Annotated in this window: 64 protein-coding genes, 1 tRNA gene and 1 riboswitch (2 of these 66 only partly in view); of the genes, 47 read left to right on the top strand and 18 right to left on the bottom strand. The window is 47.7% G+C overall.

What is annotated here, in order from left to right; genetic code table 11:
* Together secDF and E0E47_RS10810 are read left to right on the top strand one after the other, a co-directional pair.
* Positions 1 to 2,314, top strand: the 3' portion of a protein-coding gene (gene secDF / locus E0E47_RS10815) for a protein translocase subunit SecDF (protein WP_130893664.1). 734 nt of this gene lie to the left of the window's left edge; only the last 2,314 of its 3,048 coding nucleotides appear in the window; its start codon lies beyond the left edge, outside the window; it ends in the stop codon at positions 2,312 to 2,314.
* 177 nt (positions 2,315 to 2,491) lie between these two features.
* Positions 2,492 to 4,000, top strand: coding sequence for an MGH1-like glycoside hydrolase domain-containing protein (locus E0E47_RS10810; RefSeq protein WP_232038413.1), 1,509 nt, complete (start codon positions 2,492 to 2,494; stop codon positions 3,998 to 4,000).
* A 6-nt stretch (positions 4,001 to 4,006) separates the two neighbouring features.
* Here E0E47_RS10810 and E0E47_RS10805 read toward each other — a convergent pair.
* Positions 4,007 to 4,078: transfer RNA gene (locus E0E47_RS10805), tRNA-Arg, on the bottom strand.
* A gap of 329 nt (positions 4,079 to 4,407) precedes the next feature.
* On the opposite strand from E0E47_RS10805, the gene E0E47_RS10800 reads away from it, so the two are divergent.
* On the top strand, positions 4,408 to 6,255 hold the full coding sequence (locus E0E47_RS10800) for a 2-oxoacid:acceptor oxidoreductase subunit alpha (protein ID WP_008626599.1): 1,848 nt from the start codon (positions 4,408 to 4,410) through the stop codon (positions 6,253 to 6,255).
* 24 nt (positions 6,256 to 6,279) lie between these two features.
* Entirely contained in the window at positions 6,280 to 7,287 is a 1,008-nt protein-coding gene (locus E0E47_RS10795) for a 2-oxoacid:ferredoxin oxidoreductase subunit beta (RefSeq protein WP_008626598.1), read from the top strand.
* Positions 7,288 to 7,549: 262 nt separating this feature from the next.
* Here E0E47_RS10795 and upp read toward each other — a convergent pair whose 3' ends face one another.
* Entirely contained in the window at positions 7,550 to 8,209 is a 660-nt protein-coding gene (gene upp / locus E0E47_RS10790) for a uracil phosphoribosyltransferase (protein WP_008626593.1), read from the bottom strand.
* A 244-nt stretch (positions 8,210 to 8,453) separates the two neighbouring features.
* Between upp and pckA the strand changes: the two genes are divergently transcribed.
* The 7 genes from pckA (at position 8,454) to nrdG (ending at position 18,327) form a co-directional block, all read left to right on the top strand.
* Positions 8,454 to 10,058, top strand: a complete 1,605-nt coding sequence (gene pckA / locus E0E47_RS10785; RefSeq protein WP_130893663.1) for a phosphoenolpyruvate carboxykinase (ATP) — start codon at positions 8,454 to 8,456, stop codon at positions 10,056 to 10,058.
* A 179-nt stretch (positions 10,059 to 10,237) separates the two neighbouring features.
* Complete coding sequence (locus E0E47_RS10780; protein ID WP_415957596.1) at positions 10,238 to 12,346, top strand: protein-disulfide reductase DsbD family protein; 2,109 nt, start codon at positions 10,238 to 10,240, stop codon at positions 12,344 to 12,346.
* A gap of 158 nt (positions 12,347 to 12,504) precedes the next feature.
* Complete coding sequence (locus tag E0E47_RS10775; protein WP_130893661.1) at positions 12,505 to 13,254, top strand: NigD1/NigD2 family lipoprotein; 750 nt, start codon at positions 12,505 to 12,507, stop codon at positions 13,252 to 13,254.
* 30 nt (positions 13,255 to 13,284) lie between these two features.
* A complete protein-coding gene (locus E0E47_RS10770; RefSeq protein ID WP_130893660.1) occupies positions 13,285 to 13,851 on the top strand; it encodes an RNA polymerase sigma factor in 567 nt (188 codons plus the stop codon).
* The gene (locus tag E0E47_RS10765) at positions 13,841 to 15,082 is read left to right on the top strand and encodes a porin family protein (RefSeq protein WP_130893659.1); all 1,242 of its coding nucleotides are present in this window, start codon (positions 13,841 to 13,843) and stop codon (positions 15,080 to 15,082) included. The genes E0E47_RS10770 and E0E47_RS10765 overlap by 11 nt, the downstream gene beginning before the upstream one ends.
* A 204-nt stretch (positions 15,083 to 15,286) precedes the next feature.
* A riboswitch (cobalamin riboswitch) is annotated at positions 15,287 to 15,489 on the top strand.
* A 129-nt stretch (positions 15,490 to 15,618) separates the two neighbouring features.
* Positions 15,619 to 17,832 (top strand): anaerobic ribonucleoside triphosphate reductase, encoded by a 2,214-nt coding sequence (locus tag E0E47_RS10760; RefSeq protein ID WP_130893658.1) that lies wholly within the window; start codon positions 15,619 to 15,621, stop codon positions 17,830 to 17,832.
* A gap of 6 nt (positions 17,833 to 17,838) precedes the next feature.
* Positions 17,839 to 18,327 (top strand): anaerobic ribonucleoside-triphosphate reductase activating protein, encoded by a 489-nt coding sequence (gene nrdG, locus E0E47_RS10755; RefSeq protein WP_130893657.1) that lies wholly within the window; start codon positions 17,839 to 17,841, stop codon positions 18,325 to 18,327.
* 98 nt (positions 18,328 to 18,425) lie between these two features.
* Here the strand turns inward: nrdG and E0E47_RS10750 are convergent, their stop codons facing one another.
* Both E0E47_RS10750 and typA read right to left on the bottom strand, forming a co-directional pair.
* Positions 18,426 to 20,150 (bottom strand): endonuclease, encoded by a 1,725-nt coding sequence (locus tag E0E47_RS10750; RefSeq protein ID WP_130893656.1) that lies wholly within the window; start codon positions 20,148 to 20,150, stop codon positions 18,426 to 18,428.
* Positions 20,151 to 20,364: 214 nt separating this feature from the next.
* The gene (gene typA / locus E0E47_RS10745; protein ID WP_130893655.1) at positions 20,365 to 22,167 is read right to left on the bottom strand and encodes a translational GTPase TypA; all 1,803 of its coding nucleotides are present in this window, start codon (positions 22,165 to 22,167) and stop codon (positions 20,365 to 20,367) included.
* Positions 22,168 to 22,186: 19 nt separating this feature from the next.
* On the opposite strand from typA, the gene E0E47_RS17340 reads away from it, so the two are divergent.
* The 8 genes from E0E47_RS17340 to E0E47_RS10705 all read left to right on the top strand — a co-directional run bounded on the left by E0E47_RS17340 (position 22,187) and on the right by E0E47_RS10705 (position 32,473).
* Positions 22,187 to 22,330 carry a hypothetical protein gene (locus tag E0E47_RS17340; RefSeq protein ID WP_172604692.1) on the top strand — a complete coding sequence of 48 codons (144 nt, stop codon included), beginning with the start codon at positions 22,187 to 22,189 and terminating at the stop codon, positions 22,328 to 22,330.
* Positions 22,321 to 22,590, top strand: a complete 270-nt coding sequence (rpsO, locus tag E0E47_RS10740) for a 30S ribosomal protein S15 (RefSeq protein ID WP_008626566.1) — start codon at positions 22,321 to 22,323, stop codon at positions 22,588 to 22,590. The genes E0E47_RS17340 and rpsO overlap by 10 nt, the downstream gene beginning before the upstream one ends.
* Before the next feature lie 78 nt (positions 22,591 to 22,668).
* The gene (locus E0E47_RS10735) at positions 22,669 to 23,880 is read left to right on the top strand and encodes a hypothetical protein (protein ID WP_130893654.1); all 1,212 of its coding nucleotides are present in this window, start codon (positions 22,669 to 22,671) and stop codon (positions 23,878 to 23,880) included.
* 190 nt (positions 23,881 to 24,070) lie between these two features.
* Positions 24,071 to 24,358, top strand: a complete 288-nt coding sequence (locus E0E47_RS10730) for a hypothetical protein (RefSeq protein ID WP_130893653.1) — start codon at positions 24,071 to 24,073, stop codon at positions 24,356 to 24,358.
* A 14-nt stretch (positions 24,359 to 24,372) separates the two neighbouring features.
* Positions 24,373 to 25,032, top strand: coding sequence for a hypothetical protein (locus E0E47_RS10725; protein ID WP_130893652.1), 660 nt, complete (start codon positions 24,373 to 24,375; stop codon positions 25,030 to 25,032).
* Between the two features lie 456 nt (positions 25,033 to 25,488).
* Positions 25,489 to 28,026: a YfhO family protein gene (locus E0E47_RS10715; RefSeq protein ID WP_130893650.1), complete on the top strand. Its 2,538-nt coding sequence runs from the start codon at positions 25,489 to 25,491 to the stop codon at positions 28,024 to 28,026.
* Between the two features lie 419 nt (positions 28,027 to 28,445).
* Positions 28,446 to 30,809 (top strand): hypothetical protein, encoded by a 2,364-nt coding sequence (locus tag E0E47_RS10710; RefSeq protein ID WP_130893649.1) that lies wholly within the window; start codon positions 28,446 to 28,448, stop codon positions 30,807 to 30,809.
* A 155-nt stretch (positions 30,810 to 30,964) separates the two neighbouring features.
* Entirely contained in the window at positions 30,965 to 32,473 is a 1,509-nt protein-coding gene (locus E0E47_RS10705; RefSeq protein WP_130893648.1) for a M6 family metalloprotease domain-containing protein, read from the top strand.
* Positions 32,474 to 32,545: 72 nt separating this feature from the next.
* On the opposite strand, the gene E0E47_RS10700 is transcribed toward E0E47_RS10705, so the two are convergent.
* The 6 genes from E0E47_RS10700 to E0E47_RS10675 all read right to left on the bottom strand — a co-directional run bounded on the left by E0E47_RS10700 (position 32,546) and on the right by E0E47_RS10675 (position 44,499).
* Positions 32,546 to 33,568 (bottom strand): BACON domain-containing protein, encoded by a 1,023-nt coding sequence (locus tag E0E47_RS10700; protein WP_008626552.1) that lies wholly within the window; start codon positions 33,566 to 33,568, stop codon positions 32,546 to 32,548.
* 13 nt (positions 33,569 to 33,581) lie between these two features.
* A complete protein-coding gene (locus E0E47_RS10695) occupies positions 33,582 to 34,943 on the bottom strand; it encodes a DUF4302 domain-containing protein (RefSeq protein WP_008626551.1) in 1,362 nt (453 codons plus the stop codon).
* 12 nt (positions 34,944 to 34,955) lie between these two features.
* Entirely contained in the window at positions 34,956 to 35,834 is an 879-nt protein-coding gene (locus E0E47_RS10690; RefSeq protein WP_008626550.1) for a zinc-binding metallopeptidase, read from the bottom strand.
* 24 nt (positions 35,835 to 35,858) lie between these two features.
* A complete protein-coding gene (locus E0E47_RS10685; RefSeq protein WP_040602733.1) occupies positions 35,859 to 37,430 on the bottom strand; it encodes a RagB/SusD family nutrient uptake outer membrane protein in 1,572 nt (523 codons plus the stop codon).
* A gap of 27 nt (positions 37,431 to 37,457) precedes the next feature.
* Positions 37,458 to 40,796, bottom strand: a complete 3,339-nt coding sequence (locus tag E0E47_RS10680; RefSeq protein WP_130894359.1) for a SusC/RagA family TonB-linked outer membrane protein — start codon at positions 40,794 to 40,796, stop codon at positions 37,458 to 37,460.
* A 106-nt stretch (positions 40,797 to 40,902) separates the two neighbouring features.
* Positions 40,903 to 44,499 (bottom strand): choice-of-anchor J domain-containing protein, encoded by a 3,597-nt coding sequence (locus E0E47_RS10675; RefSeq protein WP_172604691.1) that lies wholly within the window; start codon positions 44,497 to 44,499, stop codon positions 40,903 to 40,905.
* A gap of 357 nt (positions 44,500 to 44,856) precedes the next feature.
* On the opposite strand from E0E47_RS10675, the gene E0E47_RS10670 reads away from it, so the two are divergent.
* From E0E47_RS10670 to E0E47_RS10650, 5 genes are read left to right on the top strand one after another with little or no spacing between them, the layout of a single operon-like run.
* Entirely contained in the window at positions 44,857 to 45,354 is a 498-nt protein-coding gene (locus tag E0E47_RS10670; protein ID WP_008626546.1) for a TlpA family protein disulfide reductase, read from the top strand.
* 26 nt (positions 45,355 to 45,380) lie between these two features.
* On the top strand, positions 45,381 to 47,048 hold the full coding sequence (locus tag E0E47_RS10665) for a DUF6029 family protein (protein WP_130893646.1): 1,668 nt from the start codon (positions 45,381 to 45,383) through the stop codon (positions 47,046 to 47,048).
* Positions 47,049 to 47,051: 3 nt separating this feature from the next.
* On the top strand, positions 47,052 to 47,846 hold the full coding sequence (locus tag E0E47_RS10660) for an Omp28 family outer membrane lipoprotein (RefSeq protein ID WP_008626543.1): 795 nt from the start codon (positions 47,052 to 47,054) through the stop codon (positions 47,844 to 47,846).
* A 30-nt stretch (positions 47,847 to 47,876) separates the two neighbouring features.
* Positions 47,877 to 48,620, top strand: coding sequence for a T9SS type A sorting domain-containing protein (locus tag E0E47_RS10655; protein ID WP_172604690.1), 744 nt, complete (start codon positions 47,877 to 47,879; stop codon positions 48,618 to 48,620).
* 13 nt (positions 48,621 to 48,633) lie between these two features.
* Complete coding sequence (locus E0E47_RS10650; RefSeq protein WP_130893644.1) at positions 48,634 to 50,502, top strand: T9SS type A sorting domain-containing protein; 1,869 nt, start codon at positions 48,634 to 48,636, stop codon at positions 50,500 to 50,502.
* Between the two features lie 78 nt (positions 50,503 to 50,580).
* Here the strand turns inward: E0E47_RS10650 and E0E47_RS10645 are convergent, their stop codons facing one another.
* Positions 50,581 to 51,528, bottom strand: a complete 948-nt coding sequence (locus tag E0E47_RS10645; protein ID WP_130893643.1) for a LysO family transporter — start codon at positions 51,526 to 51,528, stop codon at positions 50,581 to 50,583.
* Positions 51,529 to 51,687: 159 nt separating this feature from the next.
* On the opposite strand from E0E47_RS10645, the gene E0E47_RS10640 reads away from it, so the two are divergent.
* Positions 51,688 to 53,217 (top strand): carbon-nitrogen hydrolase family protein, encoded by a 1,530-nt coding sequence (locus E0E47_RS10640; RefSeq protein ID WP_008626538.1) that lies wholly within the window; start codon positions 51,688 to 51,690, stop codon positions 53,215 to 53,217.
* Positions 53,218 to 53,343: 126 nt separating this feature from the next.
* Here the strand turns inward: E0E47_RS10640 and E0E47_RS10635 are convergent, their stop codons facing one another.
* From E0E47_RS10635 to E0E47_RS10610, 6 genes are all read right to left on the bottom strand, one after another.
* A complete protein-coding gene (locus E0E47_RS10635) occupies positions 53,344 to 54,366 on the bottom strand; it encodes a porin (RefSeq protein ID WP_130893642.1) in 1,023 nt (340 codons plus the stop codon).
* A gap of 195 nt (positions 54,367 to 54,561) precedes the next feature.
* The gene (locus E0E47_RS10630; protein WP_130893641.1) at positions 54,562 to 56,766 is read right to left on the bottom strand and encodes an alpha-galactosidase; all 2,205 of its coding nucleotides are present in this window, start codon (positions 56,764 to 56,766) and stop codon (positions 54,562 to 54,564) included.
* An 18-nt stretch (positions 56,767 to 56,784) separates the two neighbouring features.
* Positions 56,785 to 58,941: an alpha-galactosidase gene (locus E0E47_RS10625; RefSeq protein WP_130893640.1), complete on the bottom strand. Its 2,157-nt coding sequence runs from the start codon at positions 58,939 to 58,941 to the stop codon at positions 56,785 to 56,787.
* Between the two features lie 38 nt (positions 58,942 to 58,979).
* Positions 58,980 to 60,971, bottom strand: a complete 1,992-nt coding sequence (locus E0E47_RS10620; RefSeq protein WP_130893639.1) for a sialate O-acetylesterase — start codon at positions 60,969 to 60,971, stop codon at positions 58,980 to 58,982.
* Between the two features lie 69 nt (positions 60,972 to 61,040).
* The gene (locus E0E47_RS10615; RefSeq protein ID WP_008626533.1) at positions 61,041 to 63,992 is read right to left on the bottom strand and encodes a discoidin domain-containing protein; all 2,952 of its coding nucleotides are present in this window, start codon (positions 63,990 to 63,992) and stop codon (positions 61,041 to 61,043) included.
* Between the two features lie 169 nt (positions 63,993 to 64,161).
* Entirely contained in the window at positions 64,162 to 68,235 is a 4,074-nt protein-coding gene (locus E0E47_RS10610; RefSeq protein WP_232038412.1) for a two-component regulator propeller domain-containing protein, read from the bottom strand.
* A gap of 311 nt (positions 68,236 to 68,546) precedes the next feature.
* Here E0E47_RS10610 and E0E47_RS10605 point away from each other — a divergent pair, with 311 nt between their 5' ends.
* From E0E47_RS10605 to E0E47_RS10535, 16 genes are all read left to right on the top strand, one after another.
* Positions 68,547 to 70,943, top strand: a complete 2,397-nt coding sequence (locus E0E47_RS10605; RefSeq protein ID WP_130893638.1) for a glycoside hydrolase family 95 protein — start codon at positions 68,547 to 68,549, stop codon at positions 70,941 to 70,943.
* On the top strand, positions 70,943 to 73,168 hold the full coding sequence (locus E0E47_RS10600; protein ID WP_130893637.1) for a GH92 family glycosyl hydrolase: 2,226 nt from the start codon (positions 70,943 to 70,945) through the stop codon (positions 73,166 to 73,168). The genes E0E47_RS10605 and E0E47_RS10600 overlap by 1 nt, the downstream gene beginning before the upstream one ends.
* A gap of 522 nt (positions 73,169 to 73,690) precedes the next feature.
* The gene (locus E0E47_RS17335; protein WP_157183528.1) at positions 73,691 to 73,828 is read left to right on the top strand and encodes a hypothetical protein; all 138 of its coding nucleotides are present in this window, start codon (positions 73,691 to 73,693) and stop codon (positions 73,826 to 73,828) included.
* A gap of 421 nt (positions 73,829 to 74,249) precedes the next feature.
* Positions 74,250 to 76,871 carry a fasciclin domain-containing protein gene (locus E0E47_RS10595; protein WP_130893636.1) on the top strand — a complete coding sequence of 874 codons (2,622 nt, stop codon included), beginning with the start codon at positions 74,250 to 74,252 and terminating at the stop codon, positions 76,869 to 76,871.
* A gap of 22 nt (positions 76,872 to 76,893) precedes the next feature.
* Positions 76,894 to 80,211, top strand: a complete 3,318-nt coding sequence (locus E0E47_RS10590) for a SusC/RagA family TonB-linked outer membrane protein (RefSeq protein WP_130893635.1) — start codon at positions 76,894 to 76,896, stop codon at positions 80,209 to 80,211.
* Between the two features lie 20 nt (positions 80,212 to 80,231).
* Positions 80,232 to 81,794: a RagB/SusD family nutrient uptake outer membrane protein gene (locus tag E0E47_RS10585; protein ID WP_130893634.1), complete on the top strand. Its 1,563-nt coding sequence runs from the start codon at positions 80,232 to 80,234 to the stop codon at positions 81,792 to 81,794.
* 5 nt (positions 81,795 to 81,799) lie between these two features.
* The gene (locus E0E47_RS10580) at positions 81,800 to 83,671 is read left to right on the top strand and encodes a fasciclin domain-containing protein (protein WP_130893633.1); all 1,872 of its coding nucleotides are present in this window, start codon (positions 81,800 to 81,802) and stop codon (positions 83,669 to 83,671) included.
* A 25-nt stretch (positions 83,672 to 83,696) separates the two neighbouring features.
* Positions 83,697 to 85,268: a fasciclin domain-containing protein gene (locus E0E47_RS10575; RefSeq protein ID WP_130893632.1), complete on the top strand. Its 1,572-nt coding sequence runs from the start codon at positions 83,697 to 83,699 to the stop codon at positions 85,266 to 85,268.
* Positions 85,269 to 85,296: 28 nt separating this feature from the next.
* Positions 85,297 to 88,485 (top strand): SusC/RagA family TonB-linked outer membrane protein, encoded by a 3,189-nt coding sequence (locus tag E0E47_RS10570; protein WP_040602717.1) that lies wholly within the window; start codon positions 85,297 to 85,299, stop codon positions 88,483 to 88,485.
* A gap of 20 nt (positions 88,486 to 88,505) precedes the next feature.
* Complete coding sequence (locus E0E47_RS10565; RefSeq protein WP_232038411.1) at positions 88,506 to 90,293, top strand: RagB/SusD family nutrient uptake outer membrane protein; 1,788 nt, start codon at positions 88,506 to 88,508, stop codon at positions 90,291 to 90,293.
* A gap of 18 nt (positions 90,294 to 90,311) precedes the next feature.
* Positions 90,312 to 92,627 (top strand): FG-GAP repeat domain-containing protein, encoded by a 2,316-nt coding sequence (locus E0E47_RS10560; protein WP_130893631.1) that lies wholly within the window; start codon positions 90,312 to 90,314, stop codon positions 92,625 to 92,627.
* 104 nt (positions 92,628 to 92,731) lie between these two features.
* Positions 92,732 to 95,053 (top strand): FG-GAP-like repeat-containing protein, encoded by a 2,322-nt coding sequence (locus tag E0E47_RS10555; RefSeq protein WP_130893630.1) that lies wholly within the window; start codon positions 92,732 to 92,734, stop codon positions 95,051 to 95,053.
* A gap of 244 nt (positions 95,054 to 95,297) precedes the next feature.
* Complete coding sequence (locus E0E47_RS10550) at positions 95,298 to 97,571, top strand: glycoside hydrolase family 3 N-terminal domain-containing protein (protein WP_130893629.1); 2,274 nt, start codon at positions 95,298 to 95,300, stop codon at positions 97,569 to 97,571.
* A gap of 156 nt (positions 97,572 to 97,727) precedes the next feature.
* The gene (locus E0E47_RS10545) at positions 97,728 to 100,133 is read left to right on the top strand and encodes an alpha-galactosidase (protein ID WP_130893628.1); all 2,406 of its coding nucleotides are present in this window, start codon (positions 97,728 to 97,730) and stop codon (positions 100,131 to 100,133) included.
* 25 nt (positions 100,134 to 100,158) lie between these two features.
* Positions 100,159 to 102,273: a hypothetical protein gene (locus tag E0E47_RS10540; protein WP_232038410.1), complete on the top strand. Its 2,115-nt coding sequence runs from the start codon at positions 100,159 to 100,161 to the stop codon at positions 102,271 to 102,273.
* Positions 102,274 to 102,285: 12 nt separating this feature from the next.
* Complete coding sequence (locus E0E47_RS10535; protein ID WP_008626488.1) at positions 102,286 to 102,969, top strand: SGNH/GDSL hydrolase family protein; 684 nt, start codon at positions 102,286 to 102,288, stop codon at positions 102,967 to 102,969.
* A gap of 78 nt (positions 102,970 to 103,047) precedes the next feature.
* Here E0E47_RS10535 and E0E47_RS17330 read toward each other — a convergent pair whose 3' ends face one another.
* Positions 103,048 to 103,404 carry a hypothetical protein gene (locus tag E0E47_RS17330; protein WP_172604689.1) on the bottom strand — a complete coding sequence of 119 codons (357 nt, stop codon included), beginning with the start codon at positions 103,402 to 103,404 and terminating at the stop codon, positions 103,048 to 103,050.
* Between the two features lie 573 nt (positions 103,405 to 103,977).
* Here E0E47_RS17330 and E0E47_RS10525 point away from each other — a divergent pair.
* The 6 genes in view from E0E47_RS10525 to E0E47_RS10500 are tightly spaced (at most 20 nt apart) and all read left to right on the top strand, a layout consistent with a single transcriptional unit that may run on beyond the window.
* Positions 103,978 to 106,605 (top strand): hypothetical protein, encoded by a 2,628-nt coding sequence (locus tag E0E47_RS10525; RefSeq protein WP_232038409.1) that lies wholly within the window; start codon positions 103,978 to 103,980, stop codon positions 106,603 to 106,605.
* Positions 106,606 to 106,622: 17 nt separating this feature from the next.
* On the top strand, positions 106,623 to 109,922 hold the full coding sequence (locus tag E0E47_RS10520; RefSeq protein WP_130893624.1) for a SusC/RagA family TonB-linked outer membrane protein: 3,300 nt from the start codon (positions 106,623 to 106,625) through the stop codon (positions 109,920 to 109,922).
* Positions 109,923 to 109,930: 8 nt separating this feature from the next.
* The gene (locus tag E0E47_RS10515; RefSeq protein WP_130893623.1) at positions 109,931 to 111,475 is read left to right on the top strand and encodes a RagB/SusD family nutrient uptake outer membrane protein; all 1,545 of its coding nucleotides are present in this window, start codon (positions 109,931 to 109,933) and stop codon (positions 111,473 to 111,475) included.
* Positions 111,476 to 111,486: 11 nt separating this feature from the next.
* Positions 111,487 to 113,349 carry a fasciclin domain-containing protein gene (locus E0E47_RS10510; protein WP_232038407.1) on the top strand — a complete coding sequence of 621 codons (1,863 nt, stop codon included), beginning with the start codon at positions 111,487 to 111,489 and terminating at the stop codon, positions 113,347 to 113,349.
* Positions 113,350 to 113,365: 16 nt separating this feature from the next.
* Positions 113,366 to 114,946 carry a fasciclin domain-containing protein gene (locus E0E47_RS10505; RefSeq protein WP_130893622.1) on the top strand — a complete coding sequence of 527 codons (1,581 nt, stop codon included), beginning with the start codon at positions 113,366 to 113,368 and terminating at the stop codon, positions 114,944 to 114,946.
* 20 nt (positions 114,947 to 114,966) lie between these two features.
* Positions 114,967 to 115,343, top strand: partial view of a SusC/RagA family TonB-linked outer membrane protein gene (locus E0E47_RS10500; RefSeq protein WP_130893621.1) — the beginning only. The gene runs 2,806 nt beyond the window's last position; the window shows 377 of its 3,183 coding nt (coding positions 1–377); the start codon lies at positions 114,967 to 114,969; its stop codon lies off the right edge, out of view.

The following is a 115,343-nucleotide window of genomic DNA, read 5'->3' as shown; positions in this document are numbered from 1 at the left end:
CCTGGCTACATTGGATACACGTTTGGCTGCAGAGCATGCTGCAACTGCAGAAACCGATACGGTTAAGGCTGACACTACAGCAATGGCTGAATTGACACCGGCTGAAAAAGTGGACGCTACGGACTCTACAAAGAAAGCTCCTGTGAAGGATTTGGCTGCGGCTCTGAAGGGAAATAGCGGAACTCCGGCTGAGAAGGTCGGGGCGGCTGTGGACGAACAGGCGATGAAGAACCATCCTTTGGCTTCTGTGTTGCAATTAGCCCAAGGTCCTATGGGATGTGTGGTGGGTTATGCCAGTTGGCGTGATACGGCTACCGTCAATCGCTATATCACTTCTGCCGTGGCAAAAGAAGTGCTGCCCAGTGACCTGAAACTTTATTGGGGAGTGAAGCCTGTAGGTAGCGGTAATATGGGAGACATTTTCGAATTATATGCGATTAAAATTACGGAACGCAATGGTCGTGCACCTTTGGAAGGCGATGTCGTGACAGAAGCCAAGGATGATTACGAACAGAACGGCCGTCCGTGCGTAAGCATGACGATGAATTCCGATGGTGCCCGTCGTTGGGCTGCGTTGACCAAGAAAAATGTGAAGCGCGCTATCGCCATTGTGCTTGATGGGTATGTATATAGTGCTCCCACGGTGCAGAATGAGATTACCGGTGGTGTTTCCTCTATTACGGGACATTTCACGCTCGAAGATACGCGTGACCTTGCCAACGTGCTGAACACGGGTAAGATGCCGGCTCCTGCACATATCGTTTCAGAACAATTCGTAGGTCCTACGTTGGGACAAGAGTCCATCAATCAAGGTATCACTTCATTTGTGATAGCCTTTATCCTGTTGATGATTTACATGTGCGGCATGTATGGCCTTGTCCCGGGCATGGTGGCCAATGGGGCTTTGATTCTGAATTTCTTCTTTACGTTAGGCGTTTTGACTTCATTCCAGGCAGCCTTGACCATGTCCGGTATTGCCGGTATGGTGCTCTCTTTGGGTATGGCTGTGGATGCTAACGTCTTGATATATGAGCGTACTAAGGAAGAATTGCGTGCGGGAAAAGCTGTGAAACAAGCATTGTCGGATGGTTATTCCAATGCTTTCTCGGCCATTTTCGACTCCAATTTGACTTCTATCATTACGGGTATCATCTTGTATAATTTCGGAACAGGTCCTATCCGTGGATTTGCCACGACATTGATTATCGGTATCTTGGTGTCTTTCTTTACGGCTGTTTTCTTGACTCGCATTGTATACGAGCACTTCCTGAACAAAGACAAATGGATGAACTTGACGTTTACAACGACTCTTTCCCGTAAGTTCCTTCGTGACACCCATTACAAGTTCATGAGTGCTTACAAGAAATCTTTCTCTGTATTTGGTGTCTTATTGCTCATAGGTATCGCGTCACTGTTTGTCCGCGGTTTGAGTAAAGGCATTGATTTTACGGGTGGACGTAACTTTGTTGTCGTGTTCGAGAAGCAAGTGGAGCCGGAAACCGTACGTACGTTGTTGCAAAACAAGTTCGGGGATGCCAATATCCAGGTCATTGCCTTGGGTACTGACCATCAGACAGTGCGTATATCTACGAACTACCGGATTGATGAGGAAGGCACGGACGTGGATTCTGAGATAGAGTCGACTTTGTTCGAAACGCTCAAAGGCGGTGGTTTGTTGTCTTCGGATTTGGATTTGCAGACTTTCATCAATCGTGACGAGCGTGCCGGAGGTTCCATTATCAGTTCGGAGAAGGTCGGTCCTTCCGTGGCTGAGGATATTACTTATGGTGCCATTGTCTCTGTGGTATTGGCATTGATTGCCATCTTCCTTTACATTTTGTTGCGTTTCCGCAATGTGGCTTTCTCGGTTGGGGCAGTTGTGGCCTTGACGGTAGATACCTTGTTGATTATCGGAGCGTATTCGATTTGTTGGGGATGGATGCCGTTCTCTTTGGAAATCGACCAGACTTTCATTGGTGCGGTCCTGACGGCTATCGGTTATTCTATTAATGACAAAGTGGTGGTATTCGACCGTATCCGCGAGTTCCTCCATCTGTATCCGAACCGTGACCGTCAGCGTTTGTTCAATGATTCTTTGAATACGACATTGACGCGTACCATCAATACTTCGTTGACCACGTTAGTCGTATTGTTGTGTATCTTCTTCTTGGGAGGGGATAGTATCCGCAGTTTTGCTTTTGCCATGATTCTCGGAGTGGTAATCGGAACCTGTTCTTCCATTTTCATGGCGGCTCCGGTAGCTTTCCTGACTATGGGGCAGCGCATCAAGGAGAACGATTCGGAAATGAAATAAAGAATTCGTTTATAAGTTGTTTGGATGCAGGGCAGGCTTAGGCTTGCCCTGTATTGTTTTGCACCCGGGCTGTCTTCAGTATATGATACTGGAGCATATCCGTCTGTTTTTGGTGCAAAGCTTTTTGGTAATGTTCCGGAAGAGCGGTTTCTTTGTCTTCAAAATAAAAGATGTGATATGATGGGATTAAAGAGTGTTTTGTTTTCCGGTATCCTTTTGTCCGCTATGGCGGTTGGTGTGCAGGCCAAGCCTGAAACCGGAAGCGGGTTGGACAAGTCTTTGTTGCCCCAACCGGTTTATTCCCCCGAACCGGGTTTTGTGGATTTGTATTGGGCCGCTTGGGACTTGGCCTGGGGACGTGTGAAGCATCAGGACGGGATTCCCCAGTCACCCTATATGGATGAGAACCTGTGGGATGACACGATTTGGATTTGGGATACCGAGTTCATGGTGCTTTTCTGCCGCTATGCGCCTTCGCTTTTTCCTGGCATACAGAGCTTGGATAACTTCTATAAGACGATATTGGACGGGGATTCGGTCTCTTTGAAGATTTGGCATCCGGACAACCCTCCCTTTTTCGCGTGGGTGGAATATGAATACTATAAGATGACAGGCGACAAAAGGCGTTTGGAATATGTGCTGGAAGACAACCGGTACTTGCAACGGCATTACCGTTGGTTTGAGGAACTGAAGAGGGGGGGCAGCCGTTTTTCCAAGATGCCGGTCATGTTGGAACGGAGGGAGAAAGGTTATTTGTGGGGCGACGTGCAGAGCGGTATGGACAATACTCCGCGTGGCCGGGGATGCGATGGGGAAATGCTGTGGATGGATGCCTTGGCCCAACAGGCCTTGGCGGCACTTTATATCGAAAGGATTGCCGAGGTCTTGGACGACCCATCTACGGCCAAGGAGTTTGCCGGGGAGTATGCCGTGAAGAAGGACTTGCTCAATAAGTATTATTGGGATGCGGAGGATGGTTTTTATTATGACATAGAGGAGGCCACGGGCGACTTTGTGAAAGTGCGGACACCGGCTGTGTATTGGGCTATGTTGGCAGAAGTCCCGGGACGGAAACAAGCGGCGCGTTTGGTGGAATATGCGCAGGACGAGAATGAGTTCGGCGGCCAATACCCTTGGCCATCCGTGTCGCGGAGTGATAAGGATTACAATGGGAAGGTTGGAGATTATTGGAGAGGTGGAGTGTGGTTGCCCTTGGCCTATATGTCAACCAAGGCACTTGAGACTTACGGTTATCATGATGTGGCACATGAGAATGCGTGCCGTTTGTTGGCGCAGATGTCTGAAACCTATAAGACTTTTGCGCCCCACTCCATTTGGGAATGTTATTCTCCGTCGGCAGCCCGTCCCGGACAGCGGGTGGACGGTGAGAACTTGACGTTGGTGGCGCAAGATTTTTGCGGATGGTCTGCCTTGGGGCCTATTTCTTTGTTTATTGAGAACGTGTTGGGATTTTATAATATAGATGCCACGGCTCGGCTCGTGGAATGGCATAAGACAGGTTGGGGCGAGCAAGGTATCCGGAATCTGAGGTTCGGCGATGTGCAGACTGACATCGTGGCAGACGGGGATACCGTACGCGTGGTGTCTGATAAGGAATATGTATTGAAAGTGAATGGGAAGAAGTACAGAGTGAAAGCCGGAACACAAACTTTTACCTTGAAATAGACCGTGTACCCCCGCCGGGAATCGAACCCGGATTGGCGGTTTAGGAAACCGTAGTTCTATCCATTGAACTACAGGGGCTCTTTCTACATTGCAAAGTTAACAGTTTCTGCTTAAAAAGTCGAATACTTGGGACAAAACTTTCATAAGGTAGAGGGAAAGGTTTGACCTTTCTCTCTTTGCATATTTATGCATTTCCCTATGCTTTTGCGAACTTTATGCTTTTGAAAAGTGAGGGAAGCACGATGAAATGCTATATAAATAAGCTTTTAGATTACGATTTTATAGTATAATCTGTATTCCGGAATGCTTTTAACAGCAAAATATTTTGTTTTTAAACATATCTTTGCGATATTTGCATTCCTAAGGTAGAAAGAATATACAGTAATCATATAAATGCTACAAAAAGTATGGCTGATAGATTAGAAGTAAAAGAGCTGGACCAGGTAGTGGTTCGTTTCTCTGGTGATTCCGGCGACGGTATGCAGTTGGCCGGGAATATTTTCTCTACGGTCTCGGCGACGGTAGGAAATGACATTTGTACGTTTCCCGATTATCCGGCTGATATCCGGGCTCCGCAGGGGTCGTTGACAGGAGTTTCCGGTTTTCAGGTACACATCGGTGCGGGGCGTGTGTACACGCCGGGCGACAAGTGTGATGTGTTGGTGGCGATGAATGCGGCAGCATTGAAGACCCAGTACAGATATGCCAAATCTACAGCATGTATTATTATCGACACCGATTGTTTTCAGGCCAAAGATTTGCAGAAGGCCGCTTTCACGACGGATAACCCGATAGAAGAGTTGGGCATCAAAAACGATGTGATTGCTGCCCCTATCACCCAGATGGTCAAAGCCTGTCTGGCAGACTCTGGCATGGACAACAAGGGCATATTGAAATGCCGTAACATGTTTGCGCTCGGACTGGTGTGTTGGTTGTTCAACCGCGACCTGGAGATTGCGTTCAACATGTTGCGTGAGAAATTTGCCAAAAAGCCTGCCGTGGCAGAAGCCAATATAAAGGTTATCCAAGCCGGATATGATTACGGGGCCAATACGCATGCCTCCGTGGCCCATACCTATAAGGTGGAATCCAAGACGAAAAAGCCCGGCAAGTATATGGACATCATGGGCAACAAGGCTACTGCATACGGGTTTATCGCTGCGGCAGAGAAGGCTGGCAAGCGGCTTTTCTTGGGTTCATATCCCATTACGCCGGCTACGGACGTGCTGCATGAATTGTCCAAACATAAAAGTCTGGGCGTGACCACGGTGCAGTGCGAGGATGAGATTGCCGGTTGTGCCTCTTCCATTGGCGCTTCCTTTGCCGGTGCATTGGCAGTGACTTCTACTTCGGGGCCTGGTGTATGTTTGAAATCGGAAGCCATGAACTTGGCCGTGATTACGGAATTGCCTTTGGTGGTACTGAATGTGCAGCGCGGAGGGCCGTCCACGGGTTTGCCCACGAAGAGCGAACAGACGGATTTGTTGCAAGCCCTTTTCGGACGTAACGGTGAATCGCCGATGCCGGTAATAGCCGCCACTTCGCCTACGAATTGTTTCGATGCGGCCTATTATGCCTCGAAGATGGCTTTGGAGCACATGACACCTGTGGTGTTGCTCACCGATGCCTTTGTGGCCAACGGTTCCGGTGCTTTCAAGTTGCCCGATTTGAACGATTATCCCGATATTTGCCCCCCTTACGTCACTCCGGAAATGGCTGGGAGCTACACGCCGTACATGCGTAATCCCGACACGCAAGTGCGTTACTGGGCCATACCCGGACAAGAGGGGTATATGCATATTCTTGGCGGGTTGGAGAAGGATGGCCGGACAGGAGCCATCAGCACTGATCCCGAGAACCACGACAAGATGTGCCGTTTGCGTGCAGAGAAAGTGGCCAAAATCCCGGTGCCCGATGTGGAGGTGCAGGGATGCGTGGACGATGCCGAACTGCTGATAGTGGGCTTTGGCGGTACTTACGGCCATTTGCATTCGGCCATGGATGAAATGGCGGCTGCAGGCAAGAAAGTGGCTTTGGCTCATTTCTCTTACCTGAACCCGTTGCCTGCCAATACGGCGGAAGTGCTGAAGCGGTATAAGAAAGTCGTGGTAGCCGAGCAGAACTTAGGGCAATTTGCCGCATATCTGCGTATGAAAGTAGACGGCTTCGTGCCTTATCAGTTCAATCAGGTGAAAGGCCAGCCTTTTGTCGTGAGCGAGTTGGTGGCAGCCTTTACCGAGATTTACAACAAATAGTCAAACTTAGAAGAATAAAAGAAAATGAGCGAATATACAGCAAAAGATTATAAGAAGGGGCAGCCGCGTTGGTGTCCCGGGTGTGGAGACCATTTCTTTTTGGCTTCTTTGCACAAGGCCATGGCCGAGATTGGAGTGCCGCCTTATGAAACAGCCGTGATTTCAGGTATCGGTTGCTCCAGCCGTTTGCCATATTATATGAATACGTATGCCATGCAGACGATTCACGGGCGTGCCGCAGCCATTGCTACCGGTTTCAAGGTGGCCAATCCGGATATCACCGTGTGGCAGATTTCCGGTGACGGTGACGGGTTGGCCATTGGCGGCAACCACTTCATCCATGCCATCCGCCGCAATGTGGACATCAATATGATTCTGCTGAACAATCGGATATACGGCCTTACGAAAGGGCAGTATTCTCCGACGTCTCCGAGAGGCTTCGTCAGCAAATCCTCTCCTTACGGGACGGTGGAAGACCCGTTCAATCCGGCTGAGTTGTGTTTCGGGGCGCGCGGTCACTTCTTTGCCCGTGCCGTGGCTACGGATGCCGCCGGGACAGTGGAAATCCTGAAGGCGGCACACGCCCATAAGGGAGCCGCCGTGTGCGAGATATTGCAAAATTGCGTGATATTCAACGACGGGACGCATGATGCCGTTTCGACCAAGGAAGGGCGTGCCAAGCATGCCATTTATCTGGAACACGGCCGGCCGATGTTGTTCGGTGAAAATAAGGAATTCGGCTTGATGCAGGAAGGTTTCGGGTTGAAGGTCGTGAAGATAGGAGAGAACGGCGTGACGGAAAAAGACATCCTCGTGCATGATGCGCATTGCCAGGACAACACCTTGCACTTGAAGTTGGCTCTGATGGAAGGGCCTGATTTCCCGGTGGCATTGGGCGTGATTCGTGATGTGGAAGCTCCGACATACGACGAGGCGGTCAACCGGCAGATAGAAGAAGTGAAAGGAAAGAAACCCTACCACAATTTCACGGAGCTGCTCTATACGAATGATATTTGGGAGGTGAAGGAGTAGGTTCCTGTCTGCCTCGCAATATAGACGATAGCGGCTGTCCCGGACACGAGGCGGCCGCTTTTTTGTGAAGATTTCTGCTGAAGACCTTTTGAAAAAGGAAAGACTTGAAAACCAATATTCTAAAGGTCTGAAATTAATCTGCGCCAAACGAAAAATCAATCTCAGGAGAACGAAAAATCATTCGCCTGAGATTGATTTTTCGTTCTCCTGAGATTGGAAAAACAAGCTTTGCAATCTGTGTAACGTTGTGTTTTTTGTGCGTTTAAAGTTTTCCGCCGTAGGCCAAATCGCCGGCATCGCCCAATCCCGGGACGATGTACATGTGGTCGTTCAGTTCCGGGTCGATGGCCCCGCACCATAAGGTGTAGTCCGTGTCTTTGAATGTTTCCGTCAGGTAGTCCACACCCTTCCGGCTGGCTATCGCGCTGCATAAGTGCACTTTTCCCGGTATGCCTTTGGTCTCGAATGCCTTCAGCCCCAGTTCCATGCTGCCGCCGGTAGCCAGCATGGGGTCGGCAATGATAAGTGTTTTGCCGTTCAGGTCCGGTGTGGCCAGATATTCGATATGTATGCCCACTTCATGGCATTCTTTGTCTTTGTAGAAACGGTAGGCCGACACGAATGCGTTGTCGGCCTCCTCGAACACATTCAGGAAGCCTTGATGGAAAGGAAGGCCGGCCCGGAAGATGGTGCCCAGTACAATCGGGTCGTTGTACAATTGCGTAGATGCCGTGCCCAATGGGGTTTGTATGTCTTTGGTGGAATAATCCAACGTCTTGCTGATTTCATACGCCATGACTTCCCCGATTCTTTCCAAGTTGCGGCGGAACCGTGCCCTGTCTTTCTGTATGCACACGTCCCGGAGTTCCGACATGTATCTGTTGACAACCGTTTGGTGTTCTGCAAAGTTAATCACTTTCATATTTGGATGGATTTAAATATACTTGAGAGCAAAAGTAACAAAAACTTCTTGAAAATGTAAACTCCGTGTAGCAAATATAGCTGTGCTTCTTAGGTTTTGGGAAATTTAACGGAAGAATGTTTTTGAATTAAGAAAAATAATAAGCCGAAAGTTTCAGATGCACGCATTTCTTTGTAATTTTGTCAGCGCAAAAAGGAAGCTTTTTTATAGTGAATTGATTTCTAACCAAATATTATTTTAGAAAATGGCAAATTTAGATTTGAGTAAGTACGGTATTACCGGTACTGTAGAGGTTCTCCACAATCCGTCATACGACGTGTTGTTCCAGGAAGAAACCAAAGCTGGTTTGGAAGGTTTTGAGAAAGGTCAGGTAACGGAATTGGGTGCTGTGAATGTGATGACGGGTATTTATACCGGTCGTTCTCCCAAGGACAAGTTTATCGTAAAAGATGCTACTTCTGAGAACACCGTATGGTGGACTTCTGAAGAATATAAGAATGACAACAAGCCTGTAACGACAGAGGCTTGGAATGTGTTGAAGGATTTGGCTGTGAAGGAGCTTTCAAATAAGAAATTGTTCGTTGTCGACGGCTTCTGCGGCGCTAACAAGGCTACTTGCCTGAAGGTGCGTTTCATCATGGAAGTGGCATGGCAGGCTCATTTCGTAACGAACATGTTCATCCGCGCCACGGAAGAAGATTTGAAGGATTTCGAACCAGACTTCGTGGTTTACAATGCTTCTAAGGCTAAGGTTGAAAACTACAAGGAACTGGGCTTGAACTCAGAAACAGCCGTGGTCTTCAACTTGACTTCAAAAGAGCAAGTCATCATCAACACTTGGTACGGTGGTGAAATGAAGAAGGGTATGTTCTCCATGATGAACTACTTCAATCCTTTGCGCGGTATCGCTTCTATGCACTGCTCTGCCAACACTAGCATGGACGGTACGAGCTCTGCTATCTTCTTCGGTTTGTCCGGTACCGGTAAGACGACTTTGTCTACCGACCCGAAACGTAAGCTGATTGGTGACGACGAGCACGGATGGGATGACGAGGGCGTATTCAACTACGAAGGCGGTTGCTATGCCAAAGTCATCAATTTGGACAAAGAATCCGAACCCGATATCTACAAGGCTATCAAACGTGACGCTTTGTTGGAGAATGTAACGGTAGATGCTAACGGCAAGATTGATTTTGCAGATAAGAGCGTAACGGAAAATACACGTGTATCTTATCCTATTTACCACATCGAAAATATCGTGAAGCCTATTTCCAAGGGTCCTCACGCAAAGCAGGTAATCTTCCTGTCGGCTGATGCCTTCGGTGTATTGCCTCCCGTTTCTATCTTGAACGACCAACAGGCTCAATACTACTTCTTGTCTGGTTTTACTGCCAAGTTGGCCGGTACGGAACGTGGTATCACTGAACCGACTCCGACGTTCTCTGCTTGTTTCGGAGCTGCTTTCTTGAGCTTGCATCCTACGAAATATGCTGAAGAGCTCGTGAAGAAGATGAACAAGGTGGGTGCTAAGGCATACCTGGTGAACACGGGTTGGAACGGTACGGGCAAGCGCATTTCCATCCGCGATACCCGTGGTATCATCGATGCCATCTTGGACGGTTCTATCGACAAGGCTCCCACGAAGACTATTCCTTACTTCGATTTCGTTGTTCCTACGGAGTTGCCGGGTGTTGATTCGAAGATCCTCGATCCTCGCGACACTTACGCTGACGCTGCAGAGTGGACGAAGAAGGCTGAGGATTTGGCAGCCCGCTTCATCAAGAACTTTGCGAAGTTCACGGGTAACGAAGCCGGCAAGGCTTTGGTTGCAGCAGGTCCGAAGTTGTAATTTTACAGTAAAACATAACATCAAGGTCTGTCCGAGTATTTGGGCAGACCTTTTTTAGTTCGGCTTTTTAAGGATACTATTCTAAAAAAAACTGTAAAAACATATAGGTTTTTCTGACTTTGCTTTTATCCCCCTTGCAGTTTTACTATCTTTGCACCTTAAAATGTTTATTCTTGATGATGAAGAAAATAACCTCATTACTGTTGTTATGGGTCATGACCTTGCCGCTGTGGGCACAGTTTCACGACCCGGTGAGTTTTTCTGTTTCCCAAAAGAAACTGTCTGAATCTGAATTCGAGATTGTTTTTACTGGAAAGGCGGAAGCGGGTTGGCATGTTTATTCTACGGACATCCCGGATGGCGGCCCGACTCCGGCCACTATTAATTTCGATGAACAGAAAGGTGTGGAGCCGGTAGGTAAGCTGACGGCACGTGGAAAAGTGCATAAGGCATACGACAATCTTTTCGGGATGGAAGTCAGCTATATGGAGAATACGGCTGTTTTCGTGCAGAAAATACGTATTACGGACGCTACTTATTCCGTGAAAGGGTATCTGAACTATGGGGCTTGTAACGATGAGAATTGCATGCCTCCGACTAATGTGGAGTTTGCTTTCTCCGGAAGCGGAAAGCCTGCGGCCGGAAATGCTGTGGCAAAGCCTCAGAAACAGAAAGAGAAAGTTGCGGATGCATCGGTGGTGGAGAAGGAGGAAAAAACAGATGCGCCTGTCATCGGTGGGATTGATACGGTTGCCACGGGCTTGTCCGTGGCGGACTCCGTGCCTTCTGCAGTGGCCGGTGGTAATGCCGTTGTGGCGGCAAGCGATTATTGGACACCTGTCATTGATGAGTTGGCTGCTTTCGGTGAAGACGCCTCCAATGCAGCCGACCAGGCTTGGTGGAAGATATTCCTGTTGGGATTCCTTGGTGGCTTGGTCGCTTTGCTTACCCCTTGTGTATGGCCGATTATCCCGATGACCGTGAGTTTCTTCCTGAAACGTTCGGGAGACAAACGCAAAGGTATCCGCGATGCGGCGACGTATGGCGTGAGCATAGTGGTCATTTATGTGCTTTTGGGCTTAGTGATTACCGGTATTTTCGGTGCCAGTGCCTTGAATGCCCTGTCCACGAATGCGGTATTCAACATCTTCTTCTGCCTGATGTTGTTGGTGTTTGCCGCCAGTTTCTTCGGTGCTTTTGAAATTACGTTGCCTTCTTCATGGAGTAATGCGGTAGATAGTAAGGCCGAATCAACAACAGGTTTGTTGAGCATTTTCCTGATGGCTTTTACCCTTGCTTTGGTTTCTTTTTCCTGTACGGGGCCGATTATCGGTTTCCTGTTGGTAGAAGTGTCCACGTCGGGCAGTATTCTTGCCCCGACCGTCGGCATGTTGGGTTTTGCCATTGCCTTGGCTTTGCCTTTCACGTTGTTTGCCATGTTCCCGGCCTGGCTGAAGACGATGCCGAAATCCGGTAATTGGATGAATTGTGTGAAGGTGACGCTCGGTTTCTTGGAATTGGCTTTTGCCTTGAAGTTCCTGTCGGTGGCCGATTTGGCCTATGGATGGCATATCCTCGATCGTGAGGCTTTCCTGAGTCTGTGGATAGTGATTTTTGCTTTGTTGGGTGCTTATCTTATAGGTTGGTTGCGTTTCCCGCATGATGAAGACGAATATGACGAGTCCGGTAATGTAGTGGTCAATCACCGTACTTCGGTCACCCGTTTCTTCATGGCTTTGGTTTCCTTCGCTTTTGCCATCTACATGGTGCCCGGTTTGTGGGGAGCACCGCTGAAGGCTATCAGTGCCTTTTCGCCTCCGATGAACACGCAAGACTTCAACCTTTATGAGAACGAGGTGAAAGCCCAGTTCATGGATTATGATGCCGGGATGGAATATGCGCGCCAGCAAGGTAAGCCCGTGATGATAGACTTTACCGGATATGGTTGCGTGAATTGCCGCAAGATGGAGTTGGCTGTGTGGGCCGACCAGAAGGTGGCGGATATCATGCAGAATGATTACGTGCTGATCACGCTGTATGTGGATGAAAAGACTAAGTTGCCGGAACCTATCAAGGTGACTGAGAACGGGCAGGAACGTACTTTGCGTACGGTAGGTGACAAATGGAGCTACCTGCAGCGCAGTAAGTTCGGGGCCAATGCCCAACCGTTCTATGTGTTGCTCGACAATGAAGGCAAACCGTTGAACAAGTCATATTCGTACGACGAGGATGTCAACAAATATATAGATTTCTTGCAGACTGGTTTGAGGAATTATAAGAACAAGTAATTCTTGTATTGGGAATATCAGGGGATGTATCAGATGAAAATGGTACATCCCTATTTTTTATGGTTGGTTTTTAACGTTATTTTTCATCGGAATGAGCAAGGATTTGGTCGGTTCGCAGTTTGATAAATAGAATGTCGGATTTTTAAATTGGATGAAAAATGAAGAAAGTACATGTCTTATGGTTGTTGGCCTTCCTGTTATTGGCTCCGGTTTTGTTTCAGTCTTGTTCGGATGACGATGGTGAGGTTTATGTATGGTATCCTTATCTCAGTCCGAATGCTTTGGTGACGGTCAAGGGCGGTACGGATTCCTGTTTCTTGCAGTTGGATGATGAGACAACGCTTTGGCCGGTCAACCTGTCTTCTTCCCCTTTCGGAGAAAAGGAGGTGCGAGCTTTGGTGCATTTTACGGACGTAGACGAAGACAGGCATTCCCGTGCGCGTGCAGTCTATGTAAACTGGATGGACAGCATCCTGACGAAAAAAACGGTTCCGGATTCTGCTTTGGTGAACGATTCGCTATACGGGAATGACCCTGTGGAGATAGTAGACGATTGGGTGACTGTGGCGGAAGACGGTTATCTGACTCTGCGTTTCTCTACTTTGTGGGGCAGCAGGGGGATTCCCCATAAGGTGAATTTATTGACCGGGGGCAATCCGGAGAATCCCTATGAGGTGGAGTTTCGTCACGATGCTTGCGGGGATGCGGGGAGTTGGCGGAGCGATGCGCTTGTGGCCTTTGATTTAGGGAAGCTTCCCGATACGGGAGGGCGCACGGTCAAGCTGACGTTGGTTTGGCGGTCGTTCCGGGGAAGGAGGACGGCAGAGTTTGATTATTGTACCCGTAAAAAGACAGGAAACGTGGCAAAACAAATAGAACAAATGCAAAGAGGAGGTGCGTTACGATAGTATTAGGGGACAGATAACCGTTCGTTCAGCATGACGCGTATCGGAGACGAAGGCGAACAGGATTTGGTTCGAGGTATACAGCGGGGCGACCGTGTAGCGATGAAATTATTATATTGTCGCTATGCAGGTTGCCTCACAGCCGTGTGTTCCCGTTATGTGGCTTGTATGGACGATGTGAGAGATGTCCTTCAGGATTGTTTCGTGAAGATATTCACTTCCATTCACGGTTTCGAGTGGAGGGGTGAAGGCTCTCTCCGGGGATGGATGGTACGTATTGTGGTGAACGAGTCATTGAAATTCTTGAAGCGCGGCCGGCAGTTGGAATCCCTTGGCGACGGATGGGACGTACCGGACACGGTCGAGGATGAGCCGGATGCGGGGGACATTCCGTCTGAAGTTCTTCAGGAAATGATTTGCCGTTTACCGGCAGGGTATAGGGCTGTTTTCAATTTGTATGTGTTCGAAAGGAAGAGCCATAAGGAGATTGCGGCGATGCTGAATATAAAAGAGAGTACATCGGCTTCGCAACTGCATCGGGCAAAGGCGGTGTTGGCAAAGGAAGTTCAAAGATATAAAGCTCAGGTCAATGGAAGATAAATGGTTGAATGAATGGCAAAAGAAACTGGACGGTTACGAGGTCACCCCTCCCGACGGGCTGTGGGACGGGATAAACAAGGCTTTGGAAGAGCAACGCCTGTCCGTCTCCTCTTCTCGTGGGAGGAGTACCGTATGGCTGCGCTTGGCCGGGATTGCGGCAGCGTTGGCGATAGTTGTGCCTTTGGGAAGGAATGTGTGTCAGCCGGTTTTTATGTCTTTTGCAGACAATCGCATTCCAACCGAAGGCGTTCTTCTTGGGCCGACGGATGCCTTTTGGGCAAAAGTGCAGCGCGTGGAAAAGGAGCCATGCCGTCGTAAACCGTCCGGGAAAGATATAGTGGCTTGCGACCGGCCTGCCGTATCGGAAGAAGGTGGGAAGGCTTTAGCTGAAGAGAGAAAAGAACTTTTGGCTGAAAGAGAAAAAACGATTCCTGAAGATAGCCATGGAAATTCGGGAAAGCCTTATCCTGATGGAATAGGCCGTTATCCTGGGTCGGTTCCAAACGTCGGAAAGGTCAAGAAAGAAAGGTCGCATTGGTTGGCTGTGAGTCTTTTTGCATCCAATACTCCAGGAAAATCGATAATGAATTATGGGAACGGAGGAGTTGTCCTGATGGGAACTATCCCCTCTTGGGGACACCCCGAGGCGATGGAATGTGGAAAATTTCCGGTGACGGCCATAAGGTCTGCCCATCGGTATGTGGATGGCGTTGTCCCGATGAAACACAAGCAGCCCGTCAGGTTCGGCGTGTCTGCCTGTTATGCCGTAAACGAAAGGTTCGGTATAGAAAGCGGTCTTTCTTATACTTATCTTTCGTCAAGTCTTTCTTCTTCTGGAGAAGATTATAGTTATGAGGTCCGGCAATCCCTGCAATACGTAGGGATTCCCTTGAACTTTAAGGCCAGTTTGTGGAAGAAACGGTGGATGGATTTGTATCTGTCGGCCGGAGGAATGGCCGAGAAGTGCGTGGATGGAGATACGGAAACGGATTATACGTGGAAAGGTCGGATAAAGTCATCTACACATAAGGATGTACGGGAAAAACCTTGGCAATATTCTGTAAATGCAGCCGCCGGGATGCAGCTTAACTTGTCGTCAGTGGTAGGTTTGTATGTGGAGCCGGGAGTGAGCTACTATTTTGATAATGGAAGTTCTGTTTCCAATATCTATAAGGAGAAACCATTGAATTTTAATTTGGAATTCGGGCTTAGGTTTTCTTTCGGTTTGTGACATAAGGCTTGTCCTTTCCGAAGACCTGATTTGATCCTGTTGCATACATGTTTTTTATTTTGGGAAACTTTTGGCCTTTTCGTTTTGGTAAATTGTATTAATAATCTAATGATTATAAGTTTTTTAATTGTTTTTCGGATTGTAAAATCTGGAAACTTTAAAATAAAAACAGCGAGAACACTTGCACGAAAAAAGGAAAAGGTGTACCTTTGCCGTTGTTCAGGTGCCCTGTTTGCCAGTCGGCCGACAGGGTGAAAAGGGAACGGGGTGAGAGTCCCCGACAGACCCGCTGCTGTGAACTCTTTTATACGTTTCATGACATGCTGCATCCACTGTTTCGTCGGGCGAAACGGGAAGGACATGAAACGCGAGTAAGTCAGAAGACCTGCCTGTGACATAGCCGTACGGACTCCGGGGACAAGGGGATGACGGTGGGAACGTAATAAGAAAGATACAAAATTTTAGATGCCGGAGAAACAGGGCTTCTTTTAGAAAAAGGAGGCCGGGACTTTTTCGGCCCGGAAAATAAATGCAATATGATACAGACAGTTGTTAAAAGGGACGGGCGCATCGTGGGTTTCAATGCTCGGAAAATCGGGGATGCCATACGCAAGGCCATGGTACACACCGAGGCCGGTGAGAATGAAGAGCTGATTCATTTGATATGCGAACACGTGACGAACCGTGGCAAGGCACAAATGACGGTGGAGGAGATTCAGGATGCCGTGGAAATGGAATTGATGAAAAGCCGCCGTAAGGATGTGGCGCAGAAATATATCGCTTACCGTAACCAACGCAGCATTGCCCGCAAGGCCAAGACACGTGACATATTTCTGGAAATCATCAATATCAAGTCTAACGACGTGACTCGCGAGAATGCCAACATGAATGCCGATACGCCGGCCGGCATGATGATGAAGTTTGCCAGCGAGACCACCAAGCCTTTCGTAGACGACTACCTGCTGAGTGAAGAGGTGAAAGAGGCGGTCAAGCACAACTATCTGCATATCCATGACAAGGATTATTATCCCACCAAAAGCTTGACGTGCGTGCAGCATCCGCTCGACTACATCTTGAAGCATGGTTTCTCTGCCGGACACGGGGAGTCCCGTCCGGCCAAACGTATCGAGACGGCCAGTATTTTGGCCTGTATTTCCATGGAAACGGCACAGAATGAGATGCACGGCGGCCAGGCTATTCCTGCGCTTGATTTTTATCTGGCTCCTTTCGTGCGTGCCAGTTTCATCGAAGAAGTGAAGGTCTTGGAGGAGTTGAACGCCGAAGACTACTCTCTTTTATATCATAAGGAAGTGGACGACTTTGTCACTCGTCCTCTGGATGGCCTGACCGGCGACGCACGTATCCTCCAGCATGCGATGAACAAGACTGTGGCCCGGGTGCATCAGGCTATGGAAGCCTTTATCCACAATATGAATACCATCCATTCCCGTGGGGGGAATCAGGTGGTGTTCAGTTCCGTGAACTACGGTACGGATACCTCGGCCGAGGGGCGTTGCATCATCCGCGAAATCCTGCGTAGTACTTACGAAGGGGTGGGCAACGGCGAAACTGCCATCTTTCCGATTCAAATCTGGAAAAAGAAGCGGGGCGTGAGTTATTTGCCTACCGACCGCAATTACGACCTTTATCAATATGCCTGCAAGGTGACAGCCCGTCGTTTTTTCCCGAACTTTATTAATTTGGATGCCACGTTCAACCGGCATGAACTGTGGCGTGCCGACGACCCGAAACGTTACCTGTATGAAACGGCTACGATGGGTTGCCGTACCCGCGTCTTTGAAAACCGTTTCGGGCCGAAGACTTCTATCGGACGGGGAAATATTTCTTTTTCAACCATCAACATCGTGCGTCTGGCCATCGAGTGCATGGAGATTGTAGATGAAGAAGAACGTATCGCTCGTTTCTTTGCCAAGCTCGACCACATGTTGGAAATCACGGCCCGTCAGTTGCATGAGCGTATGGAGTTCCAGAAGACAGCCTTTGCCAAGCAATTCCCGTTGGTGATGAGTGCGCTTTGGTTGGGATGCGAGAAGCTGAAGCCCAACGATACGATAGCTCCGGTGATTAACCAGGGGACGTTAGGCATCGGTTTCATCGGTTTGGCCGAATGCTTGGTCGCTTTGACCGGCAAGCATCATGGAGAGTCGGAAGAGGCACAGCAGCTCGGCCTGAAGATCGTGACCTATATGCGCGACCGTGCTAACGAGTTCTCGGAACTCTACCAACATAATTACAGCGTGTTGGCCACTCCGGCTGAAGGATTGGCCGGAAGGTTCACCCGGGGCGACCGCAAGCAGTTCGGCGTTTTACCGGGTATTACCGACCGTGAGTATTATACCAATTCCAACCATGTGCCGGTGTATTACAAATGCAGTGCCCGTCATAAGGCCGAAATTGAGGCACCCTATCACGACCTGACACGGGGCGGCCACATCTTCTACGTGGAAATCGACGGGGATGCCACCCATAATCCGGAAGCCATCATGCGCGTGGTGGACATGATGGACAAGTATAATATCGGCTACGGGTCGGTAAACCACAACCGTAACCGTTGCATGGCTTGCGGGTATGAGAATGCCGAACCGGAGATGAAAGTGTGTCCCAAATGCGGCAGTGGGCATATAGACCGCCTGCAACGCATTACCGGTTATTTGGTCGGGACGACCGACCGTTGGAACAAGGCCAAGTTGGCCGAACTGAATGACCGTGTGGTGCATGAAAACCGATAAACGACGATGATTTCAGTCATAAAGATTGTTGAGGACACAACGGTGGACGGACCGGGATTCCGTACGACGGTGTATGCCGCCGGGTGTCCCAATGCCTGTCCCGGCTGCCATAATCCGCAGTCGTGGGACATCGGGGCCGGAATCCTGATGACGACGGAGGAAATCATGCAGGTCATCCGGCCCGATGAGTTTGCGGACGTGACGTTCAGCGGTGGCGACCCGATGTTCCAACCGGAAGGATTTGCCGAACTGGCAGAAGCCGTGAAACGGGAGACCGGAAAAAACATCTGGTGTTATACCGGTTATAAGTTCGAACGGTTGCTGCACGACCGGTGGCAGGCTGAATTGCTGCAATACATTGATGTGTTGGTGGACGGGCCATACGTGGAATCCTTACGCGACCGTGACGCGTTGTTTCGCGGTAGCCGCAACCAACGGCTGATTGACGTGCAAGCTTCTTTGCGCGAGGGCGAAGTCGTTTTGTACGCGCAATGAGATAATAGGGCTGCATTCTAATACGCATCCCGCCACGTTCTTATCGGGGGCGTGGCGGGATGTGGTCGTTTATAGATGGGTATGGGAACAGAGTTGTTTTACTTTACCAATACTTTGTTTCCTTTGATGACGTACATGCCTTTTTTCAACCCGTTCAGGGCTTGTGATGCTTGTACGTTTTGTCGCACGAGCTGCCCGTTGATGGTGTACACGTCCACAAGGGAATCTTCCGTTGCTACTACTTCCTTGATGCCGCTGCCCGAGGTCGTGTTCACGTAGAGTGCTACGGGCTGTTGCCCGTTGGTGTAGCAGGCGAAACGGGGCGATGAAGCGTTGTATTGGATGGTGCGGCTCTTGTAGGCGTTGTTCTGTATGAAAGCCTGTCCGCCGCTTACGGTGATGGTCCACTGTGCGTTTTTGCTGCCGGCCTCGCCTGAGTTGTGCAGCTTGTTTTTGTCTGAAGTCAGCGACAGGTAAGCTTTTGCGGTGGCATCATACAGGGTGTAGGCACCTTCCTGGCCGCCGAGGATGACTTGGAACGGCTGTCCGTTGCCGTTTACTTCCGTGCGGATTTGGCCTGTTTCGATGGTAACGTCCTCGCAACTCCTGAAATCATTTTGAATGGCTCCCATGGCCTTGTTCTTGTCTTCGCACACTATCAGGTAACGTTTGCCTATTTCAAGTGCGTCTGTCGAATTTACTTTTTTGAACGTCTGTACGCCTTCGTCCGGAAGGGTGCTGACAATCGTGTAGGTCGCGCTTACCGTTTCGCTAATCTTGTCCTCTTTCATGGCATAAGCCTCGATGGTGGTCGGTTCCGTGATTTCCACATAGACGGGCGATTCTTCCGTGCGCAGGCTTCCGCCATTGAGGGAATAGACTATGTAAGCAGCCGGGGTGGTGGTGCTTATCGTGACCGTAGTGCCTTTGTCCACGCTGCCTGCAGACGGCGTGAAGGTGGGATTGGCCACGTCATCGGGGTTCGGAGGGGTCACTTCACCTCCACCGTCGTAATTGTCGGGGTCGAAAGGAATGCCGGTTTTGCTGCCCCATACATATTGTTCCAGTCCGGGGAAGTCGATATAGGGGTTGCGGTTCTTCTGTATTTTATACACCGCATTGTTGCGGGCAATCTCTTTAGGGCTTACGGGGTCTTCGGCTGCCCAACGCAGCAGCATGTCGAGTGCCCATTTGGCATAGGCCGGATAGCTGTTGTGAGCCAACATGTCGCTGTTCCATGTGGCGATGCGGTCTTCATAACAGGTGGCCATATAGAAGTAGGAACGTGCGAAGTCGCCCTTATATTCATCGTCGGGTTCAAACACGGTGCCGCTGTAACCCGGAGACGTGCATTTGCCAAGCTTGCTGTATCCGCCATTGGATTTATATTGTTCTCCATTGGTCTCGCCGAAAGGGTAGTTGCCACGTCGGTTGTTCACATAGCCGTCTGTAGGATACAGGTGGAACAAGTCGGTGTACATCGGACTGGCGTCGTTAAACCAACTTTTGGGGAATGAGTGTTCTCTGTTGTAACAATCTCCTTCATTCTTGTAAGTGCCGCATTGGTCACTGGTAAAAGTGAAATCTGTGGTAGAAGAGTACATGTCCCATACTTTTCCGTCTTCTCGCCGGTCGGTACTTTGCATGTCGGTCCACAGTTGCTTGTAGCTTCGCGCCGTATGGTCGGTGATAATCCGGTACAATGCCGTTTTCAAGGATTGGCCCTTGTAGCCTGTGGCATCCGTGTAATAGCCGGACGGAGCTTGTGCCCATAATTGGATGAGGACGCATAGGAGCGTCCAGGAAGTAAATAGTCTTTTCATGACTTATGGTTTTTATGATTTAAATGTAAAAGTATGGAATAAAGTCATAGAAGAGTACGGCGTACAGCGTAATTTATGTTAAACTGCGTGCGGAAAGTTCCGAAATAACCTTTAGCTCGGACATTTTGTAAACCAATCGTATTTTCTGCAGGATGGAATAAGAAAGGCCGCCTTTTCGGGGCGGCCTTGGGTATGCGGATATTGCCGGATGATGTCAGTCGCGGTTGGCGCGTTTGCGTTCCGTGTGGTCAAGAATGATTTTACGCATGCGCATGCTCTTGGGCGTTACTTCCACGTATTCGTCTTCACGGATATATTCCAAGGCTTCTTCCAAAGAGAGGATGGTGGCCGGCACGATGCGGGCTTTTTCATCGGAACCCGAAGCGCGCATGTTGGTCAGCTGCTTGCTCTTGGTCACATTCACCACCAAGTCGTTTTCGTGGATGTGCTCCCCTACGATTTGCCCTGCATAGACTGCGTCCTGCGGTTCGATGAAGAACTTGCCTCGGTCTTGCAGGTTGTTGATGGCGTAGGCGAAAGCCGTTCCGCTTTCGAGGGCAATCATAACCCCGTTGCTGCGACGGCTGATGTCGCCTTTATATGGTTGGTATTCTTTAAAACGGTGGGCCATGATAGCTTCGCCCTGGCTGGCCGTGAGCACGTTGGTGCGCAGCCCGATGATGCCGCGCGAGGGAATGTCGAATTCGATGTCCACGCGGTCGCCCCGTGTTTCCATTGAGGTCATTTCACCTTTGCGGCGGGTCACCATGTCAATCATCTTGCTGGAGAACTCTTCGGGCACGTTGATGGTCAGTTCCTCGATAGGTTCGCAACGCTGTCCGTCGATTTCCTTGTAGATGACTTGGGGTTGCCCTACTTGCAATTCGTATCCTTCGCGTCGCATCGTTTCGATGAGCACAGAGAGATGGAGCACGCCGCGTCCGGCTACAATCCAACGGTCGGTGTACCCGTCCGGCATGGAAACGCGCAGGGCGAGGTTCTTCTCCAGTTCTTTTTCCAACCGTTCGTTGATGTGGCGGCTGGTGCAGAACTTGCCTTCTTTGCCGAAGAACGGCGAGTCGTTGATGGTGAAGAGCATGCTCATCGTCGGTTCGTCGATGGTGATGGTGGGTAGCGGTTCCGGGTTTTCGTAGTCACAGATGGTGTCACCGATTTCAAAATTCTCCAAACCTACGATGGCACAGATGTCGCCCGATGACACTTCGGTGGCTTTTTGCCGTCCCATGCCGGTAAACGTATGCAGTTCTTTGATTTTGGTCTTTTCACAGCTTCCGTCACGGTGGCAGATGGTGATGTTCATGCCCTCTTTCAGGGTGCCCCGGTGTACGCGTCCCACAGCGATGCGCCCGGTATAGTTGGAATAGTCCAATGAAGTGATGAGCATCTGGGGCGTGCCTTCTAACTGTACGGGTGCCGGAATGTGTTCTACGATTTGGTCGAGCAGGTAGAAGATGTTGCCTGTCGGGGTTTTCCAGTCCTCGCCCATCCAGTTGTTTTTGGCAGAGCCGTAGATGACGGGGAAGTCAAGTTGGTCTTCCGTGGCGTTCAGGTCGCACATGAGGTCGAATACCATTTCGTATACTTCTTCGGGACGGCAGTTCGGCTTGTCTACTTTGTTGATGACCACGATGGGCTTCAGTCCGATTTCGAGTGCCTTTTGCAACACGAAACGTGTCTGGGGCATCGGGCCTTCAAAAGCGTCCACCAAGAGGATGCAGCCGTCGGCCATGTTTAACACGCGCTCTACCTCTCCGCCGAAATCGGAGTGTCCCGGAGTGTCGATTATATTGATTTTCGTACCTTTATAATTAATGGAAACATTCTTGGATAGAATGGTGATACCGCGTTCACGTTCCAGTTCGTTGTTATCCAACATCAATTCGCCTGTCTGTTGATTTTCGCGGAACAGGTTGCCCGCCAACAGCATCTTGTCCACCAACGTAGTCTTTCCGTGGTCTACGTGGGCAATAATAGCAATGTTTCTAATGTTCTGCATACTTTTTACCTAAAATAATATGGCAAAGTTACTACAAATAATTGGAAAAGTGCGGAATAGGGGCAAAAAAATGAAAGAAACTTTTGGCGTAAAGGGAAAATGTAGTACCTTTGCAACCGCTAAGAGTATTAATGGTTTTAAAAACTTAATTTTATGTATTTAGACTCAGCTAAGAAGCAAGAAATCTTTGGACAGTACGGGAAGTCTAACACTGATACTGGTTCGGCAGAGAGCCAGATTGCATTGTTTTCATACCGTATTTCCCACTTGACGGAGCACATGAAGCAGAACCGTAAAGATTATAGTACTGAAAGAGCTTTGACTATCATGGTAGGTAAGCGTCGCGCTTTGTTGAACTACCTGAAGGCTCGTGATATCGAAAGATACCGCGCCATCGTCAAGGCTTTGGGCTTGCGTAAGTAATTCGCATGCCGCACTGAAGATTTTAACCGCTTTCCCTTGTGGAAGGCGGTTTTTTTTATAATCTGTAAAATGGCTCTTATGGGTAAGCTTTCTAACAAATGGGCAGGAGGAGTGTTGTTGGTTGTGTGTGGTTGCTTCTTGATAGATAAAGGGGTACATTGGGGCTTTGAACGAATGTTGGCCTGTATGGAGAGTGAGATGTTAGAAGAACCGGATTCGGTGTTGGTATATTTGAAAGGGAATTGGCGTTGGAGTCAGGATTTTGAAGAAAGTACTGCGGCACGGTATGCATTGATGTATGTGGATGCCTTATACCAGACAAACCGGATTGTGGACGATTCTGCATTAAATGTGGCTTGTAGTTATTATATGGGGCAAGGTAATGATGACGAATCACATCGTTTGGTTGCACAATTATATTATGGAATCAGTTTGTACCAGAAGCATCGTGAAAAAGAGGCCTTGCCTTATTTGTTGGAAGTTTATGAATCGCGTGAACGTTTGATGATACCCGGAAGGGAAGTACTTTTGCTGAGTTATTTGAAGTCTATCTATTATCGGAGTGGGTTATATGAAGAAGCAAGAACCCGCTTGGGGATGATAGATTCTATACCTATTGTAAATAACAAGGTTGTGCCGGGGGGAGTGCAGGCTAAAGACATTGCTGTGGCGGAAATGAGATACGAACAGGAGAAAGAACGAAGGGCGTATTGGCAGTGGGGAATGGCGGTGGTTTCTTTTCTGTTCGTGGTTATTCTGTTGACTTTTTATTATGCAGTCCGTAAGAAGTTGCGCGAACGGGAACTGATGGCTGAGATATTGGGATATACCCGGCGGATTAATGAATTGGATGCCCGTTCGGAAGAGAATGAAAAGGTGCAGAAAGAAAAGGATTTGTTGTTGGAGCGGATAAAGTACAATGAAAAGTTGTTGTTTTCCACAAAAAACCGATTAAAGCAGAGTGAAAACAACCATTCTCAAGCTGTGCGGAAATTTGCTGCGGCCATGTTGGTGAAGAACTATCTGTCAAAAGACAAATCCCGTTATGGAGATCGGGCTTTTGATTATCGTTTTCTTGTGGAGGGATATGATGAATTGGGTGATGCGAATCATTCGTATTGCCAGTCGGTGCTAAAAGAAAACCCATCTTTGACTTCTCGTGAAATATTTATTTGCATACTCCGCCATGAAGGTTTTGTGGACAATGAGATTGCTGGTCTTGTTGGGGTGTCGGCTTCGACTTTTAAAGTCATCAAGAGCCGTATGGCATCAAAAGCAAAAGATAAATAGTGGATTTGTATGGGAAATAGGTTACATTAACGTGAAGGTTTTTTTTGCTAACTTTCTGATTTATTTTATTCTGAGATGTTTTTTGCTGTAACTTCCTATTTGCTTGGTTCTCGTAGGTGTTATACTTTTGCATCGGATTCACAATGGAGGGTGTGGATTAATTTTAATCATTAATTTTAAAATATAAGTGATGAAAAAGTTTATAATGAGTGTTGTTGTGTCAGCTGCTATGTGTGGATGTGCAAGCAATGATGATGTAGAAGGTAAAATGAATAATTCGTTTGTTTCGGATGTTGTACCCAAGGAAAATTTAGAGAAGGCGTATATGGATTTGGCGAATAAAATAGATGAAGTAAATGCCGAATTTCAAGTGGGGAAACGTTCGTTAAAAGAAACTTATTTGGTATATTCTACGGTGAAAGCAGATATGGATGGGATTATGGAAGTCGGATTGGATTTTTTGCAGGTGGATGGATAGGAGGTTTTTCTGGTATGGTACCTGGATATGTTACAGGTGGACTTATTGGTGGGGCGGCACTTTCTGCCATACATTACATCGTGAATAAAACCGACAGCCAAGTGATTCCCAATGACGTATATTCTATGGTGTTACCTGTATATGCTCCAGAGGATAGTGTAAGTGTAAAGGTGGATTCATTAGGCTATTATCATAATTTGATTGTAAACCAGATTTATGATGCTCGTAATGCATTTATTAGAAATGACCTTTCGGTGAATAAAGATGCACTTATAAGAAAAGTAAATTCTTATGCCCATGTTTATGGGTTTTGTGAAAAACGCATGAGCCAGAATGAAGTTAAGGAAATGTCGATTTTTGCGGAACAAATAGATTCTATTCAGAAACTCTATTTAATCCAGAAGATTGATGAAGAAAAAGTTTGTGAAGCTTCGTTGGGGGTACTCCAACAACATGTAAAACTGGATGAATGTGATATTAATGAAATACGGCTGATAAATCAAAAAGTACTAAAAAAATGTTCAGAGTTAAATCCGGAAATGATTCCTGTTTATGTAGAGAGAATTCAAGAAATGATAGATAAAAGTCCTGTTGTCGGAACGTCTAAGGCTAAAATGAAGTCTGCTGTGGTTTTTATGGGCAATAGTGCAATGTGTGTATCAAGTAAGGAGTAAATGAAGCTGTTTTTGTATTTGTTGTCTGAGTTTTGTTTTTGCTTCTATTTGGCTACCGTAGGTTTCCTGTTCCCTTATTTGCCTATGATTATATGTTTGGCCTTGTTGTTATTGCTGATAATGTGGAAGATGGGTTGGAGGCGTGTCCGGGTTTTCCATTGGATATATATGCGGAAGTTTGGGGCGTGGGATCGTAGGTTTGCAGTAGGAATTGTTTTATGTGGTATGGTGTTATTGGGTGTTGAATGGAGTATGGTCGGCCTGACTGCTCAGGACTGGTTGGCGATGTCATTCCTGTTGGTTTCCGTTGTTAGTTATGCTTTATCCTATTATGTGCCCTGAAGTTCATTTTGTCCCGTTGCGGCAGATTTTAACCGCTTTCCCTTGTGGAAGGCGGTTTTTTTTATTACTTTCGCACGCGAACCAGAAATTTAATTTTATATTATAATATAGGAAATGAATAAAATAAAGAATTATTTGCCGGACGCGTTGGCTGTGGTGTTGTTCATCGCGATAGGCTTTTTGTATTTTTTCCAACCCGTGACAGAGGGGTTGGTTCTTACAGGGCACGACCATAGTGGAGGTGTCGGTGCAGGAGTGGAAATGCAAGAGTATTATCAACGTACCGGGGAGCGGACACGTTGGACGAATGCCTTGTTTTCCGGAATGCCAACTTATCAAATGGCACCGAGTTATGATTCTACCGACACTTTGGTCGGTTTGCAGAAAGTCTACCAGTTAGGACTGACCGGTGTGGCCATGTATGTTTTCGTCATGTTGTTGGGCTTCTATATCCTGCTGCGCGCGTTTGACTTCAAGGTATGGATGGCTGCGTTGGGTGCCATACTGTGGGCCTTTTCTTCTTATTTCTTTATTATAATAGGTGCCGGACACATTTGGAAAGTAATGGCTTTGGCTTATATTCCGCCCACGATAGCTGGTTTGGTGTTATGTTACCGTGGTAAATATTTGTGGGGTGGGGTGGTAACGGCTTTCTTTTTGGCTTTGCAAATCATGTCCAACCATGTGCAGATGAGTTACTACTTTTTGCCGGTAATGGGATTGATGGCTTTGGCCTATCTGGTTCAGGCTGTGAAAGAAAAGAAAATGGCCGGTTGGTGCAAGGCTACCGGAATGTTGATTGTGGCCGGGCTCCTTGGGGTGGCTATCAATTCATCCAACTTGTACCATACCTACCAATATAGTAAGGAAAGCATGCGAGGAAAGAGTGAATTGGCATATAAAAACAAGCAGGACCCCGGCAACCAGACAAAAGACGGGTTGGAGCGTGATTATATTACGCAATGGAGTTATGGCATCGGGGAGACATGGTCGTTGCTTATCCCTAACGTAAAAGGAGGTGCTTCTCTACCATTGACTGCCAGTGAGAAAGCCATGGAGAAAGCCAATCCGCAATATACACCTGTTTATCAAGCCCTGACACAATATTGGGGGGAACAGCCAGGTACGAGCGGGCCGGTGTATGTGGGTGCTTTCGTGATGATGCTGTTCGTCTTGTCCCTTTTCGTACTGAAAGGCCCCATGAAATGGTGCCTGTTGGCTTTGACGGTGCTTTCCGTGATGCTTTCATGGGGGCGTAATTTCATGGGGCTTACGAATCTCTTCCTTGATTATGTCCCGTTGTATGACAAGTTCCGTGCTGTGGCTTCCATTCTGGTTGTGGCTGAGTTCACCATTCCGTTGTTGGCTATGTTGGGGCTGAAGGCCTTGTTGGAACAGCCGGAATTGCTGAAGGCGAAACTTAAATATGTATATGCCAGTTTTGCCTTGACGGGAGGCTTTGCGCTCTTGTTCGCTTTGATGCCTGATGTATTTTTCGGCAATTATATTTCTACGGCAGAAATGTCCATGTTGCAGGATGCTACGGCCAAAGGGTATATTCCCGGCGACATGTTAGGCGGCATATTGGGTAATTTGCATGAGATGCGTAAGGCCGTAGTGGTAGCCGATGCCTGGCGTAGCTTCATTATCATAGCGATAGGTTTATTATTGCTTTTGGCTTATAATGCCAAAAAAGTCAGTGGCGGCGTGTTGGTCAGTGCCGTGTTCGTGTTGTGTTTGTTTGATTTGTGGCAGGTAGACAAGCGTTATTTGAATGACGGGATGTTCAGCGAGCCGGTGTCGGCTGCCACGAATGTGGTGCCTAAGACACCGGCGGATGAGTTTATCCTGCGCGATAAGGACAAGGATTACCGTGTGATGAACCTGGCCGGAAGTCCTTTCAATGAAAACAAGACTTCTTATTATCATAAAAGTATCGGTGGTTACCATGCGGCAAAACTTCGTCGTTATCAAGAAATGATAGAGGAGCATATCGCACCAGAGATGGGAAAATTCGCTCGTGCCGTGGCTGCTGTTCGTGGCGATTTGTCAAAAGTGGACGGGGATACGATATTCCCGGTGTTGAATATGCTTAACGTGAAGTATGCCATTATGGGGCAAGAAGGCGGGCAGACTTTCCCTGTGCCCAATCCTCATGCAAACGGCAACGGGTGGTTTGTGAAGGAGGTTCGTTACGTGACCAGTGCCGATGATGAAATTTTAGGTTTACATCAAGTAAATCCGAAAGGGATAGCGTTGGTTGCCGGTAAATATAAGGGTATATTGGGTGTGGCAGAAGGAAGCCAACCGGTGGATTCTGCAGCAACGGTGAGGCTAACCTCATACGATGCCAATGCTTTGGTGTATGAAGTCAATTCGTCGAAAGGAGGAGTCGTTGTCTTTTCTGAGATTTATTATCCCGGATGGCAAGCCACAGTGGACGGTGAACCGGTGGAAATCGCTTGTGCCGATTATATCCTACGTGCCATCAAGGTGGCTCCCGGAAAGCATACGGTGGCTTTCAAGTTTGACCCGAAGAGCCTGCACGTGACAGAGACGGTGGCCAATGTCTCTTTGGTTCTGTTGATGTTGGGTATGCTTTTTTTGTTGGGACGTGAGGTTTGGAAAAGGAGGAAAGAGACTCAAAAGTAAGTTTTGTGGTTTGAAGTTAAGAACTGAGAGAAGAAGCGGAGATGGTTTTGAGAAAGATAAGAAATCATTTCCGTTTTTCTTTTGGTGTAGGAGTTTAATGATGATTGACGGTGGTGGGGATTTGGGGAGGTTAAACGGGTGTTTTTTGGAAATTGATTTCATTCCGTAGATACCAAAAAGAAACTTGTAAATCGCTTCTAATTCGTCTTCTTCTTTAAAAATTTGTATTTTTATTGCATATTTATACTGTTAGTTTGTCTTTTGATAAATTTCTTTCCATTTTTCTTTTGTTTTAGTGTTTTTATATATAAATTTACAGCCATAAAGTTGAAAGTCTAAATATCGGGATTTAGAAAAAGGTTGTTGCGATATATCAATAAGAAGAGTATAATCTATAATTATTAATTAAAAATATCAGTATGAGGAAGATGTTTACTTTGGAAATGAAAGACTATCTGATGAGGATGGTTCTTTTTGTGGCAGTGTGTATGGTGGGTGTTGGAGGATTGAAAGCTGCCCCCGGATTGTCAGCTGATGATCCTTTGATCTTTGAAGGTGGAGAAGAATATGATGTTTCGGGAAGTTATTTTAAAGATTTGTATGCTACGTTTACGGCTCCTTCGGACGGAGTATTGACTTTGACATTTGATAGTACCGATCCTTTGGATTTATATACGGATAATACATATCAAACGATGGTGGAGCCACGTCTTGTTTACAATAATGGGGTTTGCGAATTGGAAGTAAAAGCCGGGATTACTTATTATTTTCACCGTTCTTTTATGTTGAGCGCACGAACCATTTCTGTGGAATTTGGAAAGGAAGCTGTTGCTTTGAAGTTACAACGAGTTTCTCCAACAGAGGGTGAGACATTGTTTGTTTCCAATGCTACAGTAAGTTTCACTTTCAATAGGGATGTTAAAATGGATGGGGCTACTCTTACAATTGGAGGAAAAGAAAAGTCTATTGATGCGGTTTCGACATCGTCTTCTGTACAATTTGACCTATCTGCCATTATGATGGAGGCATACAATGATGGAATCCTAAAGGAAGGAGATGATATGCTCTTAACTTTGAAGGGAGTACGGAATGCGAATAAAGAAAGTGATATTTATGGAGAAGACGGGACTTGCTCCTTGGCTTTAAAAGCAGCAGCAAAACCTGTGGTTCTAAACAGTTCTGTAAATACGCCTGGAAATGGAATGGATATATTTCATTCTTATATTATGTCTGGGGACGAGAATGTTGTACAGTTGAATTTTGATGGTGCTTTGGATACAGAGAAGAAACCGGTTGCAACATTAATATATGGGGATATAGAAGCGGAGAATGGTTTTTATCAAGAAACCTTAGATGCGCAATTCTTAGGTGAAAATACTGTAACTGTAGATTTGAGCGGAAAATCGCGTCGGCATAAAGATATGCTGCCGAACTATTCCGGCGCTGCCTTTGGAACTATTTCTTTGAAAATTGCAGGGGTGTATGCAGCTGACGGACAACCTGTTTATTCTGGTGCTCAATCCTCAGTAGGTTCTTGTACGTTTCAATATGCCTATGAGGAAGTAAAGGTGGATATAGCTGTGGCTTTTGATGACTTGGCAGAAAGTAATTCTATTGACGGATTAGACTCATTAACAATTTGGGTTCGTGGTGATGAATACTTGCATTACACTGGAGTGCAGTTTGATTTTATGGTAAATGGTCAAGTTAATTCTATTGTAGAGAAAGATATTAAGAAAAAAGCGGATTCTGAAGAAGAAGGTGCCTGTATATTAAGAGTATGTGTACCGAAAAGTGATGCCGATGCCAATTCGGAGGTAAAGGTCAGCTTTGTTGGCCTTGAAGCAGCTGACGGCGGGGATTACTCCGCAGATTTTTCTGCTGTTTTCACAACAGTAGGAAACTTGGTAAATGTACCGGATTTGATACTCACTCCAGTGAGCGGTTCTACAGTGGAAAATATTAAAGAGGTATTAGTTGGTTGTTCTGAGGGTATTCGCGTGAATGCAGACAACAAGGAGAAAATACAGATATGGGATAGAATGCGGAACGTAGTAGCTACAGCGGTAAGTATGGAGCCTGTTATTCCTGAAGATGAGAAGGAAAATCCGGATTACATACCGACAGAAATAAAGGTGGTTTTTGATAATGAAGTGAAGCTCCCCGGAGCTTATATGGTGAATCTTCCGGCAGAGGCATTCGTTTTAGGAAATCAGACATCTATTTTAAGTAAGGCAACCCTTGTGGATTATATGATTATAGGGGAAGTTGCGAAAGATTATGTTCCGAGCGAAGTTGTAGCCGAGACAGAAGGAAGTACAGTGATAGGTTTTACGATAAAGACACCAGAATGGGTGACTTTGGATGAGAATTTTGACACAGAGAAAATCAAGATTTATAATTCGAATACTCAGGAAGAAGTTGTGGGTGGAAAATCGGTAAGTTATGCAGCAGCTTTTGAAGATTTTAGTATCGCATTGGAGAATCCTCTCACAGAGAAAGGTACTTATACGTTGTTTATTCCGGCAGAATTGTTTGGAAATGGTTCTTGGATTCCCGGTTCTACAGAAGGGTCTTGTAATCCGGAATTAACTTATACGATAGTTATAGACGAGAATGGGGTGACAGTCGGAGTAAATTCAGTATTGGCTGAAATTGGGACAAAAGTAACGGTGTACAATCTTAATGGTGTACGTGTGCTTTATAATGCAGACCGTGATGCATTGAAGGCTTTAAGAAAAGGAATTTATGTCGTGAATGGAAAGAAGGTGGTGATTAAGTAATCACTTTCTATAATTAAGGATACGATGGGGAGTTTTGTCGAAAGGCAGAACTTCCCATTCTGTTTTCTGAAATCTATGCAGTAACTTCCTTATGTAGGAGGATTTTCTTATTTTTGCAAAGAAAAATAGGAATGTATTAATCATAATAATAACGAATGAATTTAAAAAGACTTTTGTATGCGGCTTTGTTTTGGGGCGCAATGGTAGGCGGGCTTCAGGCGGGACACCCGTTGGTAAGGAAAATCGGTGAGATGCCCGTGCGTACTGGATCTCCTAAGATTCCGGTGGTATTGGTACAGTTCAAGGACAAGCTCATGAGTGAAACGGATCCGAAAGCGAGTTATACGGCACGTCTTTCGAAACCTGCCACGATTGAAGAAGTAGAATCCGGGAGTGGTACAGCATTTCAGTATTTTGCAGACCAGAGTGACGGTAAGTTTACGCCAGAATTTGTCGTAATCGGTCCTGTCACGTTGGACGAGAAGGCTGCTTATTATGGTGCAGATGGAAAAACGATGAAGGATGAGCACGTTGGGGAGATGATTACGGAGGCCATCCAAAAGGCGATAGGAACCGGTGAAGTGGAAGACTGGGCTGAATTTGATAGTAATTCCGACGGTCTGGTAGATGCGCTTTATGTACTTTATGCAGGAGAAGGACAGCATGCCCTTCCTGCTCAGACAGATTTGGTATGGCCGCATACATCATCCCTCTCTGAGCGTGGTTATACGAGTCCGGAAGTTGCAGGCTTGAAGTTTAACTCTTATTCTTGTACTAACGAAATGTTGAATGGGCAGTTAGATGGAATAGGGACATTCTGTCATGAATTTAGCCACCAGTTAGGTCTGCCGGATTTTTACCGTACGGACGGAGTTGTGGTATCGGAGTTTGCTATGGGGTCATGGTCTTTGATGGACTATGGTAGTTATGCACTCGACGGACGTCGTCCTGTGGGCTATCGTGCATTGGAAAAGGCCCATATGGGATGGATTGATTTGCAGGAGTTGGATGAGGCTACGACTGTGAAGAGCATGCCTTCTACGGATTGGGGAGGAATGGCTTTTAAGGTTGTGAATTCTTCTCCTTCAGCTAAGGGAAATGAGTATTTGGTGTTGGAAACGATAGATGATCGTGGATGGAATAAAAGTTGTTTAGGAAAAGGTCTGTTGGTGACTTATGTTTGTTTGCCAGATCCTACGGTGTGGGAGAATAATACAGTAAATAACGTCTCTTCATCGGCCTTCCGGGTGAAAGTTATTCCGGCAGATAACGCCCGTCCTTTGTTGGTGAGTGGAAAGAATGAGGCAGAATATGAAGCCAGTTTGATAGGAGATACTTATCCGTGGAACGGTAACGATGAACTTACGGATACTTCTATTCCGGCTACGGAAATGTCTTTTGGGCTTGCCGGGACGTTAGGGAAGCCTATTACTGATATTGTATATGACGAGGTATCCCAGACTGTTTCTTTTGATTTTATGGGGGGAAGTGAGGAACATGTGATTACGATAGTACCGAGTGTGCCTATGGATGAGAAAGTTGGTTATACTACATCGGGAGTTTGGTATCGGATGGATGGAGTACAAGTAGAAAAGCCCATGCGTAAAGGAGTATATCTTTATCGTGGGGCAGATGGTCGTATGATTAAGAGGTTACTTAAGTAACATTGTGAGTGGTAAAAAGCATGGCGTCCTGGAATCAGGACGCCATGCTTTTCATTGTCATTGAAAGGAGATTTATCGTTTCAATTGTAATTGACGGAAAGCTTCTACTGTCCCTTGTTTATTGCCGGCTTGGTCATAGGCTGTGACTACTACTCCGTCCATTTCTATTCCATCGGTGAAAGTGGAGTCCGCTGTAAAATTACATTCGTAACCCTCAGGAGTACATTTTAATGAACTTGTGTAGCTGATTTTACGCTTTTCCGTATCGAAGGAATAAATGGTTCCATCGGAACTGATACCGTTCAAGTAAATCTTGTAGCTATCCTGAAAGAAACCTAAATCTTCTCCCATTTTAAATGCAAAAGAATGTTCGTCGGTTTGTTGGGCTTTCAATACCAGATTCTCAGGCATGCCTGTTACGGAAATTGTTCCATTTGTATTCCTGTCTAGTGTCACATTGCATGTGGTAGGTTGGTTTCTACTGTTAATAAAATGGGCAGTCCACTCTCCCATCAGGTCGTCTACGCTGTATTGGTAAAGAGAGGTGGTGAACTGTTTGTTCATTTTCTCACAGTCGATGTTCACGGATGTATGACGTGGGAAGCCACTCAGGTTCTTTTTGAATGTGAATGTGATACCCTCTTCATTTTTTTCGTAACTAACCCAGTCTGAACTTATATTAACTGTGTACTCAAAAGCCGAAGTAACTGAAAGGGAAACGGCATTTATGGAATCTGTTGCATGGAGGCCTTCAGTTGCTTCTACACGAAAGAATCCCCCTTGTTGGTTGATAGGAATTTGCTTTTGTGTGCCGTCAGCGTATGTTATAGTTACGATTGCATTGCGTCCTTCGATATCCGTATTGTCTTCTACGGTCACGAAAATAGTATCGCCATCTTGTTTCAATCTGCACCAATTGTCTGAAGATACGGCTGTTGCATGTTGCCCATTCAGTAAAATATAACCTTCTGAGGCTGCAGCTTTGAAGTTGATGTCTACGACTGTTACTTGTGGCTTTACGGCTTCGTCGTCATCGCTGCAACCGGTAAAGAAACCGGTTGCAAGCGCACATAATATGATGCTTGTTTTTTTCATCTTCTTCTAATCTTTAATCTTTTTGTTTAAGTTTTATTTCGCTGTATGTGTTCAACACACCGAGTTGTTCGCTAGCTCGGTCTTCACCCTTGAATGCGTAGAACACAAAGCCATTGATAGATGATTCAGAGATACGGCCATTGTCCGTGAATTCAAGAATACGTGGTGTCATTTGGGTGGTGTAGCTGACGATACCGGCCTTAGGCATTAGGTACATGTTACCGGCATTTTCATCCCAAGGGCACAAATGAATGTACGCATCCATTTCACCCTCTTCTTCCGTCGACAATACGACCATGTCCAAATATTGCGTGCGAAACTCAATCATACCCGTAGTACGGTTATATACAGCCTTTACCTTAAATTTCAGGTTTAATGCGCTGATTTGGGTTTGGAGAGTGTCTGTATTTTCCAACCGGGTAAAACTTACGGTTTCAACAGTATCCTTTTGACCAAAGTTGTAAGTATATTCCAAAGTCCATTGGTGTTCAGTATAAAATTCTATAGGAACATAATCTGTTGGTCTCACATATTTCAGTTCGACAGAGTTGTCACTTGTGCTAGTGAAAGATTTGGTTTCATTGTCCCATACGAAATTATCGCATTCCACTCCATTGACGGTAGTAGGGCTGTACAGTCGAATACCTTTGTCTGTGTATGCAAAGGAAACTTTGCGTTTCGTTGTTTCTCCATTGCTTGCCGTTTCGCTGAATGTGATAACATTCTCTTGCGAGAAAGCAGATGGGGTGAAAGTTGTTTCCCCTTTAAAACCAACTAATGTGCCGTATTCTTCGCTTTCGGTACGTATTTTATTGCAAGCTGCGATATAAGCGTCCCAATCGACATCATTAGCCAATTTGGTCATGTGCATGATAGTGCCATGCTTCTTTCCTTTTAGTGTAACCTCATTTTCCCTAGCGTCAGTGATAACGAATTCAAAATCTCCGGCATATCCGTCTACGTCAAGGCCTCCTTTGGGTTCGCTCCAATAATGTATGAGCACGTTGTAGGTAGAGAAAGACAAAACGGGACCTTGGTCTGCAATGAGCGTGAATTTAGACGTGACCCGTTCTCCGGCCTGTGTTTCTGTTTTATCGTTGAAACCTTGTACCTTGGTGTCGGACATGATAGTCACGTCTTCGCCTTCAAATTTCATGAGCATCGTCACACCGCCGATGTCATGGCTTTTACCGCCTGGATAATATTCCAGTTTCCATCCGTTCGTGGCACTGGTGAGCAATGCCTGATAATTGTCCAGTGCCTGGTTGGTGCGGTTGGTGGATGAGTCTTCGAAGATGTCATCTTCGCTGAACAGGCAGGATTGCAGTGTGAATGCCGCCAAGCAAATCAAACTCAATATGCTAAATCTTTTCATTTTGTTTACTCATTATAGGTTTTCCAAATCAAGGTCTTTTATCTCTGAGGTTCTACGTAGTACGACACTTCTGAGTTCGTCGATGTCGATGTTCCAAGAGTTTTGCAAATAGCTCTTTACAATTTCAAACTTTTGGTTGATTAGCTTTGCGCCTTTTTCGCCGCTTTGTTGCAATAGGCTCTCCCAATATGTCTGGTCATTTGTAATATAAGTAGAGATGATTTCTGCAAAGTCTTCATCCGGTTGGTCCATGGCGTAAGGGGTCACGAACCCTTTCCGGTTAGCTGTACTGTCAGCCTGCTCGTTCCATTGGGCACCTACGTATTCGGATGGAGTAATCTTTTCAAAGTCCGTGCTGTAAGGCTTGGTCTGGTGCAAGATATGAGAGAATTCGTGGTGCATGGTGTGGAAGTAATATGCGTTCAGCACTTCCGGGTCGTCTATGTTGTTCTCTATCGTGTTGATGTTATAGAGGATTACCTTTAAGCCGCCTTCCGCTGTTCCCAAAGTACTGGTCTGTGTGTCTGCGTCGTATGCAGCAGAGCCGACGAAAAGGATTTGTTTGGGGACGTAAGTCCTCATGAAATTGATGCCTGCGATTTCATCGTATGCTTCCAACCATACATATTTGATGATTTGAGCCATTATTTTGGATTGGTTCAACCCGGCAGGTGCGAGGTCATAGCTCATATCGGTTTCTATGTCTTCCCATTTATATTTTATTTCTATATTATAGGGGGTTACATAGTTCTTCATCAACCATTTGTCAAACTCGTTGCGTGCGGGTGCTTCAGTATCGAATATGCTTTGGTCTTCTATCTTGTCATCATTACATGATATGGCAGTCAGGCTCAAAGCGAACACTAATAGATAACCTATATATTTTTTCATTTTTTCCTTATTTAAATATATGAATTATTTATTTCTCGGGTTAGGGGTTAGGCCGGCACCGATTACTGTATTCGGGATTTGTAAAGCGCGACGTGGGTCGTCAACTTTCATTTCATCGGTTACGGTAATGATTTGCTTCTCTACCGTTCTACGATAAATCGTAATGCCGTATCGTTTGATGTCCCCCCAACGCAAGCCTTCGTGAAGTGTCAGGATACGGCGGGCATGGAGGATGAAATGAAGCATGTTTTCTTGTGTGCCCGGTTCTATTGTAAAATCAGGATGCAATTCTTTTTTGACGGTAGGCTTCTGCGGAGTATAGTAATCCAGTTTACCGTAGAAGTCATTAATGCCTTGCTCTGTAAGCGCCACTTTAGACGTCGTATAGCTATTCTCCCAAATCTGCATGTCGGCAATAGCTTTGTCATACTCTTTTTTCATGGTATAGGCTTCAGCACGTATCAGCAAGGCTTCGTCTGTGGTGAAGGCTGCCTGTACAATGTTGTAGTAACCTGTGTTGGCACTCGGATCTACGACCTCGAAGTAGAAAAAAGGGTATTTACGGAATACCACTTTGGGGATAGAAGTATAGTTGGCTGCGATTTGTTTGAGTGTAGTGCTACAATCTCCCCAAATACCTGTGGATTCGCTTGTTTCGTTTTTAGAGATTGTCGGGTTGTGTGTGTACCGGTTGGTTGTGGTAAGAGGGCCGTTGTACAATCCCCAATAAGAACGGGCTGTATACAACAGCAAGTTTGCCCGGTTACTAGCATCTACATAGGCATCGGGTTGCAGGTCATCATTCAACGACAAACTTCCGAGGGTTCCCCAATCACGCATTACTAATGCAGGGTCGTTGCCTAAGACTTTGGTGGCATATTCTATCGCCTTGTCATATTGGCAATAGTACAAGTAAAAACGTGCGGCAAAGGCATAAGCTGCCTTGCTGTTGAAGTGGTACTTGGCTACCGAGTAGTTATTGTCATCAATCAATGGCAATCCGGCTTCAAGGTCAGCTGCAATATGCTCGTATGTCTTGCCGATGGTTTCGCGGTCATATTGCGGATTGACAGTTGTTTCCGGCAGTGTGCTGTAAGGGATACCTAAAGCGGTGTTTTTATTACTTTCGCTCCATGCTTCACAGAAGATATAACTGAGCATGAAATGTCCGTATGCTCGGCAAAGTAGGGCTTCGCCTCGCTGTGCAGACAACAAACTGGGGCTGATTCCTTCTGCCTGCAGCTTGTCGATAGCTTCTAAAGCTTGGTTGGCCGTGGCTATGGCTTTATAACAGGATGACCAATAAGTTACAGGCGAGTCGTTACCTGTTTCTTTGGTATCTTTCCATTCGTAGATTTCTCGGCTTAAACGGTCGAAGATTTGATATTTGGGACCATTGTCGTCCGTGTTGTCCGACGAAAATTCGGCTAATAAGTTCCAACTTGTGGTCGGATAGGCTGTAACTAACAGTTTGGTAATTTTTTCCGGGGTATCTAATTCCGTACGGTTATCGGGCATTTCGTCCAAAAAGTCGTTACAGGAAGATACGGTCAGCGATAATGCGGTAAAGGCAATTGCTGTATATTTGAAATTCATCATCATTCTTTTTAAGTTCGTATATGATTATAAACCTAATCTCAGTGTCATGGTAAACTGGCGGGGTACAGGAGAAGCTACACCGCCTGAGTTGACAAACTCAGGGTCTTGTCCGTTCAGTTTCTTGTCCGCATAGAGAAGGCAGAGGTTGGTAGCCTGTAACTTCAGAGAGAGGTTGGACAGTTTTAACGGTTCTATCCATTTCTTGGGAAAGTCATAGGACAAAGAAATCTCTTTCAGACGGATGAAACCGCCTTTTGCTACTCGTTCTGTGGAGTAATTATAAGCGTTATAAGCATATCTTAAATCCGTATTTTCGTAATACTGGCGATAGCTCAGGATGGCCGGTATATTGGTTTTGTGCTCGTCACCCGGCAAGGTCCAACGGTTTTTAAATTCACGCGTCGTGGCTGTCAAATCGCTATAGTTGGCACTGAATACCGGATCAAGACGGACCACGTTGCCACCGGAATAAGTCAGGAACACGTTCAGGCGGAAGCCTTTGTAATTGAAAGTATTGCCCAAGCTACCCATTACGGTCGGGTCGGTAGAGCCTTCATATTTTAGCCAAGAGAAGTCATCACTGTACTGGAAGCTGATGTCCGTGCTAGTAATTTCTCCGTTTTCGTTGTAGAATGTCGGTATACCGTTGCTGTCCAGACCGGCAAACGGAATAGAGAACAGGGAACGTACTGGATAACCGGGCATCGTGAAACCGGTACCACTCACATAGTCCATCATGGTGGCCAGTGCATCCAATTCAGTCACTTCGTTTTTGTAAGTCGAGAAAATGAAGTCGGTGTTCCAGGAGAAGTTTTTGTTTTTGATATTCACGGTCGAGATACTCATTTCGAAGCCATGGGATTTCATGGAAGCCACGTTGGCCCATTTTTTAGTTTCTCCACCCACGCCTTGTGTGTTGATAGAGCCAATCAAGTCGTGGTTGTCACGAGTGTACCAGTCCATGGCCAGATTAATGCGATTATCTAAGAAGCCCAAATCCAATCCTAAGTTCAACTCAGTTTTCTTTTCATACGTCAGTTCGCTGTTCTCTAATTGATAAAGTTGCATACCGCTTTCCTGTATAGACGTGAACGGGCGGAACGGGGTATAGCTTGAGATAATTGCTTTAGAGTTAGATATGCTTGAGGGACCTCGGTCGCCTGTCAGAGAGTATGAAACCTTGAACGCTGCATGAGATATTATGTCTTTGATAGGCTCGAAGAACTTTTCTTCGTCGAGGTTCCATCGCCCGGAGATGTTCCATGTAGGAAGCCAACGGGCGCTACGGCTCTTCCCTAATTTATTTGTACCTTCATAACGTACCGTTCCATTTACGGAATAGCGGGATTGGAATGCATAGTTGGCGTTCATGAAGAAGGCTGCACTGCGCAGACGGTTGTTTCCCATGCCGTAGTAGCTCGAACCTTGTTCGATGAGCTGTTTCAGGAATTGGTAAATATAGAATGGAGTTTCACCCATGGAATATTGCATACCCCATCCGTGGAAATAAGATTGGTTGTAATCCGTAGCGTTGGTTTCCATACCTGCGTAGATATTGGTTAGATGATCTTCTTTCCAAAGGCGGTTCCACGATGCGGAAGCTCGGAAATCGAATCCTTTCGTCTTGTAGTCGGTACGTTTATAGAAACCACCTTCTGGCAGGACTGACATCGGTAAAGAATAAGGGTTATCGGGGTCTGTGTACAGTTTGTCGTTTTGGTCGCGGATGATGGCATTGCCCATGGCTCGGTAAGCATTGGCTTGGTTGGCATCATCTTTGACGAACTGTTCGTTGGCAATGGTGCTGTATTTCATGGCACCGAGTGCACTGAATTCCAGTTCGGAAATCGGTTTCCATTTCAATTCTCCTTGGAATTTTAAATCTACGATGTTCAACTCGATATAGTTATTGTCCAATTCATGGAAGATATTGAAGTCTGCATAGTTACGCGTGTAATATTCATTCGGGTCGAGTGTGCGGGAAGTATTTAATGCGAATGAGTAAGGGTTGATGTCAAATTCGCGGCTCACTTCACCGTTGGCGATGTCCGTGCTTTGGCTAGATGTGCCCGGGGCACGTTGCTTACGGTAGGAGGCATTGGACAGCAAGTTCAGTGTGAGCTGTTTGCTGAGATTGAAGGAGGTGTTTAAGTTGGCTGTATAACGGTTCACTTTACTTTGTTTGTACCATCCCGGGTCGCTCATGACACTCAAAGAGGCATAATAGGAAGCCTTATCCGTACCGGAAGACACGCTTACGGAGTGGTTGTGCATGACATTGTTACTAAACAATTCGTCGAACCAGTCCGTATTACGCATTTCTGCAGCGCGTAGGTAAGCGTTACGCGCTTCCGGGGTATTAGACAATCCGAATTGTCCGGTAGCTGCGTCGTAAGAGTTGATTAGGTGCCACATTTTACCGTATACACCACTGTTTGGTGCGTTGTACATACCATTGTCTCCAGTGCCGGAGAAGTTTAACCACCCCTTGTCGGCCATTTCCTTGTATACTGACATCTGGTCTTGCGAATTCATGATGTTGAAGTTCTTGTAACTCGGCTTCATGCGCATGGTGAATTCACCAGTATAGTTGATCTTGCTTTGTCCGGCTTTTCCTTTTTTGGTGGTGACAACAATCACACCAGCCATGGCTCGTGCACCGTAAATGGAGGTTGCAGAACCATCTTTCAGAATTTGGAAACTTTCGATGTCATCGGCGTTCAAGCCTGCGATGGAAGAGCTGATCATGGTTTCCACGTCACCGGTGGCCAAAGCGTCCGCGCTTACTTCAATGGCATCTTCCATGATGACACCGTCCACAACCCATAACGGTTTGCTACTGCCATAAATGGAGGTGGCTCCACGGACACGGATTTTCGGCGCTGTACCGAATGTACCGCTGACATTTTGTACAGATACGCCGGCGGCTCGTCCTTCCAATGAACGGCTGATGTCGGCCATACCGTCTATTTTCATTTTATCGGCATCCAACTTTACGGTGGCACCGGAGAAGAGGCGCTTGTCCATTTTCTGTAATCCGGTCACTACCACTTCACCGAGCTCCTTATTGTCCGGTTGGAGGGTGATTTTAAGGTTCGTTTTAATGGGCACTGTCTGTTTCTTGAAACCGATACTGGAGATTTCAAGGAATTTGGCTGTGGCCGGGATGTTCTTGATGGTGAACTTTCCATCGAAGTCGGCCGATGCACCCATGGTCGTGCCTTGTACTTTCACGTTTGCGCCGATGAGCGGTAGGCCGTCTTCAGCAGAATAAACGATGCCCGATGCTGTTTGGGTTTGTGCATAAGACGCGCCCGCCATTATGCAGAACAGCATACAGAGCATGAGAAGTTTTTGTTTCATCATTTAAAGAGTTGTTATTAATAAATTATTGTCGTTCGTTCTGAAACACTAAAGTACCATGCCCAAAGGAACGGGCATGGTACAATGTGGAGGGTAAGGAAGCAGTTTACTTCACGATGACTTTTTTCACTAAAGTTTGATGTCCGGTAGTCACTTTCACCAAAGTAAGGCCACGGTATCCGTTTGTGCTTAATGAGACAAAGCCTTGGCTTTTGGCTGTTCCGATTAAAGTGCCGTTCAGGCTATACAAATTAATTTGTGCCGGGGCATCTGTGGTAATCTCTACGCCACCGTTTACAACTGCAATTTCGACATTCGGTTTTTCTGCTTGTATGTCAGCTATGGCATTAGCAAAATCCGATACATCCAATTTGGCGCGCGCCGAATTGATGACTTTGCCGCTGTTGGCGTCTATCATCATGGTTACGATCTTACAGTTTTTAGCTTTCAGGACTTTTGCAGGAAGCTTGAAAGTGGCTTCGGCCGTATATTCCTTACCGGCCTCGACATTCGGTTGGATATAACCGGCAGTGCCGTAGAATGTATCACCGACTACGCCTCTCACTACATCTACGAAAGGATAATTACGTACGGTGGCGGCAGAGTATTTACCTCCCTGGCCCCATTCGCCTAAAAGCGGGTCGCTGTTGGAACCATAAGAGTTTCTTTGCTTGCCAATCAGGCTATCTTCTAATATTACAGTAAAGAGGTTTACGTTTTGTCCTTTCACGTTTAGGGCATATTGGTATTTATAAGTCATGTTAATTGTACTGTCTGCCTCTACCTTAGCCTTTGCGATGTCGAAGTTTGCATCGGCGCTTATTTCCATTTCTGCAGCTACATAGTCTAACCAACAAGGATGTGCCGTAGAGGTGAAGGTGGCATTTCCATTCTCATCCGAAGTCATGGCTCCCACAGGGACTTGATTGGTACGATTGACGGTGCCCGAAGGGTATCCTGTGATGTTCAGGAATGCGGCATAGCTTTCAAAGCCAGTTCCATAAGGGTCACCGGAATAAGTATGAAGGCTTACAGGGATGAACAAGTCGCCGTAAACATCTTCCAGATTTTCAATGGCCAGAATGCCTTGCGGACAGTTCGGACAATCCTGTCCGGTACCTTCTTCCAATACAACCCGTTTAACGGTCTGGAAAGACAGGTTCTTTACTGAATAGTGAGGTTCACTTTGTTCTTCATCCAATTGGACAAGGATAGTATATTCGTTTTCTTGGCCGATAACCAAGGGTAATGGCTTGTCGAAGGAGAAGTCATACTTATCATTTTCTTTCAGTTCCAGGTTGCTTTCGCTAATTTGGTCTACCATGTTTCCCTGAGAATCTTTCAAGGTCAGTTCCAAGGTCGAGTAAGTGTGGTCTGGTGTCGTGATTCTGATTTGTCCACTGATTTTTATCTCTTTGGCTTTTACCACCGTTTGGTCTGTGGTCACGCTGATTTGGAACTGTTGGTCTTGTCTCACCAAAAGGTTGTCTACGAATACACAACTTTGGTTTTCATTGCTGTTGACAAAAGCGATGTAGATGTTTTTGCCGGCATAAGGTTGTAGGCTTGCCGTGTGTTCCGTCCAGTCTCCGGCAAGGAAGTCTTCATAGTCTCCCGGAGTTTCGATGCCGGCATATATGGTGTCGCATTCGGCTTTGAACTTGGCGATACGTTCGCTGTTCATTGAAGAAAACTCATCTTCAGTTACCCAAACCAATACATAAAGGCTATCTTTTTTATTCTCCCGGAAACTTTGGGCATCAAATTGCAAATAACATCTGTCGTCCGGGATATAGATATGCGCTGTGACCATCCAGTCGTCAGACCTCCCGACGGGGTCATACAACGAAGTGGAAGCAGCGGCATAGTTATTGGGATCATCTTCATCGCGTACCATGGTCCAAGGATAGTTATCGCTATCGTTGAAATCCATTTTTTGCATTTCCTCCGTGGGTTTATTATGGTCTCCTTCATACAACATGGTCTTAGTGAACCCGTTGTTGAAATCCTCTACGAAGAGTGTATCGTTGTCATAACTTACTTCGCGTTCGAATCCGCCGATGTAGTGCAAGGTGATGGAGTCATTACCATTATTGCCCATGATGTCATATACCGCGTTGCGAGGAACCGTCACTTTGTAGTTGTGTCCCTTAAACAAATTGCGGGCTGTGACAGGGAACACATATAATTTATTGTCTGTGACTCCTAAACGTAAGGTGCCGTCCGGGGTCGTTTCGTCGTCTTTGTAAAGGTAACCGATAGCGTCCTCATTGAGGGATAATTGGGTGTCGAACGTTATGGTTATAGGATTGTTGGTGTAATTCAGCTGTTTTACTTCCGTGTTTTCATACGGAGTGGCAGATACCATTTTTACCGGAACATTATCACGTCCTGTATAAGTGACGGAGAGCTCTTTGTTTTTACGTTCCGTGTCGCCTTTGATGGCGATAGTACCGGCAGAAAGGGTCAGGGTATATTTCACTCCTGCTTGCAGGTTTGTGCTGCGGAAGCTGATATTCAAATCCTTGTCATCCGTTTTAAGACTTAAGATCGTACCCGTTTTTTTCCCGTTTTCGTCCGTAAAGGTCACATTGCTTTTGTCTCCTAATAGTTCTATTTCATAGGGGAATGTAAACGTGACGGTTTTAAGAGACGAGAATTCACTTCCGGCCTTCGGATTGACGATGTAGTTACCTAATAAGTCAATATCTGTGGTTGCTGCATCCAAGGTCTCCGGTAATTCCAAAATATAATTTTCTTTTTGTGGAGCTACGAATACAACGATTTTTTTGCCATCCAGGCTAGTGGCTATCGGTGTTCCTGTATTGGAGAAATTAGTCTCCGTAGAGAAGTTGATGCCATAACGTTGAGAGAGAATCAAAGAAATGGGATACCAATATTCTCCCACGCGCACGCTCCAGTCACGATAAGGATTGGTCGGAGGGGTTGCACCCAACACGATTCCATTACTGCATGCTGTAAAACCGGGCATGTCATCTTGTGCATCGCTGTATAGGGTGAATTTATCCGTTTCTATGTCGTAAACGTAACCTTTGGCTGCATCATTTTCCATGTACGCTTCGCCTGTGATATATCGTCCGTTGGCACTGAGATCGGCTGAGTTGATAAAATAAAGTCCTTCGGCACGCGGTGTCCAAACCGTTTGAGGGCCTTCTTCTGTTGTTTCTGTTGTGGTATCGAAACCGATAGGCTGGCACTTCTTGGTTTGGCGGTCATATACAAAAAAGAAGATGCCGGCAGGGCTTACGTAGCTGTATGATATGCAGCCTAATACTTTATTTCCATCAGGGGTTACACCTATCAGACGGCGTTGGTTGTTATTTTCGCCTACCATGTCTTCAAATGGAATGCCGGATAAATCGAGAAGCAGGCCGTCCTGTTGTAAATCCCACATGACGACAGCTTCCATGTAAGTATTTGCGTATAGGCCCCTTCCCACGGCGTAATGGCCATCGGGGGTGATGGCTGTGACTTCTCCACCTACACAGCTGTCGGGTACGGCCAACATGCTCCAACGTTTTTGGGCTGTGATATAGATAGCCGGTTGGCCGTCATAGCTTCCTGCCACCATGCTACCGTCGTCTGTCACGTCATAGGCCGCGCTTGTCAAGTTGGAGTAGTCTTCGCCGGTAAGCAGTTCCGTGACTTGGTTAGAGCTTAAGTCGATAAGTTTGGGAAACATCGTTTTGCTTTCCTCTGTACCATGAGCGGTAGCCCATTTCCCGTTGTTTGAAATGTTAGTAAGGATGGATACATCTTCAAATACAAACGGATGAATGGAGGCTCCTGGAACCCCTTGCGCTTTCGCGCAAAGAAAAAACGCCGCTCCTAATACTGAGAGGGCAATTTTTAATAGACCTTTCTTCATGTTTGGTTATAGATAATTATTAAAATAAAAAATATTTTCGAAATAAAAAACTGATTTCCGGCTGCAAAGATATATAAAAAAACTATTTTTCTTAAAATTAGGAAAGTTTTTTTGCTAAAAGAATGCTTTTTTTGAGAAAAAATAGTATTTTTGCAATCAAAACTTGTATAGATGAAGATTTTAGTAAGATTCTTTAGCTTGTGCACCCTACTGCTTGTAGCGGCAGCGGTTCGTGCGCAGTTGCCTTCTGTCCAGTTAAAAGATTTGGAAGGCAAGACCGTGGATACTTCCAAGTTAAGTAATGACGGAAAACCTTTTGTGATTAGTTTTTTTGCTACATGGTGTAAGCCTTGTAATCGGGAGCTGAAAGCCATTAGCGAGCAGTATGCCGATTGGCAGGATGAGACTGGTATGAAGGTCATTGCTGTCTCTATCGACCAGGCCCAAAATATTAATAAGGTAAAACCATTGGTGGATGGCGAAGGATGGGAATACGAGGTGTTGCTTGATCCCAATAGCGAGTTTCGCCGTGCCATGGGGGTACAGATGATTCCCCACGTGTTCATCATTGATGGTAAGGGTAATATTGCCGAATCACGTAGCGGTTATACAGAAGGTGCCGAAAGTCATTTGATAGAAAAGATACGTGAGCTGATTGCCGGGAAATAATCTGTTATAATATATAATAAGGTATAATGAAAATAAGCTTAAAGCCAATGGTGCTGTGTGGAGCAGGGCTGTTGGCCTTTGTTGCGAATGCGCAGGAAAGTGGACGTAAGGTCGTTTTGCACGGAAGCGTGCAAAGCGACGTGTTGATTCCGGAAGAAGATGAAAAAATCGGGACCGGAACTTACAGTGATTGGGGGCTGACCAATACTTATGCCGACTTGAATCTGATGAGCAAGTATGTCGATGCGGGTGCCCGGTTGGAATTTACGGAATTTCCTCTTCCCGGTTTTGAGCCGGATTTCAAAGGATGGGGAGTGCCCCACATCTATGTGAAAGGAAAGTTGAAGGGGGTGGATATTACAGCCGGAGACTTTTATGACCAGTTCGGTAGTGGTTTTGTGTTCCGGACCTATGAGGAACGTAGCTTGGGCATCGACAATTCCCTGCGTGGTGCACGGGTCAATGTGACCGGTTTGAAGGGGGTATCGTTCAAAGTGTTGGGCGGTCTGCAACGTCGTTATTGGGATTGGAGCAAGGATTCATGGGTCGGCGGTGCCGATTTGGAATTGAACTTGGAACAATATTCGGCACGGATGCGCGACAAGAACATCACTTGGATGGTGGGCGGTTCTTACGTGCTGAAACATGAAAAGGACGAGGACATCGTCGTGCCGGGTACGAACTACCGTCTGAACCTGCCAGAGATGGTGAGTGCCTTTGATGTGCGTTCACGTTTCCAAAAAGGCGATTACAGTTTGTTGGCCGAATATGCCTGGAAAAGCCAGGACCCGTCTTTCGACAACGGGTATATCTATCATCGTGGCAATGCCCTCATGTTGTCGGGGTCTTATTCCCGGCGTGGCATGAGTGCCCTGTTGCAGGTGAAGCGTAGCGAGGACATGGCCTATCGCAGTCAACGTTCGATGAACGGCAATTCGGTGTTTATCAATAATATGCCTGCTTTTGCCTACCAACATACTTATGCTTTGGCAGCCCTTTATCCTTATGCCACGCAGGCTGCGGGAGGCGAATGGGCGTTTCAGGGAGAAGTGGGCTATAACTTTGCACGCCGTACCCCGTTGGGCGGTAAGTATGGCACGAAGCTGAAAGTGAATTTCAGCCATGTGCGTTCATTGGACAAGGAAGATGTGGATGCTGCCGTGGGTACTTCCCTTTACGGGACGAAGGGCTACAAGTCCAAGTTCTTCAAGGTGGGGGGAGAAACCTATTATCAAGACATCAACGTGCAGATGGAGAAGAAGCTGACCAAAGCCTTCAAGTTGAATTTGATGTACATGAACCAACGTTTCAATGATGCGGTCATCCGTCAGGAAGATAACGGCATGATTAAATCGCATATTGCGGTGGCAGAAGGTAAATACCAGTTCAACAATAAACTGACCTTGCGTGCCGAGGCCCAGTATCTGGCCACGAAGCAGGATGAAGGCGATTGGACCTACGGGCTGTTGGAACTTTCCGTTTTGCCGTATTTCATGTTTACCGTGAGCGACATGTGGAACAACGGGGAGAGCAACGTGCATTATTATATGGGTTCCGTGACCTTCAATTACAAGGCGCACCGCCTGATGGCCGGTTATGGCCGCACGCGTGCGGGCTACAACTGTTCCGGTGGTGTTTGCCGTTATGTACCGGCCACGCGCGGTTTCCAGATGTCTTACAACTTTAATTTTTAACGCATGAAGGTAAAAAACTATATATGGGGGGCTTTCGTAGCCTTGGCGACTTTGGCCGGTTGTGACGAAGTGGACGAGCAAGACCGCTTTATTTCCATGGGTGATGTGGAAGTGAAACGTAACGTTTTGTTGGAGGACTTCACCGGGCAGGACTGCTCCAATTGTCCTACGGCCCATGAAGTGGTAGCCAGTCTGAAGGAGCAATATGGAGATGCTGTCGTGGCTGTGGCTGTACATGCAACAAGTGTTTTTGGAATTCCGGAGGGGGATCCGAGAGGCGGGTTGATGTTACCGGATGGCAATGTCTATTTGTCGCAATGGGCCAATCCTGATAATGTATCATTACCAACGGGAGTTGTGAACCGTAGAGGGGGACTTTGTGATTATTCCAAATGGTCGACGACGGTACGTGATGCATTGGCTGAAGATACCCAGGTACAGCTCTCCATTGAGGCCGATTCTGTGGTAGGGAAGGATAGTATAGCCATCCGCGTCCATTTGGAGCCGGGTGTGACTGTGAATGCCAAACTTCAGCTTTGGGTGACGGAGAATGGTATTGTGGCTCGTCAGCGAAACGGGCGTCAGACCGATCGGAAGTATGTGCATAATCATGTTTACCGTGGTGCTGTGAATGGTGTAGGAGGAGAAGAAGTCTCCTTACAAAAAGACATGTTCTTGGATTTTGAGCGGGGCGTTCAGATTAAGTCTGAATGGAACGTCGAGAATCTTTCTGTCGTGGGTTTTGTATATACGGAAGCTGACGGGGTATTACAAGCAGTAGAGTGTGAAGTAAAGTGATTAAGTATTAATAGATAAAATGAAATGATTATGAAAAAAATTTCTACGATTTTATGTGCATCGCTGTTTGCCGTAATGGGAATAGAGGCGCAGACGCTGAAGCTCACTTACGGTGCGCAGGAGATAGGGAACGGGGCTACGGTCTATTTTGGTGACTATGATAAAGATTATTTGGAATACGATAATCAATATGCCTTTTTCCCACCAATATACTTGACTTCGGATGCTAATACAAATGTTGCTGTGGAAGTGAAATCTTTGGATGAGTCAACCATCGGTTTTTGTGCTTTTGGGGGATGTATCAATACGAGTGCGGAAAACCATTATACGGTTTTGAAGAATGATGACCGTTGTAAGTTGTTTGCAGGAAAAGAGGAAGACTTGTCGATTGAATATTTTGGGAAAGTCGGTGAAACGGATATTACAATTACCAAACGCGTACAGGTTTCTGCATGGGTGCCCGGTAAAGAATCCGATAAAGTTTATTTTACTTTGGTGATGACCAACGATGATGAACTTCTTTCGGTAGACGGTGTGCAGGCAGATAAGAAAAAGGCTGTGAAAGTCAGTGGTAATGTCATTTCTTACAATTTCGCGTCACCGGCAGGTCGTACACTTTCCGTTTACGGTCTGGATGGTGGCAAGGTAATGTCGCAGGAATTGGAAAATGCCAAGGGGCAGATTTCATTAGAAAACCTTTCTGCCGGGTTGTGGCTTTATTGCATTGAAGGTGCGGACGGCAAGGTGAGCGGAAAGATTGTATTGAATCAGTAAAAAGCAAAAAGGTATGAATAATAAGATTTTAAAGGGGACATTTTCCGCAGCGTTGGCAGTTTGTGCTTTGTCGGTTGCAGCGCAATTACCAGTAGCGGGAGAGCATATTTCACACAAGCAGCACTTGTCTTCGTCCAGTCTGAAAGCATTGCGGGCTGCTTCGCCGGTGAATGCCATTAATCAGAAAGGTGCCAGATTGGCTGCGCCTCGTGTGATGCAAACGCAGGAGGCAGTGGATGTGTACAATGTAATGACGCGTGATACCCCCTCTAAGCCCGGTGCGTTTTATTCTGTAGATGCAGGCTATTATAATTTGGTGCCCGGATTTGCATTGACTATATTGGAGGATGACTCTGTTGTGTATGCGCGTAGGGGGATTTTGGGTTATCCCGACCGTGACCTCCATTTTGCCAACCGTTCCAAAGAAGGTACTTTTAGTGCTTTTGAGTGGGACTTCGATGGGGACAAGTTCTCGGAAGATACCGTATTGATGCATCCTTATTTTGCTAACAACGGGGTATATTTGAATACACCGAAACTGACGGCTACGATGAATGGTGTGGATTCTGTTTATCAAATGGGGTATAGTCAGGATTATGTAGACCAGACCAAGTTCCTTCCGGGTATGGTAGCTCTTTCGGGAATGGCTTACGTTTACAATGTGGATGTAGATGCTGAGCCGTTTGTGAATACCTTTTATTCTGCCCTTAGTCCTACGGATCCGTGGGGAAACGGTAATATGCTTTTTGGATGGGACACGGATATGCAACCGGCTTATGTGGAACTTTTTGATGCGCCTAAGGACGGGGCTGTGGTTTTGTGGGGAACTCATTTTTATGTGTTGACTCCGACAACTGTGGATTTAGGTAAGAAACGTTTTACTGTGAGTTGGGCCGAATACGATTCAAAAAAGGATGAATGGGTCTTGGTAAAAGAGTTCAAGGACGTGAAAGCTAAATTGGATCGTGACCTTTCCACCACTACCTTGCGGGTTTGGGAAGTTGCCGTGAATACCGAAACTCCGGAATGTTTGGTGAACAGCAGTTTCTATGTTATGATAGACGGGCCTCAGGACGGTACGAAGTGGGCTTTGCTTTCCCAGTTGGACCGTATGGACTTTACGGATTCTGAGCGCAATACGGCCTATTATGTGCCGAAGAAAGGGGAATATGCCGGTCAAATGTGCCAATATGTGTTGCAACTTCAGAATGGTAACGAAGTGGTGGATTTCAATTATGCTAGCTCTCTTGATATTCATCAGTATGTGGCTACTCCTTATATGATTATGTGCAAGGATAATGCGCGCCTCGATTTTGTGCAAGACACAAACTATGATTTTAGCATAGACGGTGAGACTCAGAAATATTTGATTTTAGATTGGTTGGGTGGAGCTTCAAATGATGTGACGGTATCGGCCACCGTGTCTAATTCTTCGGATGGCGATTGGTTCACAGTGACTCAGCCGGTGGAAGCTGAAGGCAAATCCAATTTGTTTGCTATCAGCATGACGGCACAGGCCAAGCCATGGAATGTGAAAGGCCGCCGTGCCACGCTGACGCTGACGGATAATAAGGGCTTTTCGCGTGACCTGACGATTTACCAAGGAGATCGCAGTGCTGCCGACGACGCTTTGTCCGTAGAGGCAGTCAATGCCTCCGGCCGGGTGGACGTAACGGCGGAGGGAGAAGGTTTCGACGTGATTTATCCGTCTTCGTACAACCGTTTGGACGTATATGCCACTTCTGGACAGCTCGTGGGTACTTACGCTTTGTCTGCCGGCGGTTCTGCCCATATTGCGGCAGCTTCATGGCAGAAAGGAATTTATGTGTTCCAATTTGCCGGAAACGAAGGCACGCAGGTCGTGAAAGTTTTGAAGAAGTAATTACGGTCCGGTTTCGGGCTTATCCTCATAAAGGCGGGGCATACCATCCAAGTATGTCCCGCCTTTGTGTTTGGAGGATTAAGACAGCGAACAGAAAAAGGGAACTAAAAACGGGACGGTGAAATCGAGGGCAAAACCGTGGAAAATGGAAAGCGGGACAAACTGGTTGCCGCAGCATCCGGCGATGATGGGGAGCGTCGTGTCGCCCGTGGTGGCACCGCCTTGGCTGATGGGAGCCAATGGCCCGAACATGCGATATAGCAGGGGGGCGCCGATGAGTGCGGCCAGTTCCCTGAAGATATTGTACATAAGGGCTATCGTGCCCAGTTCGGCTCCCCTCATTTCCGTGATAAGGATGCTCGAAAGTGAATAATAGCCGAATCCCGACCCCGCTGCCAACCAGTCAGCCGGGGTGTGCCGTTGGATGAGCAGGGCGGTGGAAATCGCCCCCAACCAGGTCCCGACGGCTGTTACGACCGGCAATAAGGCTTGCCGCTTGTCTATTTTCCGCAGGCCGTGGCGCATCTCGTCATTTTGCCCGATGCTGAATCCTACGCACCCCAACAGCAGGCAGAGGGCGTAGAATCCCGCTTCCGGTGGCAGGACGGGAATCCAACCTAAGCGGGTGCCCGAAACTCCAAAGGCAAAGAACCCTACGATGACCATGCTTTCGCCCGTCTGTTGCCGGATGGAGGGCTTCGGGGAAATGGGAGAGGAACTTGCTTCTGACAGGGAATTTGAGAGACCCGTGTTTTTGTTTTTCGGATGTTTTTGGAGGTACTCCCAAAAAGCCCATGACAGTCCCATGCAGCCCGCGAAGGAAGCCACGGTAAGGATGAGGGCTTCCAAGCCCAAGGTGCCTAATTGGGAAATCAAGTCCGGATTGGCTCCGACTTCGCATCCCATCAGGAACAACAGCAACCATACGGACCAAGTGGTAAGCCGTCCTACGGCTCTGAACGGATGGCGGCGCAGCACGTAGCCTATCGCCGCGCTGCCCCATAAAATCAAAATGACGGTAAACATGGCGCAAAGTTCGCCTTTTTTTCGGAGAAATGAAACCGTATGTCCTTCCCTATACCCGATTTTGCATCCTTTCGGGCGGATTTAACTCCTTTGGAATGACAGCGCATCCAAATTAGCCGTAACTTTGCACTCTCGAAGTATCTTTATTATATAATAGGAATGGAAAATCAGAATATCGGTAAAATCCAGGTGCGTCCGCTCCAGATAGAGGATTACGGGCAGTTGGCGCAGTCGTTCCGCCGTGTGTATTCGGACGGCAGCGATGTGTTTTGGACTCATGAACAGATAGAGACGTTGTTACGCATCTTTCCAGAAGGGCAGGTGGTGACGGTAGCCGATGACAAGATTGTCGGTTGCGCCCTTTCCATCATCGTGGATTACGATTTGGTGAAAGGAGACCATACGTATGCCAAAGTGACGGGAAACGAGACGTTCTGCACGCATAATCCCAAGGGGAATATCCTTTACGGCATCGAGGTGTTCATCCATCCCGACTACCGCGGCTTGCGCCTGGCACGCCGTATGTACGAGTACCGCAAGGAACTGTGCGAGAAGCTGAACCTGAAGGCCATCATGTTCGGCGGCCGTATCCCGAACTACCATAAATACGCGGATAGGATGCGTCCGAAGGAGTATATCGAGCAGGTGCGCAAACGGGAGATTTACGACCCGGTGCTGACCTTCCAGCTTTCCAACGACTTCCACGTCCGTAAGGTCATGACCAACTATTTGCCCAACGACGAGGAGTCCAAGCATTACGCTTGCCTCCTCCAGTGGGACAATATCTATTACCAACCGGAGACGGCTGAGCCGTTGCCTGCCAAGACGACGGTCAGGGTGGGGTTGGTGCAATGGCAGATGCGCGGTTACCGGACGATAGACGACCTGTTCGAGCAGATAGAGTTTTTCGTGGATGCCGTGTCGGGGTACAAAAGCGATTTCATCCTTTTTCCGGAGTATTTCAACGCCCCGTTGATGGCGGAATTCAACAACCTGAGCGAGTCGCAGGCCATCCGGGGACTGGCCGGTTACACCGACGAGATACGCGACCGTTTCTTGCAGTTGGCCATCAGCTACAACATCAACATCATCACCGGCAGCATGCCCTTGCAGCGCGACGGCAACCTTTATAACGTGGGCTTCCTGTGCCGCCGCGACGGCAGTTACGAGATGTACGAGAAGATACATGTCACGCCCGACGAGACCAAGAGTTGGGGGCTGTCCGGGGGCAGCATGCTGAAGACCTTCGACACGGATTGTGCCAAGATCGGCGTGCTGATTTGTTACGATGTGGAGTTCCCCGAACTGTCGCGCATCATGGCCGACCAAGGAATGCAAATCCTCTTCGTGCCTTACCTGACGGACACGCAGAACGCTTATTCCCGTGTGAGGGTATGTGCGCAGGCCCGTGCCATCGAGAACGAATGCTTTGTGGTGATAGCCGGTAGCGTGGGCAACCTGCCGCGCGTGCACAACATGGACATACAGTATGCGCAATCCGGCGTGTTCACTCCGTGCGATTTTGCTTTCCCCACTGACGGGCGCCGGGCGGAGGCCACGCCGAACACGGAAATGATTCTTGTGTCCGATGTCGATTTGGACCTTCTGAGCGAGCTGCATACTTATGGCGGTGTAAGGAATTTGAAAGACCGCCGGCGCGACCTTTATGAGGTGCGTTTCAAGAGGTAAGGAGCTTCGGAAAAAGATGTGCTGAGAACGGAAAATCAATCTCAGGAGATTGAAAAATCGTTTGGCGCAGAATGAAAATTCATTCTGCGCCAAACGATTTCGGTTTTGTAATATGTTGATAATAAGTTAGAAGCGAGTCATGAATTCAATGACTATCTTGTCTTGTTCGGACACTTTGGGGGTGACTCCGTCATTGTAGAAATATTTCTCATAATTGATACGGATGTCCGAGATGAACGGTTTGGCGATGCTTAGCGTGATGCCGCCGGTGATGCGCTTGCGTTCGGCGTCGGTCAGTGTGAGGTGCCCGTTTTCGTCGGCCGTTCCGTCACTGTGGTCGCCCATGTAATCGAAGCGTCCGAGGAATGAGATTTTGCTGAATATTTTTTTCAGTGGCAGGTCATAGCAAATGAACCCGTCGAAAGCGTTCACGTCCCGGAAGGCATCTTTGGTATAGTGTTTATACAAGTATTCCGCCTCTGCCGTCCATCTTCCGGACTTGTAAGTGATGCCGCCGTCGTACATGTTGACCGAGATATGTTCCGGCCTGATTTTCTGTGCGCTCAGCGTGACTGAAAAGCCTTTGGGCAGTTGCCATTGTGCCTTGGCGGAATAGTTGATGTTGTTGGTCCAGAAATCCTTCTGGTCGGTCAGTCCTGAGCCGTTGAATACTCCGGCCTGCAGGGTGAGGGGCAGCGAGCCGTCTATTTTATAGCCCAACGTGGCTCCCACGTCTCGCACGTTGCCCACTTGCTTGGCTATGAACGAACGGTTGGCGAAGTATTGTTGGTGGGGCGAGCGATGGGCGTCGATAGTGAACGGGACGCGCATCTGCCCGATGGTGAAATCGAAACCTTTCAGCGGGCTGAGCCGGGTGTAGGCATCTAGCATTTTGATTTTGCCTTCGTCGGACAAGTCGATTTCGGCTTTGTAAGCCACTACGGGGGCTACTTTACCTTCGATGCTGACCCGGGCGGTACGCACTTGGAAGCGTCCGGCCTTTTCTTCCGGTTGGTATTCGTATTTTCCGCGCAGTGTGCCGTGGACAACCGGGCGGTAATCCGTTTTGGCTTTTTCTTCTTTCCCTTCGTCGGCTGTGGCAGGGAGGGCGGGCAACAAGCCCAAGGCTAAAATGGCGATTTTCTTCATAATGTGTTGATTTGGGGGCAAAGGTAGGCATTTGATATGAACTCAAGATGTCATACGTATTACGATGATGTTACAAATATACCGTTATTTTTCCTCTCTTCTTCTATTTATGCCAATAAAAAAGGAGTTTGTACTCTAAGAAAAGGTACAAACTCCAGATTCAATGCGTTTCCTATCCGAAAAAGATTGCGGGTTCTACTCAGCAATGAGTTCCAACACGCAGCTGGCGTAGTCGCTTCCCAAAGGCATTTCGATGCCGGTGTTCATCAACAAGGCGCCGGAGAATACTTTGTCGTTCAAGAAACAGGGCTGTCCGCCGGTCTTGACATTCAACTCGCGTACGCGGTAGTTCTTGGCCGGGTCGAGGCCGCGCAGGCAGACGCGGGGTACAACCTGGTTCATGAAATGTTCCATTTTATAGGCGAAGAACACCGCCTTGTTTTTCGCATCGTCAGTGTACATCAGTGAGGCGATACCTTTGTCGTCGTAAGGCGATACCAGACGGTAGAGGTTGCCCAACTGGATGACTTCGCGCACTGACTTGTAGTCCTTCACGGCTTGCGATGCCTGCCGGTATTCCTCTTTGGTCATTTTGGAAGGCTGCAGCTCCAATCCTAAGCGTCCGCTCATGGCCACGTCGCAACGGAACTTGATGGGTACGATACGTCCTGTCTGGTGGTTGGGCGAGGCACTGATGTGCTGTGCCATGGCGTTGGAGGGGTAGAAATACGAGGTGCCCCACTGCATGTAAATACGTTGTAAGGCATCGGTGTTGTCGCTCACCCAGAACTCGTCGAAGTAGGGCATGACACCGTAACTGGCGCGTCCTCCGCCTCCTCCGCAGGCTTGAATCAGCACGTCGGGATACTTGGCGCGGATGCGTTCGAGCACTTTGTTCAAGCCGCGATGGTATTCAATGTATATGTGCGACTGTTTGTCCTTGGGCAGGTAGGTGGAACCATAGTTCTTCAGTTCCACGTTGGCATCCCATTTGATGTAAGCAATTTGAGGATGCCGGCTCAAAAGGTTGTCTACGATGCCGAACATGAAATCTTGCACTTTGGGGTTGCACACATCGAGAAGCATCTGTGTGCCGCCACGCCCGTATTGCAAGGGGCGTTCCTTGACTTGCAAGGCCCAATCAGGATGTTTCTCGAACAGTTCGCTCTTGCTGTTCACGGCTTCCGGCTCTATCCAGATGCCGAACTTGATGCCGTTCTTGTCGGCCTCCCGGATGAGCCCTTCGATACCGTGGGGCAGTTTCTTTTGGTCTACCACCCAATCACCGAGCGAAGAGTTGTCCTGCACGCGGCGGTACTTGTCGCCGAACCACCCGTCGTCCATGACGAACAGTTCGCCGCCCAACGTGGCAATGTCCTTCATCATTTCGGCCATGGCCGGTTCGTTGACATCAAGGTACACGCCTTCCCAACTGTTGAGCAGCACAGGGCGTACCTGATTACCGTGGTGCAGCATACCGGCGTGGCGTGCCCAACGGTGGAAGTTACGGCTGGCACCGCTCAGCCCCTCGCCGGAGTAAGTGAGGGCGAGCTTCGGGGTGGTGAATACCTCTTCCGGAGCCAGTTTGTATTCCGAGCTTTCGCTGTCGATGCCCGCAAAGACACGGTGTACGAAATTATTGTCCGTCACCATGCGGATGGCGTAATTTCCGCTCCAACAAAGGGCGGCGCCGATGACGCGTCCTTCGTTCTCGTGCGGTTTCCCGTCGAGCGAGAACATGACCTCAGGGTGGTCCAGATGGCCGTTGCGCGCCCCGTCCACATTCTCTATCATCTTGATGCCCGGTGTGAGCGGTTCGGTCGTGACATGAGTTTCGGCAGCCCATGAGCCATGGAGGTGCGAAACCCATACGTCGCCGCGGCGTATCAGGAAATGTCCGGAGTCGAAGCGTTTCAGCACCACGGTTTTCTTTTCAGTGTGTGAAATCTCGCTCCACGTCTCAATCATGTCGATGTCGTTGTAAGCTTTGTAGTAGAGCTTCACTTGGAAAGGATAAACCTTGTCCTTCAGCGTGATGGCCGTGAGTTTGGCGTTGTCGAGGGTTGAGGTCTCCACGTTTTCCACGGTCAAGTCCGTGGTCCAGTTCCCGTCGGCATGTACGGCTTGCAAAGCAAAAATCTGGTGGGGCGGTTGGCCGAAAGTAGGGTATGCCGTGCGGTTCAGCCCGTCCCATGCGTCGTGAATCTGGTGTATCTGGCTCTCTTCGATGCGGTCGCCGAAGTAGGCGAAGCGCAGGTCTTGGCCTTCACCGGCATGGAGAAGCATGGATGTGTGCGGAGTGGATACCAGCACGTTGCCTTCCCATGCGAAACAATGCGAAAAAGGTAGCGCGCTGCATGTCGCAGCGGCTACCCCTATGATATAACTTCTGATTTCCATTTCTTTTTGATTGAATGTTTATTCGGCTGTGATTTCCACCACGCGGCTGTAAAGCTTGTTGCCGGTGAAAAGGTTCAGCCCGACTTTCATCAGGTAATCACCGGAGAATACGCGGTCATTACCTTCAAGCGAAGAGCCCTGGCCCGGCATCATGTTGATTTCCTTCACGCGGTACTGCTTGTTGGCATCCAAGCCTTGCAGGCGTACCGGGAGGAGCTTCTCGCCATAACCCGGATACACATCGAAGGCAAAGACCACGGCTTTGTCCTTGTCCTTGCATACGAATTGGTTGGCCGCATGGGTGCGCAGGCCTTCGTAGGGAGACACGAGACGGTAGAGGTCGCCTTCCATGATGGCCGGACGCAGTCGTTTGTAGTTCTTCACGGCACCTTGACAGTAGGTAAGGTCGTCACTGCTCATGTCGCTGAGCTTGATGTCGAAGCCGAGCTTGCCCATCATGGCCACGTCCGTGCGGAACTTGATGCTCGCGTTCTTGTTCCATGTGGTGACGTGGGCGCTCATGGACTTGGCCGGATAGAAGAACGAATAGCCGTATTGGATGAACAGGCGTTGGATGGGGTCGGTGTTGTCGCTGGCCCAGAACTCCGTGAAATACTTCAGAGCCTCGTAGTCGATACGGCCGCTACCACCTGAGCAAAGCATCATCGGCAACTTCGGATACTTGGCCTTGATGCGGTCGAGCACCTTGTACAGGCCGCGCACGTAGTCTACGTAGAGATGAGTCTGCTTGTCTTTCAGATACGGAGAGTAGATGTTGGTAATCGGGCTGTTGCAGTCCCACTTGAAATAAGCGATGCCCGGATATTTGGTCATCAGGCCGTCTACTACGCCGAAGACGAAGTCCTGCACCTCGGGGTTGCTCAGGTCGAGAACCATTTGGTTGCGGAAGTAATATTCGTCGCGGTTGGGCAAGTGAATCACCCAATCCTTATGCTTCTCGTAAAGTTCGCTCTTGGGGCTGACCATTTCCGGTTCAATCCAGATGCCGAACTTGATGTTGCGTTTGGCAGCTTCGTCCACCAACTTCTGGATGCCGTGGGGGAGCTTGTGTTTCGTTTCGTCCCAGTCACCCAAGCCTTGTGTGTCGCTGTGGCGTTCGTATTTGTTGCCGAACCATCCGTCGTCGAGCAGGAACATGTCCACGCCCAATTTCACGGCATCGCCCATGAGTTCCACCAACTTATCCTCGTCGAAATCGAAGTAAGTGGCCTCCCAGTTGTTCAGCAGGGTCAGGCGGTCTTCTTGTCCGTCTTTAAGTTGGTATTTGCGTGCCCAGTCGTGGAAATTGCGGCTGGCCTGTCCGCGTCCGCAGTCGCTGTAAGTGAAATAAAAGTCCGGTGTGCGGAACGTTTCGCCTTTGGGCAAAGAGTATTCCGAGAAATACGGGTTGATACCGGCAATGACGCGAAGGTCTTTCTTGTTGTCCACCTCGAATGTGAAACGGAAGTTACCCGTCCAGCCCAACGTGCCGAGTATGACTTCGCCTTCGGTTTCGCTTGATTCCTTGTCCAACGAGAGGATGAACATGGGAGGCGTGAACATGTTGGCACGTGCGCCCAGTTTCGTGTCGAGCACTTTCTTGCCGAAGTTCAGCGGTGTGGTGCTCATCGTGGCCTCATAAATCCAGTCGCCGGAAAACTCCGTGAGGTAATAGGCCGGGCGGCTGAAGTGCAGCATGGCGGAAGCATAGCGTTCCAGTTGGATAGGCTTCTTCTCCTGATGGCTGATTTCAGTAAAAGTCTTGATGATGTTTTCTTTGGCATAGGACACATAGTGGAGCTTCACTGTGACGGGATACTTGTCGTCTTGCATCGTGATGACCGTCTCGTCCACACCCGGCTGTATGTTCTTTTGCTCGTGCGACACGTGCTTGAGTAGCAGCGACGGGTTGGCATCGTTGTGGTGTACTTCGATGGCCGGTTCAAAGTAATCTTCCATGCCGTGGGTGAGGTATGCCTCGTTGCCTTGCGGAAGGTGTTGCAAGTCGTTGTCGTTGGCCAACCGTTTGCCCAAGTACGACTGGTAGAGGCGGCCGTTGTCTTTGACGCGCAACACCATGCCGATCTGGTCGGTGTTGATTTTGATGAACTCGTCTGCCGCGACGGTAGATGCCGTTGCGAGCAGGCATAGTGATAAGAATGATTTGATTTTCATAAATGATCAAATGGTTTATGTTTTGAATAAAATTGTTTTTACCAATTATCGGTACGGAAAGGAGCCACGGGGAAATTGCCGGGTGTGCGCAATGTGCACTCCGGATTATCGGCCCATCCGTAGCGGACGGCTACCGGCACTTTGACATAGTGCGAGTAGACCACCACATCGTCGCCGTCCGTATAGGCCTCGGCGGGGTAGAACACATGGTCGGGGCCGGCAATGGTGAAGCCCTTGATGTCCTTGTTCTGCTCAAAGCGTTCGCCGATGGCGGGGATTGTGAACGAAATACGGACCTTGCCGTCGCTTCCCACCGTGTAGTTGTCGTAAACCGGTGCTTGCGCGGGTATCTTCTGCCCGTAGGTGTCGGCCAAGGAGATGGCGGCTAAACGGCGGGCCACTTCTTGTTTGTTTTTGGGATGGATGTCATGCGCCTCGCCGATGTCGATATTGCCTGCCATTCCGGTGTGGGCCAGATGCTGCGCTTTGGATTGTGCTTCACGAAGGGCGGCCCATGGCGAGTCTGCCTGTACCAACTTGCGGTCCAAGTAGTTGGCCAGTTGCACAAAATAGAATGGCATGTCGGGTTGTCCGAACTGCTTGCGCCAGTCTGTAATCAGCGTTTGGAAGAGGCTTTCATATTCTTCTGCACGTCCCACGTTGTTGCAACCCTGATACCAGATGACGCCTTTGATGGGATATTCCAGACAGGGATGTACCATTCCGTTGAAAAGTACGGAAGGGAAAGAGGAATGCTCAGGATAAATCGGAGCGGGAGGCATGTCGGCCAAGGAACAGCCTACGCGGTATTTCCAGTTCCCGGCCAGAGAGAGCATGTCCTTGTCCGACAGTTTGAGGTTCATGTCCTCTGCTTTTCCGGCTATGCCGCCTTCACCGCCGTTGTCGTTGACTTTGATGGCCAATGTGTTCTTGCCTGCCTTGACCAGACGGCCCGGTACGGTGTAATGGCGCTGTACGTTGTAGCCTGCGCCGTTGGCGATTTGCTCGCCGTTCCAATAGATGATGTCTTCATCGTCGATGATGCCGGGATTCAGTTGCAAGTCTTTACCTGTCCATTCGGATGGAATGTCGATTTGCTTGCGGAACCACACCACTCCGTCGAAATTGGGGAGTCCTTTGCCTTCCCAATATCCCGGGAGTTCCATTTGTTGCCAGTCGTTGTCATCCAAGTCACTGCCAATCCAACACTCCTTTCCATTTTGGAAGCCTTTGTCCACTTTGCTGAGTTCGGCTTTCCATTGTGCCTGTTCTTTTCCGTATTCGGCCATGATCTTGTCGCGGTCGAAGCCCAATGCTTCCAGTTGTCCGACTTTCTTTTGATAACCCATGACTTGTTTGAGCGATTCGGACGAGGTCCATGCTTCGGCAGGTGTCCCTCCCCAAGTGCAGTCGATGACCCCGACCGGTACGTTCAGTTTTCGGTGCAGTTCGCGGGCATAAAGGTAAGCCACGGCAGAAAACTCCGGAACCGTGGACGGTGAGCATTCTTTCCAACCGCCCATGGTGGATTCCACCTGATAAGCGTCGAGCGGTGCCACCGAGGTGTGTTTCTTGACTTGGAAGAGGCGGATGCCGGGGTAATCGGCCGCTGCGATTTCTTGTTCGTAGTTTTTGATTTTTCCCCATCCGGCTAAAGGCATTTCCATGTTGGATTGTCCGGAACAGAACCAGACTTCGCCCGCCATAACATTGTCCAATACGGTCTTTTTACCGTCGGACAGGGTGATGCGGTAAGGGCCTCCGGCTGCCGGAGTTGCGATCTCGATACGCCAGTTGCCTTTTGCGTCCGCTTGGGCTTCATAGTGTTGGTTGTTCCAACTGGTTTCCACGCTTACTTTCTTGTTCGCCTTGGCTTTTCCGAACAAAGTCATGGTGGTTTTCTGTTGGATGATCATGTTGCTCGTGAAGAAAGCGGGCAATGTGACTTTTGCCATAACCGGCGTTTGCAGACTCGCACAAGCTAACACGGCACAGAAGCCCATGTCACGTGTAATGTTTCTGATTTTCATGTCTTAAAGCATTTAAAAACATCCGGTCGGGGGAGGCGTGCGGTAACACCTCCTCCGGCCGGATAAAGTTTATAGGTTTTGGTTGTATGGTGCAACGATAAGCTTGTAAGAGCCTCCCTGTAGGAGCGACTCGTCAAAAGTGATTTGGATGTTCTTCTTTTCTCCCGGAACCAAGGTGAAGTAGTTGTCGTTCATCAAGGCCGGGAGCAAGCGTTCGCCGTCGGAGGTGCGGACGGCTTGCACGCGCACGCCGAAAGCTACGGCATCGGCTGATTTAGGCAGTCCGATGGTGGCTTGTATTGTGGCTTCTCCGTTTTTGCGGGTCAGTTTCGATGACACGTTCAGTTTCACGCCCGGAAGTTGGTTGAGGGCATTGAAATTGGTACGTTCATTACCTCTCCAGTAATTGTTCTCGGAAACCACCTTTCCTTCTTTGTCTTTCAGGGTCAGGCGGAGGAAATGCACGTCGCTCAGCCCTTCAGAAGGTTTCGTGCCGCTCAATACGTCCATGCTCCACAAAGAGTAACCGAACCACCAACCCAGTTCTATGCCTAGCATACGTACATAGCGGGCTTTGATTTCTTCAGGGAAGAACACCTCGTTGATGCCTTCGCGCCCTTCTTCTGTCTTGTAGACTTCTGTCCAACTTTTGGCATCGTTGGAAACTTGTATCTTATAAGACTTTCCGTATGCGGCTTCCCAGTTCAACCGTACGCCGCCTACCATCTTTTCGCTGCCGAGGTCTACATAAATCCATTCGTTATCGGCACGGACGGCAGCCCAACGGGTGTCGGCTTTGCCGTCGGTCACGAAAGCCGGTTCGCCTTGGTTAGTTGAAGAGGCGTATGCCGGGCAATTCAGTGACAAAATGTCGCGGTCTGTATTGAATTTGAGCTTGAAGCATTGGGCTACGGCGTTGGAAGTCGAGTTGACGGTAGCTTTTTCACTGTAACGGGCCACAGGTTTACCGTCCATGTTGTACACGGTTGCCTCGGCTGTCAGCCCTTCATAGTCTTTGGTCGTGGTATTGGCTACCTTTACTTCCTCCGTCACGGGATTCCAGTAGATATGCACCGGTTCGCAAGCCTGTTTACAGCCGAAATAGGCTCCCGTCAGGTCATAATAGTAGTCATAAGTCTGCCAAACCATGCTGGGATAAGACGCGCCGCTCATCCAGAGCATGACTCCTGTGGCATCGTTCCACATGTGGTCGAGCCAACCTTCATAGAGGGCTTTGTTGCTTTCGTAACTCACCCATTGCGATTTCGTACAGAATTCCTTTGCATCCTTCGCGCCGCCGTAGCTGTTCTCGATGACCGCCGTATGGCGCTCCGGCCCGGCATTGAAAGCCATCTGGCCGAAGTAGTGGAGGTTCCACATGTCGTTGATGGGCCACAAGTCTTTTTCGGGCATGAATTTCACGAGGCTTTCATAGTTGGGTACTGCAGCTGTACCGATTTCCGTGCGGAAGCCCCATCCGCGTGTGAAGCCGCTACCCGATTTGCAGTCCGGATAAGCTGTGAAGTACCAACGTTGGTCTTTTGCGTCCCAAGGGCCGCTGCCGCTCAGGCCACCGTTGTTGGAACAAGGTTGGAAATGACGGTCTCCGCCGTCGAACGTGCGTATGTTTTCCGCCATCCATCCCGTAAGGGGCGGTTCGGGCGTGCCTTCGTTGTCACCGCACCATACCGCGATGGAGGGGTGGTTGCGGAAACGTTTGATTTTCTCCATCATGTTGTTGTTGAAGGCATTCAGGTCGTAGGGCAGGTTCGGATTGGAGTTAATCCAGAAATCGTCCCAAATCATGATGCCGAGTTCGTCGCAGCTTTCATAGAATTGTTTCTCGGTCACAGAACCCAACCAGTTGCGAATCATGTTGAAGTTCATTTCCTTGTTCAATTTTACCCAAGTGCGGATATGTTCAGGGTTGCTTCTCAACATGTATTCGCTCATTCCCCAGTCAGAGCCTTTGACGAAAACAGGTACGCCATTGATGTAAAGATGGAAGACTCCGCCTTTCTTGTCGTATGAATATTGACGGATACCGAAACGGAATTCCTCGGTTTCCGAGGTCTTACCGTCATTGACCACTTCCAAACGGCAGGTATAGAGATGAGGTTCTCCGTAACCGTTGGGCCACCAAAGTTTAGGGTTGTTCACTACCATTTGCGGGAAATAGCGCTTGTCGAATTTGACGGTTTTGGTCTCTCCGGCTTGCAAATCTACTTCCTGACTGAAGGTGATGTTGCCCGGAGTGATGGTACCTTTTACCGTAGTTTTGCTTTGTGAGCCGCCATTATTGGTGACTTCGGCCTGAAGGGTAAGCTCTGCGAGGGAACGGGAGACGAGTTTCGACCTCATCCAAGGGTCGGTAATCGTGCTTTTGCCCGTATTTTCCAACCAAACCTTGTCGGTGATACCGGAATTAAGTCCTGGAACGTAAGGCATCCAGTCCCATCCGCCGCTGGAAAGGTAATTGGGGCTTCCCTGATTGGCCAAAGGAGTACGGGGAATATCCACCAGTACGGCCAATGTGTTGGAACCGTTGCGGTCTACTAATTGGGTTACGTTGAAATGTCCGCGGTGCATGAAACCGTCTAAGTTTCCTAAATGGTTTCCATTCAGGTAAATTTGACCTTTGCGGTTAATTCCGTCGAAGTTTAACCAGATGATTTCTTTGTCGAAATCGGATGGAATCTTAAATTCCGTACGGTACCAGAAGCTGCGGTCGTATTTCTTTCGGTCGACTTTCTGTATGTTGTCTCCGAAATTAGGGTCTTTTTCTTGGCCGGCAGTCACGTATGACGTAAAAACCGTGCCCGGCACGACTGCTTTGACGGCCTTGGGATTTTGGTAGCCGTTCTGCGTAAGGCGCAACATGTCTTTTCCTACTTCTTCTTCGGGCATTACGGTCCAGGCAGCATTCTGAGTATCGCTATGCAGATAGCTTACTTGTGCGAAAGCTTGCAACGAGCCGAACGTGCTCCACAGCAACAGGCCGAATAGTTCTTTTGTTCTCATAATAGATCAGTGAATATTTTATTTAGTGACTACTTATAAAAAAGTCGGATTATTTTCCATCGATTGCATCGTAACTATTAAGTTAACCATGCAAATGTAAAGGATGAAAAATAATCCGACCAAAAGTAGTACTTCATAAAATACTACGTTTGACGCATTCCACTTTCTTTTATGAATTTGCCCTATTATTTTGAATTAAATCTTCTATATTTATTTCTTGTACGTTCCGGACTTTGCTGCGCGTGCTCGCGATTTGTTGCTCGAAATCTTTGGGTGTCATGCCGAACTGTTTGAAGAAAAGTTTGCTGAAATAGGAATGTGAACCGAATCCTACCATGTAACTGATTTCTCCTACCCGGTATTTCCCGTCCTGAATAAGCTCGGCTGCTTTCTTAAGGCGAATCAGCCGGATGAAGTCTATCGGAGACATGTTGAACAATGTCTTGATTTTACGTAGCAGGCTTGAACGGCTCAGGCACAATGCTTCAGCCATACGTTCTACGTTGAACGTTTCGTCTTCCATGTTGGCATTGATGACTTCGATGACCTTGTTCATGAATACTTCGTCTTCTTTGCTCATTTGCATGTTCTGTACGGGGAAGAACGGCCGTTTGGAGAATGCCTCGCGTTCTTTCTGCCGGTTATTGAGGAGGGACAGGATCTGTGCCTTTAAATAATCGTATGAGAACGGTTTCTCAATGTAGGCTTCAGCCCCGACCTTCAGCCCCTTGACTTTGCTGTCTATATCATTCTTGGCCGTAAGGAATATAATAGGGATATGGCATAGGTTGATGTCCGACTTGATGGCGGTACAGAGTTCATAACCGTTCATTTCCGGCATCATGACATCGCTGATGACGAGGTCTATGTGTTCTTTCCGTATGGTGTCGAGCGCGTCCTTTCCATTAGATGCCGTTTCCACGATGAAGAGCGGCGAAAGCCTTTCTTTCATGAAATTGCGGATGCTGTCTTCGTCTTCGACGATGAGGATGACGTTTCCCTTTGTGTTTTCGTCGGCCGAAGTGGTTTCGTTGAGCGGAAGGTCGGCTTGGCTGAACGGTTTGTTTCCGTTGGCCATCATATCCTCCATATTGAGGGGAATGGTCAATACGAAGGTATTGGCGGGTTGACGCGTGTCGAGCATGAGCGTCCCCTTATGCAGCAAAGCCAAAGAGCGTGCCAAGGCCAGGCCGATGCCGACACCTTGTTTTTCTTTCTTTTTCTCTTCCCCTTGGAAGAACGGTTCGAATATCTGCTCTGCTTTCTCTTCGGGTATTTTGGCTCCGTCGCTGCATACGCTGACCGAGAAGTTGCCATCATATTTGCTCAAATTGACCGAAATATGCTCATTGCCGTATTTCAAGGCGTTATTAAGCAGGTTGCTCAGTATCTTGGTGATGGCTTCTTTGTCGATATAAGCGATGATGTCGTTTTCGAAATTCTCTACTTTCAGCTCTTTATGTTGATGGGTGAAAGTCGGCTCGAAACGGTTGACTGTCTCTTGCAGTAATTCGGATATGTTCACGACTTCGTAATTCAAGGTCAGTTTATTGGCACCCATCTTTTGGAAGTCGAGCAACTGCGAAGCCAAGTTAAGCAACCGTTTGGTATTGGTGGCAATGACATTCAGGTTCTTGTTCAGTTTCTCGTCCTGAATGTGCATTTCCTGTATGATTTCCAACGGCCCGTTGATTAGGGTCAACGGGGTGCGGATTTCATGTGCTATTTCCGTGAAGAACTCTACCTTGTTCTGATTGAGTTCTTTCTCCTTTTCTATTTCAAACAGTTTCTGTTGTTCGGAGAATTGTTCGTTCTTGTGTTTCCGGTACCAGTAGAACCAACCGCCGAACGCACAAATTCCCAATAAGGCATAAATGATGTATGCCCATGTGGAAGCATACCAAGGCGGTAAGATGACTATGGTCAGCGAACGGGTCGCATATTGGGTGCTTTCCGGTGTGCCTCCGTTCGTGGTGGCACGTAGGTGCAGGATATACTTGCCCGGTGACAGATTGGCGTAGGATATACTGTTTTCTGTTCTCGTACGTATCCATTGTTTGTCGACAGGTTCCAGTTTATAGAAGTATTCATTGGTCTGCGAAGTCGAATAGGACAGCAAAGCTATGTCAAGGCTGATATTGGCCTGATTGTAAGGCAATACTATCTTATCCGTCCCGATGATGCTCTGTTTGAGAGGAGAACCGGGCGTGTGCACCGTCACTTCTTCATTGAAGATGGAGAAGCGCGTGATGTAAATGGGAGGTACGGGGGCTGTCTGTTCCTTGATATTAGGATTAAAGGAAATCAAGCCTTCTATACTGCCGAAATAGAAATTGCCGTCACTGCCTTTTACCGCTGACTTATAATTGAATTGATTACCGCACAGGCCGTCGTGTACGGTGAAGACGCGGATTTCTTTCGTTTCGGGTTTAAAGCGGACCAATCCCCTGTTGGTTCCGAACCATAGATACCCGTAGTCGTCTTCCAATACTTTGTAGGCTACGTTGTCCGGCATGCCTTCTTCCACAGAAAACCTTGTGAAGTTGTCTTCCTTCGGATTGTAACGGCAAAGGCCACCCCGGTCGGTGGATAACCAGACATTCCCTTTACTGTCCTGCATCAGCGAACTGATGGAATTGGAACTGATAGATTGGGATGGGGTCTTGTCGGAAGTCCCGTCCTTATTCGTATAATGTTTGAATGTATTGTCCTGGGGATTGTACTTCCATGCGCCTTTTCCCATCGTGGCAAACCAGAACGTTCCGTTCTTTTCCTGCAAGATGTCGAACACCCATTGGTCTTTCAGTTCCGGGAGGGCTATGAATTTAAAGGTTCCTTTGGGAGCATAGAATACACCGAAGTCAGAACCGGCCCAAAGCGTTCCTTCACGGTCCATATAAAGCGCGTAAATGCTGCATCCGCCAGAGCCTACGTGAAGTTCATTGTAGTTATAGAATGTCGATTTGCCTTTGTCATCGATGACCACCAACCCGTCTTTGTAAAGACTGCAATATATGTTGTCGCCGTAAGCACTGACTACGATCGTTATGTGGGTGTTGAAGTTGGCCTGGGGGAGGGGATAACGCCAAATTTTGCGGTCGCTGAGTGACATGACATTAATGCCTGCGTCTTCTGTCCCTATCCAAAGGTTTCCACGCCCGTCCTCGGCCAGTTCACGGATTCTCTTGCTGGACAGGGAACTTTCCTGATAACCGGGCAGATACTTCCGGAAAGCGAAGGTATTGTTGGGCAAATAGTTGACTCCGCCGTACATCGTACCGATCCACAACCCTCCTTCGCGGTCGCGGTAGGCGGAATACACGATATTGTCGGCCAGGCCGGAAGGGTTGAGCAGGTCTTGGCTGAAGTGCTTGACGGAGCGTGCCTTTTCATTGATGACATATAAGCCGTCGTACGTGCCGGCATAAATCTCATCTCCATATACGGTGGCGAACCGTGTGAAGGTATGTCGCAGGCTTTGTAATGTAATGTCTTCCAAAATGCTTTTCCGGATGTTGTATTTTTTTAGGTCGCCGTTTTGTATGCTCATAATCAAGAAATCTCCTTGTTGGCTCAGCGTGTTGATTTCCATGTTCAGCAACGAGCGTCCCTTTGCGTCTTCTTTTATTTGGACGAAGTTCTGGTTGTGGGCATCATATTTAAGAAGTCCGGTATACCATGACACGGCATAAATGTCCCCATTGTCGCAGATGCAGATATTATGGGGATAAGACCCGTTGGGAAAATCGGAGTAGCGGTAAAGTTTCTTTTCGTCGTAACGGAACACGCCTTGGCTTGGGGCACATATCCAGATGTTTCCTTTCTCATCTTTTAATATGGTGGAAATCCAGGTGGTGATGGTCTCCCCTTTATCGGTTTGAGCATCCAGGAACGTAAATACGTCGGCCGCCGGATCGTACCGGAAGACTCCTTCGTCGGTACCTATCCATAGGATGTGCCGGTCGTCTTCGAATAGGGTTGAAATATTCTGGTTGCTACGCTGACGGGCATAGTCGTTGCAGTCGAATTGAACGACCCGCTGCCCGTCGTAACGGTTCAGGCCGTTTTTAGTTCCAAACCATATAAAGCCATAGCTGTCTTGTATGATGGCTTTTACATTGCTTTGCGACAATCCGGTCTCGCTGTTGATGTGCATGAAAGAATACCCTTGCGGGTCTTGCGAATACGCAGGTGTTATGCAAAACAAGCAAAGGGTGTATAATAAAAATAGGGTCCTTTTCATGATATATGTGATTAGACTTTTTGCAAAATTAGTAAAAATATGGATTAAACCTGATAAAAATAGCAGATTTTGTGGCTTTATTTCTATCGGAGCCTGTTGTGTGGGCAAACAAGGGCTGTAGGAAGAGCGAAAGAAAACGGATGCCGGAGGACGTGGCAAAAAGTGATGAAGATTGAAATAAATGCTTCAAACATTGTAAATCATGCTTTATTCTATGTTTTTGGAGCTATTTCTATTAAAATAAGAAATACAGGTGCGGCTTATGTTAAGAGGAAGTGCGTATTTTTGTGAATACTAAACAATCCGATGATATGAAAAAGAAACTGAGATTTATTTTGGGTTTCCTGTCGTGTGTGCCTGTATTGCAGTTGCCCGCCCAGGAAACAAGTTTATGGTATGATGCTCCTGCGGATGAATGGATGAAGTCCCTGCCCGTCGGTAACGGCCGCGTGGGAGCCATGGTCTTTGGTGGTGTAGACGAAGAGACGGTGGCACTGAACGAGTCCAGCATGTGGGCCGGGGAATATGACCCGAATCAGGAGAAGCCTTTCGGGCGGGCACGGTTGGACAGTCTGAGGGAGTTGTTTTTTGCGGGCAAACTGATAGAAGGGAACGGGATTGCCGGCCGCGAACTGGTGGGAACGCCGCATTCTTTCGGCACCCATTTGCCGATTGGAGATTTGAAAATCAAGTTTGATTATACCGGAAAAGAGGGAGGCGTGGAGGACTATCGCCGTGAGTTGGACCTGACGAATGCCGTGGTGACGGTTTCTTTTAAGAAAGGAGGGACGAAGTACAAACGTGAGTTTATCTCCTCCAACCCCCAAGATGCCGTAGTGATGCACTTTACTGCGGACAAGAAACAGTCCGTTTCTTTTGATATGAGGATGAAGATGATTACGGCGGCCCAGGTGCGCACGGAAGGAAACCTGTTGGTGTTCGACGGGCAGGCTTTGTTTCCTAAATTGGGGACGGGAGGTGTGAAATTCCAGGGACGTGTCGTGGTGAAGGTAGACAACGGCGAGGTGGAAGCTGCGGGAGAGACGGTGCGCGTGAAGCATGCGGATGCCGTGACCATCGTGGCCGACGTGCGTACCGATTACAAGAACGGGCAATATGCGTCATTGTGCGAGAAGACTGTAGGGGAAGCCATTGCCCGTCCGTTCGAGACGATGAAGGAGGAGCATGTGGCGGATTATGCGCCGTTGTTTGCCCGCGTGTCATTGAAATTGGCCGACGATTCCAAAAAATCCGTTCCGGTGGACCGCAGATGGAAGGCCCTTTGCGAAGGAAACAAAGATGCCGGCTTGCAGGCCCTGTTCTTCCAATACGGTCGTTACCTGACCATTGCTTCTTCGCGTGAAAACTCGCCGTTGCCCATTGCCCTGCAAGGTTTCTTCAATGATAACTTGGCTTGCAACATGTGTTGGACAAGCGATTACCATTTGGATATCAATACGGAACAAAACTATTGGCTAGCCAATGTCGGCAACTTGGCCGAGTGCAATGCCCCGCTGTTCACCTACATCGCCGACTTGGCCCGCCACGGTGCCAAGACCGTCCGCACGGTTTACGGCTGCAAGGGTTGGACGGCACATACCGTGGCGAACGTTTGGGGGTTCACGGCTCCCTCAGAAGGAATGGGCTGGGGACTGTTCCCGTTGGCCGGTTCTTGGATGGCGACCCATTTATGGACGCAATATGAGTACACGTTGGATAAGGATTACTTGCGCCGCACGGCCTATCCTTTGTTGAAAGGCAATGCCGAGTTCCTGTTGGATTACATGGTGGAAGACCCCAACACGGGCTATATGGTGACAGGCCCCTGCGTGTCTCCCGAAAATTCTTTCCGCTATCAGGGGTGGGAGCTTGGAGCGTCCATGATGACGACCTGCGACCGAGTGTTGGCCCATGAAATCATGTCGGCCTGCGTGCAGGCTTCCGACATTTTGGGCGTGGACAAGGATTTTGCCGACTCCCTGCGCCTGGCTTTGGCCAAATTCCCTCCGTTCCGTGTCAACAGTTACGGAGGTTTGTGCGAATGGTATGAGGACTATGAAGAGGCGCATCCCAACCACCGCCATACCTCACACCTGTTGGCTTATTATCCTTACTCCCAGATTACAAACGGGAAAGACCCGGAGTTGACGGAAGCCGTGCGCACCACCATAGAACACCGGTTGGCTGCCGAGGGGTGGGAGGACACGGAATGGAGCCGGGCCAACATGGTATGCTTCTATGCCCGCCTGAAAGATGCGGCCAAGGCAGAAGAGAGCCTGAACATCTTGCTGACCGATTTTGCGCGTGAAAACTTGCTGACCATATCTCCGGAAGGCATTGCCGGTGCGCCTTTTGACGTGTTCATCTTCGACGGGAACGCTGCCGGTGCCGCCGGACTGGCCGAAATGCTGGTGCAGGCGCACGAAGGTTATGTGGAGATATTGCCCTGTTTGCCAACAGAATGGAAGGACGGCAGCTTCTCCGGACTTTGCGTGAAAGGTGGTGCCGAAGTGTCGGCAGAATGGAAAGACAGCCGGGTGGTGAAAGCCTCGTTGAAGGCCACGGCGGACAACCTGTTCCGCCTGCAAGTGCCCGAGGGAAAGGATTATGCAATCCGCCTGAATGGGAAAAAGTGGGTGCCCAACTTGGACGGGGACCGTTGCGTGGTGGCTTATTTGAAAAAAGGTGATGTGATAGAACTTAAATAATGGAAATCATGAAGAAACAATATTTGTGGGCTTTGGCCCTCTGCGGATTGGGGCATGCCGTTTCGGCGCAAGACGTGGCCCGTTATGTGGATCCTTTTATCGGAACGGGCGCGGTGGCGCAGAGCCTGAGTGGAAACAATTATCCGGGTGCCACCGTACCTTTCGGGATGGTGCAGCTCTCGCCGGATACCCGCGAAGCGCCGGACTGGGGGCAGGCTTCGGGATATGACTATAACGACAAGACGATTTTCGGCTTCTCGCATACGCGGTTGAGCGGGACGGGTGCTTCGGATTTCATCGACATCCTCATGCTCCCCATGAACGAGAACCGCAAGGAGTCGAGGTTCACGCACGAGAAGGAGGATGCCGTGCCGGGCTATTACCGTGTGCTGTTGCAGGACGACAGCATCAATGCCGAGCTGACGGCCACCGGGCGTGTAGGCGTACACCGCTATACCTATTATAATAAGGAGAAAGCCTCCAAGGTATTTCTCGACTTGGACCACTCGGCCAACAAAGGCAGTTGGGGACGGCGCGTCATCAATGCGCAGATACGGCAGGTAGGACCGTCGGCCATCGAGGGTTACCGCATCATCACCGGTTGGGGTAAATTGCGTAAAATCTACTTCTATGCGGAATTCTCCCAACCCATCGTGGCTTCGGAGATGATGAACGACAACCGGACGCACCGGAACATCGCGGTGGTGAACGGCACGAACCTTAAGGCTGTCTTCGATTTCGGACGGCAGGACGTGGTGGAATGCAAACTGGCCATCTCGCCGGTCTCGATAGAGAATGCCCGTCTGAACCTGCGTACGGAGGCCGACGGAAAATCTTTCGATGCCATCAAGTCGCAGGCATACGAAGCTTGGAACAAGGAGCTTGGGAAAATGCAGGTAGAGAGCGGGGAGCATGAGAAGGAGATATTCTATACGGCACTCTACCATACTATGATTCAGCCGAATGTGATGTCCGACGCGAATGGGGAGTATATGGCTGCGGATTATTCCGTGCGCCGTCTGCCCGTGGGACAGGTACATTACAGCACTTTTTCTTTGTGGGATACTTTCCGTGCCGCCCATCCGCTTTATACGATGTTGGAACCGGAACGCTCCACGGATTTTGTGAACAGCATGATACGCCAATATGACTATTACGGGTATCTGCCGGTTTGGCAGTTGTGGGGGCAGGACAATTATTGCATGATTGGTAACCATGCCGTGCCCGTTGTGGCAGATGCCATCTTGAAAGGGCTGCCGGGCATCGACGTGGACAAAGCGTATGAAGCCGTGAAAATGAGTCTGACGACTCCCCATCTCAATTCCCCTTTCGAGATTTGGGACCAATACGGTTACATGCCGGAGGACTTGCAGACGCAATCGGTGTCTATCACCTTGGAACAGAGCTTCGACGACTGGTGTGCGGCGCAGTTGGCCAAGCATTTGAATAAGGCCAAGGACTATGAGTTCTTTATGAAGCGTTCGGCCTACTACCGCAACCTGCATCATCCCGAGACGAAATTCTTCCAACCCAAAAACAGTAAGGGCGAATGGATATTGCCTTTCGACCCCTATAAATATGGGGCAAACGGGGGATATCCTTTTACGGAAGGGAACGGATGGCAATATTATTGGTATGTGCCGCAAAACATTCCGGATTTGATTGGACTGACGGGTGGTGAAGACGCTTTCTGCAAGCGGTTGGACGAGTTCTTTACTTCCGACCAGACGAGTGGAGAGAAAAACGATAATGCTTCCGGTTTCGTAGGCCTGTATGCCCATGGCAATGAACCTAGCCATCACGTGGCCTATCTTTATGCCATGGCCGGCCAACCGGCCAAGACCCAACAGTTGGTGGACCATATCAAACGTACCTTGTACAACACTTCTTCTTCCGGTTATGCGGGCAACGACGACTGCGGCGAGATGTCGGCCTGGTATGTCTTCTCTGCCCTCGGTTTCTATCCGGTAAACCCGGCATCGGGAGAGTATGTGATAGGAAGCCCCACGGTGGACCATGCGGAAATCATGCTGCCCGGTGGAAAGAAGTTCGCCATCGTTGTGAAGCGTAAGGGCGGGGTTGGCGCGGTCTATGTGAAGTCCATAAGGTTGAACGGGCGTAAACTGGACGGTTATGTGCTGAAGCATGCAGACATCATGAAGGGGGGCACGTTGGAGTTTGAGTTGACGGCCAAGCCCAAAGGCAAGATTTTGGATTTGCGGTAATGCCGTGATGTCGGCTGTTTCCGTGCAGGGTGCAGCCAAGGTGGTAAAAAGCCGTATCCTGTCTTTTTGCAACAGGATGCGGCTTTTCTATGCCGGAAAGTTAGCAGAAAGGTCTTTCTAATCTTTTTGGAGACGCTGATTTAGGCGGAAATATATTGGCCTGATACGGAAATCAGTGGTGAAAAATCCCGTTTTTCCTTCCTTTTCCTCATTTTAAGTGTTTTTCTTGCGGCAAGCGATTTTTCATTTGGAGCAAAGCGAAAAATCATTTGCCGCACAATTTGGGGATGTCTGCCGCAAGAGATGATGTTTTTGTGAAGGAAAAGGAGATTCTGGTTGGGGTATCCTTGCTTTTTTCTTCTATTTGGCCAAAAAAATCCTTGAAAAACGGAGTGCAAAATGTTCGTGGAAGCGATAGAATGCTTTCATTGTTTTTTTCGTGTACGGACAAACAGGATTTTGTCCATTGCGGAATGTCGCCGCTTCTTCCTTCTCCTTTTCAAAATGATAAAATCCCGATGCGTGAGAATCCGATATTTCCGTCTGGCCTTGGTGTCGGGCGGAAATATCGGATTCTCGATGGGGCAGAAGTTACATTTTGACTTTATGTCTGGAGGCGACGGCCAAGGTCGTGTCCTGTGGTTGTGTGGTTGGCGTTAATCCGGTGCTTCCTTGTGAGTGTTAAGAATACAGAAATCTCGGTTTGGAGGTGTTATAAAGTGTTGAAAAAACACTTAACGTTAATGCTTGGGGAAGTTAACAGTCTTTGTTGCGTGAGAAAATGGTAAAAACGTGCGTTATTGTGTTTTTCAGCCTATTTTGAAGCATGAATTTCGTTTTTTGACGCATTTTTGTCTTCTGTATGGCTTCTTTGTGCTTACTTTTGTATCAGGATAAAAAGGAAAAGGTACGTGCTGTGGCATTGTCGGATTGTTAAAAATAATATCATGGAACTCCTTGACATCTTTATTGTGTCTGAGTGCTAAATGCAATACCATGTGGGTTGTACGCTATATGTCAGAAGGCCTATTTATGGCAATCCAGACTTTCCTTAAATGAGCAGTTTATTAATTAATAAGATATGAGAAAACATAAGATGAATAACCTGAACGCTTGCCTTTGCGCTGCGGTGTGCTTGTCTTTGTTCAGTTCGTGCAAGGATGACTACATCTATGATGACGAGGCTCCTGCTTGGTTGGGTGAGAATATCTACGAGTATTTGGAGAAAAGCGGTCAGTACACGAGCTATTTGGCACTCGTGAAAGACTTGGGTTATGAAGAGACATTGCGCCGCACGGGTAGCAAGACTCTGTTTCCTGCTACCGATGAGGCTTTTGCCGATTATTTCCGTGAAAATGGAATGCATGGCGGCGGGGCAGATTTCGTACATAATCTTCCGGCTTCGCAGAAACGCTATTTGTTCAATTCCACAATGCTTAACATGGCATATTTGAGCAATATGTTGGCAAATATCACATCTGGTGCAGATGGATTGGGGGAGGGTACGGCTGTGCGTCGTGTCTCTTCTGCAACGTATTTAGATACGGTGCCTTATCTTTCTTATGACAATATGCCAAAGACTAGTTTTTGGAAACGTTTCGCGAAAAAAGGAGGGACTTATTTGGCTGATAATGGAGATCGTATGTCTGTCTTCTTTACTCCGCAATTCTTTTCTACTATCGGTTTGACGGAGTCGGATTGGAATGTGATTGCCAAGGGGTGGAATATGCCTTGGGATAAGAGTGGTTTTTATGTAAATGGAATACACGTACAAGGTACAAACAAGGATGTGACGTGTAAGAACGGTTATTTGCACTTGGCTGATGGAGTAGTGACTCCATTACCTAATATGGCAGAAGTCATTACTTCTACACCGGAAGTGTCGCAATTTGCCGAATTGTTGGATATGTTTTCTTTTCCTTATTATGATGGTGGGGTTCATTCCAATTTATCTGCGACGTATGGTGGAGCTTTGGCAGAGGATTCTGCCGTGTTCATCAAGCGGTATTTCAATCAGAACGATTTTAATTCCGATCCTGAAGGCAAGGTAGATATTAATGGTTATGGTACGTTGCTTTATGATCCGGCATCACATTCCTTTGGTGGTAATACAGACATGGGTTTGATGTTTGTGCCTACGGATGAGGCCATGAAAGAATATTGGGAGTCGGAAGAAGGCAAGTTCCTTTCGGATAAGTTCCCACAGTGGGATAGCGTGTACACGACTGTGATTTCTGCCTTTTTGCAGAATCACCAACAACGTTCTTTTAACGGAGCGTTGCCACACAATTGGCGTATTTTAGCCGATAATGCGGGATATGAATTAGGGGTCACAGAGAACGATATCGTGAAGACGATTCCGGCAAACAATGGCTTGATTTATGTGACCAATAAGGTCTTTGCTCCTGTAGATTACAAGTGCGTATATGCGCCAGTGTTGATTTCTGATTCTACCAGTATCATGTCTCCGGCCATTAAGAATGATGTGGATAATGACTATAATTTAAAATATCATTTTTATCTCCGTTCATTGGACAACCGTTATAATTTATTGGTTCCGACAGATTGTGCATTGCAGTATTACCGTGATCCTATTACATGGGCTATTTATGAAAACGAAGGCCGAGGGGAACGCGAAATATGGTCGTTCCGAGTATACATGGGAAGAGTTGTGGCAGATGTGTATCTGGCTAATGAAGACGGTTCTAAAGGAGCGTTTCTACGTACATTGGATGACGAGACTGGTGATGAGCGTAGTCTGGTAAATGACCGCTTGCAGGATATTTTGGATTTGCATATTGTTGTTGCTGACGATGAAACAGAGCCGCTTTCTGCTTATGTGGATGGAGGAACACAATCTTATTTCCTGACCAAGGGTGGTGCCGTATTGAAATCGGAAGGTGTGGCTGAGGGAATGAAAATAAACGGAACCGGTGATATGGAGTTAGGACAATCGCCGGCCAGTGTGGTGACAATGGGCGATGGCAGTACTGGGCGGTATGAAATGTCAAATGGACGTACTTTCTTGATTAATCGTATTTTGCAGGATTCTTATAAGTCGGTGTATTACACGATGGCTGATGCTGAGACGCACGAGGCCTATGCGGCTTTCTATCAATTGCTGCAGGGCGACGAACGCGTATGGGCTTATTTTGAAGAGGATGAGGACGTGGAGCCTATTTTTGATTTGGATGTAACGACTTCTTCATCTGGGCTTGGTCCTATTGTTACTTCGTTCAACAACTTCCGTTATACGGTATTGGTTCCCACTAAAGAAGCCTTGGACAAGGCTTTTGCCGAAGACCCGGAATTATGGACTTGGGAGCGGATTGCGGCTGAAACCGATCCGGCCAAGAAAAAAGCAAAGACGCTTTACTTGCTGAACTTCCTGCGTTACCATTTCGTGGACGGTATCCTTCCCATGGGGGACGGCATTTCTTATAATGGTTCGTATGCCACGGCTGCCCGTGATGAAAACAACCATTTTGTGTACTTGAATGTATCGGGAAATGGTAACCAGTTGACGTTTACTTCCGAGAACACGGGAACACAGGCTCATGTGGTGACAGGGGATGAGAATAATTATAATGTATTTACGCGCGACTATATTGTGAACAATGCCGATTATATGGAAGCTACGCAAATTACGGCTTCTTCTCACGCAGTCATCCACCTTGTGGATCATGTAGTAGACTATCGTTAATAAAAAAATAATCAGATAGGTTATGGAAAATAAGATAAAATCAGTGGTATTGTGGTTGGCTTTCTTCCTTTTAGGGGGAGCTGCCTATGCCCAAAGCGGTGGCGTAATTGTCACCGGTAAGGTTTATGCCGATGATGAACCTGATGGTTTCATCGGAGCCACCGTCGTGGAGCAGGACAAGAACGGACGTATATATTCATCTGCCCTGACGGATTTTAACGGAAACTTTTCATTAAAGGTGAAAGACCCGTCCCATTCTTTGAACTTTTCGTTTGTGGGTTATAAACGTAAGACCTTGCCTATTGGGGCGACACGGAAGTTTGATGTGAAATTAGAGACACAGAATGTGCTGAAAGAAGTGCAGGTCAAAGCATCTAAGTTGGTGACAGGTGGCGGTGCGTTGGCTATTCCCGAGCGGGAATATTCCGGTGCGATGCAGAAGTTTAATACGAAAGCCATCGAAGGGGTGTCCGTGCCTTCCATTGACGATGCCTTGCAAGGACGTATCGCGGGCTTGGATATTGTGGCCAATTCGGGTGACTTGGGTAGTGGCACGGTGATGCGTATCCGTGGTATCACTTCTATCAATTCCAATTCACAGCCGCTTATCTTGCTGAACGGTATTCCTTTTGAAAGTAATATCGACGATTCGTTCGACTTCGCTTCGGCCGACCAGGAAGAGTTTGCCTCCTTGTTGTGTATCAGTCCGGATGACATCGAAGAAATCACAGTCTTGAAAGACGGTGCGGCGGCGGCCATTTGGGGAAGCCGCGGTGCCAATGGTGTGATTGACATCCGGACAAAGAAGGGTGCGACAGGACCTACACGTGTAAGCTATTCCTATCGTTTTTCAGGTTATACCCAGCCGAAGGGTACGGAATTGCTCAATGGCGATGATTACACGATGCTCATGAAACAGGCTTATTTCAATCGTGCCCAACAAGATTGCAATATCCCAGAGTTTAGCTATGACCGTTCACAGTTCATTTCTGCATACGGAACGGCTCAGGATTTTGAGAACTTTAACAACAATACGGATTGGATGGATGAGGTCATCAAGCATGGTTTTACCCACGACCACAACCTTTCGGTGAGCGGTGGTGGTGATAAGGCCAAATTCCGTGCTTCGTTCGGTTATTATAACCAGACGGGTACCATTATCGGCCAGGAAATGACCCGTTTCTCCAACCGTATGAATTTGGACTACAACGTAAGTTCGCGGATGATGTTTTCAGCGGATTTTTCCATCACTTATACGGATAATGACAAGAACTATACGGATGACCCTTACGGTGAGGACAATCTTTTGAACATTGCCCGCAAGCGCATGCCGAATGCTTCGATTTTCCGGCAGGATGCCAATGGAAATAACACGGATGTTTATTTCAATATAGCGCAAAATTCGCAGTTGGATGATGCCCAAAAGAATTTGCGTAATCCCGTGGCTATCGGTAATTTGGCTTCTTATCAACAGACAAGCATGCGTATCATGCCCACCTTGCGTTTGCAATATGACTTTTTGGATCCCGCAGGCGAAGCCAAACTCCGTTACTCGGGTTATATCAAATTCGACTCTGAAAATGTCAAGGATACCAAGTTCTTGCCGCGTGAGACGACATCCAAGAATTGGAACGACGGGAGCGTGAACAAGGCATACGGAAAGGAGAGCGAAGCTTTTTCTATCTACACGGCTCATGATTTGACATGGCAGCCCAAGCTTCCAGAGGCACATTCCCTGATGCTTTACGGGAAATGGGAAATGGACATGGCCAATTCCAGGAACCAAGAGTTTGAACGTTACGGGCTAGCTTCCACTTCGGCTACGGACGTGACCAACTTGGGGCATCTGAATACGTTCAAGAGCGAGCGGAGCGAAGGGCGCAATATGGCTTTCATGTTACAAGGGCATTATTTCCTGCTTGACCGTTACGTGTTCGATGTGACTGCACGTTGGGATGGCAGTACGCGTTTCGGACCGGGTAACCGTTGGGGCTTCTTCCCTTCTGCATCGGTGAAATGGCTTCTTTCAGAAGAGAAATTCTTTGATTTTGCGGATGACTGGATGGATGAGTTTGCTTTGCGTTTGAGTTATGGTGTGACCGGTAACCGTCCGGACTACGAGTACTTGCATTATGCTCGTTACAATAGTTTCGGGACTAGTTACATTGACATTCCGGCTATCAAACCGGCCTCTTTGCAGTTGACAGACTTGAAATGGGAGCGTTCTACTTCTTATAACTTGGGTGTGGACTTGAGCCTTTTCGACTGGCGTTACCGTTTGGTGGCGAACGTGTACCACCGTCGTACGGATGACTTGTTGTTCAAGGACCAGTCCATCCCGTCTTCAACGGGATTCGGCTCCATATCCTATATCAATGGCGGTACGATGGACAATGATGGTTGGGAAATAGAGTTCAGCACGAACAACATGGTGAAGCGTGGCGATTGGTCTGTAGATTTAAGTTTGAACTTTTCGAACTATGTGAACACCATTATTGACTTGGATGAGAATGTGTTGCATAACTATAATGCGGACTTCAACTACTCGAACGGGTCTTACTTGAACCGTTTCCAAGTGAATAACTCTTTCGGTTCCATTTATGGCTTCCGGTATAAGGGCGTGTACCAATACGATACTTACCAACCGGATAAGCCGGATGCCACGGCACCGGTGGTGCGTGATGCCAATGGCAATGTGGTGTTGGATGGTTCCGGTGACCCCATTCCGATGTATTTCGCATACGGAACGACGAATGAATACCGTTTCCGTGGGGGAGATGCAATTTATGAAGATATTAACCATGATGGTACGATAGACGAATTGGACATCGTGTATTTGGGTAACTCCAACCCGAAATTCGATGGTGGTTTTGGTACGACCATCCGTTGGAAACGCCTTTCCTTGAATGTGTTCTTCAACTATCGCGTGGGGGGTAAGATTATTAATTACGGACGGATGTATTCCGAGAGCATGTACAACACGGAGAATCAGTCCGTGTCCACGAACTGGCGTTGGCGCAAGGATGGGGATATGACGGAAATCCCGCGTGCTCTTTTCCAGAGTGGATATAACTGGTTGGGTAGTGATCGCTTTGTAGAAGATGGTTCTTTTCTACGTTTGAAGCAATTGACATTGAATTACTCTTTCGATCCGAAGTTGTTGAAAAAGGCACATCTGAATACTCTCAATCTTTCCTTGACATTGAACAACATGTTTACAATAACTAAATATACCGGTGCAGATCCTGAAATTTCACCGAACAATATCGGGGTGAGCGAGGACAAGAATCGTACACCGCGTTCACGCTACTTTACATTTGGCCTGACCGTAGGTATTTAACCTTTAAAAATAAATGTGAGATGAAAAAGTATATATATAAAATAGGTGTCTTCTTCCTAAGTTTGCCTTTCTTGGGTGTCACGGCTTCCTGTGATGACTGGTTTGGCATTATGCCGCAGTCCGAGATGGTGGCCGAGGACTTTTGGAAAGATGAGCAAGACGTGAAAAGTGCCGTGGGGGCCTGTTATAGGGCTATGTTGGAAGACGGCTTCATGCGCCGTTTGGTTGTATGGGGTGAATTACGTTCTGATAATGTGATTGATGGAACGTCAACAGATACAGAAATCGGTTATATCCTGAATGCTAACCTGAACGAGGCCAACAGCTATTGCAAGTGGAATGATTTTTATACGGTCATCAACTATTGTAATACGGTGATTCAAAACGCACCAATGGTGAGGGAACGAGATGCGGACTTTACGGAGGAAGACTTGAACCACTATTTGGCAGAAGCCAAGGCTATCCGTGCTTTCTGTTATTTTACGTTGGCACGCACGTTTAAGGACATACCTTATATGGAAACGCCTTATGTGGACGACACGCAAAGATTTCAAGTCGGACAAACTCCGTTTGAGAATGTCTTGGATACTTTGATTCGTGACTTAAAGACTGTAGAAAATGTGGCCGTGACAGAATATGGTGAAAACACGGCCTATACCCGTGGACGGGTGACGCAGAAGGCTATTTGGGCTTTGATTGCCGACATGAGTCTATGGAAGGGGGATTATCAACAATGTGTGGACTATTGTGATAAGATTCTGACTACAACGACTAATCCTTTGTCGCTATTGCCAGCCGCCTCTTATTTTAACTCTGTGTTTTTTGTGGGAAACTCGGATGAAAGCATCTGGGAGCTTCAGTATGATAATAATACGCAGAACTCGGCCGTGCGTACATTTTATGGGGACAACAACCATTCGTGTTTGTTGTCTGCCTTTAGTCTGGAAACAGCAAATGGTGCGGAATGGTGGAATGGAGTCGATATGCGTCGTATAGGTGCTTATGCGGAGAATTCCGGTACTTATTATATCGAGAAATATGTGTATGCCACATATAGCACGGATTATGAAGACATCAGATTTTCTGATTTCAATTCCTATCTCAATGGGGAAGGCAATTGGATTATTTATCGTTTGGCCGATGCATATTTGATGAAAGCTGAAGCTTTGGCAGAGCTTGGTGATGTCGTAGGAGCTGTGGATATGGTGTCTTATACTTACGACCGGGCACATCCTAATTTGGATGCCGGAAGTTTGAAGAACCAATATACGGCTTCTACTCCTCAAGCCACAATACGTGATTTGGTGTTGGATGAACGCCAACGGGAATTCCTGTTCGAAGGTAAACGTTATTTTGACCTTGTGCGTCGGATGCGTCGTGAACAAACTGCAACAAATGTGGTTAATGATTATATTTTACGGAAATACACATCGGGGATGAATTTAAGCCAAAGTACGGTAATGAGCAAGATAAATGACATCAATGCCATTTATATGCCCATTCATCAAGATGAGTTGCGTTTGAACCAACTGTTGGAACAGAATCCATTTTATGAGACTTCGGATGATATTTCTAAAAATTGACGATTATGAACAATATACATAGATTATTCAAGTGGGGGCTGTGGTCGGTAGCGGTCTTATGCCTCTCAGGCGTACAGGTGTCTTGCGATAGCGATGATATCGATGCTGATGCCATGTACACGTTTAAGGGGGAGACGGTGGCTTCGTTTTGCCAGAACGCTCCCGAATTGTCGGACTTTTACCAATTGATAACCAAGTGTGGGGCAGATGCCTTATTGGAGGTTTATGGCCATTATACTTGTTTTGTGCCCAATAATGACGCCATTGCCGCTTATTTGGAGGAGAAAGGTAAGACGTTGGATGAATTGACAGCCGAAGAGGCTCAACGGGTTGTCTATAATTGCGTGATTCGTGGCAATGCTGAGTACACTTCGCAGGATTTTATTGCCGGGTCGCTTACGAGTATGACTTTGGCGGAACGTTATCTTATTCTTTCTTTCACAAATGATGATGAGGGGAGGCGCGTAATTTGGGTGAATGATAAATCTAAAGTTACCACATTGGATCAGGAGGTACATAATGGAGTGATTCATGTGGTGGATAAGGTTATTGAACCGTCAGAATTATCTCTATTGGAGGTACTCCAGAATAATGATAAGTTTACGATTTGGGCAACGGCTTACGAGGCTTCCGGATGGTATAAGGAAATGGAAAAGCTTTATGACGAAAGCTATGTGAATACGTTCGGGGCGGATGTTGTACAATTATCAGGCTATACTATGAAAGTGCCTACGAGCCTCCGGTATGGATATACGATGTTTTGCGAGCCGGATGAGTTATTAAATGAAAATGGTATTGATGGAAGTACAAAGGACGAAATCCTGAGTAGTTTGGAGAATTATGCACGGACCTATTATGGTTCAGAGGATTTGGGAAATTACGAAAGTAAGAATAATCCCTTGAATCGTTTTGTTGCCTATCATTTATTGAACCGCCAAATGGCTACTAATAATATGGTATTCGATACTCCGGCCGAATGTATCGCGCAAGGCTCGGAAGGTTATTGGGCAGAATATTATGAGACGATGTACACTTATCGGATTATGGAAATCAAGATAGGCAATAAGATTAATTTGCAGAAAAACGGGCATTATGTAGGTATTGATGAGAAAAACAGTAATATTGATGCTGTGAACGGCTTTATCCATACCATTACAGACATGTTGGTGTATGACGAGGAGGTGATGAATAATGATGTGTTGCATAAGCGTCTCCGTTTTGATGCCTATTCCATTCCCCCTCAGCTTACCAACAATAATATCCGTTGGAACAATGTCGATATTCCTGATGCGAACGGTTATACGATAACTCCGGATTATTGTGGGGAGTATTTTACGTATAATGAAGCCAGTGATTGTCTTTTATGGGGTAGCCGTGGATGGGCTTCTTTTCAGGTTGATGAAATCAATATGAAGAAGGGCTATGATTTTACCTTGCGTCTTTTGCCTGTTCCACCGGGTAATTGGGAATTGCGTATAGGTTATAATGCTGAAGGTTGGCGTGGAATGGGTCAGATTTTCGTGGATGGAAATTTGGCCGGAACACCGGTTGATTTGAAGATTGGTGATGTGGAGGGAGATCCACGTGCAGGTTGGGTTGCTGATGCTGAGACAGCCGATGGTGGTATTGAGGTAGACAAAATGATGCGCAATTTGGGATATATGAAAGGTCCGGCCTCTTGCTTCCTTCTTAATGGGAATATATTGTTGAGGGATTTTTATAAATCTTTGCGTTATATTGTAGGGCAATATCGTTTCACTGATTACGGGGAGCATAAATTGCGTGCTCGTAACGTGGATTTCTCCGGCCGTGAATTTTCTATCGACTATTTCGAGTTAATCCCTGTGGATATGATTCGTGATGAGGATCGTTACTAATGTTGGACTTTTTAAGTAAGAACAAATGAAACAAATAAATAAAGGAATCATCTGTTTGTTATCGGGGGCGGCGTTGTTTGTTTCCTGTAACGACGAGTGGGATGCGCATTACGACTTGAATGGTAGTGTGCCTCAGGTCAGCCTGATGGATTTGCTCCGTAATGACGCGTCGTTGAGTACTTTCGCCCAAATAGTGGAAAAGACGGGGGCGGATAGCTTGCTTGCATCCAACCAGACTTATACTGTGTGGGCGCCGGTAAACGAGGCCTTGGCGAATGTAGACATGACAGACCGTGCTGCATTGGAACGCCTGGTAAGTAATCATATCGCCCGTTACAGCAACCCTACTTCCACTCAGCCGGGGAAGTACATCTATATGTTAAACGGTAAACGTATGGCGTATGACGGGACGGGTTCTTTCAATGGGACGGCTTTGGAGGAAGGTAATGAGCGGGCGGTTAATGGTATTCTGCACAAACTGAGCGACACCATTCCTTACCGTTATAATTTCTATGAATATATGTCCGTTTATCCTGAATATTCCAAGGTGTATGAGTTCATCAACCGTTTTATAGAAAAGAGGTATGATGCATCAGCCAGCGTCGGAACGGATTCGGTGTTTGTGGATTACAATCCGATGCTTTATAATTATTATTATGGTATTGGCCATATTGATGATGAAGACTCGCTTTATACCATGATTCTGCCGGACAACGAAGCTTGGGACAGAGCCTATGCTCATATCAGTCCTTATTTTACGACGTATAATGCGGACGAGGCTGTGGCTGATTCGATTCGTGATGTACAGACGGGGCAGGCTATCCTGAACGGTTTGACATTCAGGGGAAGGGTTGATGACCCGGCATCAAAGGATTCTTTGGTGACAGTTACGGGAAATGTGATTTATCAGACAGGCCGTTATTTTGCGCCTTATACGAAACTGGATGGTTCCAACGGGTTGATGTACTTGGCGAAAGGAGATTTGGTTTTAGATGACACTTGTACATGGAATAAAGAAATTTTAGTGGAAGCCGAGTATTTGAACGGTCGTACTACGAGTACCAGTACAAGTGCCTATGTGCGCAATACGGATGCCAACAGTGCCGTGCAGGGTGTGAGCAACAATAGTTATCTGGAGGTGACCAATGCTACGGGAACAGCGGAAGTTACTTTTGAGATACCTCAGATTTTGGCCGGTAAATACGACGTATATGTGGATTTTGTTCCCCCCGTCATTGACGGAGTCGCTTTGGCCGAGGAAAAAACGCGGTTGGAGTTCCGATTGGTTTATCCGCGCGCTGACAAGAATGGTACTGCCAATATCTCGCGTGACGATGATGACGATCCGGATTTGATTATCGGAGGAGACAGTGTAGGCGACAACAAAGTGAAGACTTTGAAAGTTTGGGAAGCATTGGAACTGCCCGCAGCCAATTATTATGATGGTATGTGGTTCATGGATGAGGATAATTCCACGGACGATGTGAAAGTACGTACGACATTCCGTATCCGTACCAATGTGAAAGCTCCGGAAGTGAATGTGAAGTATCGTCGCCGTTTCCGTGTCGACCGGATTCGTTTCGTGCCTGTACCTTGATTTGTTAATCCTTAAAGCATGATGAGTTATGTATTCTATATTTAATTCTTATTTGTTGAAACTTACGGGAACGATGGCCGGATTGGCTTTCTTCTCTTTTGCATTGCAGGCCCAGGAGCCGGTTCCCGCAGATTCGGTAAAGGCCGGGCAGGCAGAAAAGGTCCGGATGCCTTACCATGTGAAAGGCCGGGTTGTGGATGCCGTGACTGGGCAAGGTTTTGCCGGTGCCCGTATCACGACCCCGAATGTGAATGTGTCGGCCATGACCGATGAAAAAGGTGAGTACGAGATTGGTTTGCCCGATTTGCGGGTGCCTCTCTATGTGGATGCGCCGGGGTATTCCCGTCAAGTGGTGGCTGTCAAGGGGCGGACGGAGGTAAACGTGTCGCTCTATACCGTACCGGGGCATTCTTATTATGACGACGAAATGTCCGTGTCAGACGGACGGGTTGCGGTAGATGGCTTTACTTCCGGTGCGTTAAGCATGACGGAAGATATGAATTCCTTATTGGCCGGCCAGATGCGTACTTCTGCCCGTTCGGGTGAACCCGGGGCGAGTGCTTCCTATTTTGTACGTGGTTATAATTCTTTGAATCTGTCTTCCCAACCATTGTTCGTGGTCGATGGTGTGGTATGGCAGTCTCATGAGGAGGGCATTTCTACCGTGGACGGATATTACAATAACCCGCTGACTTTGCTTGACCCGTCGGATATAGACAAGGTAACGGTATTGAAGAACGGTTCGGCTATTTGGGGGGCACGAGGGGCGAATGGTGTGGTGTTGATTCAAACCAAGCGTGCCGGAGAGATGGCAACGAAGATAGATGCTAATATTTCTTTTGGATTCCAAACACCTTTTGAGACTATGCCTGTGATGGGAGCTGATGCTTACCGTCGCTATGCCACTGATGTCATGTCTGGTATGGATAGGCATGAAGTGGAAGATTTCCAGTTTACGAACGATGACCCTTCGCGGTCTTTTTACCGTGCGGTGCATAATAATACCGACTGGATGGATGAAATCAACAAAACGGCTTTTATCCAAAATTATGGTATATCTGTGTCGGGTGGTGATGACATAGCTCTTTACCGTTTCTCCTTGGGATATGCCCAAAATAATGGAAACATAGATGGAACAAAGTTCGATCGCCTGAATGTGCGCTTCAATTCAGACATCAAGTTGACAGACGAATTCAAGATATTGTTCGACATTGCTTATACGCAAACTGGACATAAGGTGACTTTTGACGGATTGGACCGGATGCGTTCACCGTATTACCTTGCATTGGTAAAGTCGCCGCTTTATTCTCCTTATCAATATAATGAAAGTGGTTCTTTGAGCGGTCGTTTGACGGATGTGGATGAGTTGAATTATGGTAATCCGTTGGCTCTGTTGGAGAAAGATAATATGCCGACGCTTGATAAATACCGTTTTACATTGAACTTGCGTCCGACTTACCAGATTACCGACCGTTTGGAGGCTGCCGCGCTTTTCGGTTTTTCTTATGATAAGGAAAATGAAGACTTGTTTATTCCCGATGCAGGCATAGCGAACGAACCGCTTTACAATAGTTTGGGTGAAGTGTACGCTACGGCGTTGAATGAAGTTCGCAGCTCTATGGCCCGGCAGACTTCCCTTTCGCTTGATGCCTATTTAAAATGGGACATCTTGAAAGGGTACCGGCATAATCTGTCCGCAGCCTTGGGCTATCGTTTTTATAACGACTATTTCAAGTATACATACGGCCAAGGGTACAACACGGGCTCCGACTATATGACAGCTTTGTCCAATACGACAAGTGATTTGCGTTATCTTTTCGGGACGGAATACATGGACCGAAACATGTCTTGGTATTTGAATGCGGATTATGGTTTTATGAACAAGTATTTCCTGAACTTGGGTATGTCGATGGAGACTTCTTCTCGTTTTGGTAACGAAGCCGGAGGTATAGACTTATGCGGTGTGTCGTGGGGATATTTCCCGTCGGTCAGCGGAGCCTGGCTTATTTCTTCCGAGAAGTTTATGCGCAACGTGGACTTCATTGACAATCTGAAGTTGCGTGTGGCTTATACGATGGCCGGTAACGGTAATTTGCCTGTTTATGCCAACCGTACTTATTTCACATCTTCTTTGGTGGCTAATGATGCGACGGGAATTGTTTTGAGCAATATCGGGAATGAAAAGTTGAAGTGGGAAACTACAGGTCGGGCTAACGTAGGATTGGACTTTAGTATCCTGTCCAATCGTTTGAGCATGAACATCGACTATTTCTATTCCAAAACGAAAGATCTGGTGACGCTCCGTTCCTTGAACGAAGAGGCTGGTTTGCAGTATTATTATGACAATAATGGCGAAATGGAAAATCAGGGATTTGAAATTGCGGCTAATGCCCGTATCGTGGATACGAAAGATTTCAAGTTCAATATAGGGTTGACCGTAGGCCATTATAAGAATAAAATTACATCCTTGCCCAATGGCAGTTTCACTACGGAATTGGCCGGAGGAACGGTATTGACTACAGAAGGACAGCCGGTGGGCGTGTTCTATGGTTACCAGACCGACGGGGTGTATGCCACAGCACAAGAGGCGGCAGATGCCGGGCTTGCCATTCTTTCTTCTTCGGGGCAGCGTATTCCTTTCTCGGCCGGTGACATGCGTTTCGTGGATCATTCTAAGGACGGTATCATCGGGGAAGATGATCGTGTGATCATCGGTGACCCGAATCCGGACATCTATGGTAACTTCAATTTGAACTTCCGTTGGCGTGATTTGGAGTTGGGGGCACTCTTTACTTATTCTTTGGGTAATGATGCCTATAATGCTTTGCGTGCCAACTTGGAGTCGGGCAGCAGTTTGTCCAACCAAAGCATAGCTATGGAGAACCGTTGGATGGCAGATGGCCAAGTGACAGATATTCCTCGTGCCACTTTTGATGACCCGATGGGGAATGCCCGTTTCTCAGACCGTTGGATTGAGGACGCGTCCTATTTGAAATTTAAACGCCTGATGTTGTCTTACCGTGTTCCCGTACGTTCTACCTCATTCTTGCAAGGAATATCGGTATGGGCGGCAGTGAACAATCTTTGCACGCTGACGAAGTATTTGGGTACGGATCCTGAATTTTCATACAGTCAGTCCGTGCTTTACCAAGGTGTGGATGCAGGGTTGGTGCCACAGTCGCGTTCGTTCCAGATTGGGGTGAAATTGAATTTGTAATGCAAAATAAGAAAGTGAATATGAAGACATTTATCAAAAACTATATGAAAGCTGTGGGTGTCGTTTGTGCTTGCATGGCAGCTTTCCCCGCCTGTACGGATATGATGGAGACAGATTCTACTACGGTAGGTTTTGAGGAGGACAACCGTTTGGATTCTCCTAATGACTCTCTCTATTCCGTGTTGGGTATTCTTTCGCAGGTGCAACGTTTGGGCGACCGCTATGTGCTGTTGGGCGAGTTGCGCGGCGACCTGATGGAAGCGACCGAGGATGCAAAAGTGGATATTCAGGAGATTTCCAATTTCAAGGTCTCGTCGGATAACGAGTATGCTTCGTTCTATGATTATTACAATATTATTAACAACTGTAATTATGCCATAGCGAAGATGGACACGAATATCGTGTTTTACGAAGACAAGGTTATGATTCCCGAATATGCGCAAATCAAAGTGATACGGGCTTGGACCTATTGGCAACTGGCCTTGGCGGCCGGGAAAGTCAGTTGGATTGAAGAACCCGTGTTGAGCTTGGAGGCCGCACTCAAGGAGTATCCGCAGAAGGGGCTTGAAGATTTGGCACAGCTGCTGATTGATGATTTGACACCATATATAGGTGTACGTGCCTTGGATTATGGGACGATAGACAATTTCGATTCGCGCAAGATGTTCCTCCCCGTAGATATGGTATTGGGCGACTTGTATCTTTTCTTGGGACGTTATGCGGAAGCTGCTACGGCATATTACCGTCTGATAGACAAACGTAAGCTGACATTGACAAGTTCTTATGGTAACTATTGGACGAATACGGCTCGTACGGGTGGGTCTGCAGCTTGGATATCAGCTTATGTGAATACAGGTTCCAATGAATTACTTTCTTCTTTGGTGTACAGTTCCCGTCCCGATGCTTACCACCCACAGTTGGTACGTTGGTCATACAATGAAGTGCCTTCGATTGTACCTACAACTTCTTTTGTGGATTGGATGTCACGTGTGTCACATTACTATGCCGCCGAAAATACCACCCGTATACAGGGATTCTTTACTGGGGATTTACGTGGGCTGTTTGAGTTCTCGAATGGTACAACTTCTTCTGTGTCTTATACTACCGATGGTTTGGGGGATTATAAGGGTACGCTTATTGATAAATTCTATTCCTTGTCCACATCTGGCGGAGTGGAGGACCCGGAAAATGAAGCGTTGGGAGGATTGCGTTATGTACGTAATCTGCCGGTATACCGTACTTCACAGGTTTACTTGCGTTTGGCTGAGGCCATCAACCGTTACGGGCGTCCGGCTACGGCTTTTGCTGTCTTGGCATACGGCTTGAACAAGACAAATTTGGCCAATACGACGAGGATTCCGGCATCTGAACGCACGGGGGAAATGTTTTTGGACTTTACGTCCGATTCCTACGATAATAATGTAGGTACGGCAACCCGTGGGCGTGGGCGGGCCATAGGCTTTCCTACCTCGGATTATCTCATCCCGGATTATACACCGTATGATACCATCAAGGTGGTAGACGGTGAGACGGGAGAGGAAAAAGATACGGTGGTGGTTTCCAAAGACCCCATCCGTTTGGCTGCCGCCAAGGCTGATTCTATCGAATATGTAGAAGACCGTATCATTGATGAAATGGCCGCAGAGACCGCTTTCGAAGGCAGCCGTTTCTTCGATTTGATGCGTATTGCACGCCACCGTGGGCGTTGGCCGGCTTATGCAGCAGAGAAAGTGGCAGCCCGTTTTGGAAATGGGGGCGAGGCCGTCAAAGCCCGTCTGATGGATGAAAGTGAATGGTTTTTAAAGTAATAAATGATTTTAGCAAATATGAGAAAACTAGTAGTTAAAATGATGTTGGGAGCTGCGGCCTTGACTGGTGTCCAAGGGTTGCAGGCACAAGACCCTCTGACGTTTGAGGCAGACTTCACGTTGGGTGATATGGGCGGATGGCCGAGTCATCGGAGCCGGGCTTTTGTGGCCGACTTCAACAATGACGGATGGATGGACATGTACTTGAACGGAACTTCCGAGAACAAAGGTTGGCAGTCGCGTGGCGTGTTGGTCAAGAACTTGGGCGACGGTCAGTTTGAAGGGGTTACGGATGCCATCTTTGACTATGAGACAACGTACGAAAAAGTCTATTCTTTGGATACGATATGGCACGAAGACGGTTCGTATGAGTTGCAGGATTCCATATTGGACGGTAAGGTCGTGATGGATACTATTGTGACCGAGAAGTTTGTAGGCATGAAGAACGGACTGCCGCGCACGGCGTTCGGGCAAGGTAGCCAGCCCATTGATTTCAATAATGACGGTTTGGTGGACTTCATTATTCTTAATACCGGTGGAAATGATACCGGCACATCGCAAGGTTATGTATTGGTCATCAATAAGGGAGATTGGCAGTTTGAGGTGTTGGAGGATCCGGTTCTTTCTAGTATAGGTGGATTGTCTTCTAATACCAATGGTGACAAATTTAATGAGAATAGCCCTTACGGTTCATTGGTGACGGGGGATTATGATAAGGATGGTTTCACGGATGTGTTGCTTTGCGGTAATGGGCCTGCAGGACGTTATACGATGTTATTGCGTAATGTGAACGGTGACCATTTCGAGGAAGCGCGGGTTTTCCATCCGCTGCCATTCGATGAGGAACTGACTAAAAAAGGAATCTATGAACAACTCGAAGATACAACAGATCCTGAGACCGGTGCGGATGTTCCGGGAGCATATATAGACAAGCCTACGCTGAAACCTATGCAAATGTCCCACGGTTCTGTCGTGTTCATTGATTTGGATGGTGATAGTTGGTTGGACGTGGTTGTGACAGGATATGCAGAGGCGCGTGAGAATATGGGGGAAATCACCGGTAACCAGATCCGTTTCTACAAGAACCTACAGAATGGCGAGTTTCAGGATGTGACAAATTCTCCTTCGCTTATTGAAGCGGCCAGTACGGTGTTGAATACTTATGGTATGACCGTGGATGGTACAATGGCTGATGTGTTCCGTGCCTGGGGATGCGAAGAAGGCATTACCCTCGCGTTGGACTTTGATCAGGACGGACGTACCGACCTGATGCAGTTAGGCACACAGGGATGCTCTTGGGGTTGGGGTGGTACCCGTACGTTAAAGCAATCTAACCAACTGAGAAACATATCGGATGAAAACGGTTTCCGGTTTGAAGAAATCCCCACCGATATTACTCCGGCCGCCATGGCATCCTGCTATCGTTTCATTTGTGTGGATTTGAATGGGGATGATTATCCGGACTATATGACCAACGGATGGACTTCCAAGGTCAATCCTGCCACAGGAGAAGCCGCAGGATGGGGGCGTTTTGTGGATTTAAGCGATAATAGTACGGTTTATAATACCTATTTCTTCAATGATGAAAGCAATGAGGTGTTTGGCGGTTATCTGGCCAAAAGCGAGCCGAGCGTGAACAACTTCGGAGATTTTGATAACGATTATAATATGGAGCTTCTCACTTCAGATTATACAGGAAGTCCGGACAATGGGCGTAACGACCAACAGGTTATCAGTTGGAATAAGACCGGAGTGGAATTTTATGCTCCGGAGGAAGTGGGTGAAGTGAATGTTACTCCGGAGAAAGGACGTGTAACTGTGGAATGGGAAGCTTCGGATATGAACAATGGCAATCCGGCCATGTTCAACCTTTATATACAGGACAAGCAAAGCGGTGCGCTGCGCATGGTGGTTCCGGCTAACCTTGAGACTGGAAAGCAGTTGGCTTATGCTATGTTTGGTTGTTATGTGAATACAGGTAATGAGGATGGGGCAGCTTCTTATGTCTTTGACAAGCTTCCTGCGGGTGATTACATCGTGGGGGTGCAGGCTGTGAATTATGCTTATCAGGCTACGGCATGGACCACGACCGAGGTGTCTGTGACGGAGAGTGATTATGTGGGTGTGTCTTCGCAGTCTGTGGCACGGGGTATGCAGGTCATTGTCAATGGTGATGCTATTGTTGTGACGAGTGCTAGTGATATCTCGGTGAATGTCTATAACATGCAAGGTGCCGAGGTAGCTTCGGGAATGACGAATGAACCCATTACCGTAAATGGCAAGGGCGTATTCGTGGTAAAGGCCGGAAATGAGGCCGTCAAGGTCGTGAAATAAGTAAAACGGTTATAGTGATTGAATGTGAATGAAGGCCCGGGCGGCCTTAGAAGGCAGTCCGGGTCTTTCGAAAATAACTTTAAACGAATAAAAATACAGAAGACATGAAAAATGCTACTTTTAAAACAGTGTTGACTTGTTGTGCGGCTTTAGCCTTGTGTCAGGCAGCCGAGGCACAGCGTGTAACGTTTGAACAGAATCGGGACTTCCGCGACCAAGTGGGATGGCCCGTGCATCGTGGATGCCCTATTGTGGCCGACTTCGATAATGACGGTTTCATGGACGTGTATTACGGAGGTACATCCTGTGAAAACGGTTGGGCATGTCGCGGCGTGTTGGCCCGTTCCAATGGGGATGGTGCTTTTTCTGCGAATTTGGAAGCCATCTTTGACTATGAGACAACGTACGAAAAAGTCTATTCTTTGGATACGATATGGCACGAAGACGGTTCGTATGAGTTGCAGGATTCCATATTGGACGGCAAGGTCGTGATGGATACCATTGTGACCGAGAAGTTTGTAGGTATGAAGAACGGACTGCCTGTTTCTCTTCGTGGCTTCGGAAGCCAACCTTTTGATTTTAATTCCGACGGGTTGGTGGATTTTATAACCTTGAATCAAGGTGGAAACATGTCAGGATTGAATCCCCGTTACACATTGGTGAAAAATTTAGGTGGAGGACAGTTCGAGACTGTGGAAGATGCGGTGTTGGCTGCATTTAATTACACCGGCGATGATAATTTCCTCTTTAATGAAGGCTCACAGTATGCGTCTTTAGTGACTGGGGATTATGACCGTGACGGTTATACAGATTTGTTGATTACAGGACAGGCTCCTACGGAGGGGCGTTTTGTCAAGTTGTTCCGTAACGTGAACGGGGAGCGTTTTGAGAATGTGAACGTGTTCCATCCTCTGCCATTTGACAAAGAACCCAACCGGAAGGGGTTATATAAATTGGGAGAAAGCATATATGACCCGGAAACCGGTACGACGGTAGAAGGCGAATATACCGAGGAACCGACTATGCAGGCCAAACCTTTGTCTCATGGTTCGGTGGCATTTATAGATTTCGACAACGACGGTTGGTTGGATATTGTGTCTACAGGTTGGGCTGACGGTACAGAGGGTAAGTTGGTCGGAGTAGAGATTGGAGGAGATGAAATCCGTTTTTATCGTAACCTGCAAAATGGAGAGTTCCAAGATGTGACAGACAGATTTGTCGGGGCTGCTCAGGGTATTTTGGATATGTTGGGTATTGCGCGAGATGCGAATTATGAGGTAAGGGATGTCTTCTCGGCCTGGGGAATGGATTCCGGTTTGATGTTGGCTACCGACTTTGACCAGGACGGTAAGATGGATTTGTGGATTCATGGGGCTGTTGCGGGAGGCAGGCCACGTTTCTCGAGTTATTTGACGTTCGGCATGGGTGAAGATTATGCGTCTGTGGAAGAATGGACTACAGGTATTCTTCCTGCACATACGGTGGCGAAATTGGGCGTTATGTTTGCCGATTTCAATGGGGACGACATTCCCGATTTCTATCAACGTGGTTGTTGTGACGAAATTTGCCAAGACGAGTCCGTGCCTGAGAAATTCGGTCAGGCTTATTCATGGAGTCGTTTGTTCAGTATTAGCGAAGGGCAGGTTGGTGCTTATGGCTATCCGCAATATGCCGATTATTGGACGGCAGAATGCTATGGGGCACGAATTCCTCAAAGCGATGGTGATGGACAGACCATGGATGCGACTTTTGGGGATGTGAACGGAGACGGCCTGTTGGATATCATGAGTACCGACTGGACGGATAAGGCCGATGATGCGATTCCCAGTTATAACGTGACGGAGGGTGCGGAAGTCATTATGCCCGATGAGCCGGAAATCATAGAAGCGGAAAACGGAAAAGGTTGTATTACTTTGAAATGGGATCGTTCGGAGATGAACAATGGTAATGCGGCGATGTATAATGTGTATGCACAGAGTAAGGACGGGAACGTGTTCCGTATTTTGGTTCCGGCTAACATAGAGACGGGCAAACAGTTGTCTTATCAGATGTTTGGGACGTATGCGACTACTTATGCGGAAGATTATCAATATTACACTTTCGACAAATTACCGGCAGGTGATTATACAGTGGGTGTGCAAGCCGTGAACTACGCTTATGCTGCCACTCCGTTCGTTACGACGGATGTTACGGTGACGGAAGGGGCAGACGGGGTAAAACTGACATCAACTACTTCAGCGGCTTTGAAAGTGGTTGTGGATGGTGACGTGCTGACGGTAGTAACTGACGAAGATGTACAAGTGAATATTTACAATATGCAAGGCTCTGAAGTCGGTTCAGGCAGAACCAATGAAGCCATTACGGTGAACGGTAAGGGCGTATTCGTGGTGGAAGCCGGTGACAAAGTGGCCAAGATTGTAAAATAAAGAAGCACAGTTTAAGTGATTAACTGTGAATTAGGTTAGGTTGTTGGGCTCGGATGGCCTGTGAAGGTCGTCCGGGCCTTTTTCTTGGAACGTAAGGACGAATGCTCCGGGATGCCGGGGTAGTCCCGTTTGGCTTGCGCCAAAACCGTTGCTTTTTGGAGCAAACTTATTTCATCAGACGACCGAAAGAATGTTATTTTTGCATGTTTATGATTTATTTACTCAATAAGTTGGACGATAAAAAATGAAAAAAAAGTTCTTATTTGCCGCATTGTTGATTTGCGGCACCTTACCATCTGTGGCTGAAGAGAAGCCACGCTACCAAGATGCCTCATTGCCCGTGGAAGAACGGGTGGAAGATTTGCTGAGGCGCATGACTTTGCATGAGAAGGTCTTGCAACTGCAAAACAATTCCAACAGTGACATTAATGCCGTGGAAAGCCATTATAAGGAGAGTACAGGTACGATGCATGAGATGAGCAAGACGGCGAAAGAAGCAGCCGAACTGTTTAAAAAACTCCAACATCATCTCCGTACACGGACACCGTGGGGGATTCCGGCCTTGATTACCGTGGAAGGCATCAATGGGGTATTGCAGGATGGGTGCACGATATTTCCACAGGCTATTGCTCAAGGGTCCACTTTCAACCCTGATTTGGTGGAGGATATGGCCGAAGCCATCGGCCGGGAAGCTCATGTGATAGGTATCCGGCAGTTGCAATGTCCTGTGCTCGACATTGCGCGTGAACTCCGTTGGGGGCGTGTGGAAGAGACTTTCGGTGAAGACCCGTTCCTGATTGGCGAGATGGGCACTTCCTTCGTGCGTGGTTCGCAAACGGAAGGCGTAGGCGCAATGCCCAAACATTTTGTGGCTCATGGTACACCGACGGGAGGTCTGAATTGTGCTTATGTGGCCGGGGGGGAGCGAGAGTTGCGTAACTTGTATGCTTATCCTTTTGCGAAAGTCATCCGCAATGCCGATCCCGTGTCGGTCATGAGTTGTTATAGTGCTTATGATGGTGTGCCGATGACGCATTCGGCTTATTATATGACAGACTTCCTGCGCGGGGAGTTAGGCTTTAAAGGGTATGTGTATTCCGACTGGGGAGCTGTAGACCGTTTGAAAGTGTTCCATCAGGCCGTGGCCACTTCCGAAGAAGCGGCCCGTAAGGCCATTATCGCCGGTATCGATATGGATGTATGGGATTGGGCTTATCAGACACTGGAGGAGCAGGTGAAGAAAGGGCAGTTGGATGAGTACTATATCGACCGGGCTTGTCGGCGGATACTGGAAGCCAAGTTCAAACTCGGCCTTTTCGATGAAGGCGAGGATGCCATTGATCCGGCCAAGGTGGACAAAGTGGTACGTAGCAAAGAGCATGTGGCTTTAGCCAAGGCTGTGGCGGACGAAAGTATCGTCTTGTTGGAGAATAAGAACAATATCCTTCCTTTGGATTTGTCGCGTTACAAATCTATCGCTTTGTTGGGCCCGAACAGCAATTACGGTGTGGCCGGTGATTATGGATGGGTCAATGCCGACCATCATGAGTGTGTCACGTTGTTCGACGGCTTGAAGAATGCGTTGGGACAGAAGGTACAGGTGAACCAGTTGGACGGTTGTGATTGGTGGAGCCAGAAAGAAGACGGTATCGCTGCCGCCGTGGAGTTGGCCCGTAAAAGTGATATTGCCATCGTGGCTGTGGGTACGCGTAGTCTTTGGTTGGGGCGGAATGCCAAGGCCAACAAAGTGACTTCGGGAGAAGGGTTCGACCTTTCTTCGTTAGAGTTGCCTGGCAAGCAGTTGGATTTGTTGAAAGCGGTGAAAGCGACAGGCAAGCCAGTAGTGGTGGTGCTGATAACCGGTAAGCCTTTGGTCATGACTTGGGCCAAGGAGAATGCCGATGCCGTAGTGTTACAGTTTTATGGCGGCGAGCAGCAGGGGAATGCCATGGCCGATGTATTGTTGGGCAAGGTGAATCCTTCCGGTCGTTTGAATGTCTCTTTCCCGCGCAGTACCGGTAATACGCCGTGTTATTATAATTATTATCGGACTGACCGCGAAACGGTGTTCGACAAGGGTGGAAGTCTGGATGAGCCTAACGGCCATTACGTGTTCGACAAACCTTATGCCTTGTGGAATTTCGGGTACGGATTGAGTTATACGGATTTTGAGTATAGTGATTTCAGCCTGAACGATACCGTGTTCTCGGCAAATGGAAAATTGAAAGCCAAGGTCAAAGTGAAGAATACGGGTAAACGTGACGGGAAGGAGGTCGTACAATTGTATGTGCATGACCTCGTCGCTTCCGTTTCACAGCCGGTGCAGCAGCTCAAGGCTTTCAAGAAAGTGGAGGTACCGGCAGGCAAAGAAGTGGAAGTGGAGTTGGAAATGCCCATGGAAGAGTTGTCTTTCTGTAACGAATATCTGAAACGTGTCGTGGAACCCGGTGATGTGGAAATACAGATAGGACGTGCGTCAGACAATATCGTGTTCCGGAAAACCATTGTGGTGAAATAGATTCCTTTTCAGGCCGCTTTTTCCTTTGGAAGAAGCGGCCTGAAGCATTTTTTCTATTTTTTGCGCCGTAATTCTTGCGGCTTCTGTATTTTTTTTACTCTCTTTGTGCCCGTGAATGTAATGCTTGGAAAAAATTAATTCTTAGATAAAATAGCAATGAAAAAAAGATTGGATATTACACTTATCAAAAAAATGTTCCTCTTGTCCTTGTGGACCGTGCCGGTTGTTTCGCAGGCCGATGATATTGTCGTGGCGGACGGGATGTGGAAAATTACTTATATGGAAAGCGAGAAGGCTTTCCGTATCAACGTACTGAACGAAGGGGGGGCTGCGCGGAAGTGTGTCGTGAACCATTCGGTTTCGGTAGCCCGTTATGATAATGCCGAGGGGGTGGCACGCGAAGTGACAACGGCTTCGTTTGCCGATGTGGCCCGTGCGGAAGAAGCGGTGGATAATGAATTCGGTGCGGGCAAATGCTATACGTTTACGTTCAGCCGTCCGGACAATGGTGATGAAGTGACGATGAAGCAACGTTTTTATATTTATCCCGGCTTGGATTACATGCTGACGGACCTTTCTGTGGAGGGGGATGCCGCTATCCGAAGCAACTATTTGGCTCCTGTCTCTGTGGACGCAAATTATACGCTTTACATGTCCGATGATGGTAACCGCATGTTGAAAGTGCCGTTCGACAATGATGGTTTCGGGCGTTACGGAAAATACAAGATGAGTGGTGAAGTCATTTCGTATGAGGTTTCTGCGCTTTACGAAGGGAAGAGCCGGGAAGGGTTGGTTTTAGGTTCGGTGGATCATGATTTATGGAAGAGTGCCGTCAGTGCCAACTTGTCGAATAACGGGAGCGTGAACGAACTTCGTGTATATTCCGGTGTGTCGACTTCAGAAACGCGTGATGCCATTCCTCATGGCAAGGTGAAAGGGCCGGTCGTGACCTCTGCCCGTATGTTCGTGGGATATTTCGATGATTGGCGCGTGGGGATGGAGACATTTGCCGATGCCAACAACCTTGTGGCACCGCGTACCGAGACCTGGACATACGGCACGCCCTTCGGATGGCAGAGTTGGGGGGTGTTGGAAAGCAAGAACTCTTATGCCACGGATGTGGAAATTTCAGATTATTACCATGACGTGCTGACTCCGGCGGGCTTTTGCAACAGCCAAGGGAATATTATTTTTAGCCTTGACGCAGGCGATGGAATGAGCAATGTGGAGCATTTGAACTTTATCAACCAATGTAAGAAGAAAAACCAAATGGTAGGGTGTTACAGTACGCCGTTCTCCATGTGGAGCGGGGAGAACCCCAATTGGGACGATGTGTTAGGTACGGCTTCCGACGGGACGAAGTGGACGCGTTGGGATGTCGTGCTCAAGGCCAATGGCAAACCGATTTGGTATGACGGTGCGTATTGTATGGATCCTACGCATCCTTATACGAAAAGTGCCATGGCGAATTTCATACGTACGCAATATTCGTATGGGTTCAAGTATATCAAAATGGACTTTGTGAATTGCGGCATCATACAAGCTGATTCTTATTATAACCCGGAGGTGACTACGGCGGTGGCCGCTTATAGCGAGGGAATGGATTACATCCGCCGTCAAATGGATAAGTATGGCATGTTTGCCGCTTTTTCCATCGCTCCGCTCTTTCCTTACCAATATGCGAACTCCCGGCGCATCGCGTGTGACACATGGGGGTCTATCGAACAGACGGAATTCAGTATGAACGCCATCTCAGGCGGATGGTGGACCGACCGTCTTTTCCAATATAACGACCCCGACCATTTGGTGTTGGTGGGGAACAAGGACCAGTTGAACAATACTATTGGCGAGAACCGCGCCCGCTATACCAACGGGGCTGTGACAGGCATGATGCTCGTGGCGGACAACTTCAGCCTGAACGACCGTTCGGGGCAAGGTTGGGCGGAACGGTCGCGTGAAGTGGCGCAGACCGTGATGCTGAACAAGGACATCAATGAGATGGCAGACATGGGACGTTCTTTCCGTCCGGTATATGGTTACAAGGAGTATAACGGAAATGCGGACGGAGCGGAAAATTTCTTCATGTTCGATAACGATAAATATCTGTACGTAGCGGTGTTCAATTATCAGAAAAATGAGCTTTCGGGTAATATTCCATTGGATTTACTGGATATTTCTTCCGATGCTTTTTCCGAAGTGCGTGAGCTTTGGACGAATGAATTGATAAAAGTGGACGGGAACTTACCGTATAGTGTTCCAGAGAAAGATGTACGTGTGTACCGCTTTAAGAAAACGGGAGGCAGTGGAGTGAAAGACATGGAAAATGAAGCAATGGTTCGAACGAAAGTCGTACCCCTCGGAGGAAAGCGTTTGATGGTTTATTCCGGTAAAGATATGAATCGCATAGAGGTCTATGATATGCAGGGACGTCTGAACGGTACGAGAGACTTGTCAGGTCGTACCCAAATGGAATTGGACTTGCCACATTTCAACGGTATGGCTCTGGTGAGGATTCACTATGCTGATGGAACGAAAGAAGTCTGCAAAACTTTGGTATATTAAAAGATTGTGAAATAATTATATGAAAATGAGAAAGAAAGGAGTGATTTGTACGATGTGGTGTGCATGCCTGTTCCCGGCCATGGCGGCTATGGCAGAAGATGTGGTCATCAAGGCGGGAGATTTGCGCATCACGTACGTGGAGAATGGGAAACAATTCAATGTGGAGTATAACGGCGGGAAGGCTTACCGGCCCGTGTTCATGGGTTCTGTGCCGGAGGCTACGTACGACATCCATGGCAAGGACGGTTTCCGTATCAGTTCGGCTTCGTGTGCGGAGGCCGACTACCAGAAGCGTACGGTGAACGATGCCTTTGGAAAGGGGACGTGCCATGCGTTTGTCTTCTCATCGCCTGCCAGTGGCGATGACGTGACTCTTACACAAGAGTTTTACGTGTATGAGGGACGGGATTACGTGTTGACGGACGTGGTGCTGAAAGGGGATGCCTCCCTTCGTTCCAACTACCTTGCGCCCGTGGCGGTGGCTACGCCTTACGACCTGTATGCTCCGGCGCAGACGAACCGCATGTTGAAGGTTCCTTTCGACAATGACGGTTTCGTACGTTACCATAAGAACCGTCTGGCAGGCGACATGACCTCTTACGAGGTTTCCGCGCTTTATGCGGGAGAGAGCCGCCGGGGCATCGTGTTGGGTTCGGTGGAGCATAACCGTTGGAAGAGTGCCGTGGAGGTGAAAGCTTCGGGCGACAGCCGCGTGGAAGCGTTGAAGGTGTTCTCCGGGGTTTCAAATAAGGAGACGCGCGACGAGCTGCCGCATGGAAAGGTAAAAGGGCCGGAGGTGCGTTCGGCATTGATGTTCATCGGGGCTTTTTCCGATTGGCGCAATGGAATGGAGGAATATGCCCGGGCTAATACTTTGGTGCAGCCCATGCGTAAGACATGGAAGCGCGGCACGCCTTTCGGTTGGCAGAGCTGGGGCGTGATGTCGGACAAGAACAGCTATGATGTGGACGTGGCCGTATCCGAATACTTCAAAGAGACATTGAAACCGAATGGATTTTGCAACAGCCAAGGCATCAACGTGATGAGCATTGATGCATGGGATGGCATGAACAGCGAACAACGTACCCGGTTCTCGGAAGTGGTGAAGAAGAATGGGCAGGTGCCCGGTTCGTACGTCACGCCTTTCTGTTTGTGGTGGAACGAAGACATGTTGTACAGGAAGATTTGCGAAGGCAGCCAGTATACGGGGTATGAATGTGTGATTAAGGTGAACGGCAAACCGGCCAAGTTGGACGGCGCGTATTGCCTCGACCCCACGCATCCCGGAACGAAGGAATTTATCAGCCGTGAAGTGCAGAACAAGAAAAAAGAGGGATTTGAATACCTGAAAGTGGACTTTACCAGCAACGGTATGGTGCAGGCCGACTCCTATTATAATAAGGACGTGACCACGGCCGTGGAGGCTTATAACGAAGGTTTCTCCCACTTCATCAGCGAGGTGGACAAAGGCGAACCGATGTTCATCGCCCTTTCCATCGCTCCGATATTCCCTTATCAGTACGGGAACTCACGCCGCATCGCTTGCGACACTTGGGGCAAGATCGGACAGTCGGAATACAGCCTGAACGCCGTGTCGGGCGGTTGGTGGACGAATGAGTTCTACCAATATAACGACCCGGACCATCTCGTGCTGGTAGGAAACGATGCGGAGAAGGAAACGGAAGGCGAGAACCGTGCCCGTATCACCAACGGGGCCGTGTCGGGGATGGTATTGGTGTCGGACAATTACAGCTTGGAGGACAAGTCCGGACGTGGGGATGCCAAACTTTCCCGCGAACGCGCCCAAAAGATTTTGATGAACAAGGACGTGAACGAAATGGCGGATTTCGGACGTTCGGCCCGTCCGGTGTATGGCTATCGCGAATACAACGACAAGGGCGACGGAGCGGAGAACTGTTTCGTCTTGGATACGGAAAAGTATTTGTATGTGTCTGTCGTGAACTATAAAGACAACCGGATTGCCGGTAAGGTGGCTTTGGAGCGTTTGGGGCTTTCCCCGTCTTCTTTCTCCTCGGTAAAGGAGTTGTGGAGCAGTGCTGACGTGAAAGTCGGCAAGGACGGTCTGTCCTACGACGTGCCGGGCAAGGATGCCAAGATTTTCCGTTTCTTGAAAAAATAAGGAATACCGGTCATGAAAGCATTGTTTTCGATAATTTTAAGTGGCCTTATGTGTTTCTGCGTTCCCGCCGGGGCACAGGAACATATTGCCCGCGAATACATCGAATGGTCCGATGTCTGGTTGACGGGTGCCAACCAGACGGACAAGCCTCACGTCCTGTTGCTCGGCAACTCCATCACGAGAGGGTATCACCCCAAAGTCGAAAAGTTGTTGGAAGGCAAAGCCTACGTGGGGCGGCTTTCCGGTTCGAAGAGTGTGGGCGACCCTGCCTTGCTCGACGAGGTGGAGGCCATACTGAAGCACAACCACTTCGACGTGATTCATTTCAACAACGGCCTGCACGGTTTTGATTATACGGAGGAAGAGTATGCAAAAGCTTTTCCCGAGTATGTGGCGTTGCTCAGGAAGTATGCGCCCGATGCCAAACTAATTTGGGCCACAATCACGCCGGTACGGCAAGGTGAAGGGATGAAGGAGTTTGCCCCTATCACGGAGCGTATGAAGGCCCGTAATGCCATCGCGACGGAATATGTGAAGTCGCAGGGCATCGAGGTCAACGACTTGTGGAGCGTTGTGGCAGACCATCCCGAATATTATGCCGGGGGAGACGGAACGCATCCCGTGGATGCCGGATTCGATGCCTTGGCCCGGCAAGTGGCCAAAGTCGTGGAGGAGGCTTTGCCGAAGACGAAGTAGAGCGGTAGTAAAGGTTATTTTTATAAGCGTCCGGTTCTCATTTCCTTTTTGGGGCATGGGAACCGGATTTTCATTTTGTCAGAATGTCAATGTCAGGGGGCGAGATTGCTGTATCCGTCCGCTCGGCCGGAGTCTTCTGGAAATATTCGATTCTCGTGCAAGGAGGTGGAAGCGTATGGTCAGCGATATGCGGCTTTGGCTTGTCACGGAGTCTTCCGGATGCCTGATTTTACCGCGTGTGAATGGTTGAGGTGTAAACGTATGGCGGTGTTTTTCCGTCATCTTGATATTTGTTTTTTGTCGACGGAAATGTCCCAAATAGAGGAAAAACGCCCCGGAAGCGTACGTTTGTGTCCCGTTTTCAGGCCGTTTTTCAGCCGGTGTGCAGAGGTTGCCGGAATGACGTGCGGAGAAAAAAAGTGTTTTTTCAGCCAAACGGTTTTTCGTTTGGCTGAGATTGATTCGCAATTTTGCTTAACAAAATAAAAAATAGAGCCTGAATTGTAAAAATCTGTATTCAAGAATGTGCAGGAAAACGTATGGAACAGCTTTATGCCGTGCTTTTCTTTATTCCAATAAGTCCTGTTCTCCTTTCATTTTGTCTGCCGGAACTCGAAAAGGATGACGTTGTGATATTTGTCAGATGATAAGGAGACGGCGCGTGTATTTGCCGGAGCAGAAGAAAATGAAAAACGATGGAACCGTTAAAAGAGCTAAACGATTCGCGCTCTTTTGTTGTAAAGTGTAAATGACACACTCATGAGAGCTAAAAGAGAAACATTTAATTCTCATACGGTATTATTTGCGTTATGACGGGGCCGATACGGGTGTTTGTTGCTGCTATGAACTGTATTTTTTAAATTTTGATGCATCTGTCTATTTCCAAATGACCTAATATCCGCTAAATTTGTATTGCCGAAAGGAAGAAAAGTAGGCGGTGTGAAATATTAAAAAGTATAAATCTCTAATACTAAACAGATGCATGCGGAAAGAAATGTAAAGCAGGTCATGAGGTGGTGCCTATACATCGTGTTAGGCTTTCCTTTGTTGAATTCATGCAAGGATGACTATATTTACGATAATGAGGAGCCGAGTTGGTTAGGTGCCAATATTTATGAATATTTGGAGTCGAGCGGACAGTTTGACTGCTATTTGGCGTTAGTGAACGATTTGGGATATAAGGAGACCTTGAGGCTTACAGGGAGTAAGACCATGTTTCCGGCTAATGACGAGGCTTTTTCCCGTTATTTCCTTTCAAAGGGACTTACAGGCGACGGGCCGGCACTGATTCACAAGATGTCGGCTTCGGAAAAGCGTTATTTGTTCAATTCCTCTATGCTGAATATGACTTACTTGAGTCACATGTTGGCCAATGTTTCTTCAAACGACCAGGGGATTGGGGAAGGCATCGCTTTGAGGCGTGCAACGTCTGCCTCTTATTTAGACAGTATTTCTTTTGTGAAGCCGGACGCGTTGCCGAAGACTGCTTTTTGGAATCGTTTCCGCGAACGCAAGGGAGCTTATTTGGCTGACAACGGTTCTAAAATGGCATTATATTGGACACCGGAATTCTTTTCGACTTCCGGCCTGACAGAAGCCGATTGGGCGGTAATCATGAAAGGTGAGGAAGGCAAGCCCTATGACACTCAAGGGTTTTATGTGAATGACGCGCATGTGGAATCCAATCGGAAGGACGTGACCTGCAAGAACGGTTATTTGCATATTGCGGACGACGTAGTGGCTCCCGCCCCCAATATGTCGGAAGTCATCAATTCGACGGCGGGGATGCACACTTTTGCGAGTCTGATGGAAAAGTTTGCTTATCCTTATTATGACGGGAGCGTGGACGATGCCGTGAAGGCTTATTACGGGGCGGGGAATATCAGTGATTCCGTGTTTGTGAAGCGTTACTTTAACCTGACGGATTTTTCTTCCGACCCGGAGGGCAAGGTGGATATTACGGGTTACGGGACATTGGCTTTCGACCCGTCGAATAATGTGTATGGCGGGAATACGGACATGGGTGTCATGTTCGTCCCTTCCGACGCGGCCATGAAAGATTATTGGGAATCTCCGCGCGGACAGTTCTTACGGGATTCTTACGCCGGATGGGACGAGGTGCCTACGAATGTCATTTCGGTTTTCCTGCAAAACCATCAGCGTTTGTCCTTCTTGACTTCCTTGCCTCATAATTGGGATATCATGACGGATAATGCCGGTTTTGAGATGTCCGTGAAGGAAGAGGATGTACAAAAGGCATACATCGCATGCAACGGTATCGTGTATATGACGGATAAGGTTTATCCGCCCGTGGATTATCAGGCCGTGTACGGTCCGGTGTTGACGGCCGACACGACAACCACCATGTCTGCGGCCATTAAAAATGATGACATGGATGACGTGAACAACCTGAAATACCACCTTTACCTGCGCTCCATGGATAACCAATACAACTTGCTTGTCCCGACAGACGATGCCATGGCGAACTACCGGGATCCCATCACGTGGGCGCTTTGGGCGAATGAAGGAGTAGACAAGCGGGAAATCTGGTCTTTTTATGTGAAGATGGGAAAGGTCGTTGCGGACGTGTACGACACGAACGAAGACGGCTCGAAAGGAACCCTTTTGCGGACAGTCGGGGCTGATGCCTTGGATACGGAAGGGGCAGAAGAGGTCGCCAACCGCTTGCAAGACATATTGGACATGCACATCGTGGTGGCCGATAATGAAGACGAACCGCTTTCCGGTTTCATCGATGAGGGCACTTTGCCGTATGTGCTGACAAAGGGCGGCTCCGTGCTCGCGCTTTCCGGAACAGGCGAGCAGGTGAAAGTCCAAGGAGGCGGTGACATGGAATTAGGATTGCCTGAGGCAGAGGTTGTTACTTTGGAGAAAGACCACAGGAAAGCACGGTATGAGATGGACAATGGCCGTACATTCTTTATCGACCGGATATTGCAGGACCCTTTCAAGTCGGTCTATTATACGATGACTGCCAATGAAGATTATCGTGCATTTTTTGATTTGTTGGTCGGGAATGACGATGTCTTTTTGTCTTTGGCCGATAACGAAGACTATAAAGACATAGAGCCGATTTTTGAGACTTCCGAGGGGGAGAACAGCAAGATGTCCGGCATAGGACCGGTAGTGACTTCCTTTAATAATTTCCGCTATACCGTGTTGGTGCCTACGCGTGCTGCCTTGGAAGAGGCTTTCCGTGACGACCCCGACCTGCATACATGGGACGAAATCAGTGCCCAGGCGGATTTGGATGTGAAAGCAGATTGGACACGCTACTTGTTGAACTTCCTGCGCTTCCATTTTATAGACGGCATGTTGCCGGTGAGCGGAGTTTCTTACCAAGGCAAGGCTTATCCGACCGCCGCGCGGGATGATAAGGGAATCTTTGTGTATGTCAAAGCGAGCAGTGACGGTAGCGGCATCACTTTCGAGCCGGAAAACGGGAACGGAGAAAAACAACAAGCCAAGGTCATCACATCGAATCAAGAGGATTATAATGTATTGACCCGTGACTATATCGTGAACGACAACGACTATACGTTGGCCACTCAAATCTTATCTTCGTCAAAAGCTGTATTGCATTTGGTGGACCATGCGATTAATTATCAAAAATAGACTTTAAATAAAAGATTATGAATAAGGTATATGCTATATTATTGTGGTTTGCATTGCTTTTCTTTCACAATGGGCTGTTTGCCCAAAACGGAGGCGTGATAGTGACCGGAAAGGTGTATGCGGAAGACGAACCTGAAGGCTTTATCGGGGCTACCGTGATAGAACAAGACAAGAATGGCCGTATTTACTCTTCGGCTTTGACCGATTTCAACGGGAACTTTTCTTTGAAGATCAAGAACCCCAACAACTCCTTGAATTTTTCTTTTGTCGGGTATAAGAAATTGACCTTGCCCATAGGGAACAAACGCAGGTTCGATGTGAAACTGGAATCGCAGAACGTGATGAAGGAAGTCACTGTGAAAGCCTCCAAATTAGTGGGAGGAGGCGGTTTGGCCATACCGGAACGGGAATATTCCGGAGCCATGCAGAAGTTTAACACGAAAGCTATCGAAGGGGTGTCTGTGGCTTCCATCGACGATGCCTTGCAGGGGCGTATTGCCGGACTGGACATTGTGGCGAACTCGGGAGACTTGGGCAGTGGTTCCGTGATGCGTATCCGTGGTATCACTTCCATCAATTCCAATTCGCAACCTTTGATTCTGTTGAATGGTATCCCCTTTGAAAGCAATATCGACGCTTCTTTCGACTTTGCTTCGGCCGACCAGGAACAATTTGCTTCCTTACTGTGCATCAGTCCGGACGATATAGAAGAGATTACGGTGTTGAAGGACGGTGCGGCAGCAGCTATCTGGGGGTCTCGCGGAGCCAATGGTGTGATTGATATTACGACGAAAAAAGGTGTGACGGGACCTACACGGGTGAGTTATTCTTACCGTTTCTCGGGGTTGGAGCAGCCTGAAGGCACCAAATTGCTGAATGGCGACGATTATACGATGCTGATGAAGCAGGCTTACTTCAACCGGAACCAGGAAGATTGCAATATCCCGGAATATAGTTACGACAAGGCGCAGTTTGTGAATGCGTACGGGACAGCCCAGGACTTTGAGAACTTCAACAACAATACAGATTGGGTGGACGAAGTTTCCAAATACGGCTTTACGCACGACCATAACCTTTCGGTCAGCGGAGGAGGTGAAAAGGCGAAGTTCAGGGCTTCTTTCGGATACTACAAGCAGACGGGTACCATCATCGGGCAGGAGCTGCACCGCTTTTCCAACCGGATGAACTTGGAGTATGCCGTGTCCTCCCGTCTGAAGTTCTTTACGGAATTTGCCATCACTTACACGGACAATGACAAGAACAATGAGGAGGGCGGAAACCTGTTGGACATCGCCCGTAAGAAGATGCCAAACGCTTCTGTCTTCCGGCAAGACAAGAACGGGAACAATACGGATGTCTATTTTAATATCGCGCAAAATACCCAGTTGAATGACGACCAAAGGGATTTGAAGAACCCTGTAGCGATGGCATACTTGGCTTCGTACCAACAGACGAACATGCGTATCATGCCGACATTACGTTTGCAGTATGATTTCCTGGATCCGGCGGGCACCGCCAAGTTGCGTTATGCCGGTTATGTCAAGTTCGATTCGGAGAACGTGAAGGATACGAAGTTCCTGCCACGTGAAACCACGTCCAAGAACTGGAACGATGGAAGCGTGAACAAGTCTTATAGTAAGGAGTCTGAGGCCGTATCCATTTATACAGACCATAATATCACTTGGCAACCGGACCTCGGGGAGCGGCAGTCTTTGATGTTGTATGCCGGTTGGCAGATGGATATATCAAACTCCCAGTACCAGGAGTTTGAACGGTACGGTTTGGCTTCTACTGTGGGGACGGATGTGACTTCCGAGGGACACTTGAATACGTTTAACAGTGGGAAGAGCGAAGGGCGCAACATGGCCTTCCTGTTCCGTGGGCATTATTTCCTGTTGGACCGTTATATTCTGGACTTGACCGCCCGTTGGGATGGCAGTTCCCGCTTCGGCCCCGGCAACCGGTGGGGATTTTTCCCGGCTGTTTCCGGAAAGTGGCTTATTTCCGAAGAGAAATTCATGGACTTTGCCGACAACTGGATGTCTGAGTTCGCCTTACGTTTGGGTTGGGGAGTGACGGGTAACCGGCCGGATTATGAATATTTGTATTTAAGCCGCTACAACAGTTACGGTTCGAATTATATCGACTTGCCCGCCATCAAGCCCTCTTCATTGCAACTGACGAACTTGAAATGGGAGCGTTCTACTTCTTATAACTTGGGCGTGGACCTGACCTTGTTCGACTGGCGTTACAAACTGGTGGCCAATGTCTACCATCGCCGTACGGAAGATTTGTTGTTTAAGGACCAGAAGATTCCTTCTTCCACCGGATTCGGGTCGGTGTCGTATGTCAATGCGGGAACGATGGACAACGACGGTTGGGAGTTGGAGTTCAGTACCAATAACATGGTGAAGCGTGGAGACTGGGCTTTGGACTTGAGCCTTAACTTCTCCAATTATGTGAATACCATCATTGAGTTGGACGAGAATGTGCTGAATAATTACAATCCGGATTTCAACTATACCAATGGAGGATACTTGACCCGCTTGCAGATTAACAACTCTTTCGGTTCCATATATGGCTTCAGGTATAAAGGCGTATACCAATATGATAAATATCAGCCCGATAATCCAAACGCTACGGCTCCGGTCGTACGCGACGAGAATGGGAATGTGGTCTTGGACGGAAAGGGGGAAACCATCCCCATGTATTTTGCCTACGGGACTTCAAATGCTTACCGTTTCCGTGGAGGAGATGCCATTTATGAAGATGTCAACCATGACGGTACCATCGACGAACTGGACATCGTGTATCTGGGTAATTCCAATCCGAAGTTTGACGGGGGATTCGGCGCGACGTTGCGTTGGAAGCGACTGACATTGAACATGTTCTTCAATTACCGTGTAGGTGGAAAAATCATCAATTACGGGCGCATGGATGCAGAAAACATGTACTCCACCAATAACCAGTCCATCGCAACGAACTGGCGTTGGCGCAAGGATGGCGACATGACGGAAATTCCCCGTGCGCTTTATCAGTACGGTTATAACTATCTGGGCAGTGACCGTTTTGTGGAAGATGGTTCGTTCCTGCGTTTCAAACAGTTGACGTTGAGCTATTCTTTCGATCCGAAGATGTTGAAAAAGGCTCATCTGAATACGTTGAACTTGTCTTTGACCTTGAATAACCTCTTGACCGTGACCAAATATACGGGGGCAGATCCGGAAATATCACCTAATAATATAGGAGTGAGCGAGGATAAGAACAGGACTCCGCGTTCCCGTTACTTTACTTTCGGTTTAACGGTGGGCATTTAACTTAAAAAATGGTAGAAATGAAAAAGTTTTTTTTGAAAATACGTGCTTTATTCTTGCTTCCTGTTTTGGGAATGACAGTGGCTTGTGACGATTGGTTTACTTTGCTGCCCCAGTCGGAAATGGTGGCAGAGGATTTTTGGAAAGATGAGCAGGACGTGCTGAGTGGAGTCGGGGCTTGTTACAGGGCGATGAACGAAGACGGCTTTATGAGGCGGCTTATCGTGTGGGGAGAAGTCCGTTCGGACAATGTAGTGCCGGGGACGGGTTCGGATACCGATTTGGGGTATATCTTAAATGCCAATATCAACGCCGCTAACGGATACGTAAAATGGGGCGAGGTATATACCGTGATAAATATCTGCAATACCTTAATCAAGAATGCTCCTGTGGTACGTGAGTATGATTCTGATTTCACGGAGGCTCATCTGAAGCAATATTTGGCAGAAGCCAAGACCATACGTGCCTTTTGTTATTTCACTTTGGTGCGGGCGTTTAATAATGTCCCATACGTGGAGGAGCCTTACCTTGATGATACGCGTGCTTATGAGGTGGCACAATCTTCTTGTGAAAGTATTTTGGATACTTTGATTACCGATTTGAAGTCCATAGAAGACTTTGCGGTGAAAGAATATCCGGACAATGACGGTTATAATAAAGGTAGGGTTACACAAAAGGCGGTTTGGGCTTTACTGGCCGACATGTATTTATGGTTGAATGATTATGAGAACTGCGTGGCTTACTGCGATAAGATATTGGCATCGAGGGATAATCCCCTGACTTTGTTGCCTTCGTCCAATTTCTCTAATGCTTTGTTTTACAGTGGAAACTCGGATGAAAGTATTTGGGAATTGCAGTTCGATAATAATACGCAGAACGGGGCGGTCCGGACTTTTTACGGAGGAACGGACGTGAATGCCTTGTTGTCGGCCTACGATTTGAGTGCCGGTTCGGATTTCTTCGGAGGACTGGATTTAAGGCACGTACAAGGATATGCTGGCGATGGCTTGTATTCCATAAAAAAATATGTGGCATATTGCAGTGCACAGGATTATGAAAACCCGCTGTTCAGCTTTGGGGACGGGTCGAACAACTGGATTTTTTACAGGCTTCCGGATGTCTACCTGATGAAGGCCGAAGCATTGGCTGAAATCGGTGGTGCCGCCAATCTGGAAGAGGCCGTGGACTTGGTTTCATATACCTATGACCGTGCCCATCCGGACTTGGAGGAAGGCAGTTTGAAAGGGAAATACACGAACCAGTCGGAAGTCCGTAACCTGGTCTTCGACGAACGTCAGCGTGAGTTCCTTTTTGAAGGGAAGCGCTATTTCGACCTTGTGCGGCGTATGCGCAGGGAAGGGTCTCCCACGAATATCGTAAATACTTATTTGATGCGCAAATATACGTCTATGAGTTTGGACGAGACAACTGTGAGAAGTAAACTTGACGATAAGGATGCCATTTACTTTCCTATTCACGAAGAGGAGCTTCGGGTGAATCCATTGTTGGTACAGAATAGGTTTTATATGGCTTCTGAAGATATTTCTAAAAACTGAAAATTATGGATATGGATAAAAGATATTTGTCAGCCATTAAAGCATGGGCAGTGGGTTTGCTGTTTGCTTGTGTCGGCGGTCTGTCATCCTGCAACAGCGATGATATCAAGGAAGATGCGATGTACACTTTTACGGGAGAGACTGTGGCTTCGTTCTGTGAGAAGACTCCGGAGTTGTCCCTCTTCTATAAACTAATGGATGAGTGTGGGGAAACGGCTTTGTTGGAAGTGTACGGGCATTTTACCTGTTTTGCGCCTACGAATGATGCGATTAATAAATATCTGACAGAAAAGGGCCTGTCATGGGACGGCCTGAGTTCGGAACAGAAGCAGAAGATTGTCTATAACAGTGTCATACGTAATGCGACCAAAGAAATCTTAGTGGATGAATTTGAAGAAGGCGCATTGTCTGAACCCACGTTGTCCGATCGGTATTTACTTATATCCTTCGGTAAGGAAGGGGAAGAACGGCGTATTTACGTCAATGAAAAGTCTACGCTTATCAGTGGGGACCACGAAGTGCATAACGGGGTTGTCCATATTGTAGATGAAGTTATCGAACCTTCCGAGAAGACTTTGTTGGAGACGCTGAAGGCACACGGAGGGTTTGAACTTTGGGCCGAAGCCTACGAGGCTTCCGGTTGGGCGGATGAAATGACGGAGCTTTATGACCCTGATTATGTGAATAGTTTTAATACGGATCGGTACCAGATAATCGGGTTGGTATTGGCTGTGCCGGAAAAACTGAAGTTAGGTTATACGTTGTTTTGTGAGCCGGATGAACTGCTGAAACAAAATGGGATAACGGACCTTTCCAGTATGGAGAATTATGCCAGGACGTATTATGGTTCGGAAGATTTGGGAAACTATAAAAGCAAAAACAATCCTTTGAACCGTTTTATAGCCTATCACATGCTGAACCGCCAAATGGCCACCAACTCGTTTTTATACACGGGTGAAACGACTAATCCCGATTATGCCAATGAACGGACGGAGTATTATGAGACGATGTACACTTATCGTTTGATAAAAATCAAGGCCGGCAACAGGCTCAATGCCAAAAACAGCGATAATACTTCGTTAAGGGTGATTGAGAAGGAAAGCAACGTAGATGCGATCAACGGTTTCATACATACTTTGGACGGCATATTGGTATATGACGAAGAAGTCATGGAGAAGGATGTGCTGCATGAAAGAATCCGTTTCGACTTCTTTGCTTGCATACCTCATCTGACGAACAACAATATACGTTGGAAGTGTTATAGCAGTACGCGCCCGGAGGGTACAAGCGGATATACGGTGACGCCTGAATTCTGTGGAGAGTATTTCACTTATAATGATGCGGGAGTTTGTGTGTTTCAGGCAGAAGATTCTTGGGCCGATTATCAAGGGGACGAATTGGTGATGCAGGAAAGCTATGATTTTACGTTGCGTATGATTCCGTTGCCTCCCGGTGACTATGAAATGCGTATCGGTTATAACTCCGGCGGTACGCGTGGAATGGGGCAGATGTATGTGGACGGGAATATTGCAGGTACTCCTGTGGATTTGAGAATCAACGGCGATGACCCTCGCGTGGGTTGGGTAAAGGACAGCGAAACCAATGACGACGGGGTAGAGAATGACAAGATGATGCGCAACCGGGGATACATGAAAGCACCGGAAGCTCTATGGTATTGGCACGGAGGATGGGATAATGTGCCCATGCGCGACGTAAGTTTTGCTTTGCGTTACATCGTGGGACAGTATCACTTTGAGGAATATGGAGCGCATACGTTCCGTGCAAGGAGTGTGGACTTTAAGGGGCGTGGTTTTCAATTAGACTATATTGAATTTATTCCTACGGATATGATTAGGGATGAAGGACGTGATTAAATAAGGAAATGGACGTATGAGATATAAAGGTATAATTTGCCTGATATTAGGCATCGGAGGTTCAATCGTTTCTTGTAACGATGATTGGGATGAACATTACAGCCGTAACGGAAGCATCCCTGAGGTAAGTTTAATGGATATGATTCTTAATGATAGCCAGTTGACCAAGTTCAGTCAAATCCTGATGAAGACGGGTGCGGACTCTTTGTTGGGCTCGACACAGACTTACACGGTTTGGGCACCTGTCGATGAAGCACTGTCTTCTGTGGACATGGATGACGAGGCAGCGTTGCAACGGATGGTAAAGAACCACATAGCCCGTTATTCCAATTCGACTGCGACAGAAGCCGGGAAGTCCATATACATGTTGGATGGAAAGGTCATGTCGTACGAGTCGGCAGATGTATTCAACGGCATATCCATTGTGCAGAAGGATATATTGGCACAAAACGGAGTCTTGCACAAGTTGAACGACACGATCCCTTATCGTTATAACTTTTGGGAGTATATTTCCACTCAAGAGAATTATTCGAAGATATATGGTTTTATAAACCAGTTTTCGGAGAAAATATATGTTCCGGGAGAAAGCAATCAGAAGGATTCTGTTTTTAAAGACTATAACCGGCTGTTGCAGGATTATTATTTTGGGATAGGATGGATTCACGATGAAGATTCCGTGTACACCATGATCTTGCCGGACAATGAAGCTTGGGATAAAGCGTATGAACAGGTCAGTCCTTATTTCAAAGTTTATAATGCCGATGAGGCTGTGGCGGATTCTATCACGAGAGTGCAGACTGGGCAGGCCATTGTGTATGGATTGACCTTCGGCGGTCGGATAACAGATCCCGGAAGTGCTGATTCGTTGGTCACTGTAACCGGAAGCGTCATACGGAATACGAAAGATTATTTTGCCGGGTATCGGCAAGAACCGGCTTCCAACGGCTTGATGTTTTTGGCTGACGGGAATCTCCATCTGGATGATACGTGTGTGTGGAACCAGCCTATAATAGTGGAAGGTGAAGATCTTGACCGACGTTTGGTTACGGCTTCAGGTACTTCAGCCTATGTACGGGATGTTGACGGAACCAGTGTGGTAAAGGGGATTAGTGAAAACAGTTACCTGGAAGTGTCCGGGTCTTCCTTGAATCCGGGCGTGACATTCGATATTCCCAATGTATTGGCTACCCAATATGATATTTATGTCGATTTCGTTCCTCCTGCGATTGACGGCAACAGCCGTGCGACGGAAAAGACTTGTCTGTCTTATAGGATGAAGGTGGAACAGGAAAACGGTAGGACTAAATATGAAAGCCGTCAGGGGAAAAATGACGAGGAACTGATTGTTGGAGGAGACAGCGTGGGAGATGTCTATATGAAGACGGTGAAAGTGTGGAGCGCATATCAATTCCCGACCTCCGATTTTTACGATGCAATGTGGTATTTGGATGAAGACAACGCCGACAAGGTGAATGAGATATCCCCGAAGACAACATTGGAGATTAAGACTAACGTGTCACCATCGGAGTTGAATGTAAAGTATGTACGGCGGTTTAGGATAGACCGTATCAGGTTCGTTCCTGCAAAAAATAATTAGAAACTCATTAAAGCGTAAGTATGATGACTAATATATCAAAATACCATTCAGTAAAAGTGATAAGTGCCGTGATGGGACTTGTCGTGTTGTCGGAGCTTGCCGTAGCACAGGATTTGGGAAAAAATGATAGTGTTTCGGTGAGGACGGAGAAAACGGACATGCCCTATAAAGTGAAAGGACGGATAATAGATGCTGTGACGAAAAAGGGATTTGCCGGCGCACGTGTGACGACCCCTAACCTGAATGTTTCTGCCATGACGGATGAGAACGGAAATTATGAGATTGGAGTGCCGGACTTGTCGGTAGCACTTTATGTAGAGGCACCCGGATATTCAAGGCAAGTCGTGCCGGTGAAAGGGCGCAATGAAGTCGATGTGTCATTGTTTACGGTATCCGG

Origin of the sequence: Paraprevotella xylaniphila YIT 11841, from assembly GCF_900683745.1 — a bacterium.
Taxonomy (GTDB): domain Bacteria; phylum Bacteroidota; class Bacteroidia; order Bacteroidales; family Bacteroidaceae; genus Paraprevotella; species Paraprevotella xylaniphila.
Note: the sequence above shows the minus strand (reverse complement) of the source record. Positions and strands in the feature narration are given on the sequence as shown.

What these genes read in the sequence shown, in the direction of transcription:
- E0E47_RS10535 (WP_008626488.1), top strand. Translation starts at nt 102,286, where the DNA reads ATGAAAGCATTGTTTTCGATAATTTTAAGTGGCCTTATGTGTTTCTGC.
- E0E47_RS10565 (WP_232038411.1), top strand. Translation starts at nt 88,506, where the DNA reads ATGAAGACATTTATCAAAAACTATATGAAAGCTGTGGGTGTCGTTTGT.
- E0E47_RS10570 (WP_040602717.1), top strand. Translation starts at nt 85,297, where the DNA reads ATGTATTCTATATTTAATTCTTATTTGTTGAAACTTACGGGAACGATG.
- E0E47_RS10680 (WP_130894359.1), bottom strand. Translation starts at nt 40,796, where the DNA reads ATGAAACAAAAACTTCTCATGCTCTGTATGCTGTTCTGCATAATGGCG.
- E0E47_RS10730 (WP_130893653.1), top strand. Translation starts at nt 24,071, where the DNA reads ATGAAAAAGTTTATAATGAGTGTTGTTGTGTCAGCTGCTATGTGTGGA.
- rpsO (WP_008626566.1), top strand. Translation starts at nt 22,321, where the DNA reads ATGTATTTAGACTCAGCTAAGAAGCAAGAAATCTTTGGACAGTACGGG.
- E0E47_RS10630 (WP_130893641.1), bottom strand. Translation starts at nt 56,766, where the DNA reads ATGGAAATCAGAAGTTATATCATAGGGGTAGCCGCTGCGACATGCAGC.
- E0E47_RS10690 (WP_008626550.1), bottom strand. Translation starts at nt 35,834, where the DNA reads ATGAAAAAATATATAGGTTATCTATTAGTGTTCGCTTTGAGCCTGACT.
- E0E47_RS10735 (WP_130893654.1), top strand. Translation starts at nt 22,669, where the DNA reads ATGGGTAAGCTTTCTAACAAATGGGCAGGAGGAGTGTTGTTGGTTGTG.
- E0E47_RS10585 (WP_130893634.1), top strand. Translation starts at nt 80,232, where the DNA reads ATGAAAAAGTATATATATAAAATAGGTGTCTTCTTCCTAAGTTTGCCT.
- E0E47_RS10605 (WP_130893638.1), top strand. Translation starts at nt 68,547, where the DNA reads ATGAAAAAGAAACTGAGATTTATTTTGGGTTTCCTGTCGTGTGTGCCT.
- E0E47_RS10600 (WP_130893637.1), top strand. Translation starts at nt 70,943, where the DNA reads ATGGAAATCATGAAGAAACAATATTTGTGGGCTTTGGCCCTCTGCGGA.
- E0E47_RS10520 (WP_130893624.1), top strand. Translation starts at nt 106,623, where the DNA reads ATGAATAAGGTATATGCTATATTATTGTGGTTTGCATTGCTTTTCTTT.
- E0E47_RS10675 (WP_172604691.1), bottom strand. Translation starts at nt 44,499, where the DNA reads ATGTTTCCCAAACTTATCGACTTAAGCTCTAACCAAGTCACGGAACTG.
- E0E47_RS10610 (WP_232038412.1), bottom strand. Translation starts at nt 68,235, where the DNA reads ATGAAAAGGACCCTATTTTTATTATACACCCTTTGCTTGTTTTGCATA.
- E0E47_RS10670 (WP_008626546.1), top strand. Translation starts at nt 44,857, where the DNA reads ATGAAGATTTTAGTAAGATTCTTTAGCTTGTGCACCCTACTGCTTGTA.
- nrdG (WP_130893657.1), top strand. Translation starts at nt 17,839, where the DNA reads ATGATTTCAGTCATAAAGATTGTTGAGGACACAACGGTGGACGGACCG.
- E0E47_RS10640 (WP_008626538.1), top strand. Translation starts at nt 51,688, where the DNA reads ATGGAAAATCAGAATATCGGTAAAATCCAGGTGCGTCCGCTCCAGATA.
- E0E47_RS10660 (WP_008626543.1), top strand. Translation starts at nt 47,052, where the DNA reads ATGAAGGTAAAAAACTATATATGGGGGGCTTTCGTAGCCTTGGCGACT.
- E0E47_RS10775 (WP_130893661.1), top strand. Translation starts at nt 12,505, where the DNA reads ATGAAGAAAGTACATGTCTTATGGTTGTTGGCCTTCCTGTTATTGGCT.
- E0E47_RS10580 (WP_130893633.1), top strand. Translation starts at nt 81,800, where the DNA reads ATGAACAATATACATAGATTATTCAAGTGGGGGCTGTGGTCGGTAGCG.
- E0E47_RS10765 (WP_130893659.1), top strand. Translation starts at nt 13,841, where the DNA reads ATGGAAGATAAATGGTTGAATGAATGGCAAAAGAAACTGGACGGTTAC.
- E0E47_RS10635 (WP_130893642.1), bottom strand. Translation starts at nt 54,366, where the DNA reads ATGAAGAAAATCGCCATTTTAGCCTTGGGCTTGTTGCCCGCCCTCCCT.
- E0E47_RS17340 (WP_172604692.1), top strand. Translation starts at nt 22,187, where the DNA reads ATGGCAAAGTTACTACAAATAATTGGAAAAGTGCGGAATAGGGGCAAA.
- E0E47_RS10655 (WP_172604690.1), top strand. Translation starts at nt 47,877, where the DNA reads ATGAAAAAAATTTCTACGATTTTATGTGCATCGCTGTTTGCCGTAATG.
- pckA (WP_130893663.1), top strand. Translation starts at nt 8,454, where the DNA reads ATGGCAAATTTAGATTTGAGTAAGTACGGTATTACCGGTACTGTAGAG.
- E0E47_RS10590 (WP_130893635.1), top strand. Translation starts at nt 76,894, where the DNA reads ATGGAAAATAAGATAAAATCAGTGGTATTGTGGTTGGCTTTCTTCCTT.
- E0E47_RS10715 (WP_130893650.1), top strand. Translation starts at nt 25,489, where the DNA reads ATGAATAAAATAAAGAATTATTTGCCGGACGCGTTGGCTGTGGTGTTG.
- E0E47_RS10770 (WP_130893660.1), top strand. Translation starts at nt 13,285, where the DNA reads ATGACGCGTATCGGAGACGAAGGCGAACAGGATTTGGTTCGAGGTATA.
- E0E47_RS10795 (WP_008626598.1), top strand. Translation starts at nt 6,280, where the DNA reads ATGAGCGAATATACAGCAAAAGATTATAAGAAGGGGCAGCCGCGTTGG.
- E0E47_RS10560 (WP_130893631.1), top strand. Translation starts at nt 90,312, where the DNA reads ATGAGAAAACTAGTAGTTAAAATGATGTTGGGAGCTGCGGCCTTGACT.
- E0E47_RS10705 (WP_130893648.1), top strand. Translation starts at nt 30,965, where the DNA reads ATGAATTTAAAAAGACTTTTGTATGCGGCTTTGTTTTGGGGCGCAATG.
- E0E47_RS10700 (WP_008626552.1), bottom strand. Translation starts at nt 33,568, where the DNA reads ATGAAAAAAACAAGCATCATATTATGTGCGCTTGCAACCGGTTTCTTT.
- E0E47_RS10550 (WP_130893629.1), top strand. Translation starts at nt 95,298, where the DNA reads ATGAAAAAAAAGTTCTTATTTGCCGCATTGTTGATTTGCGGCACCTTA.
- E0E47_RS10710 (WP_130893649.1), top strand. Translation starts at nt 28,446, where the DNA reads ATGAGGAAGATGTTTACTTTGGAAATGAAAGACTATCTGATGAGGATG.
- E0E47_RS10650 (WP_130893644.1), top strand. Translation starts at nt 48,634, where the DNA reads ATGAATAATAAGATTTTAAAGGGGACATTTTCCGCAGCGTTGGCAGTT.
- E0E47_RS10505 (WP_130893622.1), top strand. Translation starts at nt 113,366, where the DNA reads ATGAGATATAAAGGTATAATTTGCCTGATATTAGGCATCGGAGGTTCA.
- E0E47_RS10760 (WP_130893658.1), top strand. Translation starts at nt 15,619, where the DNA reads ATGATACAGACAGTTGTTAAAAGGGACGGGCGCATCGTGGGTTTCAAT.
- E0E47_RS10725 (WP_130893652.1), top strand. Translation starts at nt 24,373, where the DNA reads ATGGTACCTGGATATGTTACAGGTGGACTTATTGGTGGGGCGGCACTT.
- E0E47_RS10515 (WP_130893623.1), top strand. Translation starts at nt 109,931, where the DNA reads ATGGTAGAAATGAAAAAGTTTTTTTTGAAAATACGTGCTTTATTCTTG.
- E0E47_RS10615 (WP_008626533.1), bottom strand. Translation starts at nt 63,992, where the DNA reads ATGAGAACAAAAGAACTATTCGGCCTGTTGCTGTGGAGCACGTTCGGC.
- E0E47_RS10625 (WP_130893640.1), bottom strand. Translation starts at nt 58,941, where the DNA reads ATGAAAATCAAATCATTCTTATCACTATGCCTGCTCGCAACGGCATCT.
- E0E47_RS10695 (WP_008626551.1), bottom strand. Translation starts at nt 34,943, where the DNA reads ATGAAAAGATTTAGCATATTGAGTTTGATTTGCTTGGCGGCATTCACA.
- E0E47_RS10800 (WP_008626599.1), top strand. Translation starts at nt 4,408, where the DNA reads ATGGCTGATAGATTAGAAGTAAAAGAGCTGGACCAGGTAGTGGTTCGT.
- E0E47_RS10685 (WP_040602733.1), bottom strand. Translation starts at nt 37,430, where the DNA reads ATGAATTTCAAATATACAGCAATTGCCTTTACCGCATTATCGCTGACC.
- E0E47_RS10645 (WP_130893643.1), bottom strand. Translation starts at nt 51,528, where the DNA reads ATGTTTACCGTCATTTTGATTTTATGGGGCAGCGCGGCGATAGGCTAC.
- E0E47_RS10595 (WP_130893636.1), top strand. Translation starts at nt 74,250, where the DNA reads ATGAGAAAACATAAGATGAATAACCTGAACGCTTGCCTTTGCGCTGCG.
- E0E47_RS10510 (WP_232038407.1), top strand. Translation starts at nt 111,487, where the DNA reads ATGGATAAAAGATATTTGTCAGCCATTAAAGCATGGGCAGTGGGTTTG.
- E0E47_RS10555 (WP_130893630.1), top strand. Translation starts at nt 92,732, where the DNA reads ATGAAAAATGCTACTTTTAAAACAGTGTTGACTTGTTGTGCGGCTTTA.
- E0E47_RS10750 (WP_130893656.1), bottom strand. Translation starts at nt 20,150, where the DNA reads ATGAAAAGACTATTTACTTCCTGGACGCTCCTATGCGTCCTCATCCAA.
- E0E47_RS10575 (WP_130893632.1), top strand. Translation starts at nt 83,697, where the DNA reads ATGAAACAAATAAATAAAGGAATCATCTGTTTGTTATCGGGGGCGGCG.
- E0E47_RS10620 (WP_130893639.1), bottom strand. Translation starts at nt 60,971, where the DNA reads ATGAAAATCAGAAACATTACACGTGACATGGGCTTCTGTGCCGTGTTA.
- E0E47_RS10810 (WP_232038413.1), top strand. Translation starts at nt 2,492, where the DNA reads ATGATGGGATTAAAGAGTGTTTTGTTTTCCGGTATCCTTTTGTCCGCT.
- E0E47_RS10665 (WP_130893646.1), top strand. Translation starts at nt 45,381, where the DNA reads ATGAAAATAAGCTTAAAGCCAATGGTGCTGTGTGGAGCAGGGCTGTTG.
- upp (WP_008626593.1), bottom strand. Translation starts at nt 8,209, where the DNA reads ATGAAAGTGATTAACTTTGCAGAACACCAAACGGTTGTCAACAGATAC.
- E0E47_RS10545 (WP_130893628.1), top strand. Translation starts at nt 97,728, where the DNA reads ATGAAAAAAAGATTGGATATTACACTTATCAAAAAAATGTTCCTCTTG.
- typA (WP_130893655.1), bottom strand. Translation starts at nt 22,167, where the DNA reads ATGCAGAACATTAGAAACATTGCTATTATTGCCCACGTAGACCACGGA.
- E0E47_RS10540 (WP_232038410.1), top strand. Translation starts at nt 100,159, where the DNA reads ATGAGAAAGAAAGGAGTGATTTGTACGATGTGGTGTGCATGCCTGTTC.
- E0E47_RS10525 (WP_232038409.1), top strand. Translation starts at nt 103,978, where the DNA reads ATGAGGTGGTGCCTATACATCGTGTTAGGCTTTCCTTTGTTGAATTCA.
- E0E47_RS10780 (WP_415957596.1), top strand. Translation starts at nt 10,238, where the DNA reads ATGAAGAAAATAACCTCATTACTGTTGTTATGGGTCATGACCTTGCCG.